This window comes from Mycobacterium sp. PDNC021 (assembly GCF_048282635.1).
Taxonomy (GTDB): Bacteria; Actinomycetota; Actinomycetes; order Mycobacteriales; family Mycobacteriaceae; genus Mycobacterium; species Mycobacterium llatzerense.
Genome location: NZ_CP182502.1, coordinates 2,395,790 through 2,507,809, shown reverse-complemented (window position 1 = coordinate 2,507,809; position 112,020 = coordinate 2,395,790). Strand labels below are relative to the sequence as shown.

114 protein-coding genes (2 of these 114 only partly in view) are annotated in these 112,020 nt (G+C 67.4%); 42 read left to right on the top strand and 72 right to left on the bottom strand.

Features of this window, described 5'->3' with window-relative positions; genetic code table 11:
• From ACNO8X_RS11825 to ACNO8X_RS11815, 3 genes are all read right to left on the bottom strand, one after another.
• Positions 1-74: the 5' end (the start) of a WhiB family transcriptional regulator gene (locus ACNO8X_RS11825; protein ID WP_043392947.1), read on the bottom strand. Its footprint begins 190 nt before the window's first position; only the first 74 of its 264 coding nucleotides appear in the window; its start codon is at positions 72-74; its stop codon lies beyond the left edge, outside the window.
• 141 nt (positions 75-215) lie between these two features.
• On the bottom strand, positions 216-476 hold the full coding sequence (locus ACNO8X_RS11820) for a hypothetical protein (RefSeq protein ID WP_418005424.1): 261 nt from the start codon (positions 474-476) through the stop codon (positions 216-218).
• A 162-nt stretch (positions 477-638) separates the two neighbouring features.
• Positions 639-2,750: an ATP-dependent DNA helicase UvrD2 gene (locus tag ACNO8X_RS11815; protein WP_418005423.1), complete on the bottom strand. Its 2,112-nt coding sequence runs from the start codon at positions 2,748-2,750 to the stop codon at positions 639-641.
• 134 nt (positions 2,751-2,884) lie between these two features.
• On the opposite strand from ACNO8X_RS11815, the gene ACNO8X_RS11810 reads away from it, so the two are divergent.
• Positions 2,885-3,121 (top strand): mycoredoxin, encoded by a 237-nt coding sequence (locus tag ACNO8X_RS11810; protein WP_043392495.1) that lies wholly within the window; start codon positions 2,885-2,887, stop codon positions 3,119-3,121.
• Between the two features lie 48 nt (positions 3,122-3,169).
• Here the strand turns inward: ACNO8X_RS11810 and nudC are convergent, their stop codons facing one another.
• Positions 3,170-4,096 carry an NAD(+) diphosphatase gene (nudC, locus tag ACNO8X_RS11805; protein WP_418005422.1) on the bottom strand — a complete coding sequence of 309 codons (927 nt, stop codon included), beginning with the start codon at positions 4,094-4,096 and terminating at the stop codon, positions 3,170-3,172.
• An 8-nt stretch (positions 4,097-4,104) separates the two neighbouring features.
• Positions 4,105-5,184, bottom strand: coding sequence for a potassium channel family protein (locus tag ACNO8X_RS11800; protein WP_418005421.1), 1,080 nt, complete (start codon positions 5,182-5,184; stop codon positions 4,105-4,107).
• Between the two features lie 60 nt (positions 5,185-5,244).
• On the opposite strand from ACNO8X_RS11800, the gene ACNO8X_RS11795 reads away from it, so the two are divergent.
• A complete protein-coding gene (locus ACNO8X_RS11795; RefSeq protein ID WP_418005420.1) occupies positions 5,245-5,652 on the top strand; it encodes a hypothetical protein in 408 nt (135 codons plus the stop codon).
• Here ACNO8X_RS11795 and ACNO8X_RS11790 read toward each other — a convergent pair.
• Both ACNO8X_RS11790 and ACNO8X_RS11785 read right to left on the bottom strand, forming a co-directional pair.
• Positions 5,635-8,907 (bottom strand): ATP-dependent helicase, encoded by a 3,273-nt coding sequence (locus tag ACNO8X_RS11790; protein ID WP_418005419.1) that lies wholly within the window; start codon positions 8,905-8,907, stop codon positions 5,635-5,637. The two genes, ACNO8X_RS11795 and ACNO8X_RS11790, sit on opposite strands and share 18 nt — an antisense overlap.
• On the bottom strand, positions 8,898-12,029 hold the full coding sequence (locus ACNO8X_RS11785) for an ATP-dependent helicase (RefSeq protein WP_418005418.1): 3,132 nt from the start codon (positions 12,027-12,029) through the stop codon (positions 8,898-8,900). The genes ACNO8X_RS11790 and ACNO8X_RS11785 overlap by 10 nt, the downstream gene beginning before the upstream one ends.
• Positions 12,030-12,286: 257 nt before the next feature.
• Between ACNO8X_RS11785 and ACNO8X_RS11780 the strand changes: the two genes are divergently transcribed.
• The 3 genes from ACNO8X_RS11780 (at position 12,287) to ACNO8X_RS11770 (ending at position 14,648) form a co-directional block, all read left to right on the top strand.
• Entirely contained in the window at positions 12,287-13,486 is a 1,200-nt protein-coding gene (locus tag ACNO8X_RS11780; protein ID WP_418005417.1) for an IS110 family transposase, read from the top strand.
• Positions 13,487-13,563: 77 nt separating this feature from the next.
• Positions 13,564-14,349, top strand: a complete 786-nt coding sequence (locus tag ACNO8X_RS11775) for an alpha/beta fold hydrolase (protein WP_418005416.1) — start codon at positions 13,564-13,566, stop codon at positions 14,347-14,349.
• A 2-nt stretch (positions 14,350-14,351) separates the two neighbouring features.
• Positions 14,352-14,648: an MGMT family protein gene (locus tag ACNO8X_RS11770; RefSeq protein WP_418005415.1), complete on the top strand. Its 297-nt coding sequence runs from the start codon at positions 14,352-14,354 to the stop codon at positions 14,646-14,648.
• Positions 14,649-14,685: 37 nt separating this feature from the next.
• On the opposite strand, the gene ACNO8X_RS11765 is transcribed toward ACNO8X_RS11770, so the two are convergent.
• The 6 genes from ACNO8X_RS11765 to ACNO8X_RS11740 form a co-directional block, all read right to left on the bottom strand.
• Positions 14,686-15,645 carry an isopenicillin N synthase family dioxygenase gene (locus ACNO8X_RS11765; protein ID WP_418005414.1) on the bottom strand — a complete coding sequence of 320 codons (960 nt, stop codon included), beginning with the start codon at positions 15,643-15,645 and terminating at the stop codon, positions 14,686-14,688.
• A complete protein-coding gene (locus tag ACNO8X_RS11760) occupies positions 15,642-16,082 on the bottom strand; it encodes a nucleoside deaminase (RefSeq protein WP_418005413.1) in 441 nt (146 codons plus the stop codon). Before ACNO8X_RS11760 ends, ACNO8X_RS11765 begins: the two co-directional genes overlap by 4 nt.
• Positions 16,079-17,473, bottom strand: a complete 1,395-nt coding sequence (locus ACNO8X_RS11755) for a purine-cytosine permease family protein (RefSeq protein ID WP_418005412.1) — start codon at positions 17,471-17,473, stop codon at positions 16,079-16,081. The genes ACNO8X_RS11760 and ACNO8X_RS11755 overlap by 4 nt, the downstream gene beginning before the upstream one ends.
• A 57-nt stretch (positions 17,474-17,530) precedes the next feature.
• On the bottom strand, positions 17,531-18,385 hold the full coding sequence (locus tag ACNO8X_RS11750; RefSeq protein WP_043392475.1) for a TIGR02569 family protein: 855 nt from the start codon (positions 18,383-18,385) through the stop codon (positions 17,531-17,533).
• 36 nt (positions 18,386-18,421) lie between these two features.
• The gene (gene moeZ / locus ACNO8X_RS11745; RefSeq protein ID WP_418005411.1) at positions 18,422-19,600 is read right to left on the bottom strand and encodes an adenylyltransferase/sulfurtransferase MoeZ; all 1,179 of its coding nucleotides are present in this window, start codon (positions 19,598-19,600) and stop codon (positions 18,422-18,424) included.
• A 145-nt stretch (positions 19,601-19,745) separates the two neighbouring features.
• Positions 19,746-20,792 carry a DUF3152 domain-containing protein gene (locus ACNO8X_RS11740; RefSeq protein WP_418005410.1) on the bottom strand — a complete coding sequence of 349 codons (1,047 nt, stop codon included), beginning with the start codon at positions 20,790-20,792 and terminating at the stop codon, positions 19,746-19,748.
• Positions 20,793-21,048: 256 nt separating this feature from the next.
• Here ACNO8X_RS11740 and ACNO8X_RS11735 point away from each other — a divergent pair, with 256 nt between their 5' ends.
• Positions 21,049-21,726: a TetR/AcrR family transcriptional regulator gene (locus ACNO8X_RS11735; RefSeq protein WP_418005409.1), complete on the top strand. Its 678-nt coding sequence runs from the start codon at positions 21,049-21,051 to the stop codon at positions 21,724-21,726.
• 68 nt (positions 21,727-21,794) lie between these two features.
• Here ACNO8X_RS11735 and ACNO8X_RS11730 read toward each other — a convergent pair whose 3' ends face one another.
• Positions 21,795-22,031, bottom strand: coding sequence for a DUF3107 domain-containing protein (locus tag ACNO8X_RS11730; protein ID WP_043392935.1), 237 nt, complete (start codon positions 22,029-22,031; stop codon positions 21,795-21,797).
• Positions 22,032-22,389: 358 nt separating this feature from the next.
• Here ACNO8X_RS11730 and ACNO8X_RS11725 point away from each other — a divergent pair, with 358 nt between their 5' ends.
• Positions 22,390-23,289: a hypothetical protein gene (locus ACNO8X_RS11725; RefSeq protein ID WP_418005408.1), complete on the top strand. Its 900-nt coding sequence runs from the start codon at positions 22,390-22,392 to the stop codon at positions 23,287-23,289.
• 33 nt (positions 23,290-23,322) lie between these two features.
• On the opposite strand, the gene ACNO8X_RS11720 is transcribed toward ACNO8X_RS11725, so the two are convergent.
• Positions 23,323-24,024: a ferritin-like domain-containing protein gene (locus ACNO8X_RS11720; protein ID WP_260939937.1), complete on the bottom strand. Its 702-nt coding sequence runs from the start codon at positions 24,022-24,024 to the stop codon at positions 23,323-23,325.
• Positions 24,025-24,326: 302 nt separating this feature from the next.
• Here ACNO8X_RS11720 and ACNO8X_RS11715 point away from each other — a divergent pair, with 302 nt between their 5' ends.
• Positions 24,327-25,889, top strand: coding sequence for a DEAD/DEAH box helicase (locus tag ACNO8X_RS11715; protein ID WP_418005407.1), 1,563 nt, complete (start codon positions 24,327-24,329; stop codon positions 25,887-25,889).
• A 20-nt stretch (positions 25,890-25,909) separates the two neighbouring features.
• Entirely contained in the window at positions 25,910-27,124 is a 1,215-nt protein-coding gene (locus tag ACNO8X_RS11710) for a hypothetical protein (protein WP_418005406.1), read from the top strand.
• 9 nt (positions 27,125-27,133) lie between these two features.
• On the opposite strand, the gene ACNO8X_RS11705 is transcribed toward ACNO8X_RS11710, so the two are convergent.
• The gene (locus tag ACNO8X_RS11705; RefSeq protein ID WP_043392459.1) at positions 27,134-27,937 is read right to left on the bottom strand and encodes a ParA family protein; all 804 of its coding nucleotides are present in this window, start codon (positions 27,935-27,937) and stop codon (positions 27,134-27,136) included.
• A 50-nt stretch (positions 27,938-27,987) separates the two neighbouring features.
• Here ACNO8X_RS11705 and ACNO8X_RS11700 point away from each other — a divergent pair, with 50 nt between their 5' ends.
• The 5 genes from ACNO8X_RS11700 to ACNO8X_RS11680 all read left to right on the top strand — a co-directional run bounded on the left by ACNO8X_RS11700 (position 27,988) and on the right by ACNO8X_RS11680 (position 33,804).
• Positions 27,988-28,623 (top strand): acid phosphatase, encoded by a 636-nt coding sequence (locus tag ACNO8X_RS11700; protein ID WP_418005405.1) that lies wholly within the window; start codon positions 27,988-27,990, stop codon positions 28,621-28,623.
• A gap of 35 nt (positions 28,624-28,658) precedes the next feature.
• On the top strand, positions 28,659-29,705 hold the full coding sequence (locus ACNO8X_RS11695; RefSeq protein WP_418005871.1) for an isochorismate synthase: 1,047 nt from the start codon (positions 28,659-28,661) through the stop codon (positions 29,703-29,705).
• 13 nt (positions 29,706-29,718) lie between these two features.
• A complete protein-coding gene (locus ACNO8X_RS11690) occupies positions 29,719-30,210 on the top strand; it encodes a GNAT family N-acetyltransferase (protein WP_418005404.1) in 492 nt (163 codons plus the stop codon).
• Between the two features lie 70 nt (positions 30,211-30,280).
• Entirely contained in the window at positions 30,281-32,407 is a 2,127-nt protein-coding gene (locus ACNO8X_RS11685) for an adenylate/guanylate cyclase domain-containing protein (RefSeq protein WP_418005403.1), read from the top strand.
• Positions 32,407-33,804 carry a mechanosensitive ion channel family protein gene (locus ACNO8X_RS11680; RefSeq protein WP_418005870.1) on the top strand — a complete coding sequence of 466 codons (1,398 nt, stop codon included), beginning with the start codon at positions 32,407-32,409 and terminating at the stop codon, positions 33,802-33,804. Before ACNO8X_RS11685 ends, ACNO8X_RS11680 begins: the two co-directional genes overlap by 1 nt.
• 5 nt (positions 33,805-33,809) lie before the next feature.
• On the opposite strand, the gene ACNO8X_RS11675 is transcribed toward ACNO8X_RS11680, so the two are convergent.
• Both ACNO8X_RS11675 and aroQ read right to left on the bottom strand, forming a co-directional pair.
• Positions 33,810-34,199: a hypothetical protein gene (locus tag ACNO8X_RS11675; protein WP_418005402.1), complete on the bottom strand. Its 390-nt coding sequence runs from the start codon at positions 34,197-34,199 to the stop codon at positions 33,810-33,812.
• Positions 34,196-34,639 (bottom strand): type II 3-dehydroquinate dehydratase, encoded by a 444-nt coding sequence (gene aroQ / locus ACNO8X_RS11670; protein WP_043392452.1) that lies wholly within the window; start codon positions 34,637-34,639, stop codon positions 34,196-34,198. The genes ACNO8X_RS11675 and aroQ overlap by 4 nt, the downstream gene beginning before the upstream one ends.
• A gap of 78 nt (positions 34,640-34,717) precedes the next feature.
• On the opposite strand from aroQ, the gene ACNO8X_RS11665 reads away from it, so the two are divergent.
• The 3 genes from ACNO8X_RS11665 (at position 34,718) to whiB1 (ending at position 36,620) form a co-directional block, all read left to right on the top strand.
• Complete coding sequence (locus ACNO8X_RS11665) at positions 34,718-35,074, top strand: YchJ family protein (protein ID WP_418005869.1); 357 nt, start codon at positions 34,718-34,720, stop codon at positions 35,072-35,074.
• 81 nt (positions 35,075-35,155) lie between these two features.
• A complete protein-coding gene (locus tag ACNO8X_RS11660; RefSeq protein ID WP_418005401.1) occupies positions 35,156-36,115 on the top strand; it encodes a diacylglycerol/lipid kinase family protein in 960 nt (319 codons plus the stop codon).
• Between the two features lie 250 nt (positions 36,116-36,365).
• Positions 36,366-36,620, top strand: a complete 255-nt coding sequence (whiB1, locus tag ACNO8X_RS11655) for a transcriptional regulator WhiB1 (protein WP_043392449.1) — start codon at positions 36,366-36,368, stop codon at positions 36,618-36,620.
• Between the two features lie 181 nt (positions 36,621-36,801).
• Here whiB1 and ACNO8X_RS11650 read toward each other — a convergent pair whose 3' ends face one another.
• Positions 36,802-38,295, bottom strand: a complete 1,494-nt coding sequence (locus ACNO8X_RS11650) for a sensor histidine kinase (RefSeq protein WP_418005400.1) — start codon at positions 38,293-38,295, stop codon at positions 36,802-36,804.
• 25 nt (positions 38,296-38,320) lie between these two features.
• A complete protein-coding gene (locus ACNO8X_RS11645) occupies positions 38,321-38,536 on the bottom strand; it encodes a biotin/lipoyl-binding carrier protein (protein WP_043392924.1) in 216 nt (71 codons plus the stop codon).
• A 137-nt stretch (positions 38,537-38,673) separates the two neighbouring features.
• Here ACNO8X_RS11645 and ACNO8X_RS11640 point away from each other — a divergent pair, with 137 nt between their 5' ends.
• Positions 38,674-38,748 carry a 50S ribosomal protein bL37 gene (locus tag ACNO8X_RS11640; RefSeq protein WP_085976028.1) on the top strand — a complete coding sequence of 25 codons (75 nt, stop codon included), beginning with the start codon at positions 38,674-38,676 and terminating at the stop codon, positions 38,746-38,748.
• Positions 38,749-38,827: 79 nt separating this feature from the next.
• Here ACNO8X_RS11640 and rsrA read toward each other — a convergent pair whose 3' ends face one another.
• Complete coding sequence (gene rsrA, locus ACNO8X_RS11635; RefSeq protein ID WP_260939969.1) at positions 38,828-39,139, bottom strand: mycothiol system anti-sigma-R factor; 312 nt, start codon at positions 39,137-39,139, stop codon at positions 38,828-38,830.
• The gene (locus ACNO8X_RS11630) at positions 39,139-39,795 is read right to left on the bottom strand and encodes a sigma-70 family RNA polymerase sigma factor (protein WP_260940106.1); all 657 of its coding nucleotides are present in this window, start codon (positions 39,793-39,795) and stop codon (positions 39,139-39,141) included. The genes rsrA and ACNO8X_RS11630 overlap by 1 nt, the downstream gene beginning before the upstream one ends.
• Positions 39,796-40,005: 210 nt before the next feature.
• Here ACNO8X_RS11630 and ACNO8X_RS11625 point away from each other — a divergent pair, with 210 nt between their 5' ends.
• Together ACNO8X_RS11625 and ACNO8X_RS11620 are read left to right on the top strand one after the other, a co-directional pair.
• A complete protein-coding gene (locus tag ACNO8X_RS11625) occupies positions 40,006-40,497 on the top strand; it encodes an aminoacyl-tRNA deacylase (RefSeq protein ID WP_418005399.1) in 492 nt (163 codons plus the stop codon).
• Between the two features lie 23 nt (positions 40,498-40,520).
• Positions 40,521-41,369, top strand: a complete 849-nt coding sequence (locus ACNO8X_RS11620) for an SDR family oxidoreductase (RefSeq protein ID WP_418005398.1) — start codon at positions 40,521-40,523, stop codon at positions 41,367-41,369.
• A gap of 24 nt (positions 41,370-41,393) precedes the next feature.
• Here ACNO8X_RS11620 and ACNO8X_RS11615 read toward each other — a convergent pair whose 3' ends face one another.
• From ACNO8X_RS11615 to ACNO8X_RS11605, 3 genes are read right to left on the bottom strand one after another with little or no spacing between them, the layout of a single operon-like run.
• A complete protein-coding gene (locus tag ACNO8X_RS11615; protein ID WP_418005397.1) occupies positions 41,394-41,639 on the bottom strand; it encodes a hypothetical protein in 246 nt (81 codons plus the stop codon).
• Complete coding sequence (locus tag ACNO8X_RS11610) at positions 41,639-42,523, bottom strand: oxygenase MpaB family protein (protein WP_418005396.1); 885 nt, start codon at positions 42,521-42,523, stop codon at positions 41,639-41,641. The genes ACNO8X_RS11615 and ACNO8X_RS11610 overlap by 1 nt, the downstream gene beginning before the upstream one ends.
• Positions 42,520-42,753, bottom strand: a complete 234-nt coding sequence (locus ACNO8X_RS11605) for a hypothetical protein (RefSeq protein WP_418005395.1) — start codon at positions 42,751-42,753, stop codon at positions 42,520-42,522. The genes ACNO8X_RS11610 and ACNO8X_RS11605 overlap by 4 nt, the downstream gene beginning before the upstream one ends.
• Before the next feature lie 66 nt (positions 42,754-42,819).
• Here ACNO8X_RS11605 and ACNO8X_RS11600 point away from each other — a divergent pair, with 66 nt between their 5' ends.
• Complete coding sequence (locus tag ACNO8X_RS11600) at positions 42,820-43,578, top strand: class I SAM-dependent methyltransferase (protein ID WP_418005394.1); 759 nt, start codon at positions 42,820-42,822, stop codon at positions 43,576-43,578.
• A gap of 15 nt (positions 43,579-43,593) precedes the next feature.
• Here the strand turns inward: ACNO8X_RS11600 and ACNO8X_RS11595 are convergent, their stop codons facing one another.
• Together ACNO8X_RS11595 and ACNO8X_RS11590 are read right to left on the bottom strand one after the other, a co-directional pair.
• Positions 43,594-45,063 carry a methyltransferase gene (locus ACNO8X_RS11595; protein ID WP_418005393.1) on the bottom strand — a complete coding sequence of 490 codons (1,470 nt, stop codon included), beginning with the start codon at positions 45,061-45,063 and terminating at the stop codon, positions 43,594-43,596.
• Positions 45,060-45,860 carry an SOS response-associated peptidase gene (locus ACNO8X_RS11590; protein ID WP_418005392.1) on the bottom strand — a complete coding sequence of 267 codons (801 nt, stop codon included), beginning with the start codon at positions 45,858-45,860 and terminating at the stop codon, positions 45,060-45,062. The genes ACNO8X_RS11595 and ACNO8X_RS11590 overlap by 4 nt, the downstream gene beginning before the upstream one ends.
• An 18-nt stretch (positions 45,861-45,878) precedes the next feature.
• On the opposite strand from ACNO8X_RS11590, the gene aroA reads away from it, so the two are divergent.
• Entirely contained in the window at positions 45,879-47,153 is a 1,275-nt protein-coding gene (gene aroA, locus ACNO8X_RS11585; RefSeq protein WP_418005391.1) for a 3-phosphoshikimate 1-carboxyvinyltransferase, read from the top strand.
• A 1-nt stretch (position 47,154) separates the two neighbouring features.
• Positions 47,155-48,135 carry a ribosome small subunit-dependent GTPase A gene (gene rsgA, locus ACNO8X_RS11580; RefSeq protein ID WP_418005390.1) on the top strand — a complete coding sequence of 327 codons (981 nt, stop codon included), beginning with the start codon at positions 47,155-47,157 and terminating at the stop codon, positions 48,133-48,135.
• Positions 48,136-48,193: 58 nt separating this feature from the next.
• Here the strand turns inward: rsgA and ACNO8X_RS11575 are convergent, their stop codons facing one another.
• The 5 genes from ACNO8X_RS11575 to ACNO8X_RS11555 all read right to left on the bottom strand — a co-directional run bounded on the left by ACNO8X_RS11575 (position 48,194) and on the right by ACNO8X_RS11555 (position 53,623).
• Positions 48,194-49,453, bottom strand: a complete 1,260-nt coding sequence (locus ACNO8X_RS11575; protein ID WP_418005389.1) for a fatty acid desaturase family protein — start codon at positions 49,451-49,453, stop codon at positions 48,194-48,196.
• A 95-nt stretch (positions 49,454-49,548) separates the two neighbouring features.
• On the bottom strand, positions 49,549-50,691 hold the full coding sequence (locus tag ACNO8X_RS11570) for a ferredoxin reductase (protein ID WP_133761557.1): 1,143 nt from the start codon (positions 50,689-50,691) through the stop codon (positions 49,549-49,551).
• Between the two features lie 111 nt (positions 50,692-50,802).
• The gene (locus tag ACNO8X_RS11565; protein ID WP_418005868.1) at positions 50,803-51,330 is read right to left on the bottom strand and encodes a DUF6912 family protein; all 528 of its coding nucleotides are present in this window, start codon (positions 51,328-51,330) and stop codon (positions 50,803-50,805) included.
• 6 nt (positions 51,331-51,336) lie between these two features.
• Positions 51,337-52,191, bottom strand: coding sequence for a polyphosphate kinase 2 (gene ppk2, locus ACNO8X_RS11560; protein WP_418005388.1), 855 nt, complete (start codon positions 52,189-52,191; stop codon positions 51,337-51,339).
• A 19-nt stretch (positions 52,192-52,210) separates the two neighbouring features.
• On the bottom strand, positions 52,211-53,623 hold the full coding sequence (locus ACNO8X_RS11555; RefSeq protein ID WP_418005387.1) for a WS/DGAT/MGAT family O-acyltransferase: 1,413 nt from the start codon (positions 53,621-53,623) through the stop codon (positions 52,211-52,213).
• 184 nt (positions 53,624-53,807) lie between these two features.
• Between ACNO8X_RS11555 and ACNO8X_RS11550 the strand changes: the two genes are divergently transcribed.
• Positions 53,808-54,308, top strand: a complete 501-nt coding sequence (locus ACNO8X_RS11550) for an Rv3235 family protein (RefSeq protein WP_418005386.1) — start codon at positions 53,808-53,810, stop codon at positions 54,306-54,308.
• Positions 54,309-54,316: 8 nt separating this feature from the next.
• Here the strand turns inward: ACNO8X_RS11550 and secA are convergent, their stop codons facing one another.
• Together secA and hpf are read right to left on the bottom strand one after the other, a co-directional pair.
• Positions 54,317-57,085: a preprotein translocase subunit SecA gene (secA, locus tag ACNO8X_RS11545; RefSeq protein WP_418005385.1), complete on the bottom strand. Its 2,769-nt coding sequence runs from the start codon at positions 57,083-57,085 to the stop codon at positions 54,317-54,319.
• Between the two features lie 127 nt (positions 57,086-57,212).
• On the bottom strand, positions 57,213-57,848 hold the full coding sequence (gene hpf / locus ACNO8X_RS11540) for a ribosome hibernation-promoting factor, HPF/YfiA family (RefSeq protein WP_166651322.1): 636 nt from the start codon (positions 57,846-57,848) through the stop codon (positions 57,213-57,215).
• A 466-nt stretch (positions 57,849-58,314) separates the two neighbouring features.
• Here hpf and ACNO8X_RS11535 point away from each other — a divergent pair, with 466 nt between their 5' ends.
• Positions 58,315-59,004 (top strand): hypothetical protein, encoded by a 690-nt coding sequence (locus ACNO8X_RS11535; RefSeq protein ID WP_418005384.1) that lies wholly within the window; start codon positions 58,315-58,317, stop codon positions 59,002-59,004.
• The gene (locus ACNO8X_RS11530; protein ID WP_418005383.1) at positions 58,995-59,954 is read left to right on the top strand and encodes a hypothetical protein; all 960 of its coding nucleotides are present in this window, start codon (positions 58,995-58,997) and stop codon (positions 59,952-59,954) included. Before ACNO8X_RS11535 ends, ACNO8X_RS11530 begins: the two co-directional genes overlap by 10 nt.
• Before the next feature lie 11 nt (positions 59,955-59,965).
• Here the strand turns inward: ACNO8X_RS11530 and ACNO8X_RS11525 are convergent, their stop codons facing one another.
• The 5 genes from ACNO8X_RS11525 to ACNO8X_RS11505 all read right to left on the bottom strand — a co-directional run bounded on the left by ACNO8X_RS11525 (position 59,966) and on the right by ACNO8X_RS11505 (position 65,487).
• On the bottom strand, positions 59,966-60,595 hold the full coding sequence (locus tag ACNO8X_RS11525) for a ComF family protein (RefSeq protein WP_418005382.1): 630 nt from the start codon (positions 60,593-60,595) through the stop codon (positions 59,966-59,968).
• Between the two features lie 35 nt (positions 60,596-60,630).
• Entirely contained in the window at positions 60,631-62,379 is a 1,749-nt protein-coding gene (gene lpqB / locus ACNO8X_RS11520) for an MtrAB system accessory lipoprotein LpqB (protein ID WP_418005867.1), read from the bottom strand.
• An 8-nt stretch (positions 62,380-62,387) separates the two neighbouring features.
• Complete coding sequence (gene mtrB, locus ACNO8X_RS11515) at positions 62,388-64,040, bottom strand: MtrAB system histidine kinase MtrB (RefSeq protein WP_418005381.1); 1,653 nt, start codon at positions 64,038-64,040, stop codon at positions 62,388-62,390.
• A gap of 43 nt (positions 64,041-64,083) precedes the next feature.
• Complete coding sequence (gene mtrA / locus ACNO8X_RS11510; RefSeq protein WP_133761546.1) at positions 64,084-64,770, bottom strand: two-component system response regulator MtrA; 687 nt, start codon at positions 64,768-64,770, stop codon at positions 64,084-64,086.
• Between the two features lie 87 nt (positions 64,771-64,857).
• On the bottom strand, positions 64,858-65,487 hold the full coding sequence (locus ACNO8X_RS11505; RefSeq protein WP_043985943.1) for a dTMP kinase: 630 nt from the start codon (positions 65,485-65,487) through the stop codon (positions 64,858-64,860).
• Positions 65,488-65,585: 98 nt separating this feature from the next.
• Between ACNO8X_RS11505 and dctA the strand changes: the two genes are divergently transcribed.
• The 6 genes from dctA (at position 65,586) to ACNO8X_RS11475 (ending at position 72,201) form a co-directional block, all read left to right on the top strand.
• Positions 65,586-66,968, top strand: coding sequence for a C4-dicarboxylate transporter DctA (gene dctA, locus ACNO8X_RS11500; protein WP_418005380.1), 1,383 nt, complete (start codon positions 65,586-65,588; stop codon positions 66,966-66,968).
• Positions 66,969-67,061: 93 nt separating this feature from the next.
• The gene (locus ACNO8X_RS11495; protein ID WP_418005379.1) at positions 67,062-67,829 is read left to right on the top strand and encodes a WXG100 family type VII secretion target; all 768 of its coding nucleotides are present in this window, start codon (positions 67,062-67,064) and stop codon (positions 67,827-67,829) included.
• Between the two features lie 2 nt (positions 67,830-67,831).
• On the top strand, positions 67,832-68,119 hold the full coding sequence (locus ACNO8X_RS11490; RefSeq protein ID WP_418005378.1) for a WXG100 family type VII secretion target: 288 nt from the start codon (positions 67,832-67,834) through the stop codon (positions 68,117-68,119).
• 81 nt (positions 68,120-68,200) lie between these two features.
• Positions 68,201-71,410, top strand: a complete 3,210-nt coding sequence (locus ACNO8X_RS11485; RefSeq protein ID WP_418005377.1) for a glycohydrolase toxin TNT-related protein — start codon at positions 68,201-68,203, stop codon at positions 71,408-71,410.
• On the top strand, positions 71,407-71,661 hold the full coding sequence (locus ACNO8X_RS11480) for a hypothetical protein (protein WP_418005376.1): 255 nt from the start codon (positions 71,407-71,409) through the stop codon (positions 71,659-71,661). Before ACNO8X_RS11485 ends, ACNO8X_RS11480 begins: the two co-directional genes overlap by 4 nt.
• Before the next feature lie 120 nt (positions 71,662-71,781).
• A complete protein-coding gene (locus tag ACNO8X_RS11475; RefSeq protein ID WP_418005375.1) occupies positions 71,782-72,201 on the top strand; it encodes a hypothetical protein in 420 nt (139 codons plus the stop codon).
• 153 nt (positions 72,202-72,354) lie between these two features.
• On the opposite strand, the gene ACNO8X_RS11470 is transcribed toward ACNO8X_RS11475, so the two are convergent.
• The 3 genes from ACNO8X_RS11470 to ACNO8X_RS11460 all read right to left on the bottom strand — a co-directional run bounded on the left by ACNO8X_RS11470 (position 72,355) and on the right by ACNO8X_RS11460 (position 74,912).
• Positions 72,355-73,404 (bottom strand): hypothetical protein, encoded by a 1,050-nt coding sequence (locus ACNO8X_RS11470; protein WP_418005374.1) that lies wholly within the window; start codon positions 73,402-73,404, stop codon positions 72,355-72,357.
• Between the two features lie 213 nt (positions 73,405-73,617).
• Complete coding sequence (locus tag ACNO8X_RS11465) at positions 73,618-74,442, bottom strand: transposase (RefSeq protein WP_418001500.1); 825 nt, start codon at positions 74,440-74,442, stop codon at positions 73,618-73,620.
• 125 nt (positions 74,443-74,567) lie between these two features.
• The gene (locus ACNO8X_RS11460; protein ID WP_418001499.1) at positions 74,568-74,912 is read right to left on the bottom strand and encodes a transposase; all 345 of its coding nucleotides are present in this window, start codon (positions 74,910-74,912) and stop codon (positions 74,568-74,570) included.
• 92 nt (positions 74,913-75,004) lie between these two features.
• Here ACNO8X_RS11460 and ACNO8X_RS11455 point away from each other — a divergent pair, with 92 nt between their 5' ends.
• Positions 75,005-76,294, top strand: coding sequence for an HNH endonuclease (locus ACNO8X_RS11455; RefSeq protein WP_418005373.1), 1,290 nt, complete (start codon positions 75,005-75,007; stop codon positions 76,292-76,294).
• Between the two features lie 33 nt (positions 76,295-76,327).
• Positions 76,328-76,981: a TetR/AcrR family transcriptional regulator gene (locus tag ACNO8X_RS11450; RefSeq protein WP_418005372.1), complete on the top strand. Its 654-nt coding sequence runs from the start codon at positions 76,328-76,330 to the stop codon at positions 76,979-76,981.
• Here ACNO8X_RS11450 and ACNO8X_RS11445 read toward each other — a convergent pair.
• A complete protein-coding gene (locus tag ACNO8X_RS11445) occupies positions 76,944-77,354 on the bottom strand; it encodes a hypothetical protein (protein ID WP_260940031.1) in 411 nt (136 codons plus the stop codon). The two genes, ACNO8X_RS11450 and ACNO8X_RS11445, sit on opposite strands and share 38 nt — an antisense overlap.
• Complete coding sequence (locus ACNO8X_RS11440) at positions 77,351-78,283, bottom strand: carbon-nitrogen hydrolase family protein (protein ID WP_418005866.1); 933 nt, start codon at positions 78,281-78,283, stop codon at positions 77,351-77,353. The genes ACNO8X_RS11445 and ACNO8X_RS11440 overlap by 4 nt, the downstream gene beginning before the upstream one ends.
• Positions 78,284-78,409: 126 nt before the next feature.
• On the opposite strand from ACNO8X_RS11440, the gene ACNO8X_RS11435 reads away from it, so the two are divergent.
• Positions 78,410-78,709 carry a hypothetical protein gene (locus ACNO8X_RS11435; RefSeq protein WP_418005371.1) on the top strand — a complete coding sequence of 100 codons (300 nt, stop codon included), beginning with the start codon at positions 78,410-78,412 and terminating at the stop codon, positions 78,707-78,709.
• Positions 78,710-78,720: 11 nt separating this feature from the next.
• Here the strand turns inward: ACNO8X_RS11435 and ACNO8X_RS11430 are convergent, their stop codons facing one another.
• The 12 genes from ACNO8X_RS11430 to ACNO8X_RS11375 all read right to left on the bottom strand — a co-directional run bounded on the left by ACNO8X_RS11430 (position 78,721) and on the right by ACNO8X_RS11375 (position 90,612).
• Positions 78,721-80,541, bottom strand: a complete 1,821-nt coding sequence (locus ACNO8X_RS11430; RefSeq protein WP_418005865.1) for a CocE/NonD family hydrolase — start codon at positions 80,539-80,541, stop codon at positions 78,721-78,723.
• Between the two features lie 68 nt (positions 80,542-80,609).
• Positions 80,610-81,131 (bottom strand): hypothetical protein, encoded by a 522-nt coding sequence (locus tag ACNO8X_RS11425; RefSeq protein ID WP_418005370.1) that lies wholly within the window; start codon positions 81,129-81,131, stop codon positions 80,610-80,612.
• Between the two features lie 273 nt (positions 81,132-81,404).
• The gene (gene ahcY / locus ACNO8X_RS11420) at positions 81,405-82,865 is read right to left on the bottom strand and encodes an adenosylhomocysteinase (RefSeq protein WP_418005369.1); all 1,461 of its coding nucleotides are present in this window, start codon (positions 82,863-82,865) and stop codon (positions 81,405-81,407) included.
• Positions 82,866-82,988: 123 nt separating this feature from the next.
• Positions 82,989-83,609: a TetR family transcriptional regulator gene (locus ACNO8X_RS11415; RefSeq protein WP_418005864.1), complete on the bottom strand. Its 621-nt coding sequence runs from the start codon at positions 83,607-83,609 to the stop codon at positions 82,989-82,991.
• 29 nt (positions 83,610-83,638) lie between these two features.
• Positions 83,639-83,824, bottom strand: coding sequence for a rubredoxin (locus tag ACNO8X_RS11410; RefSeq protein WP_138231750.1), 186 nt, complete (start codon positions 83,822-83,824; stop codon positions 83,639-83,641).
• Positions 83,821-83,994 carry a rubredoxin gene (locus ACNO8X_RS11405; protein WP_418005368.1) on the bottom strand — a complete coding sequence of 58 codons (174 nt, stop codon included), beginning with the start codon at positions 83,992-83,994 and terminating at the stop codon, positions 83,821-83,823. Before ACNO8X_RS11405 ends, ACNO8X_RS11410 begins: the two co-directional genes overlap by 4 nt.
• The gene (locus ACNO8X_RS11400) at positions 83,991-85,253 is read right to left on the bottom strand and encodes an alkane 1-monooxygenase (RefSeq protein ID WP_418005863.1); all 1,263 of its coding nucleotides are present in this window, start codon (positions 85,251-85,253) and stop codon (positions 83,991-83,993) included. The genes ACNO8X_RS11405 and ACNO8X_RS11400 overlap by 4 nt, the downstream gene beginning before the upstream one ends.
• A 107-nt stretch (positions 85,254-85,360) precedes the next feature.
• The gene (locus ACNO8X_RS11395) at positions 85,361-86,272 is read right to left on the bottom strand and encodes a cation diffusion facilitator family transporter (protein ID WP_418005367.1); all 912 of its coding nucleotides are present in this window, start codon (positions 86,270-86,272) and stop codon (positions 85,361-85,363) included.
• Positions 86,273-86,294: 22 nt separating this feature from the next.
• Positions 86,295-87,533: a mannose-6-phosphate isomerase, class I gene (manA, locus tag ACNO8X_RS11390; RefSeq protein WP_418005366.1), complete on the bottom strand. Its 1,239-nt coding sequence runs from the start codon at positions 87,531-87,533 to the stop codon at positions 86,295-86,297.
• A gap of 5 nt (positions 87,534-87,538) precedes the next feature.
• The gene (locus tag ACNO8X_RS11385) at positions 87,539-88,630 is read right to left on the bottom strand and encodes a TobH protein (protein WP_260940048.1); all 1,092 of its coding nucleotides are present in this window, start codon (positions 88,628-88,630) and stop codon (positions 87,539-87,541) included.
• Positions 88,627-90,027 carry a phosphomannomutase/phosphoglucomutase gene (locus ACNO8X_RS11380; protein ID WP_418005365.1) on the bottom strand — a complete coding sequence of 467 codons (1,401 nt, stop codon included), beginning with the start codon at positions 90,025-90,027 and terminating at the stop codon, positions 88,627-88,629. Before ACNO8X_RS11380 ends, ACNO8X_RS11385 begins: the two co-directional genes overlap by 4 nt.
• 117 nt (positions 90,028-90,144) lie before the next feature.
• Positions 90,145-90,612, bottom strand: a complete 468-nt coding sequence (locus ACNO8X_RS11375; RefSeq protein ID WP_418005364.1) for a DUF3499 domain-containing protein — start codon at positions 90,610-90,612, stop codon at positions 90,145-90,147.
• 119 nt (positions 90,613-90,731) lie between these two features.
• On the opposite strand from ACNO8X_RS11375, the gene ACNO8X_RS11370 reads away from it, so the two are divergent.
• Positions 90,732-91,154 carry a metallopeptidase family protein gene (locus ACNO8X_RS11370; RefSeq protein WP_043392897.1) on the top strand — a complete coding sequence of 141 codons (423 nt, stop codon included), beginning with the start codon at positions 90,732-90,734 and terminating at the stop codon, positions 91,152-91,154.
• Between the two features lie 33 nt (positions 91,155-91,187).
• On the opposite strand, the gene ACNO8X_RS11365 is transcribed toward ACNO8X_RS11370, so the two are convergent.
• Entirely contained in the window at positions 91,188-91,451 is a 264-nt protein-coding gene (locus ACNO8X_RS11365) for a WhiB family transcriptional regulator (RefSeq protein WP_192830227.1), read from the bottom strand.
• A 537-nt stretch (positions 91,452-91,988) separates the two neighbouring features.
• Between ACNO8X_RS11365 and cofD the strand changes: the two genes are divergently transcribed.
• Genes cofD through ACNO8X_RS11350 form a run of 3 tightly spaced genes read left to right on the top strand, consistent with a single transcriptional unit; the run spans position 91,989 to position 94,896 of the window.
• The gene (gene cofD / locus ACNO8X_RS11360) at positions 91,989-92,990 is read left to right on the top strand and encodes a 2-phospho-L-lactate transferase (protein ID WP_418005363.1); all 1,002 of its coding nucleotides are present in this window, start codon (positions 91,989-91,991) and stop codon (positions 92,988-92,990) included.
• A 14-nt stretch (positions 92,991-93,004) separates the two neighbouring features.
• Positions 93,005-94,354 (top strand): coenzyme F420-0:L-glutamate ligase, encoded by a 1,350-nt coding sequence (locus tag ACNO8X_RS11355; protein ID WP_418005862.1) that lies wholly within the window; start codon positions 93,005-93,007, stop codon positions 94,352-94,354.
• Positions 94,351-94,896, top strand: a complete 546-nt coding sequence (locus tag ACNO8X_RS11350; RefSeq protein WP_418005362.1) for an NUDIX hydrolase — start codon at positions 94,351-94,353, stop codon at positions 94,894-94,896. Before ACNO8X_RS11355 ends, ACNO8X_RS11350 begins: the two co-directional genes overlap by 4 nt.
• Here ACNO8X_RS11350 and ACNO8X_RS11345 read toward each other — a convergent pair.
• Together ACNO8X_RS11345 and ACNO8X_RS11340 are read right to left on the bottom strand one after the other, a co-directional pair.
• The gene (locus ACNO8X_RS11345; protein ID WP_418005361.1) at positions 94,878-95,984 is read right to left on the bottom strand and encodes a sugar phosphate nucleotidyltransferase; all 1,107 of its coding nucleotides are present in this window, start codon (positions 95,982-95,984) and stop codon (positions 94,878-94,880) included. The genes ACNO8X_RS11350 and ACNO8X_RS11345 overlap by 19 nt on opposite strands.
• A gap of 57 nt (positions 95,985-96,041) precedes the next feature.
• Positions 96,042-96,935 (bottom strand): glycosyltransferase family 2 protein, encoded by an 894-nt coding sequence (locus tag ACNO8X_RS11340; protein WP_071285847.1) that lies wholly within the window; start codon positions 96,933-96,935, stop codon positions 96,042-96,044.
• A 186-nt stretch (positions 96,936-97,121) separates the two neighbouring features.
• Here ACNO8X_RS11340 and ACNO8X_RS11335 point away from each other — a divergent pair, with 186 nt between their 5' ends.
• Both ACNO8X_RS11335 and ACNO8X_RS11330 read left to right on the top strand, forming a co-directional pair.
• Positions 97,122-98,558: an LCP family protein gene (locus ACNO8X_RS11335; RefSeq protein ID WP_418005861.1), complete on the top strand. Its 1,437-nt coding sequence runs from the start codon at positions 97,122-97,124 to the stop codon at positions 98,556-98,558.
• Positions 98,559-98,560: 2 nt separating this feature from the next.
• A complete protein-coding gene (locus ACNO8X_RS11330; RefSeq protein WP_418005360.1) occupies positions 98,561-99,277 on the top strand; it encodes a TIGR03089 family protein in 717 nt (238 codons plus the stop codon).
• Between the two features lie 9 nt (positions 99,278-99,286).
• Here ACNO8X_RS11330 and ACNO8X_RS11325 read toward each other — a convergent pair whose 3' ends face one another.
• Genes ACNO8X_RS11325 through ACNO8X_RS11310 form a run of 4 tightly spaced genes read right to left on the bottom strand, consistent with a single transcriptional unit; the run spans position 99,287 to position 103,077 of the window.
• Entirely contained in the window at positions 99,287-100,447 is a 1,161-nt protein-coding gene (locus ACNO8X_RS11325) for an acyl-CoA dehydrogenase (protein WP_260940054.1), read from the bottom strand.
• Positions 100,448-100,506: 59 nt separating this feature from the next.
• Positions 100,507-101,331 (bottom strand): class I SAM-dependent methyltransferase, encoded by an 825-nt coding sequence (locus ACNO8X_RS11320; protein WP_418005359.1) that lies wholly within the window; start codon positions 101,329-101,331, stop codon positions 100,507-100,509.
• Positions 101,332-101,342: 11 nt separating this feature from the next.
• Complete coding sequence (gene purE / locus ACNO8X_RS11315; protein WP_260940055.1) at positions 101,343-101,867, bottom strand: 5-(carboxyamino)imidazole ribonucleotide mutase; 525 nt, start codon at positions 101,865-101,867, stop codon at positions 101,343-101,345.
• Positions 101,860-103,077, bottom strand: coding sequence for a 5-(carboxyamino)imidazole ribonucleotide synthase (locus ACNO8X_RS11310; RefSeq protein WP_418005860.1), 1,218 nt, complete (start codon positions 103,075-103,077; stop codon positions 101,860-101,862). Before ACNO8X_RS11310 ends, purE begins: the two co-directional genes overlap by 8 nt.
• A 141-nt stretch (positions 103,078-103,218) precedes the next feature.
• Here ACNO8X_RS11310 and ACNO8X_RS11305 point away from each other — a divergent pair, with 141 nt between their 5' ends.
• A complete protein-coding gene (locus ACNO8X_RS11305; protein ID WP_418005358.1) occupies positions 103,219-103,833 on the top strand; it encodes a GtrA family protein in 615 nt (204 codons plus the stop codon).
• Here ACNO8X_RS11305 and ACNO8X_RS11300 read toward each other — a convergent pair.
• The 9 genes from ACNO8X_RS11300 to ACNO8X_RS11260 all read right to left on the bottom strand — a co-directional run.
• A complete protein-coding gene (locus ACNO8X_RS11300) occupies positions 103,788-104,306 on the bottom strand; it encodes a PH domain-containing protein (protein WP_418005357.1) in 519 nt (172 codons plus the stop codon). The genes ACNO8X_RS11305 and ACNO8X_RS11300 overlap by 46 nt on opposite strands.
• 9 nt (positions 104,307-104,315) lie before the next feature.
• A complete protein-coding gene (locus tag ACNO8X_RS11295; RefSeq protein ID WP_418005356.1) occupies positions 104,316-105,119 on the bottom strand; it encodes a biotin--[acetyl-CoA-carboxylase] ligase in 804 nt (267 codons plus the stop codon).
• Positions 105,109-106,338 carry a lipase family protein gene (locus ACNO8X_RS11290; protein ID WP_418005355.1) on the bottom strand — a complete coding sequence of 410 codons (1,230 nt, stop codon included), beginning with the start codon at positions 106,336-106,338 and terminating at the stop codon, positions 105,109-105,111. The genes ACNO8X_RS11295 and ACNO8X_RS11290 overlap by 11 nt, the downstream gene beginning before the upstream one ends.
• 37 nt (positions 106,339-106,375) lie before the next feature.
• Complete coding sequence (locus tag ACNO8X_RS11285; protein ID WP_418005859.1) at positions 106,376-107,893, bottom strand: sugar transferase; 1,518 nt, start codon at positions 107,891-107,893, stop codon at positions 106,376-106,378.
• Positions 107,894-108,012: 119 nt separating this feature from the next.
• Entirely contained in the window at positions 108,013-108,588 is a 576-nt protein-coding gene (locus ACNO8X_RS11280) for a YdcF family protein (RefSeq protein WP_418005354.1), read from the bottom strand.
• Entirely contained in the window at positions 108,575-109,471 is an 897-nt protein-coding gene (locus tag ACNO8X_RS11275; RefSeq protein WP_133761515.1) for a sialate O-acetylesterase, read from the bottom strand. Before ACNO8X_RS11275 ends, ACNO8X_RS11280 begins: the two co-directional genes overlap by 14 nt.
• Positions 109,443-110,699 carry a lipase family protein gene (locus tag ACNO8X_RS11270; RefSeq protein ID WP_418005353.1) on the bottom strand — a complete coding sequence of 419 codons (1,257 nt, stop codon included), beginning with the start codon at positions 110,697-110,699 and terminating at the stop codon, positions 109,443-109,445. Before ACNO8X_RS11270 ends, ACNO8X_RS11275 begins: the two co-directional genes overlap by 29 nt.
• The gene (locus ACNO8X_RS11265; protein WP_418005352.1) at positions 110,700-111,929 is read right to left on the bottom strand and encodes an acyltransferase family protein; all 1,230 of its coding nucleotides are present in this window, start codon (positions 111,927-111,929) and stop codon (positions 110,700-110,702) included.
• A protein-coding gene (locus ACNO8X_RS11260; RefSeq protein ID WP_418005351.1) for a lipase family protein crosses the window boundary here: on the bottom strand, positions 111,926-112,020 show its end. Its footprint extends 1,159 nt past the window's final position; only the last 95 of its 1,254 coding nucleotides appear in the window; the start codon falls outside the window, past its right edge — the gene reads right to left on this strand; its stop codon occupies positions 111,926-111,928. Before ACNO8X_RS11260 ends, ACNO8X_RS11265 begins: the two co-directional genes overlap by 4 nt.

Sequence of the window (112,020 nt, the reverse complement as noted above, 5' to 3'; positions counted from 1 at the left end):
TCCGCGAACCACATATCGGGGTCGCCGACATGACATGGCACCGCCAGCCTTTGTCGGCAAGTCTGGCTAGTCATGTCCTCATCACCTACTTCCTGGTCTTCTTACGTGGTGTCTGATGGACCAGTGACCAGGTGGTTTGAGGTTGTGCCCCAAAAACATTGGCCACGGATCCGGTGTTCTCGGGTCCGTGGCCAGATGGCTTGAGTGGGCTCTACCTAAGTAGTGCCCCGCTTCACGGACGCGAAGGTCTTGGCGTTGCGCTTGTGCTGCGGGATGTCGGCGACATGCCCAGCCGTCGCGAGACGTGCCGCCGACATAGCGGCGGCTGCAGCGGCAGCGGGAACGGCGGGGACGTCAACGATCTGATGCCAGCCGGCGCCGACGCGCGATACCGCCTCATAGGCAGCAGCGGTCAACGGCGCACGGGAGCAGGCGACAGCGAGGACAGCGCCTCGGGACGCATCAAAACTGATCATCTGGGCCACCTCCTCAGCGGTCGACTGCGGATTCACACATCATGAATTCGCGGGATTTCGTTGCGGCTTCGAGGCTAGACGTTACCACCGAAATATGACAAGCGATTTTTTGACCAGCGGTTTTGGCACAATTTGCGTCATATTTGGCGCAAATTAGGTGGACTAACGGGACCCGTTCACCAAAGCCAGGACGTCCGGGCCGTATTGCTCGAGCTTGCGCGCCCCGATCCCGGGAATGGCCACCAGCGCCGCGTTGTCGGCCGGCAGGGCTTCGGCGATAGCAATCAAGGTGTTGTCGGTGAACACCACATAGGCCGGCACCTTCATCTCCTGCGAGGTACGCAGACGCCACTCCTTGAGCCGGCCGAGCAGCTCTTCGTCGAGGTTCGACGGGCACGACTCGCAGCGCCGCAGCAGAATCGCAGTCGACGTCGTCAGCGCCGAATTGCAGACGCGACAGCGCGGCGCCGGCCCCCGTTTGCGTTGCGGCTGTTGGGGTTCGCGCCGACTCTGCGGCGTCAGCCCGTTGAGGAAGCGCGAGGGCTTGCGGCTCTGCCGGCCGCCGGCAGCTCGGGCCAGTGCCCATGAGATGGTCAAATGCACTCTGGCCCTGGTGATTCCGACGTAGAAGAGACGGCGCTCCTCCTCGACGGGTTCGCTGTCCGCACCGTGCGACAGCGCGTGCGAGATGGGCAACGTGCCGTCGACCAGACCGACCAGGAACACCGCATCCCACTCGAGCCCCTTGGCCGCGTGCAGCGACGCCAGCGTCACGCCCTGCACCACCGGTGGGTGCCGGGAATCGGCGCGCTGGCGCAGCTCGACGAGCAGCCCCTGCAGGTCCAGGTTGGCGCGTACCGCGACTTCCTGTTCGACCAATTCGACCAAGGCCAACAACGCATCCCAGCGTTCCCGGGCCTTGGTACCCGCCGGCGGCTCGGCCGTCAGGCCCAGCGGTTCCAGCAGATCCCGGACCAGCTGCGGCAGCTCGACGCCGGCGACATCCCCCTGGTGTCCCGCGGCGCGCTGCAGCGCCAGCAGCGCCTGCCGGATCTCCTGGCGGCTGAAGAAGCCTTCACCACCGCGCACCTGGAACGCCACACCGGCCGCGGTGAGCGCCTCCTCATACACCTCGGACTGCGCGTTGATGCGGTACAGGACAGCGATTTCCGAAGGGGCAGTGCCGGATTGGATGAGCTTCTTGATGGCGGCGGCGACCGCGTTGGCCTCGGCGACCTCATCGGGATGCTCCCGGAACACCGGTTTGGGACCGGGATCGCGCTGACCGATGAGTTGCAACCGGCTGGCCGCCATCCGGCCGGAAGCCGCCGAGATCACCTGATTGGCCAACGACACCACCTGGGGCGTGCTGCGGTAGTCGCGCTCGAGCCGGATCAGCGCCGCATCGGGGAACCTTCGCGAAAAGTCGAGGAGGTACTGCGGGGTGGCACCGGTGAAGGAGTAGATGGTCTGGTTGGCGTCGCCGACCACGGTCAGGTCGTCCCGCTCCCCCACCCAGGCGTTGAGCACCCGCTGCTGCAGCGGGGTGACGTCCTGGTACTCGTCGACGACGAAGCAGCGGTAGCGGTCACGGAACTCGCCGGCGACGGCAGCGTCGTTCTCGATGGCGGCTGCGGTGTGCAGCAGCAGATCGTCGAAGTCCAGCAGCGCCGAGCCGTCGCGGCGGGCCTTGAGTCCCTCGTACCCGGCGTACACCGCGGCAACCTTGGCGGCGTCGAGCGGGATGTCCCGCTCGATCGCGGCGACCTGCTGCGGGTACTGCTCGGGACTGATCAGGGACGACTTGGCCCATTCGATCTCGCCGGCCAGGTCGCGCACGTCGTCGGTGCTGGCCTGGATACCCGCCCGGTTCGCCGCCTGCGCCACGACCGCGAACTTGCTGTCGAGCAGTTCCCAGCCGGTATCGCCGACCACCCGCGGCCAGAAGTACCGCAGTTGCCGCAGCGCCGCGGCGTGGAATGTCATGGCCTGCACGGCCCCGGAGCCGGCGGCGCCGTCGATCTCCTGCTCCAGGCTGCGCAAGCGGCTGCGCATCTCACCCGCAGCACGCTGGGTGAACGTCACGGCCAGCACCTGACTCGGCGCGACATGGCCGGAGGCCACCAGATACGCGATGCGGCGGGTGATGGTCCGCGTCTTGCCGGTGCCGGCACCGGCCAGCACACATACGGGGCCGCGGGGGGCGAGGACAGCCTCGCGCTGTTCGTCGTCGAGGTCCTCGAGGAGCGTGGACGGCGGGGCCTCGGCTGGCATGGCCTACATCATGGCAGCCCGGTGTGACACGTCGGTGTGGCACGTCGGTGTGGCACGTCGGTGAGCCGACCCCTGTGACACAGTCGGCACCGCTGAGCGGCATGGCGCGGCGATCGGATACGTTGAGTCGCGTTATGAGTGCACTGATCATGTACAGCACGACCTGGTGCGGCTACTGCAAGCGGCTCAAGACCGCGCTGAAGGCCGAAGGCATCCCGTACACCGAGATCGACATCGAGCAGGACATGGACGCAGCCAAGTTCGTGATGTCGGTCAACGGCGGCAACCAGACGGTGCCGACGGTGAAGTTCCCGGACGGCAGCGCGCTGACGAACCCCAGCATCAAGGACGTCAAAGCCAAGCTGAACTAGCGATTTGTGCACGATTTTCCGCGCCAGCAGCGGATTTTCGTGCACAGATCACAGGGCTGCCCAGGATTCGATGATCTCCCGGGCGATCGAGATCGAGCCGGGCAGCAGCAGCCGGGTGTCTGACGCGCTGTTCCAGTCGCCGTGCTCGAGCGCCTCGCGCACCTCGGCCCGGGTGAACCAGTCGGCCTCGGCGATCTCGCCGTCATTGAACGCGAACGGCTGCTCCGGATCACCGATGGCATGGAAGCCGACCATCAGCGAGCGCGGGAACGGCCAGGGCTGACTGCCCAGGTACTTGACGTCGGTGACGGCCAGGCCGATCTCCTCGGCGATCTCGCGGACCACGCAGGACTCGAACGACTCACCGGCTTCCACGAACCCGGCCAGCAGCGAGAACAGCCGCTCCGGCCAGTTCGTCTGCCGGGCCAGCACCGCGCGGTCGTGGCCGTCGTGCACCAGGCAGATGATCGCCGGGTCGATGCGCGGGAATTCCTCGTGACCGCCGACGCTGTTGACGCGCGCCCAGCCGCCCTTGATCGCCTTGGTGGGTGCGCCGTCGATGGCGCTGAAACGGGCGCTGTCGTGCCAGTTCAGCAGCGCCGTCGCGGTCGAGACGAGCTGCGCGCTGATGTCGTCGAAGATGGTCCCGGCCCGGCGCAGGTCGAGCACCTCGACCGGCTGACCGGACGGCTCCGCCGGTTCTTCGAGTGCGCCGCGCACACCCCACACGTGCCGGCCGTCGGGCATCCGGCCCAGGAACACCGCATGCTCGTCGGGCTTGTCCCCGAGTTCCGCCGCACGACCCAGCACCACCTGGCCGCCGGAGATCAGCACCTGGTTGCGCCGGTCGACGCGCAGCAGCAGCGCGTCGTTCCAGCCGGCAATGGCGGCGTCGACGTCGGTGCGCAGCGTGTCGGCCCGGTCCGCACCGACCCGAGACAGCAGCGGGACATTACGCAGGGTGAAATCGCTCATCGCCGCGCCTACCGTTCGACTTCGGCGTTGCGGATGTAGAGCAGGCGGTCCCCGGCGGCGAGGGCGTCGACCTCCGGGGCATCGACCCTGAGCAACTTCCCGCCACGCACCACGCCGAGCACGATGTCGGACAGGTGCCGCGGCGAGCCGCCGAGTTCCTTGGCCTCGACCTCACGCTCGGAGATCGCAAAGCCTGCGTCAGGGGTGAGCAGGTCTTCGACCATCTCGACCACGCTCGGGGTCTGAGTCGCGATGCCAAGCAGCCGGCCGGCGGTCTCCGAGGACACGACGGTCGAGTCGGCGCCGGACTGCCGCAGCAGATGCTGGTTCTCGGCCTCGCGGGCAGAGGCGATGATCTTGGCTTTCGGCGCCACTTCGCGGGCGGTCAGCGTGACCAGCACGGCGGTGGCGTCCTTGTCCGTCGCGACCACGATGGATCTGGCGTGCTGTGCCCCGGCCAGGCGCAGCACCTCCGATTTGGTGGCGTCACCGACCACGGTGACCAGTCCGGCAGCCCGCGCCCGGTCCAGTGCCGCCGGGTTCTCGTCGACGACGACGATGTCTCCGGGTGCGACCTCGTCGCCGACCATGGCCTGGACCGCGGTGCGGCCCTTGGTTCCATAACCGACGACGATGGTGTGATTGCGCACGCTGCTCCTCCATCGCTGAATCTTCAAGGCTTGACGAGACTGCGTGGTCAGCGTCTCGACGGTCGTACCGATCAGCACGATCAGGAACGCGATCCGCATCGGGGTGATCACCAGGACGTTGATCAGCCGCGCGCTCGGGGTGAACGGCGTGATGTCGCCGTAGCCGGTGGTCGACAACGACACCGTCGCGTAGTAGATGCAGTCCAGGAGCGACATCTCGTTGTCTTGGACATCACGGTAGCCGTCGCGATCGATGTACACGACGAGTACCGCCGCGCCGAGCACCACCAGCGCATAGATGACGCGGCGCGCGATCCGGCGGGCCGGGCTGACGAATGGCTCCGGGATTTGCAGTACATCAACCAGATCCGCGTTCTGCCTGCTGGTCAGGTTCTGCTCCATGGCGGCCATGCGCCGCGACAATCTAACGCGAGCCACGACGAGCCAATATCTGGCAGAGGCTCACCACGGGACGGCTCAGCACAGCACTATGTAACCATGACCGCCCCCAGCACTCCGGATAACACCACCCACAGCCAGGCCCCCGCATACCGAATGGGCGCACTGCTCGTCGGAATGGGCACCCTGCATTTCGTCGCACCCAAACCGTTCGACGGCATCGTTCCGGAAGAACTGCCCGGCACCGCCCGGTTCTACACCTACGCGTCGGGCGTCGCCGAAGTCGCCACCGGCGCAGCGCTGCTCATTCCGCGCACCCGCAAGCTTGGTGCGCTGGCTGCGGTCGCGCTGTTCATCGGGGTGTTCCCCGCCAACGTGAACATGGTCCGGCTGTGGTGGCCCAAGGGCTGGCCCGCGCGCATCGCCGCCCTGGCCCGGCTGCCGCTGCAGGTGCCGATGGTGACCCAGGCGCTCAAGGTCTACCGCAACTCACCCGACGCGCACTAGCGCCGCCAGTTCGTCGGCGCCGGGAAGGTCGGTGGGTGCCACCGTCTGCCCGGCGCGCACGTAGTGGAAGACCGCCCGCACCGAATCGACGGGTACGCCCTGGATCGACGACCAGGCCAGCCGGTACACCGCCAGCTGAATTGCCTTGTTGCGCATGGTTTCCGGAGTGGTCGGCGGATCGCCGGTCTTCCAGTCCAGCACGGTGTAGCCCCCATCGGCGTCGGCGAACACTGCGTCGATGCGGCCCCGGATCACGCGGTCGCCGATCACCATGTCGAACGGCACCTCGATGTCGATCGGGGTGCGGGCGGCCCAGTCCGACAGGGCGAACGCGGCCTGCAGGTCGGCCAGTTCGTCGGCGACGGCCTGCCCCAGCTCGGCATCGACCGCGCCGGGTAGGTCGTCGAGGTCGAACAGCCGCTCGGCAGAGAAGTACCGCTGCACCCAGTCGTGAAACGCGGTGCCCAGCAGTGCCTGCGGGTCCGGGCGCGACGGCAGCCGGCGCTGCAGCCGCTGCAGTGCGCCGGACCGGTCGCTGCTCAGGTCGACCAGCGTGCTGACCGACAGTTGAGGCGGCAGCTCGACCGGACCGCGCTGCTGGGTCCGTGCACGTTCGGCCAGCAGGGCATCGACATCGGCGGACCACCCGTGGCGGTCGTCGAAGTTCTCATCGGCCGTGGCCGTGAGCGCCTGCGCGACCAGGGCCGCGCCCCGGTCGACGTCACCGCGGCGGGCACCAGCGGGGTCGACGGGCCATGCACATTCGACGACGTTGTCGCGCAACGGATTCACGGCGCTCTCGGGCGGTGCGGGTGCCCACTGCTCGATCTCGCCGCAGGGGTCGCCGTCATTGGCGGCGCGTTCGATGATGTCGCGCATCTCGGTGAGGAAGTCGGATGGCCCGGCCGGCTTCGCGGCCGTCGTCCCCCAGTGGTACCCGGAGAGCAGCAGGGTGTCCTCGGCCCGGGTCAGGGCCACATAGAGCAGGCGGCGTTCCTCATCGGTGCGCCGCTGATCGAGCAGGGCCTTGTGCGCGGCGATCTTGTCCGCCAACATCTTCCGGTCGTTGACATCCGACGTGTCGAGCACCGGCACCCCGTGTTCGGACAACTCGGCACGGTCGCCGCGCAGCAACGGCGGCAGGTCGCCCGCGTCGGTCAGCCAGGTGCGCTGCGACGCGGTGGACGGGAACACCCGGGCGACCAGGTGCGGGACCGCGACGATCTGCCACTCCAGCCCCTTCGCGGCGTGCACCGTCAGGATCTGCACGCGGTCCGCGGCCACCGTCACCTGTGCCGGCGCCAGCCCGTTCTCGACCTCGGCGGCCGCCGTCAGATACGCCAGCAGTCCGGCGATGGGCGCAGACGCGTCGGCGTCGGTGACCGGCCGCGCCGCATAGCCCGCCACCACATCGGCGAACGCATCGAGATGCTCGGTACCCCGCCAGCCCTCGGAAACCCCACTGGCCGCGCGGGTTTCGGCGTCGATGCCCAGGACCCGACGCGTTTCGGCGACCAGATCGGGCAGCGGCTGATGCAGGTGCGCGCGCAGCTGGCTCAGCTCGGCAGCCAAGGCCAGCAGCCGACGGTGTCCTTCGGGTGAGTAGCGGTCGGCCGGACCTGGGTCGCTGATGGCGTCGGCCAGGCAGGCGTGGTCGGCGTCGGGGGCGACGTGGGCTATTGCCTTCTTGATGGCCTGCTCGGCGGCCGACCCGGAGGTCCGCGCGGCGTCGGGCACATCCAGTTCCGAGGCGCGGCGCCACAGCGCGGCCAGGTCGGCGGCACCGAACCGCCACCGCGCGCTCGTCAGTACCCGCATCGCGGCGACCCCGGCGGTCGGCTCGGCGACCAGGCGCAGCATCGCGACCACGTCGGCGACCTCCGGGATAGCCAGCAGCCCGGCCAGACCGACCACCTCGACGGGGATCCCACGTGCGTTCAGCGCCTCGGCGATGGGCGCGGCGTCGGCGTTGCGGCGCACCAGGACCGCGGCCGTCGGCGCCGGGTCACCCGCGGCGGCGGCACCGTGGTACCGGCGAGCCAGGTGATCGGCGACCCAATCACGCTCGGCGACAACATCATCCAACAACGCACACTGGATGGTCCCCGGCTCGGCACCGGGCCGCGGCAGCAGTTCGCGCACGCTCACGCTGCGGCGGCGGGCCTCGGCGGACACCTCGTTGGCCAGCTTCAGCGCCCGCGGTGGGTTGCGCCAGCTGGTCCGCAATTCCAGGGTCGGGGCGGGCGAGCCATCCGAGAGCCGGAAGTCGGTGGTGAACCGGGGCAGGTTGGTGGCCGACGCGCCGCGCCAGCCGTAGATCGATTGGATCGGGTCCCCCACCGCCGTCAGCGCCAGGCTGTCGTCGACGCCGCCACCGAACAGCGACGACAGCGCCACCCGCTGGGCATGCCCGGTGTCCTGATATTCGTCCAGCAGGACCACGCGATACCGCTCCCGCAGCTGCGCGCCGACCTGCGGGAAACCCTCGGCCAAGCGGGCCGCCGCGGACATCTGCGTACCGAAGTCCATCACCTGCGCATCCCGCATCCGCTGGTGCACCGCGTCGATGAGCGGCACCAGCTCGGCCCGCTCGGTCTGGGTGTCCAGCAGATTCAGCAACCACTGCGTGGGCCCACCGCGCTGGCCCGGTCCCGCCGGGAGGGTGAGGATGAGGCGTTCGAGCTCGTGATGGGTGTCGCGCACGGCGTCGGTGTCGACGAGATGCTCGGACAGCTGACCGGCCAGGCGCAGCACCATCTGGGTGATCGCGGCCGGGGACTTGTCGGTGTGCAGCTGCCCCGGGAAATCGGACACCACCCGAAAAGCCAACTGCCACATCTCGGTTTCGGTGACCAGCCGAGTGGCCGGCTCGATGGGCAGCAGCAGCCCGTACTCGCGGAGCAGGGTGCCCGCGAAGGCGTGATAGGTGCTGACGGTGGCGTGCTCGTCGGCCAGCGAAACGCCGGGCAACAGGCCCGAACCGGCGAGGCGGGCCAGCCGGGTACGCACGCGACGCAGCAACTGTCCGGCCGCCTTGCGAGTGAAGGTCAGCCCCAGCACCTGCGACGGGGTCGCATAGCCGTTGGCCACCAGCCAGACCACCCGCGCGGCCATGGTCTCGGTTTTCCCCGCGCCGGCGCCGGCGATCACCACCAGTGGTCCCGGCGGGGCAGCGATGACCGCGGCCTGCTCGTCCGTGGGGGTGAACAGCCCGAGCGTCTCGGCAAGGTCGGCGGGGCTGTACGTCACGGGCATCCACCCTTCGTACCTTGCGCCGGGCACATGGCCCGCACCGGGCAGGTGGCGCACCCGGCGCCGGCGCGCGCGACGAACTGCGGCCCGGCCGTGGCCGCCGCGGCGTCGGTGACCCGCTGCCGCCACTGCGCCTGTGCCGTCTCCCCCATCGGATCCTGCTCGCGCTCGGTGGCGCCCGCCTTGGCGGGTTTGGCCGGATACACCAACCGGCCGCCGCCCGGCTGATCACCCTGCGGCACAATGCCTTCCGCGATGGCCAGCTGGTACAGCGCGAGCTGGGCATGCTGCTGGGCATCGGCCTTGGTGGCCGGGCTCTTGCCGGTCTTCACGTCGACCACCACGAGGCGTCCGTCGCGGTCGCGTTCGAGCCGGTCGATGCGCCCCTTCACCTGCACCTGCGGACTCGCATCGGCGATCACGCCGGCGACCTCGAGTTCGGTGCCGACCTCGGTGAGCTCGGCGCGGCTCTCCTGCCGCCACGTCGTGAAGGTGTCCAGCATGGCGCGGTACCGCTCCAGCTCGTTGTCGGCGTACCAGTTCGAGTCGAAAGGCAGGTGTTGCCAAACCTTTTCGAGTTCGCCGCGCAGCTGGGCCTCGCTGCGACCGGAGTCGGCGACCAGGGCGTGCACCAGGGAGCCCAGTGCCGAACGCAGATCGCGGCCGTCGCTGCCGCCGTGCCGCTCCAGCATCCAGCGCAGCGGGCAGTCGGTCAGGGTCTGCACGGTCGACGGCGACACCGTGACGACGTGGTCGTCACCGGACCACAGCGGCTCGGCAGTGGACAGCTCCGTGCTGGCGTACCACTGCGCCGGGTCGGCGCCCGGCACCCCGGCCTCGGCCAGCCGCGCCAATTGTGCTGCCGCACAGAGCCGGTCGGACTCCTCGACCGCGCCGCCGGGGGCGCAGACCACCGACCGCAGCCGGCCGACCAGTGCCGACGGGGACAGCACGGCGGGCGCGTGCACCGGGAGCTCGTCGGCATCGGGATCGGTACCGCCGGCCAGCGCCGCCAGCTCCTCGAAGAAGGTCGACGGCAGCAGCGCTTCGTCACCGTTGTCGCTGTCGACGGCCGTCACCAGCACCCGGTTGCGGGCCCGGCCCAGCGCAGCCACCAGCAGCCGTCGTTCCTCGGCCAGCAGCGGCGCGGTGGCCGACATGCCACGAACGTCACCCACACCGTCGACGATGTCGAGCAGCTGCTGGGTCCCGAGCACGCCCCCACGCGGAACGGTGTTGGGCCACAACCCTTCCTGCAGGCCGGCGATGACCACGAAATCCCATTCCCGCCCCAGCGCGGCATGCGCACTGACCACGGCCACCTCGTCGGCCTCGGCGCGCTCCGGCGTCGAACCCGACCAGGACAGGGCGCGGACGTGGTCGATCAAACCGGTGAGGGAGGCCGCCGCGGTGCGGGCCACGTACTGGTCGGCGGTGTCGAACAGCGCGGTGACGGCGTCCAGGTCGACGCCCGCAGCGACCCCGGCCGCACCCGGGCGCCCGGCCGCGGCCTGCCACCGGCGCGACAACCCGCTGGTGTGCCAGGCCTGCCACAGCACGAACCGCGGGTCCTGGCCGGCCGTCGCCGCCCGGCGCGCCGCGTCGAGGACCGCACGGACCCGGCGCACCGGCCGGGCCAGCTGATCCGGCAACGGGCGTTCGGTGCCGACGGTCAGCGCCTCGGTCAGCAGCTCACCGAACTCACGGCCGCTGCCGTCGGCGCGGCGCAGAACGCGCCGCAACTGGCGCAGCGACACCGGGTCGACCCGGCCGATGGGCCCCGTCAGCATGGCCAATGCCCGGTCGCCGGTCAGCTGGTCGGCGACGCAGTCCAGCACCGTGAGCAGTGCGCCCACCGCCGGATGCAGTGCCGGCGGCGCGGTGTCGGCCTGCTGCTGCACCGGCACCCCGGCAGCGGTCAGCGCCCGGGACAGCGCCGTCCCGGCCCGCGGCACAGAGCGCACGATGACGGCCATCTGCGACCAGGGCACCCCGTCGACCAGGTGCGCGCGGCGCAGCGCGTCCGCGATCAGTGCGGATTCGGCGTGCGGCGAACCCGCCACGCGCACCGTCAGCGAGCCGAGGTCATCCGTCGTCGCCGACGTCAGGGTCCGCGACGCGTCCACGCCGGGCAGGCGCCGTGCCACGGCCGCGACCGCGCCGGCCACCGCGGGTGCGCACCGATGGGACTCGGTCAGAACCACCTGCGGCTGGTCCTCGGGACCGTACAGCAGCGTCGGTTCGGCGCCGCGGTAACCGAACACCGTCTGGCTCGGATCACCGGCGATGACGGTCAGCTGGGCGCCGGCCGCCAGCACCCGCACCAGCAGCGCGGCCTGCGGATCGAGGTGCTGCGCGTCGTCGACCAGCAGCAGCCTGATGCGGGAACGTTCGGCGTCCAGCAGTGCGGGATCGACGGCGAAGGCCTCGAGCGCGGCGCCGACCAGCTCAGCCGCGCCCAGCGCAGGCACCGTCGCCTGCGGGGCGGCCATGCCGACGGCGCTGCGCAGCAGCATCACCTGCTCGTAGACCTGCGCGAACCGGGCCGCGGCCACCCACTCCGGGCGTCCGGCCTTGCGGCCGATCCGGCGCAGGTCCGCGGGGTCGACGCCACGTTCGGTGCAGCGGGCCAACAGGTCCCGCAATTCGGTCGCGAACCCGGCGGTGGCCAATGCCGGACGCAGGTGCAGCGGCCAGTCCACACCGGCATCGTCGCCGTCCTCGAGATCACCGGCGAGGAGCTCGCGGATGATGCCATCCTGCTCGGCGCTGGTGATCAGCCGCGGCGGCGGGTCACCAGCACGCTGCGCGGCCTGGCGCAACACCGCAAACGCGTAGGAGTGCAGGGTGCGGACCAGCGGCTCCCGGGTGACCTGGCCGGAATCGCCGAGCAGCGCCGACGTGATGGCGCCGCGGACCCGGCTGCCGAGGCGCGCCGAACCCGTGAGCAGCAGCACCGACTCCGGATCTGTCCCGGCCGCGATATGCGTTGCGGCAGTGCGGATCAGCAACTCGGTCTTGCCGGTTCCGGGGCCGCCCAGCACCCGCACCACACCACGCTGCCCGGGCTCGGTCAGGGCATTAACCGAGCCGGGCGCGGTGAGTGCGGAGTGCGGGGCGGCCATGCACGGAATGCAACCACGGGGGTACGACATTGATGATGAAAGAGCGTTACCGCGCAGGTCGTGACCCTGGGTCTGACTGACGCTCTGCTGGGTTGTCTTTAACTTGATCTGTCCGGCCTGTGTGGTGCGCGTCTTGTTCACGCCGGACAGGACGGACATGACTTAATCAGGAGCTTGGCCGTTCCTCACCAATGTCTTGTCTGCCCGCCCTGGCCGGTGTGCCCCACCTAATGCTGGTCAGAAGGGACACCATCATCTTGACAGAATCTGCGCGCATCGTTGCCGGTGCGGACACCCATGCCGACACGATCCATGTCGCCGCGATCACCATGACTGGTGCCGCTGTTGATGATCGGGAGTTCCCGACCACGCGCGCCGGATACAGCGCGGCCATCAGCTTCCTGACCTCACTGGGTCAGGTTGAACGGATCGGTGTGGAAGGCACCGCCAGCTATGGTGCCGGATTCACCCGGGTGCTGACCGCGGCTGGCGTTGAGGTCGTCGAGGTGACCCGGGCGGTTAAATCCACTCGCCGCCTCAGAGGCAAATCTGATCCGCTCGATGCCTACAGCGCCGCGCGGACCGCGTTGGCCGGTGACGGGCTGGCCACCCCGAAAGACGACACCACCGCCGGCCTGCGGGCCCTGCATGTCGCTCGTCGGTCGGCGGTCAAGCACCGCACCGCGGTGATCAACCAGATCAAAGCCATGCTGGTATCGGCGCCCGATGTGATACGCGAAAAATACCGTGGTTTAACGACATTGAAGATGGTCGAGGCGATCGCCCGCTGCCGCCCCGACACCCAGCCCGAGCCGTGGGCGCAGTCGATGCTCAGCGCAGCCAAGCTGCTCGCCCAACGCGTGCAATTCCTCGAAACCCAAGCCGAGGCACTCGGCGCCCAGATCGACGCATTCGTCACCGCGGCCAATCCCGCACTACGCGCGGCCCACGGCGTCGGCGCGGACACCGCCGCTCAGCTATTGATCACTGCCGGGGCTAACCCGCACCGGCTGCACAGTGAAGCTGCGTTCGCCGCGTTGTGTGGGGCCGCGCCGGTACCGGCGTCCTCGGGTAAGACCAACCGACACCGACTCTCTCGCGGTGGTGACCGCGCCGCCAACAGCGCACTGCACCGCATCGCACTAGTACGGATGTCCAACCACGATCGGACCCGCGATTACGTGCAACGCCAGGTCACAAAAGGGCACAGCAAAAAGGAGATCTTGCGCAAGCTCAAACGAGCCATCGCCCGAGAAATATTCACCCTGCTGACCCGCCAGATCGACGTGCCCGAGTACACCGACCTGCGCCCGGCTCGGCAAGCCAAGAACATCACCGTGACCGCCGCAGCCAACCATTTCGGGGTCTGGCCCACCGTGATCTCCCGCATCGAACGCGGACTACAACGCGACGACACCTTCGCAGACACCTACAGAAACTGGCTCAACGCGGCTTGACATGAATAGGAGCATCAAGTTGCGTCGAAGACAGTGTCCGGCGACAGTCGGGCCCAGTGTCTGGCAGCATCATTGCGGTGAGCTTGCAGGTGTATCGCTACGGACCGGCGCGGCCGGCACAGATTCTGGCCCTGCACGGCCTGACCGGCCACGGAAAGCGGTGGCAGACCCTGGCGGACGGGTATCTGCCCGAATATGCCGTGCTGGCACCGGATCTCCTGGGACATGGACATTCGTCGTGGGCGGCGCCGTGGAACATCGACGAGAACGTCGCGGCCCTGGCCGCTCTGCTCCACGACGAGGCCGACGGTCCGGTGGTCGTGGTGGCCCATTCGTTCGGCGGCGCGATAGCACTCAATCTCGCTGCCGCCCACCCCAATCTGGTGTCGGGCCTGGTGCTGCTGGACCCCGCGACCGGGCTGGACGGCAGCTGGATGAGCGAGATCGCCGACGCCATGCTCGGGTCCCCCGACTACCCGGACCGGAAGGAGGCGCACGCCGAGAAGGTGAACGGATCGTGGGGCGAGGTCTCGGCGAAGTACCCCGGGGAACTCGAACGCGACCTGGACGAGCACCTGGTCGCCCTGCCCGGCGGACGCGTCGGCTGGCGGATCAGCCTGCCCGCCATGATGTCGTACTGGAGTGAGCTGGCCCGCCCGATTGTGTTGCCGCAGCAGGGCACACCGACGACGCTGGTGCTGGCGAAGCAGACCCACCCGGCGTACGTGACCGGTGAGCTGGTGTCCGCGTTGCAGGCGCGGCTGGGCGCCGACTTCGAGCTGGCCGAATTCGACTGCGACCACATGGTGCCGCACGCCATGCCTGCCGAAACCGCCGATGTGATCCGGGGACACCTGGTCTGATCATGGCCGCGGTCACGGAGGAACAGGTGGAGGTGGTGCGGGACCTCGTCGCCTCGATACCGTCCGGTCGGGTGTCGACCTACGGCGATATCGCGGATGCCGCAGGGCTTTCCAGCCCGCGGATCGTCGGCTGGATCATGCGGACGGATTCCTCGGACCTGCCGTGGCACCGGGTGATCACCGCGGCGGGCCGGCCGGCGCCCCACCTGGCGACGCGGCAGCTCGAAAGACTGCGCGCCGAAGGGGTTTTGGCGGTGGACGGTCGGGTGCCGCTGCGGGAGTATCGGCACGCGTTCTGATGCGAGACGCCTGACCGCGAGCAGTCCCAGGCCTGACTCACGCGACGGTGATGGCGTCCAACCGTTCCTTGATGAACTCCGAGGAGACCACCGGCGTCAGCCCGGACACCGCACCGATGGGCGGCCGCAACGGGGTGATCAGCGCATCGTGGTTGGCTTCGTAGAAGTAGATCAGCGACACCAGGTCTTCTTCCGGTGCATGCGGTTGCGGCGGCAGCACGCGATGCCGGCCGGACGGCCAGCGTCGTCCACTCCAATACTCCAGCAGGTCACCGATGTTCACCGTCAGCGCACCGGGTTCCCAGGGGGCGTCCTCCCAGCCCCCGGCGTCGGAATACACCTGCAGCCCGCCGGCGCCCGGCTCCCGGTCGAGCACCGTGACGGTGCCGAAATCGGTGTGCGGGCCGATCCGGAACTGCCCGGGCTCGGGTTCACCCACCACGCTCACCGGCGGGTAGTGGTTGATGTTCATCGTCCACGTCGGCCGATCTGCCAGCGCGGCAAAAGGATTCGCCGGCAACCCCAGCGCGTGCGCAAACAGGGCCAGTAGATCGTCGGACAGCCGGCGCATCTGGGCGGTGTATTCATCCACCAACGTCTGCAATGCGGGCACCTCCGCGGGCCATACGTTGGGGGCGAACCAGATTCGATCCACCTCCGGATCCCCGGTCGATGTTTCCGCGCCCAGACTGAAACTCTCTTTGAGATCGGGTGGCGTCTCGGTGCCCTCGGCGTAACCGTTGGCTTCGGCGCCCGGGCCGATCCAGCCGTGTCCGCCGACCGGCACCGAGTACTGCCGCTTCGCCTCCTCGGACAACGCGAAGAATTCCCGGCTGGCCGCACGGACCGCGGCCGCCAATCCCTGGTCCACCCCGTGCCCGGTGACCACGATGAAACCGGCTCGCTGCAGACCCTCGTCGACTTCGGTGGCCAACGCATCAGCCTCGGCTCCGCCGGCATACCAGCGGGAAATGTCCACTGTCGCAATGACACTCATTCGCCGATATCCTCCGCCCACAATTCGGGACTGGCGCTGATGAACTCAGCCATCATCGCCACGCACCGCTCGTCGTCCAAAACCGTGACCGCCACACCATGTTCGGCCAGCCAATCATGACCTCCGTGGAACGTGCGGGCCTCCCCGATCACCACCGCGCCGATGCCGAACTGCCGCACCAGGCCGCTGCAATACCAGCACGGCGAGAGCGTCGTCACCATGATGGTCGAGCGGTAGCCGCGCTGACGTCCGGCCGCACGGAACGCGTCGGTCTCGGCATGCACCGAGGGATCATCGTTCTGCACCCGACGGTTGTGGCCGGCGCCCAGGAGTTCGCCATCGGCTCGAAACAACGCCGCACCGATCGGAATACCACCCTCGGCCAACCCCGTTCGCGCTTCAGCGACTGCGACGTCGAGCATCTGCTCAGGGGTCATATGGCGGCGCGTTCCGCGGCGATTTTCGATCGGCACAGCGCCAGGTACGCGGCACCCGCGATGACGAAGCCGACGAAGAAGGTGATGTCGCCGAGTTTCGGCACCGCCTGGGCGATATAGCCGACGAACTTCTCCTGGTTGGAGAACAACAGCACCGACAGTCCCAGCCCCAGCGCGAAGGACAACAACCCCGGCCAGTTCGAGTACGAGCGGTCGTAGAGATATCCGGCGATCTGTTGCCCGCGGCGCAGATACTGATCGGCGAAGACAACGCCGAGCCAGGGGCCGATCCAGTAGGCGATCACCAGCAGGAACGCTTCATAGCTGTGTGCGGCATCGGGCAACGCCCACCAGGCGATCAGGAAACCGGCCACGCCGAAGAAGACGGTCACCAGCGCCCGCGCGATGTGAGGCGGCAACGTGATCCCGATGGTCACGAAAGCCATTGCCCCAGAATAGACATTGAGCGCATTGGCGGCGATCGCACCGACCGCGATGGCCAACAGAGTTGCCTTGGCCAGCCACGGCGCAAGCTCGGCGGTGAACGACCCGGTCGGATTGCCCAGGCTCGCCGCGCCGACCGTCGTCGATGCCGCCCCAACGATCTCCAGGGCCACACACGAGACGAACAACCCGGTGGAGGCGAAGAACCCCGTCGCGAAAGTGGACACTGCCGACGGCAGATAGCGGGTGTAGTCCGCGGCGTACGGGGTCCAACCGGCTGCGTAACCGAAGGCGGTACCTACGGTGAGCAGGAAGCCCCCGAGTCCGCCAACCCCGCCCGACGGCGCCGGCGCACCCAGATCCGCGTGCGCGAAAATTCCCACCGATGCCGCACCGAAGACGATGACGAGCGCCGGGAACGACCAGCGCTCGAACGCCTGCACCAGATTGTGGCCGAAGAACGCGAACGCGGTCTGCAACAACACGATGATGATCAGGCCGATCAGTGGTCCGAAGCCGAACAGGGTGGACAAGGCAAACGCACCGCTGACACTGTTGGTGGCAAACCAGCCGACGCCCGCGGTGATCGACATCAACGTCGCAGGCAGTGCGTTTCCCTTGAACCCGAACGCCATTCGTCCCAGCACCATCTGCGGCACGCCGTGCAGCGGTCCACGTGCGGACAGGAAATAGTGTGCGATGGCACCCAGGCCGGTACCGATGATGATCCCGGCCACCGCCTGCCAGAAGCTCATGCCGAACGCGAGGACGGCCAGCATGCCGACGAACACCGTCGCGAATTCCATGTTGGGTGACGTCCACGTCCAGAACAGCTGACTCGGCTTGCCGTGCCGGTCCGCCTCGGCGATGAACTCGTTGCCGCCGGGTTCGACCGCAACGATCCTGTCTTGGTAGGTTCCGCCGGTGGTGGGTTCAACAGCCGTCATGCGAGGTAACTTTCTCACCGAACGGGGCACGCTGCCATTCGAATGGCGGCGAGCCGGCTAGAGAACCAGTCGCACCAAGGCTGCGGTACGGGCCAGACCGGGGAATGCCGCAGCCGTCGACCGCGGGTGCAGGGCATGCACCGCGAGCCGGAAGATCAAGGCGCGCAACAGCATCTGTGGCCACTCGGGCAGCGACGCCCAGCGTTCGATGAGACCGTCGTCGGCCTCACCCCACGACAGCGCGTCGACAACGACCACGCCCGCGGCCCACGATGCCGGCCGCCAGTACGGCGTGATGTCGGTGATGCCGGGCGCTGCGGTGCCGGCGAACAGCACCGTGCCGTAGAGGTCGCCGTGCACCAGCTGGCTCGGGTTGCGCGTCGGCTTGCGCAGGGACGCAAGCTGATTGATCAGTTCGACCGAACGGCGGCCATCCGAGGTACCCGGCACCGCCTGGGCACCCGGCGGCAACGACTGCAGCGGACGGTCTTCCCAGGCGGCGCGGTCGGCGGCGATGAACACGTCGACGTCGCTCCATGGCACGGCGGGCGGTTGCGTCAGGAAGCGCGGACGCTCGAGCTTGGCGGTCGCCTCGTGCAACCGCACCGCGGCCGAGACGATCTCGTCGTGACGCGGTTCAGGGGTGCCGGTGACGAACGTGTCGGCGCGCCAGCCGGCGACGACGTAGCGCCCGTCCGTCGCGCGCACGGGACGGGCCAGCCGGACGCCGTCGACGAACAGCGTCTCGCGCACTTTGGCCGACCAGGAGGCCCGGGCATTGTCGGCGACCATGGACAGCACCACCTCGCCGCAGCGCCAGCCGCCCTCCCAGCTCGAGCCGAGTGGGACCGGCCGGAGACCGGTCAGGCCGAACGCCGTAAGCACATGTTCGGGAGGACGGTCGACGGTCACCCGATCAGACTAAGGTGTGCCCGGCCGGACCTGACGTCAGTACATGACCATGTCGGGTTCGAGTTGCCTGGCCCAGGCCACGATTCCGCCCTGCAGGTGCAGCGCGTCGGCGAATCCGGCCTGTTTCAGGGCGAGCAGGGCCTCTGCCGACCGGATCCCGGTCTTGCAGTACAGCACCGCAATTCGGTCCTGCGGCACGCGGGCCAACCCGGCCCCGGAGTCGAGGGTCGACTTGGGAATCAGTTCGGCGCCCTCGATGTGGTTTATGGCCCACTCCACGGGTTCCCGCACGTCGATCAGCGCGACGGGCTTGCCGGAGTCGAGCAGCTGCCGCAGCTCTACGGGGGTGACGGACGAATCGGCCGCCGCTTCGGCTGCTTCGTCGGAGACCACGCCGCAGAACGCGTCGTAGTCGATGAGCTCGGTGATCTTCGGCGTCGCCGGATCCTTGCGAATCCCGATGGTGCGGTACGTCATGTCCAGCGCGTCGTAGATCATCAGCCGGCCCAACAGCGACTCGCCGATGCCGGTGATGAGCTTGATGGCCTCGGTACCCATGACCGAGGCGACGGAGGCGCAGAGAATCCCCAGCACCCCACCCTCGGCGCACGACGGCACCGTGCCCGGGGCCGGGGGCTCCGGGTAGAGGTCGCGGTAATTGAGCCCACGCCCATCGGGAGCGCCCTCCCAGAACACCGACACCTGGCCGGAGAACCGGTAGATCGAGCCCCAGACGTAAGGCTTGTGGGCCAGCACCGCGGCGTCGTTGACGAGGTAGCGGGTGGCGAAGTTGTCGGTGCCGTCGAGGATCAGGTCGTACTGCTCGAACAGCGGCACCGCGTTGTCGGTGTCGAGCCGGAACTCGTGGAGATTGACGGTGACCAGCGGGTTGATCTCCAGGATCGACTCGCGAGCGCTCTGGGCCTTGGACCGGCCGACGTCGGATTGGCCATGGATGATCTGGCGCTGCAGGTTCGATTCGTCGACGACGTCGAACTCGACGATGCCGATGGTGCCGACGCCGGCCGCCGCGAGATACAGCAGTGTCGGGGAACCGAGTCCGCCGGCACCGACCACGAGCACCCGGGCGTTCTTCAGCCGCTTCTGCCCTTCGACGCCGAGGTCCGGGATGATCAGGTGGCGGCTGTACCGCGCCACCTCGTCACGGGTGAGTTCGGCCGCCGGCTGCACCAGCGGCGGCAACGGGGTCGCCATGCCTTCAACAGTAGTGAGCCGGTTCGCCGGACATTTCGGGGCCGCTCGACGGCGACGAGTGTGCGCTCCCGGTACGCCGATTGCGGCGTGTCGCGGTACAAACTCCCCCGCAAGCGGGAGGTGCCCCCAGGCCGGCTCGCTGGGGTTAGGGAATGGGGTACGGCCAGGAGTTGACGTGGCAGGTCTTGCCGTCGGGCTTGACGGACTCCGGGTCGAACTTGGCGTCGTCGTTGTTGTTGGTCGAGAAGGTCTGCTGCATCATGATCGGCGCCAGCCCGCCGTTGTCGCCGCACGGCTCGTGCATCCGGAAGCCGAGGGCGTGCCCGACCTCGTGGTTGATCAGGTACTGGCGGTAGGAGCCGATGTCCCCCTGGAACGGCACGGCACCGCGCACCCAGCGCGCCTCGTTGATGAACACGCGGGACTGGGCCTTGCCGCCGTCGGCCGGGAAGTACGCCGGGTTGAAGCACGACGACTCCAGCGGGATGTCGTAGCCGCAGCCCTCGCGCACCGTCATCGGCGAGGTCAGGGACACCCGGAAGTCGGGGTTCTCCGGCGACGACGCGTCGAGCCGCGTGAAGGCGAACTTCCCGTCATGTGTCCAGCTCTTCGGGTTGGCGAGGGTTTCGGCGACCATCCGGGCAAACGCCTCGTCGCCGCCGAAGCTGGTGGTGTCGACGCCGTCCTCCACCTCGACGGTGTAGGTCACCGACTTGGTGGTGCCCTGACCGATCTTGGGGGTGGTGCCCGGCACGACGTGCCAGGCCTTGGCGCCGGCCTCGGTGAACGGCCCGCCGTCCGGGAGGATGCCGGTGGGCAGATTGACGTCGAACTGGGTCAGACCCTTGGGCGGTGCGCCGACGATCGCGGTGCTCGCCGAATTGATGGTGGGCTGACCGACCAGCGGCCCATGTGGATGAGCCGGCGTGATCGGCTTGGGACCGGAGATGCCCTGGTAGACCACCATTCCGGTGACGATGGCCAGCGCCGGCAGGGCGTACGCGCGCCACCCGTACGTGGACACGAAACGACCCAGCCAGGACTGCTTGCGCCACTGCTGCCGGTCGTCCCGATTGGATCGGAGCCGCCCTGAGTCCTCCGCCACCGGATCTCGCTGCGCACGCAAAGGCTCGTGCCACTCATTGCGCACCACAGGGACGCGACCGGTGCCTCGGCCCGGGTCGTAGGTCACGGAACCAGGATGGCATAGAGCTGCGCGAACGCCGGGCATGGCACGCCACCGGGCGTTCAAGTGCGGCAGACACAATCGCCGAACCGCTGGTAGCACGCGAATGCCGCGAACTAACGGTAGTAGTGTCGTGGCGATAAACTGCCGGGTCGGTCAACCTGAACAACAGGTTGGGCGGCCATGAACACCAGGGTCCGGACCGGTCCCTGAACAGTTGGTCACGGACATGTGTGCCGGACAATGCCAGATTGAGGACGTGATGAGCGAGGTTGCCAACACCTCTGACGCCAGAGGCACGCAAGCCGGAACTGACGGCACGCAGGGCGGCCCGACCACGAATCGGCGGGGCAACCGGCTGCCCCGGGACGAACGACGCGGCCAGCTGCTGATCGCGGCCAGCGACGTCTTCGTGGACCGCGGCTACCACGCCGCCGGCATGGACGAGATCGCCGAGCGCGCCGGTGTGAGCAAACCGGTCCTGTACCAACACTTTTCGTCGAAGCTGGAGCTGTACCTGGCGGTGCTGCAGCGGCACGTCGACAACCTGCTGCAGGGTGTCCGCGGCGCCTTGAGCACCACCACCGACAACCGGCTGCGCCTGCGTGCCGCCGTCGAGGCGTTCTTCGACTTCATCGAGCACGACAGCCAGGGCTACCGGCTGATCTTCGAGAACGACTACGTCACCGAGCCGCAGGTCTCGGCGCAGGTCAAGGTGGCCACCGACTCGTGCACCGATGCGGTGTTCGACCTGGTCAGCAGCGACTCGGGCCTGGAAGCGCACCGCGCTCGCATGATCGCCGTCGGCCTGGTCGCGATCAGCGTCGACTGCGCACGCTACTGGCTCAACAACGACCGCCCCATCTCGAAGGACGCGGCCGTCGACGGCACGGTGCAGTTCGCCTGGGGCGGTCTGTCACACGTTCCACTCACCCGCTGACGCGGCTCGAACCAAACAAAACTGCCCCTCTCCGAACGGAGAGGGGCAGTTTTTGCTTGCGGCGGTAGTCAGTCCTTGCCGGTGACGCCGAAGCCGACCCGGCGGACGTCGGCCGCACCGATCTCGACGTAGGCGATCCTGGCGGTCTGCACCAGGAACCGGCGACCCTTCTCGTCAGTCAGCGCCAGGACGCCCGACTCCTTGGCGAGCGCGTCGGTGACCAACGCCTCCACTTCCTCCGGAGTCTGCGCGCTGTTGAGGAACAGTTCGCGCGGGCTGTCGGTGACCCCGATCTTGACCTCCACGCTGACCCCTTTCATTCGTTTCAAGACTTCATTCGAGCTGCAACCGAACTCTCCTCAGGAGGCTAGTGGACGACGATGGCCGCGGTACCCGCGGGCACGTTCGCCGTAGGCGAACCATGTACGGAGGTGCCATGGCGGACCGGTGGGACGCGCCGTCGAGGTCACGACGTCGTCACAGTTGCCGCCCGGAAATCCCCGCCCGCCGGCACGGCTTTGCGAGGTCGCGACGGGTCGTCTCGGCGCGGTGGACCCAACCGAGTCCCGACCGTTATCCGATGGCCAGCGAGCCAACCTCATCCGTAACTTTCACACCACTAGCATCGACGAGGTAAGTGAAACTCGACCGGGGAAAGTCGCCATGAGCAGGACATATTCGCGATATTCAGCACCGTCGGGCGCGTCCACCGACGGCTACGGGGACACCCCCAGCTACCAGGGTTACGACCGCGGCTACAGCTACGGCAGCGCCAACTACAGCTACGGCTCCAGCACCGGGTACGGCCCGTACAGTTCGGCCACCGATCTGGCCGACCGCCCCACCGGCGAGTACACCAGCACCTACGGCGACACCGACCGGTTCACGGCCGCAGACGCCGATTACGCCGGCAATGATGCCGACGCGGCGTACGACGACTACGACGACGACGAGATCTACGAGTACGACGACGCCATCGATCGGCGGTGGGTCTGGGTGGCCGGCGTCGCCGGCGCCATTCTGCTGGTCGCGGTCATCTGCACCGTCGTGATCCTCGGCGGCGGCGACAGCGGCCCGGTCACCGCGCCGATCACCCCGCCCAGCACCAGCCAGTCCGCCGCGCCGTCGGCCTCGGCAGCACCGTCAGCGGCTCCGCGCCCCCGCGTGACCGCCGCGCCGCCATCGGCGTCGCTGGCACCCGAGACCGTCACGACCGTCACCCCGACCGCACCGGCCCCGACGGCCGAGGCCGTCCCGCCGGTCGATCCGGCGGCCGTACCCGCGGCGCCCGTCCCGAACACGGTGACGTACCGGATCACCGGCAACAAATCGCTGTTGGACCTGGTCACGGTGATCTATACGGACGGCCAAGGCGCGCTGCAGACGGACGTCAACGTGTCCCTGCCGTGGGCCAAGACGGTCACCCTGAACCCGGGCGTCTCGCTGAGCTCGGTGACCGCCACCAGCGTCACCGGTCAGCTGAACTGCTCGATCAGTGATGGGTCGGGCGCAGCGGTCGCCGCGCAGAACAACAACACGTTGATCACCACCTGCACGAAGTAGTCAACACGGCACCACAGAACCGGGTGCGTGAGCTCAGCCGAGGCCGAGTTCGCGTACCCGGTTTTTGTGTGTCTCCTGCAGGCGCTCGAAGAACTCGGTCATCTGGGTCAGGCCTTCGCCGCTGGACAGCACCAGGTCGACGAGTTCGTCGTGCTCGGCCATCACGAACTGCGCCTGGGTGATCGCCTCCCCCAGCAACCGCCGCGACCACAACGCCAGCCGGTGCCGCTGCCGGTCGCTGGCGCCGACCGCCGCCCGCACCTCGGCCACCACGAACTGGGAGTGGCCGGTTTCCGACAGCACCGCACGCACCACGTCGGCTGCCTCTGCGGGCAGCGAACCGGCGATCTCCAGGTAGAAGTCCGCCGCCAGGGCGTCGCCGACATAGGTCTTGACCAACGCCTCCAGCCAGGTGCTCGGAGTCGTCAGCCGATGGTAATTCTCCAGTGCCGGAGCGTATTTCGTCATCGCGGGGACGACGTCGACGCCACGACTCAGCAAGGCCTCGCGCAAGACGTCGAAGTGGCCCATCTCGGCAGCGGCCATCCGCGCCAGGTTGATGCGGCCGGCCAGGTTCGGCGCCATCCGCGCCTCCTCGGTCAACCGGTAGAACGCGGCGACCTCCCCGTAGGCCAACAACGCGAACAACTCGTTGATACCGGGATGATCACCTGACACCGCCGGCTGCACCGGAGTTGCCGTCTGCTCGGGCTGCGCCTGGGACGTCGAAGGCATGGCCCCAACTCTAGACCGCGACTCGCGTCACAGCCGACCGGCGACGCGACCAGCTACAATAGTCTCGGCTGTAGCCGTTTCCGTAGAGCGAGACAGGCTGCGACCAAGGAAATGTGCGTGCACGTGTTGGCCCGCCTCCATCCGCGACCTACGCGGTAGGCGGTTCTCCAGCTCGCCGGAAACCCGGCTGAATTCGGCAGAATCGCCCCGAGGGCCCCAAGTGTTTGTCGTCAGACTCGTGCGCGCGTGGAACAACAGCGAGCACTGACTCCGATGACACTGGAAGGCATCCACGCCACCTCATGACCGCTTTAACTGCAACGATCACAGAAGAAAAAACCTTCGCTGACCTCGGTGTTCGGGACGAAATCGTCCAGGCATTGACCGAGGACGGCAAGCACCACCCCTTCGCCATCCAGGAGCTGACCCTCCCCTTGGCGCTGGCCGGCGACGACCTCATCGGCCAGGCCCGCACCGGTATGGGCAAGACCCTGGCGTTCGGCGTGCCGCTGCTGCACCGCGTCGCCTCCGATCCGACGCTGCCGCTGACCGGCACCCCCCGCGCCCTCGTCGTGGTCCCCACCCGCGAGCTCTGCATCCAGGTGTACGGCGACCTGACGATGGCCGGCAAACACCTCAAGGCCGGCGAGTCCGGGGAACGCAAACTCCGCGTCGAAGCCATCTACGGTGGCCGTCCCTACGAGCCGCAGATCGAAGCCCTGCAGCAGGGCGTCGACGTCATCGTCGGCACCCCAGGCCGGCTCCTGGACCTGGCCCAGCAGGGCCACCTGCAGCTCGGCGGCCTGAGCGTCCTGGTCCTCGACGAGGCCGACGAGATGCTGGACCTGGGCTTCCTGCCCGACATCGAGCGCATCCTGCGCCTGACCCCGGATTCCCGGCAGGCGATGCTGTTCTCGGCCACCATGCCGGACCCGATCATCACGCTGGCCCGCACCTTCATGAACCAGCCGACGCACATCCGGGCCGAGGCCCCGCACTCGGCGGCCACCCACGACTCCACCAAGCAGTACGTCTACCGCGCCCACGCGCTGGACAAGGTGGAGATGGTCAGTCGCATCCTGCAGGCCAACGGCCGCGGCGCGACCATGATCTTCACCCGCACCAAGCGCACCGCCCAGAAGGTGTCCGACGAGCTCGCCGAGCGCGGCTTCAAGGTCGGCGCTGTCCACGGTGACCTGGGCCAGATCGCCCGCGAGAAGGCCCTCAAGTCGTTCCGCAACGGGGATATCGACGTCCTGGTCGCGACCGACGTCGCAGCCCGCGGCATCGACATCGACGACATCACGCACGTCATCAACTATCAGATCCCTGAGGACGAAATGTCCTACGTGCACCGCATCGGCCGTACCGGCCGCGCCGGCAAGACCGGTATCGCGGTGACGCTGGTGGACTGGGACGAGCTGACCCGGTGGTCGCTCATCGACAAGGCCCTGAACCTGGACTGCCCGGACCCGGCCGAGACCTACTCCCGCTCGCCGCACCTGTACGAAGAGCTGGACATCCCGACCGACATCACCGGCTCGATCGGCGCGTCGCGGGCCAAGCCCGCGAAGAAGTCGGCGTCCGACCCCGAGCTCAAGCGCGAGTCCAGCACCGACAAGGACCGCCCGGCCCGTGGCCGCAGCCGGTCCCGCCGCCGCACCCGCGCCGGCGAGTCGGCCACCGGCCACGTCGAGGCATCCGGAGCCACCGACGGCGAGACCGCCGAAGGCAGTGCACCGGAGGGCGACAGCCCCGCCGAGTCGACCCACTCGGGTCGCCGCCGCCGGCGTCGTCGTCCGAGCAAGGCCACAGCTGGGGCAGCCACTGACGCCCCCGCCGTCGCAGCGCCTGCAGCCGAGTAGCCGCAGGCCGCCCGAGCCCTATGGTCAAACCGGAACGACGTACCAAAGCTGATCTGATCGCCGCCGCGGCCATCGTGGTGGTGGTCGCCGTCGGCGCAGCGGTGATCTGGTGGAACAGCGACGCGCGGGCCACGGTCAGCAGGCCCGCAGACCGTCCCATCCCGGCGTTGCACGCCCCGAAGACGGTGCCCACGGCGCTGCATGAACTGTGGACCGCGGCCAGCGGCAAGACCACCCAGCCGGCTGTCGTCAGCGGTGTCGTGGTCACGGGCAACGGCGATGAGATGCAGGGTCGCGACCCGGTCACCGGCAACACCCTGTGGAGCTACGCGCGCGACCGCGAGCTGTGCGGCGTCACGACCGTCTACCAATTCGCGGTGGCGGTGTATCCCGACGGGCGCGGCTGCGGACAGGCCAGCGCCATCGACGCGAGCACCGGGCGACGCGGCCCCGCGCGCAGCAGCCTGGCCGACGCCGAGGTGAAGCTGTCCACCGACGGCACGACGATCCTGTCGTACGGCGACAGCCGGCTCGAGCAGTGGCGCTCCGACCTGGTGCGGATGATCAGCTACGGCTACCTCGACGCGGTCGTCAAACCCGGCGTGCCGGCCTCTCCCCTGTGCCGACTGACGTCCGCCGCGGCGAGCCCGTCGTCGGTGGCCGTCATGGAGGCCTGCCCCAAGCAGAACGACCTGCGGCTGACGCTGCTCAAGGCAGCCAAGGAAGAGGACCAGCCGGACGTCAAGCGCGTGGCGCTACCCGGAGTCACCGCGGACTCCGACGCGCAGGTGATCGCGGTGTCAGAGACCAAGGCCGCGATCTACGTGCCGACGCCGCAGCCGTGCGTGAACATCATCGACGAAACCGGCAACACCATCGCCAGCACCTTGCTGCCGCATCCCCCGACGCCGGTGACCGCGACGACTCGAGTCGGTGACGTCGTCACCTGGTACACGGGCGATTCGGTGCTGGTCTTCGACGCCAACGGGCTGCGCTACCGGTACACCGTCAGCGCGCAGGGCGGGCAGGCTCCTATCGGCCCGGCCACCATGCTGGCCGGGCACCTGCTGGTTCCGGTGACCAGCGGCTACGACACGTTCGACGCGCTGAGCGGCGCCGGCCAGACGCACATCGCGTTGGCGCGGCAACCGGTCAACACCGCGGTCATTCCCGCCATGGCGGGCCCGACGCTGCTGGAGCAGCGCGGCAGTCAGTTGGTCGCGTTGGGTCAGTGACCCGACCGATCACACGTCAGGGGTGAAGACGGGCAGCGCCTTGTTCTTCTTCCAATGCTTCAGCAGAGCCGACGCCAGCTCGCGATAAGCGATGGCGCCCTTGTTCTTTCGGCCCGCGAGCACCGACGAACCGGAAGCACTGGCCTCGGCGAACCGTACCGTCCGCGGGATCGGCGGGGCGAGCACCACGAGGCTGTAGCGGTCGGCCACGTCGAGCAGGACGTCCCGGCTGTGCGTGGTGCGGGCGTCGTACAGCGTCGGCAGCGCGCCCAGCAGCCGCAGGTCGGGGTTGGTGATCTGCTGCACGTCGGTGACGGTCCGCAGGAACTGGCCGACACCGCGGTGGGCCAGCGTCTCGCACTGCAGCGGCACGACGACGTCGTTGGCGGCGGTGAGACCGTTCAGGGTCAGCACGCCCAGCGACGGCGGGCAGTCGATGATGACCACATCGAACTGGTCGGCGATCTTCGCCAGCGCGCGTTTGAGCGCGTACTCCCGGCCGGCCCGCATCAGCAGCATTGCCTCGGCGCCGGCCAGGTCGATGTTGGCCGGCAGCAGCGTCATGCCTTCGGCGGTCGAGACCAGCGCAGTGTCGGGTTCCACGTCACCGAGCAGCACCTCGTGCACCGACACCGGCAGCTTGTCCGGATCCTGGCCGAGAGAGAAGGTCAGACAGCCCTGCGGATCGAGGTCGACAAGCAGAACCCGCTGGCCTTCCTCGGTCAGCGCTGCACCCAGAGAAGCCACTGTTGTCGTTTTTGCGACGCCACCCTTTTGGTTGGCGACCGCAAGTACCCGCGTCACGGTGCCCATCCTGACACGCGGCCATGTGGCGCCGCTCACCGTGGGGCAGAATCTCGGGCGTGAATGTTGCCGTCGACCCGCCAGGTGAGCTGCTGACACACCGGCTCTTGCTGCTTCGCCACGGGCAGACCGAATGGTCGCGCAGCGGCCGGCACACCGGACGCACCGACCTGGGGCTGACCGACGAAGGCCGGCAGCAGGCCCGCAGCGCCGCCTCGGCACTGGCCGAGCTGAAGCTCGACGATCCGCTGGTGATCAGCAGCCCGCGCCAACGCGCCGTGGTCACCGCCGAACTGGCCGGGCTGGACGTCGCCGAGACCACCGAACTACTGGCCGAGTGGGACTACGGCGACTACGAGGGCCTCACCACCCCGCAGATTCGCGATCAGGTCCCCGACTGGCTGGTGTGGACGCACGGCTGCCCCGGCGGCGAGAGCCTGGCCGACGTCAGCGCCCGCGCCGACCGTGCCGTGGCGCTGGCCCTGGAACACCTGGCGACGCGCGACGTCGTGTTCATCGGGCACGGTCACTTCTCGCGTGCGGTGATGACCCGCTGGATGGAGCTTCCGATCACGGACGGCATCCGGATCTCCATGGCGGCGGCCTCGATCTCGGTGTGCGGCTTCGAGCACGGCGTGCGCCAGCTCGTCGCGCTCGGTCTGACCGGCCACCCCAACCCGTGCCTGCCCGAGTGAACCCGGTCTTTGTACTGGCGGGTCCCGATGGGGTCATGCTGGCCGAGGGGCCTGCCGAGGCGTTCTCGGATCTGGACGACGCCCGGCAGGCGCTGGCCGACGACGACGTGCCGATTCTGGTGGGCGCCTTGCCCTTTGACCTGGATTCCCCGGCCGCGTTGATGGCGCCGGCCGCCGTCACCTATGCCGATGCCCTGCCCTTCACCGCCGACCGGCTGCCGGCGGTCCGGATCGCGGCCAGCCTGCCGTCGCCCGATGAGCACCGGGCCCGGGTGGCCGCCGCGGTGCAGGCCCTGCGCGATCCGTCGACAGGCCTGCACAAGGTGGTGCTGGCCCGGGCGCTGCAATTGGTCGCCGAGGACGCGCTGGATCCGTATGCGGTGCTGGCCCGTCTCACCGAAGATCGTAGCGCCACAGCATTTTTCACCGATCTCAGCGCAGCCGGTCCGCCATACTCCGGCACCGCGCTGCTCGGCGCGAGCCCGGAACTGTTGGTGGCCCGCCGCGGCGACATGGTGACGTGCAAGCCGTTCGCCGGGTCGGCGCCGCGGTCCCCCGACCCGGAGACCGACGCCGCCAACGGCGCCGCGCTCGCGGCGTCGGCCAAGAACCGGCATGAGCATCAGCTGGTGGTCGACATCATGCGCGAGGCGCTCGAACCGCTGTGCAGTGAACTCGACATCGCCGCCGAGCCACAGGTCAGCGCCACCACGGCCGTCTGGCATCTGAGCACACCCATCGTGGGACGTCTGCGCGAACCCTCCACCACCGCACTGGATTTGGCCATCGCGCTGCACCCGACACCGGCGGTCGGCGGGGTCCCCACCGCGGCGGCGGCCCGGCTGATCACCGAGTTGGAGGGCGACCGCGGTTTCTACGCCGGCGCGGTCGGCTGGTGCGACAGTGCCGGCGACGGCCGGTGGGTGGTGTCGATCCGGTGCGGCCAGCTGGCCGCGGACCGGCTGTCCATCGATGCCCGCGCCGGCGGCGGTATCGTCGCCGAGTCCGACCCCGATGACGAAGTCACCGAGACCACAACAAAATTCAGGACGATGCTGACAGCACTGGGGATAGCGCAATGACAGGACTCCACAAATGACAACGATCATCCGCCCAGTCCAACCGGGCGACGAAGTCGAGATCACCGCGATGATCCACGAACTGGCCGCCTTCGAGAAGGCCGCCGACCAGTGCACGGTGACCGCGGAGCAGATTCGGACCGCGTTGTTCGGCGGCGCCGAGTCCGGGCAAGCCGCCGTTTCGGGTCATTTCGTCGAGGTCGACGGCCGGCCGGCGGCGTTCGCCCTGTGGTTCCTGAACTTCTCCACGTGGGACGGCGTCTCCGGCATCTACCTCGAAGATCTGTTCGTGCGCCCCGACTTCCGACGCCGCGGCCTGGCCCGCAAGCTCCTGTCGACGCTGGCGGCCGAATGCGTCGAGCGCGGCTACTCCCGGCTGCAGTGGGCGGTGCTGAACTGGAACGTCAATGCCATCGCCCTGTACGACGAGGTCGGCGGCAAGCCGCAGACCGAGTGGACGACCTACCGGGTGTCGGGCCCCGAGTTGTCGACACTCGCCCAGGGCTGACCTGTCGAACACCGGGGTCCACCTGCGATTCCGGTGTTAATCTGCGCCCGGGTCAACCGGAGGGACGGCAATGCGATTCCAGCGTCGGCAACTGCTGTCCCGGGTGAGCATCCAGTCGAAGCTCGTGGTGATGCTGGTGCTGTGCACCATCGTGGCAGCGACCGTGGTCGGCGTCATCGGGTTCTGGGCCGGCCGCGCCTCGCTGCGGGACTCGGTCTTGAACCGACTCACCGAACTTCGGCAGTCCCAGTCCCGCGAGCTCAAGGATCAGCTGACTGATCTGAGGAACTCGATGATCATCTACGCGCGCGGCACCCACACCCAGGCCGCGCTGGCGGAGTTCACCGCGGGCTTCGACGCGCTGGCGGACAAGCCCATCAGTCCGGCGCAGTCGCAGTCGATCAACGACTACTACACAAACACTTTCCTCAACCAGGTGCAGCAGTCCAGCGGCGCCAAGCTGAACGTCGATCAACTGCTCCCGCGGGAGAACCCGCAGCGGTATCTGCAGGCGAACTACACCGCCCTTCGGAAGGATGACGACACCGCGATCAAGGTCGACGATGCCCACGACGGCAGCACCTGGTCGGCGGCCAATGCCCGGTATCAAGACTTCTTCCGCCAGATCGTCACCCGATTCGAATTCCAGGACGCCATCCTGCTCGACAACCGCGGCAACATGGTCTACACCGCGTACAAGGACGTCGACCTGGGCACCAACATCCTGACCGGACCGTACAGCGGCTCCAAACTCCGTGGCGCGTACGAGAAAGCGATGTCCGCCAACTCCGTCGACTACGTCGGCATCACCGATTTCGAGGTGTACCAGCCGGCGGAGAACGAACCCACCGCCTGGATGGTCACGCCGATCGTGACCGCGGGACGCGCGATGGGCGTGCTGGCCCTGCAGTTCCCCGTCTCGAAGATCAACCGCCTGATGACGTTCGACAAGCGCTGGAACGAAGCCGGCCTGGGCAATACCGGCGAGGTCTTCCTGGTCGGACCCGACGATCTGATGCGTTCGGACTCCCGGATGTTCCTGCAGGATCCGCAGGTCTACAAGCGCGACGTCGTCGCGGCGGGCACGCCGGCCGACGTCGCCGCTCGGGCAATCCAATTGGGCGGCACCACCCTAGTACAGCCCGTGCCGCCGGACACCAACCGGCAGGCCCTGCGGGGTGAATCGGGAACCCGACTGGCCACCGACTATCTGGGCCACGAGGTGCTACTGGCCTACGCGCCCATCGTGATTCCCGACGCCGAACTGCACTGGACCATCATCGGCAAGATCGACACCTCGGAGGCCTTCCAGCGGGAGACCGCATTCACCAGGACCATGGTGTTGACGACCGTGGGGATCATCTTCGCCGTCTGCATCGCGGCGATGTTCCTCGCCCAGCTTTTCGTCCGGCCGCTCCGGCGGCTCGAAGCAGGCGCGCAGCGGATCAGCGCGGGCGACTACGACGTCACCGTCCCCGTCGAGACGCGAGACGAAATCGGCGAATTGACAGAGGCTTTCAACGAGATGAGCCGAAGCCTGACCGTCAAGGAAGAGCTCCTCGTCGAGCAGCGCAAGGAGAACGCAAAGCTCCTGGCGCTGCTGATGCCCGAACCGGTCGCCGAGCGCTACCAGCAGGGCGAGGAGATCGTCGCCGAGGAGCACCAGAACGTCACGGTGATCTTCACCGAGATCATGGGGCTGGACCGGCTGCAGGCGCAGCTGACGTCACAGGGGTCGCTCGCGGTCGTCAACGAGATCGAGCGCCAATTCGACGCCGCCGCAGACAGTCTCGGCATCGAGCGCGGCCGCCCGATCCGCAACGGCTACCTGGGCAGCTGCGGTCTCAACGTACCGAGACTGGACAACGTCCGGCGGACCGTCGACTTCGCCCTGGAATGCGAACGGATCATCGACCGGTTCAACAGTGAAACGGGCAACCACCTGAGCCTGCGGGCCGGCATCGACACGGGCACCGTCAGTAGTGGCCTCGGCGGTCAGCACTCGGTGGTCTACGACATGTGGGGCGCGGCGGTCAACGTCGCGTACCAGGTCAAGAGCGGTTCACCGCAACCGGGAATCGACGTCACCGACCGGGTGTATCAGGCGCTGCAGGCCACCATGACCTTCACGTCCGTCGGCACGATATCGGTTGACGGACAGGACGAGCCGATCTGGCGACTGGTGGAACCGAGGTGATCGCCGACGTGTTCACCTCGGCCTGGTTCTACTGGGCCGTTGGCATCGCAATCGGATTGCCGATCGGGCTGGTCGCGCTCACCGAATGGCAGCACGCGCTGCGCCGCAGGCAGAGCTTCCTGCTCCGGCCGGTGACCGTATTGCGCAACTACCTGCTGCCGATCGGCGCACTGCTGCTCCTGCTGACCGAGGCCCGACAGGTCCCGGCGGGATCCACCTCGGTGCGCACCGTCGCAACGCTTTTCGCGTTCGTCGTGCTGGTCCTGCTACTGTCCGGAGTGAACGCCGCACTGTTCCAGGGCGCCCCGGCCGGGACCTGGCGCAAGCGGGTGCCGACGATCTTCGTCGACGTCGCCCGGTTCGTGCTCATCGCGGTCGGGCTCGCGGTGATCTTCTCGTACATCTGGGGCGCGAACGTCCGTGGCCTGTTCACCGCGCTGGGGATCACCTCGATCGTCATCGGCCTGACGCTGCAGAACTCGGTGGGCCAGATCATCTCGGGCCTACTGATGTTGTTCGAGCAGCCGTTTCAGATCGGCGACTGGCTGGATACCACCGCCGCACGGGGGCGGGTGGTCGAAGTCAACTGGCGCGCAGTACATCTGGAGACCGGCTCCGGGTTGCGGATCACGCCGAACTCGGTCCTGGCCGGGGCGTCGTTCACCAATCTGAGCCGGCCGGCGAGCGCGCATTCGATCACCGTGACCACGATCTTCTCGCTCGACGACCCACCGAACCAGGTGTGCGCGATGCTGACCCGGCTGGCCGGCGACCTACCGATGCGGCGCCGGGAAGGCACCGCGTCGGCAACGCCCGCGGGAGGACTCGAGTATCAGACCACCATTCCGCTGCACTCCCCCGCCGACGACGGCGAGGCGAAAACACTCTTCCTGCAATGGGTCTGGTACGCCTCCCGGCGGATGGGCCTGCACCTGGACGAAGCCGAAGACCAGTTCTCGACGCCCGAACGACTCGCGGACGCCGTCAGCCGGGTCATCACGCCGACGTTGCAGCTGAGCGCCGAGCAGCAGACCGACCTGGCCCCGGCCGCAACGTTGGAACGCTACGCAATCGGCGAGACGATCCAGCGCGCCGGCGAGGTGCCGGAGGGGATGAGATTCATCGTGTCCGGTCGCATCCAGCTGACCACCGGCACCGCGGACGAGCCGGGCGCGGTGATCGGAATCCTCGACGAGGGCGGCTATCTCGGTCAGAGCACGCTGACGCGCCAGCCGGTCATCGGCAGCGCGCAGGCGCTCGACGAAGTGACCCTGGTGCACGTCGAACGAGACTGCATCGAGACGGTGGTGCAGCGAAATCCGGTGCTGCTACAGGAATTCGGTCGTGTCATCGAAGACCGCCGGGCCCACGCCCAGCGCGCGCTGAGCGCCGACTGAAACCTTCAGTCCTGCTTCGAGATCCAGTGCACGGTCGACGGGCTGAACAACAACCCGAGCGCGACGATCGCCACCAGCCCGACGACGATGGCGTACTGCAACTGGCCGGACTGGAAGACGTACCACGCAACTCCCAGCAGCAGCAGATTGGCGAACACGCCGATGCCGCGGCCCCAGCGTCGCCCGGTGATCAGCGCCCAGCCGCCGGCAAGCACACCACCGCAGATGCACACCAGCCAGAGCGCGTTGCCGTATCCGCTGACGATGTGCTGATCGGCGCCGGCCAGCCCGCGCACCACGTACACCGCTGCCCCGATCAAACCGAGCACACCTTCGGCGGCCACCAGGAACCCGGCCCGGCGGACGGCCGGCGGATGGATGGTCGGATCACTCACCGCGACAACCGATCTGCCAGGTACCGCACCGCCAACTCGTAGCCGATGGGTCCCGCGCCGGCGATCACGGTCTCGGCCACCGCCGACACGTAGGAGTGGTGCCGGAAAGCCTCGCGCTTGTGGATGTTGCTCAAATGCACTTCGGCAACCGGCAATTCGGCCGCGGTGAGTGCGTCCGCGATGGCCACCGACGTGTGGCTGTAGGCGGCCGGGTTGATCACGATGCCGACGCAGTCGGTGCGCGCCGCCTGAATCGCGTCGACCAGTTCACCTTCGTGGTTGCTCTGCACCGCACGCACGGAGAAGCCGAGCTGCGCCGCCAGGTCGGTGACGGCCTGTTCGATCTGCGCCAGGGTGGTCGAGCCGTAGATTTCCGGCTGGCGAGTCCCCAACAGATTCAGGTTGGGCCCGTTGACGAGGAGCAGGCGGCGATCGGTCACCTACCCACGGTACCGGCTGCGAACAGGCAGAATTGTCCGGTGCCGACCAACAGCCAACCGTGTCGCTGCGATACCGGGATGGAGTACGCCGCCTGCTGTGGCCCGCTGCATCGCGGCGAGCGGCCCGCCACTACCGCAGCCGCGCTGATGCGTTCGCGGTTCACCGCGTTCGCCCTCGGCGACGTCGATTACCTGCTGGCGACGTGGCATCCGAGCACCCGCCCGGCAGACCTCGATCTCGACGACGCGGTGCTCTGGCGCCGGCTGCAGATCGTCGACACCGAGGCCGGCGGCGAACACGATCCGACCGGCGTGGTGCAGTTCCGCGCCCAGTACGTGCGCGACGGCGGCCGGCACATCCTGCATGAGCGCAGCCGCTTCACCCGCGACCGCGACGGCCGATGGCTGTACGTCGACGGCGATTTCGTGGACTAGCGCCACCGGCCCGCCGCCCACCGTCCCGGCCGCCGGGCGATCGAGTTGCCGACGGTCGTGGCGCAGATAGGCTCGGGACCCGTGCGTGCCGTGCTGATCGTGAATCCGAACGCGACCTCGACAACCCCGGCAGGCCGGGACCTACTGGCCCATGCGCTGGAAAGCCGCGTCGACCTGACCGTCGCCCATACCGACCACCGGGGCCACGCCATCGAGATCGGGCACCAGGCCGCCGCTGACGGCACCGATGTGGTGATCGTGCACGGCGGCGACGGCACGGTGAACGAGGTGGTCAACGGCATCTTGGGGCATGCCAACGGCGTGCCGGGGGCGTCCAGCACCGCCGTCGGCGTGGTGCCGGGCGGCTCGGCGAACGTCTTCGCCAGGGCCCTCGGCATCAGCCCGGACCCGCTGCAGGCGACCAATCAGCTCGTCGACCAGCTGAGCGAATACCGCCGGGGCGTGCCCTGGCGGCGGATCGGGTTGATGGACTGCGGCGACCGCTGGTCGGTGTTCACCGCCGGCTTGGGGCTCGACGGTGAGGTGGTGGCTGCCGTCGAGGCGCAGCGGGCCAAGGGCCGCAAGGTGACCGCGTCGCGGTACATCCGGGTGGCGATCCGTGAGGCCGTCGGCAGCGCCCGGAAACCCCCGCGGTTGACGTTGCACCTACCGGACCACGAGCCGATCTCCGGCGTGCACTTCGCTTTCGTCTCGAACGCCAGCCCGTGGACCTACGCCAACAGCCGTCCGGTCTGGACGAACCCCACGACGACGTTCGAGACCGGACTGGGCGTCTTCGCAACCACCAGCATGGGCATCGGGGCCAACCTTCGATTGCTGCGACGGATGCTGTCGCGCACACCACAGATCGAGGGGCCGCATCTGATCCGCGACGACGATCTGCCCTGGCTGCGGGTGACAAGTGACACACCTGTCGCGTGCCAGATCGATGGGGATTTCGTTGGCCTGCGCGAAAGTGTGACGTTCACCGCGGTCCCGGAGGCGCTCAACGTGGTCGCGCCCTCAGCAAAAGCTCAGTGACCAGCGATCTTGATTACAGTTTGCCAAATTTAGGGCGCAGGTGGCCCTAGTGTAGTACAACTGGTTTAGGGGCCTGCCAACCCGGGTCCGCAGTGACATTGCCCACGAGTTAACGCGTCGCTATTGACATCTGTCCAGCCTGTGAAAACATCAGATGCAACAGTGCAGAAACATTTCGTGTGCACCAGTTAACAGCCGAAGTGAAAAAACCTTGCGCGCTTTGCTGCGCGCCCAGTGAGGAGTGTTGACCATGGATTGGCGCCACAAGGCGGTCTGTCGGGACGAGGATCCGGAACTGTTCTTCCCCGTGGGAAACAGCGGCCCGGCCATCGCCCAGATCGCTGACGCGAAGCTCGTGTGCAACCGCTGCCCGGTGACCACCGAGTGCCTGAGCTGGGCACTGGAGTCCGGCCAGGACGCCGGCGTCTGGGGCGGCATGAGCGAAGACGAGCGTCGCGCGCTGAAGCGCCGCAACGCGCGCACCAAGGCGCGCACCGGCGTCTAGCCATCACGGCATTCAAAAATGACCCCGGCGGATTCGCCGGGGTCATTTTTTGTGCCGAGCAGCCAGGCCGAGTGGCCGGCTACCGCACGGAAATCACGCAAGGGCGTGCCACAAGTGGCCACTGAGCGGGACGCTCAGCGTGCCCACGCGCGAAATATATTGTGCGACTCGGCCTCTCGGCCTAGTACGCGGCTCGGCCGCGGCGGCCGATCGGCACGCGCAGCACCACATCGGTACCGCCGCCCGGCGCGGCTTCCATCGCCAGCGTGCCGTCCAGCACCGACGACACCTGCGTCTGCACGATCTGCAGCCCCAGCCGGTCCGAGTTCTCGAGGGTGAACCCATCGGGCAACCCGTGGCCGTCGTCGTGCACCACGACGTCGAGCCAGCGCGCAGACCGGTCGGACTTGATGGTCACGCTGCCCTGCTCGGTGGTCGGATCGAAAGCGTGCTCGATCGCGTTCTGCACCAGCTCGGTGATGACCATGATCAGCGCATGCGCCCGGTCGGCGTCCAGCACGCCCAGATCGCCCTCCCGGCGCACCCGGATCGGTGCGCCCAGCGACGCCAGGTCGTTCATCATCGGCAGGATGCGGTCGATCACCTCATCGAGGTTGACCTCCTCGTCCACCGAGAGCGACAGCGCGTCGTGCACCAGCGCGATCGACGACACCCGGCGCACCGAATCCAGCAGCGCCTCGCGCGCCTCGGCATTGTTCATCCGGCGGGACTGCAACCGCAGCAGCGCCGCCACCGTCTGCAGGTTGTTCTTCACGCGGTGGTGAATCTCCCGGATCGTGGCGTCCTTGGACAGCAGCGCACGGTCCCGGCGCTTGATCTCGGTGACGTCGCGGACCAGAACCGCCGCCCCGACGGCCTGACCTCCCACGGACAGCGGGATGGTCCGCAGCAGCACCGCGGCACCGCCGGCGTCGATCTCCATGCGCATGCTGGAGCCGCCCGCCAGTAGGTCGCGGACGTGGTTCGCCAGCTCCTGCGCGTCGAAGGGATCGGAGATGAGCGGACGGGTGACGCTGATCAGGTTCTGGCCGTCGAGCTCGGTGGCCAGCCCCATCCGGTGATATGCCGAGATGGCGTTGGGGCTGGCGAAGGCCACCACCCCGTCGACGTCGAGCCGGATCAAGCCGTCGCCGACGCGGGGACTGGACCTCGACATCGGCACATCGCCGACGTTCGGGAACGTTCCCTCGGCCAGCATGCGGAGCAGGTCCCGGGCGCAGTCCAGATAGGCCCGCTCGAGCGGCGCCACCTTGCGACGGTCGGCAAGTGCGGTCTGGTGGGTGAGCACCGCCACCACGTCGTTGCCGTAGCGGACCGGCACGGCCTCCAGGTTCAGCCGCGAATCACCTTGTGCCGCAGTGTTTTCCTTGCCGCGACCGATGAGACCGGTCTCGAAGGCCGCCGAGACGGCCGGCATGTCCGCAGCGGAATTGATGGTCCCGACCGCGTCGGTGAACAGCACCGTCAGCGCGGTGTTCGGCCGAATCTGGGCGACGCACACGAGCGCACCGTCATCGCGACGGACCCACATGAGGTAATCGGCGAACGACAAGTCGGCGAGCAACTGCCATTCTCCGACCACGGCATGCAGGTGGTCGACGGCATTGCCGGGTAGGACAGTGTGCTCGGCGAGCAGATCACCGAGGGTGGACATGGCGCGCTATCCGGTAGGGGGTCACCTAGCCGATGACGGCAATCAGATCGCCGGCCTGGATGACGTCGCCGACGGCCACGTTGACGGAAGTCACCGTGCCGCCAACCTCGGCCAGCACCGGAATCTCCATCTTCATCGACTCGAGGAGCACCACCGTGTCGCCCTCACCGATCTGGTCGCCCTCGCGAACCACGACCTCGAGCACACTGGCCACGATTTCAGCGCGAACGTCCTCGGCCATCTTCACCCCACTCGTCTCCGTGTCTTTGCGCAGGCGGTGCCTGCGGCCTCTATTGCACCACAGCACCACGGTTTGCAATTGGGTGGCGTGGCCGTGCGACACTGTAGGGCGAGCAATCGAACCTTTGGAGGACCATCATGGCCAAGCGTGGCCGCAAGAAGCGTGACCGTAAGCACTCGAAGGCGAACCACGGTCGGCGTCCCAACGCCTGACCTGCGGCCTTCCTGACCGCCCGGCTCCGTAACGGAACCGGGCGGTTTTCGTCTGTCCGGAAGCGCCCAGAACGGGCGTTCAGCCGCGAACGATGGTGGTGCGGCTGATCTCGAGCTTGAGCCTGGCACGGAGGCCCTCAGGGGCCTTCTCGCCGCTGCACTTGGTGGCGATCAATGCCTTCACCCGCTCCTCCACGCCGTACTGACGCAGGCAGGTGGGGCATTCCTCCAAGTGGAACCGCAGCTTGTCGCGCGTCTCCGTGGTGCATTCCCCGTCGAGCAGGGTCCATACCTCGGCGATCACCGCGGCGCATTCGGGATGATCAGGGTCGATCGGGCCGAGCGGCGGCTCGAACGTGTGCCCGTCGGGACGGGTGAACTCCTCGCCCATCAGGACACCTCCTGGGTGTCGAGGCTCTCGCCACGGAGGAATCCTCGGTCCCGGGCGACGCCGCTCAACAGTTCACGCAGCTGCTTGCGACCACGGTGCAGGCGGGACATCACCGTCCCGATCGGGGTATCCATGATTTCGGCGATCTCCTTGTACGGGAAGCCCTCGACGTCGGCGTAGTACACCGCCATCCGGAACTCCTCCGGCAGCGCTTGCAGCGCCGCCTTGATTTCAGTGTCCGGCAGCGCCTCGAGCGCCTCAACCTCGGCCGAACGCAGACCGGTCGACGAGTGCTCGGCGTTGGCCGCCAGCTGCCAGTCGGTGATCTCGTCGGTCGGGTATTCAGCCGGCTGCCGTTGCTTCTTGCGGTAGCTGTTGATGTACGTGTTGGTCATGATCCGGTACAGCCACGCTTTGAGGTTGGTGCCCTCGCGGAACGAATGGAAGGCCGAATAGGCCTTGACCATGGTTTCCTGCACCAAATCCTCGGCGTCCGCGGGATTGCGCGTCATGCGCAGCGCGCCGCCGTAGAGCTGATCCAGCAGCGGAATCGCGTCGCGCTCGAAGCGCGCCGTCAGTTCCGCATCGCTCTCGTGCGCCTGTCCCCCGGACTCATGCTCCGTCACTGCGGAACCCAGTCCGTCGATGTCGGTCATCGTGGTCGAGACCGTCCCTTCTGTCGCGGCGCCACGCAACAGGTCCGGCAACTCGACCGGACGTTCCAGACATGCCGTTGGCACCTGTGTCCCCTTCCGTCCGATCCTAGAGGCTGCGACCGACAAGTTCGCCAGCCATTAATTGACCATGCTGACGGGAGTAACAGCGCCGCACCGTGCACTTGTTCCCGGCCTCTAGGCTTGCCAGCCATGGCGAGCGCGGCAACCCCGGCGATCAAAGCCCTGCAGGCCGCCGGAATCAGCTACGAAATTCGACAGTTCCGGCACGACCCGCGGGCGACGTCGTTCGGCGACGAGGCCGTCGACGAACTCGCGGCAGAAGGGTTCGTCGCGGCGCAGATTTTCAAGACGCTGGTGCTGGCGGTCCCCGGCGGCCTGGCCGTCGCGGTGCTGCCGGTGCCCGACAAGCTGTCGTTCAAGGCCGCGGCGGCGGCGCTCGGCGTGCCGAAGGCGGAGATGGCCGAGCAGGCAGCGGCACAACGCACCACGGGATACGTCGTGGGCGGCATTTCCCCACTGGGACAACGCAAGTCGTTGCCGACGGTCGTCGACGAGTCGGCGCTGGGCTGGGACCGGGTGCTGTGCAGTGCGGGCAAGCGCGGGCTGGACATCGTGCTGGCCCCGGCCGACCTGGTGGCCGCCACGTCAGCGGTGACCGCCGAGATATGTACTCCGCGGTAACTCCGACGGCATAGGGTGTGCGCATGACACTGTCCGGGAAGACCATGTTCATCTCCGGTGCCAGCCGTGGCATCGGTTTGGCCATCGCGAAGAAGTTCGCGGCCGACGGCGCCAATGTCGCGCTGCTCGCCAAGACCGCCGAGCCCCATCCCAAGCTCGACGGCACCGTCTACACGGCGGCCAAGGAGATCGAAGAGGCCGGCGGCCAGGCGCTGCCGATCGTCGGCGACGTCCGCGACCCCGACTCGGTCAGCGCCGCGGTGGCCCAGGCCGTCGAGCAGTTCGGCGCCATCGACATCTGCGTCAACAACGCCTCGGCCATCAACCTCGGCTCCATCGAGGAAGTGCCGATGAAGCGCTTCGACCTGATGAACGGCATCCAGATCCGCGGCACCTACGCCGTCTCGCAGGCCTGTATCCCCCACATGAAGGGCCGCGAGAACCCGCACATCCTGACCCTGTCGCCACCGATCCGGATGGAATCCGAGTGGCTGAAGCCGACCGCCTACATGATGGCGAAGTACGGAATGACGTTGTGCGCGTTGGGCATCGCCGAGGAGATGCGCGAGGCCGGTATCGCCTCGAACACCCTGTGGCCGCGCACCCTGGTCGCCACCGCAGCGGTGCAGAACCTGCTCGGCGGTGACGAGGCGATGGCCAAGGCCCGCCGCCCCGAGGTGTACTCCGACGCCGCCTACGCCATCTTCAACAAGCCGGCCCGCGAATACACCGGGCAGAGCCTGCTGTGCGAGGACGTGCTGCTGGAATCCGGCGTCACCGACCTGTCGGTGTACAACTGCACCCCCAACGCCGACCTCGGCGTCGATCTCTGGGTCGATACCCCCAACCCGCCGGGATACACCGGCCCGTAGTCCGGGCGGCCGATCTGCCCGGCGCTAATCAGCCGCCGGGCAGATCTCCACACCCGTGACCATCGGCGGCCACGCCACCGTCACCTCCACGAGTGCGGCCAGCGGTGCGATCGCCGGAAACGCGCGGTCCCACTGCTTCTGCACCTGTTCCACCGCATGCGGGTGCATAAACGTCCACGCCATCCCCACCAGCAGGTAGGGCAGCGCCAGCCACAGCAGGAACTCGGCCATCGCGCCGACGCTGACCCGTCGGCTGAGCAACCGGCGCATCAGATCAACTCCCCATCGCGGCGAATCTGCCTGCGCACGTAGGCCAACAGCACGTAGCTGCCGGCCTGCCGGATGAACAGCGGCAGGAACCGGTTGACGAAAGCGACCAGCCGGAACAGCGTTTCGAACAGATACTGACGGCCGCCGCCCCACGACATGCCCATCGCGTCCCGGAAGACCGGCGCCAGGAAACCTGCGGTCAGGAACGCCAACAGGGGCCGAAACGGCAGGGCCAGAACGGGATTGATCATCCGCAACCGCACCAGTTCGGTGAGGTACCCACGGACGGTGTCATCGATGGCCACCTTGGCGCAGGCCGTGGTCCAGTAATCGTCGAACTCGGCGCGGCCGGCGGGCCACTGGTCGTCGGTGACCTGCAACGTGGTGCCCAGCGGCGCGGCGGACCGGTAGAACTGCTCGGCCAGCTCAGGTGTCAGCTCGCCGCGCAGCAGTTGATAGACGTCCTCCATGCCGACGAACAGGCACGCGGCGACCCACATCTGCAGATCGCGGTCGAAAGCGTTGTAGCGCACCGGGCTGTCCGGGCCGGACTGCACCTGGCGGTGCGCCGAGTCGACGGCCTTGCGCATGGCCGCACGGTCCTCGTCAGTACCGAGGATGGCCACCGCCAGGTACTGAAATGTGGTGCGGGCCCGCTTCCACGGATGCTTGAGCAGGTTCCCCGAATCGACCTTGCTCTCCACCACGCCGTACCCGACACCCGGCCACGACAACTGCATGATGACGTTGGCTGCGCTGGCCGCCGCACCCCAGAAATCGGCGGCATCGGCGATGGTCACCGGGTACTCGTCCCACCGTGCGGTGCGGCGCCGAATCTGGATGCGGCAGTCCGCGAGGGCCAATGCCGGGGTTTCGCCGGTCATGGCAGGCACATGCTCGTCAGCAGCAACATCGGCCAGAACACCACGGTTCGCACGAAGACCAGCACCCGGTCCACGCCGTGCGCCGCCTCGAACGAGCCGGAGTGGGTAACCGCCCACAGCACGCCGAGCACCAGATAGGGCGCCGCCAGCATGGCGGCGGTGCCCAGCCACTCGGCGATCGTCATCTCGAAACTGAAAATGCCGCGAGCGGGCTCGTCGTTGTCGGTCATGTTGATTTCACCGTAACCCGCATGGCAACAGCCGGAAAGCCGCTTCGGGAGGCCTACAGTGGCCACATGTCGACCTGGTCAGTCGGACGGTACGAGGCCGTCGCCGAATTCATCGCGCCCATCGCCACCGCGGTCGTCGCCGCGGTGTCCGCCGGGCCCGGCACCGTGCTGGTCGATCTGGCCTGCGGGACCGGCAACGCGTCGCTGCACGCCGCCGAACTCGGCGCCCAGGTCACCGGTATCGACATCACCCCCGAGCTGCTGGCCATCGCCGCCGCCAAACCCGGCGGCGACGCGGTCCGTTGGGTGGCTGCCGACGCCTCCGCAACCGGTTTGCCCGACGCCGCTTTCGACGCGGCGGTGTCGAACATGGGAGTCATCTTCGTCGAGCCGGCCGCCATGGTCGCGGAGCTGGCCCGGCTGCTCAAACCCGGTGGCGCCCTCGGATTTTCGACGTGGGTAAAGGCCGTCGACAATCCGTTCTTCACCCCGGTTATCGAAGTGCTTGGCCAGCCGGAACCAGGCCCGTACTCCCCCGACCAGTGGGGCCTTTCCGAGCTGGTACACGAGCGACTGGATGCCGACTTCGCCGACGTAACCATCGAAAACCGCGTGCTCATTTGGCAATTCGGTTCCGTCGCCGACGCGGTGCGGTTCGTCACCGATGAATCGCCCATGCACGTCACAACCCTGACCTACCTGGACGACGCCACCCGCACCCGGCTCGTCGACGCATTCGCCGCGGCGTTCACGGCCCACGAATCACCCGACGGGACGGTCGCTTTCGACGCGCCGTACGCGGTGATCACGGCGCATCGCCGTTGAGGGCTGCCGCTGAACTCAGTTGGCCTGGTAGAGGATTCCGCGGCCGATCGCTTCACGGATTTCCGGCAGCGCCGCCTCGGCAAGAGCGTCGGCGTCAACACCGTGATGGGTGGCCAGCAGCCCGATGAGCGTGCCCAACGGCACCTCGCCCCGGCACCCGGCCAGCAGGGCCGTCAGCACTTCGTCCACACCGAGCACGGCACCCGGACCGCCGGGACGACGGACCGCACAACCGATCTCCTGCCAGCCGTCCGGTCCGGGCAGCGAATGCTGCTCCAGCAGCACCGGCGCGGTGGAGAGGCGGGCAGCGAGCAGCTCGTCGTCCGAGGTGTCGCGCAGGTAGGCCCGGCGCGCGAAGAACGCTTCCACCTCGATGCCGGTGATGGGTTCGTCGGTGATCTCCTCGAGGATCTGTTCGGGTTCCTCGCCGGGGCGCGGCACGCGCAGCGAGATCAGACCCATGCCGATTCCGGTGATGCCTTCGGCGTCGAACCAGTCCAGCCAGTCCGCCCCGCGCTGCGCGATCTGTTCCGCGGACTCGCCGGCGTCGGCCAGCCACAACGACACATAGCTGACCGGGTCGGCGAGTTCGCGCTGCACCACCCAAGCGTGCAACCCGGTGCCGGCCAGCCAGTCCTGCACCCGGGTCCGCCAGTCATCTTCCCGGACAATCCAATTGGCCATGATCTGGGCAGTTCCGCCAGGGGTCAGGTAACTGCCGACGTTCTCGATGATGGTGCGGCACAACCCATCTCCGGCGACGCCCGAATCGCGGTAGATGTAGTCCTGAGCGCCCGCGCCCACCACGAAGGGCGGGTTGGACACGATGAGGTCGAAGCGCTCCCCCGCCACTGGGTCGAAGAGACTGCCGGGCCGTAGATCCCAGGACATCCCGTTGAGCCCGGCGGTGGCCTGCGCCAGCGCCAGCGCGCGCGGGTTGGTGTCGGTGCCCACGATGTCGGCGCAGTGGACGTTCAGATGTAGCGCCTGGATGCCGCAGCCGGTGCCCAGGTCGAGTGCCCGCTGTACCGGGGTCCGAATCACGGCCCGCGCCAACGACATCGACGCGCCCCCGATACCGAGGACATGCTCGTGCTCCACGGGTCCCCCACGGAGGGCGGCGTCCTGATCGGAGACGACGTAGAAGTCGCGTTCCCCGTCTGAGTGCGGACGAATGTCGAGGGCAGCCCGGACGGTGTCCGTCACCTCCAGCACGCCGGCTGCCGCCAGCTCGGCCAGGCGGGTCGACGGGAACGCGGCCTGCACCTGCTCGGCCGGTTCGTCGGTGCCGAGCAGGAACAGCCGGATCAGCGTGGCCAGCCGGCCGCCGGCCGCGGTGGCACGCAGCGCCGGCCACCACGCACCCCGGCCGAGGGCCGCATTGGCGTCGTCACCGAGCAGTTCGGCCACCCCGTCGGTGGTGTACCCGGCAGAGCGCAGGTCAGTGCCGAGAGCTTCCACGAGCAAGGGATCCAGGGCGGTCAAAACAGCGTTCCTTCGGGTTCTGAGTCGGCGGGCTCGATCAGTTCCGGGCCATTGTTGCGAATGCTGTTGACCAACTTGGACACCTCCCGGGTGACGATCCGGTCCAGGTCGCCGTGCCCGCGCAGCAGCCCTTCGTCGATGGGCGCGTCGGGGTCCAGCCAGCGGTCCCAATCGCCGGCGCTGATGGTCAGCGGCATGCGGTCGTGGATGCCGGCCAGCGGCCCGACCGACTCCGTCGTGATGATGGTGCAGCTGACCAGTGGCGCGTCCTCCCGGGATGCCCCGGCCGGCCGCCACGTCGTCCAGAGTCCCGCCATGAACAACAGGTCGTCGTCGGCAGCGTGCATGTAGAACGGCGTCTTCGTGGCCTTCTTGCCCTCGGCCGCGGGGTTGGGCCGCCATTCGTACCAGCCATCCATCGGGATGAGGCAGCGCTTCGATTTCGCCGAACCGCGGAACGCCGGTGACGTGGTCAGCGTCTCGGCGCGCGCGTTGATCAACAGCGGTCCCTTGGTGTCGGGCGAACCATCGGCCGTGGTCTTGACCCACGGCGGGATCAGGCCCCAGCGCATCGACCGGACCCGCCGGGTGGGCTCGTCGTCGGGCTCGGAATGCCGCCGCACGACGCTGCTGATGGTCGTGGTGGGCGCCACGTTGTAGTTGGCCGAAGGCAGGGTGCTGCCCTGCTCACCGCCGTCTTTCGCCGGTTCGGACACCTTGGCGGCGCTCTCATCCAATGCCTGGATTTTCGCCGCCAGCAGCGCCGGGTCGGTGGTGACTGCAAATCGCCCGCACATACCAGGCAGGATAGGGGCATGGAAACCTGGCCCGCACCGTCGGTGACCGGTCCGGTGCAGGCCACTGTCACCGTGCCGGGATCGAAGTCGCAGACCAACCGGGCGCTGATCCTGGCGGCCCTGGCCACCCCGCAGGGCACCTCGACCATCAGCGGCGCACTGCGCAGCCGCGACACCAACCTGATGATCGGCGCGCTGCAGGCGCTCGGCGTGACGATCACCGGAGACGGCACCGAACTGACCGTCGGCGGCGCCATCGCCCCCGCCGGGGACGTGCGCATCGACTGCGGGCTGGCCGGCACCGTGCTGCGGTTCGTCCCGCCGGTGGCGGCGCAGGGCACGGGACACGTTGTCTTTGACGGCGACGAGCAGGCCAAGACCCGCCCCATCACCCCGCTACTGGACGCGATGCGCGGTCTCGGCGTCGACATCGACGGCGACGGCATGCCGTTCACCGTCTCCGGCACCGGATCGGTGGCCGGCGGCGAGGTGCGGATCGACGCATCGTCGTCGTCGCAGTTCGTGTCCGGACTCTTGTTGTCGGGGGCCACTTTCCGCTCGGGACTGACGGTCATCCACACCGGTGAGACGGTGCCGTCGCAGCCGCACATCGAAATGACCATCACGATGCTGCGCGACGCGGGTGTCGAGGTCGACGACAGCGAGCCGAACCGCTGGCACGTGTCGGCCGGCCCGATCGCGGCACGGCACTGGGCCATCGAGCCCGATCTGTCGAACTCGGTGCCGTTCCTGGCCGCCGCCGCAGTGACGGGTGGCACGGTGCGGCTGGCCCACTGGCCGATCCAGAGCGTGCAGCCGTCCGACGACATCCTGGAGCTCCTCGGCAAGCTGAATACCGGTGTCCAGGTTGTCGATTCGCATCTGGAGGTCCGGGGTGCGCAGAGCTACCCGGGCTTCGAGGCCAACCTGAAGGCCGTCGGCGAGCTCGCACCGTCGATGGCCGCACTGGCCGCGCTCGCCAGCCCGGGTTCGGTGTCGACGCTCTCGGGGATCGCGCATCTGCGCGGGCACGAGACCGACCGGCTGGCCGCGCTGACCAACGAGATCAACGGGCTGGGCGGCCAGTGCCGCGAGACCGACGACGGTCTGGTGATCACGGCCGTGCCACTGCACGAAGGCCTTTGGCGGTCGTACGCCGACCACCGCATGGCCACCGCCGGCGCGATCATCGGGCTGCGCGTGCCCGGGGTGCAGGTGGAGGACATCGGCACCACAGCCAAGACGCTGCCCGACTTCCCGGGTATGTGGGCAGACCTGCTGGCCGGGAAATAGCTTGCGGGAGTACGACGAATCAGATGTCCGGGTGCGCTCGGGCAAAGGTTCACGTCCCCGCACCAAGAACCGGCCGACGCACTCCGACGCCGAAGCGGCCATGGTCGTCACCGTCGACCGGGGCCGTTGGGGCTGTGCGCTCGACGGCAATCCCGACCACATCGTCACCGCGATGCGGGCCCGCGAACTGGGCCGCACGCCGATCGTCGTCGGCGACTCGGTGGGCATCGTCGGCGACCTGTCGGGCAAGCCCGACACCCTGGCCCGCATCGTCCGCCGCGACGAACGCCGAACCGTGTTGCGCCGCACCGCTGATGACACCGACCCGACCGAACGCGTGGTCGTCGCCAATGCCGACCAGTTGTTGATGGTGGTCGCGCTGGCCGACCCGCCGCCGCGTGCCGGACTGGTGCAGCGCGCGCTGATCGCCGCCTACACCGGCGGGCTGCGGCCGATCCTGTGCCTGACGAAGAACGATCTGGCGCCGGCCGAGCCGTTCGCCGCCGAGTTCGCCGGCCTCGACCTGACGGTGCTGACCGCCGGGCGCGACGACCCCCTCGATGTGGTGGCACCGCTGCTCGAAGGTCAGGTGACGGTGCTGCTCGGACACTCCGGGGTGGGCAAGTCCACGTTGGTGAATCGCCTTGTGCCGCATGCAGATCGGGCCATCGGTGAGGTGTCGGGCGTCGGCAAGGGCAAGCACACCTCGACGCAGTCGGTGGCGCTGCCGCTGGCCGGGTCCGGCTGGGTCGTCGACACCCCGGGCATCCGGTCCTTCGGCCTCGCGCACATCAAGCCCGACGACGTGCTGCTGGCGTTCTCCGACCTCGCCGAGGCGATCGAGGACTGCCCCCGCGGCTGCGGGCACATGGGCCCGCCCGCCGATCCGGAATGCGCACTGGACGCGCTCACCGGCCCGGCCGTCGACCGCGTCGCCGCCGCCCGGAGCCTGCTCGCGGTGCTGAACGAACCGACGTACTAGCCGAACAGTCGCGAAAACCCCCAAACCCGAAGGGATTTGGGGGTTTTCACTCGCGTTGCTAGGCCGCAGCCATGCGCTTGGCCGCACGACGGCTGCGCACGGTGCGGATGGCCGTCTTCAGACCGCGCTTGTTGCCGGTCGCCGGGTCGACGGCGCCGAAGCTCTCGTCGAGCTCGACGAACATCCGCTCGCTGCGGGTCTCCGGCGCATCGTCCGAGGTGTCCTGCAGGAACTTGTCCGGCAACGACAGCTTGGCGATGGTGCGCCAGGTCTTGGCGTACTGCACCAGGAACGGCCCGGTGGTGTAGGGCAGGTCGTACTTCTCGCACAGCGCCCGCACCCGGATCGAGATCTCGGCGTACCGGTTGCTCGGCAGATCCGGAAACAGGTGATGCTCGATCTGGTGGCTCAGGTTGCCGCTCATGAAGCGCAGCACCGGACCAGAGTTGAAGTTGGCACTGCCCAGCATCTGGCGCAGGTACCACTGGCCGCGCGACTCACCCACCATGTCGGTCTTGGTGAATTTCTCTGCGCCATCCGGGAAATGGCCGCAGAAGATCACCGCGTTCGACCACACGTTGCGGATGACGTTGGCCACCGCGTTGGCCCTGAGCGTCGACTTGAACGTGGCACCCGGCGACAGTGACGTGATCGCGGGGTACGCGACGTAGTCCTTGGTCAGCTGCTGCGCAGCCTTGACGCCGAATTCCCGCACCCGAATCATCGTGGCCTTGCGGTCGTCGCGGCCCTTGAAGATCTTGCCGAGCTCCAGGTGCTGCAGGCCGACGCCCCACTCGAAACCGATCGCCAGGAGCGTGTTGAAGAGCAGATTGCCGTAGAGATTGAACGGCCGCCACTTCGCATCGCGGGTGACCCGGATGACGCCGTAGCCCACATCGTCGTCCATGCCCAAGATGTTTGTGTACTTGTGGTGCATGAAGTTATGGGTGAACCGCCAGTGCTTGGACGCGCCGCTCATGTCCCACTCCCACGTCGAGGAGTGAATCTCGGGATCGTTCATCCAGTCCCACTGGCCGTGCATGACGTTGTGGCCGATCTCCATGTTCTCGACGATCTTGGCCACGCCCAGCGTGCTCGCCCCGGCCCACCAGAACGACCGCTTCGAGCTGCGCAACAACAGCAGGCGCCCGGCTACCTCGAGAGCACGCTGTGCCGCGATGGTGCGGCGGATGTATCGCGCGTCGCGGACGCCGCGGGATTCCTCGATATCTTGGCGGATCGCGTCGAGCTCATTGCCCAAAGCCTCGATATCAGCTTCGGTCAGGTGCACGAATTCCGGTACATCAGTCACTGCCATTGTCGACCTCCTTCCCAAATACCTACGCTAGCGTAACCTACGGCATAGTAGGTTTCTAGCCAGCTAACTCTAGATTTCCCAATTCTGCTGCTGGGTTAAATATCCAACACGCAGTCGCCGGCCGCAGCCGAAATGCAAGTCTGCACTCGACTTCCGGGCTCTCGTTCCTCACCAGTGCGCAGATCCCGCGCGTGACCGTCCAGCAAACTCACCACACACGACTGGCAGATGCCCATCCGGCAGCCGAACGGCATCCGAACGCCGGCCTGTTCACCGGCCTCCATCAGCGACGTCGCCGCATCGGCGACGACGGTCTTGCCGCTGCGCTCGAACGTCACCGAACCGCCGGTGCCGTCGACCGCAGCGCGGGACGCCGCGAAACGCTCCAGGTGCAGCCGCACCCCGAGCCCCGCCGCTTCGAACTCACGCTCGGCGTCGTGGAGCATGGCCTCCGGGCCACACGCCCACGCTTCCCGCGTCCGCCAATCGGCGACCTCGTCGTCCAGCTTGGTCAGGTCCAGGCGCCCCTCGGTACGCGTGGCCCGCACCCGCAGCTGGTAGCTCGGGTGATCCTTGGCCAGCTGCGCCAATTCGTCGGCGAAGATGACGTCTGCCTCGGTCGGGGCCGAGTGCAGGTGGACGATGTCGGTGATCTGGTCCCGGCGCGCCAGGGTGCGCAGCATCGACATCACCGGGGTGATGCCCGAGCCGGCAGTCAGGAACAGCACCTTGCCGGGCGCGGGGTCCGGCATGACGAACTCGCCCTGCGGCGCCGCCAGTCGCACGATGGTCCCGGGCGCCACGCCACCGACCAGGTGGGTCGACAGGAACCCCTCGGGCATGGCCTTCACCGTGATGGTGATGGTGTGGTCGCTGTGCGACTCCACCGGGCTCGAGGTCAGCGAGTACGAACGCCACCGCCACCGGCCGTCCATGAGCAGGCCGATGCCGATGTACTGGCCCGGGTGGTAGTCGAACGAGAAGCCCCAGCCCGGCTTGATCACCAGGGTCGCCGAATCCTCGGTTTCCTGCCGGACGTCGACGACCTTGCCGCGCAGCTCGCGCGCCGACCACAGCGGATTGACCAGCTTGAGATAGTCGTCCGGCAGCAGCGGTGTGGTGATGCGCGCGACGATGGTGCGCAGTGCGTGCCAGCCCGGCCGTTCCTTGGCGCCGGCCACCGTGGGCCGCACCGTGTTGACGACATTGGCCGAGATCTTGATGTCGTTCTTGGCCACGTTCACTCCCGCTCAGGTGGTCACCGCTGGTCGCGTCCCGACCAGCTCGTCCTAACCTACGGTACCGTAACCTACGCGCAAGTAGCTACCCCTGCCGGCCACATCCGAGGGCTACAGCAGCTCCAACAAGAACGGTAACTCTTGAGCGGCGTACCACGCCAGATCATGATCCTGAGCATCTCCGACAGTGAGCTCGGCGTCCTCGTCACCGAGGTCGGCAGCGTCGACGGCGGCCACCGCAGCAAGCACCGCCGGCTCGGCCGTCGAGTTGTCGACGTACACCGCGATCACGTCGGCCAGCGCGATCGGCCCGGCCAGCCGTACCACCGCGTCGTCCAGATCGGGGCGCACGGTGGCCCCGTCGGCCTCGGCCACCAGCACCGCGCGCCGCGGCGGCAACCCGCCTTCCTCGTCTTCCCCATCGGCCTCGCCCACGCCCTCGCCGGCGAGCAGCCGTAGCGACGCCAGCGCCGCTTCCTGCAGCGCGATCTCGCCGAGCTCGTCCTCGTCTCCGTGCGAGTACGCCTCACGCAGGGTCGGCGTCACCGCGAACGCGGTACCGCTGCGGGCCGGCATCGCCCCATCGGCCACGAGTTGCGAGAGCATGGCCAGGGTCGCCGGAATGTAGACGCGCACCAGGGCACTCTAAAGGGATCTCTCGGGATCGCCCATCAGCTCGGCCACGTGATCTGGCACATATGTGGTGAGCTCACGCGACGGCCGGACGTACGTGCCCGTCACCACCGGCCGCTCGGGCAGCTCCACCTTCGAGTGGTCGACCGCGGTGTACGGGATCGTGGACAGCAGATGCGCGATCATGTTCAGCCGCGCGTGCTTCTTGACGTCCGATTCGACGACGAACCACGGACTCTGCGGGGTGTCGCAATGGACCATCATCTCGTCCTTCGCCCGCGAGTAGTCCTCCCAGCGGTACACCGACTCCAGGTCCATCGGCGACAGCTTCCACTGCCGCACCGGGTCGTTCATGCGCGACCGGAACCGCTTCAGTTGCTCCCCGTCCGACACCGAGAACCAGTACTTGCGCAGCATGATCCCGTCGTCGATCAGCATCTGCTCGAAGATCGGGGTCTGCCGCAGGAACAGCGCGTGTTCCTGCGGGGTGCAGAACCCCATGACCTTCTCCACGCCGGCCCGGTTGTACCAGGACCGGTCGAACAGCACGATCTCGCCTTTGGCCGGCAGGTGCGCGATGTAGCGCTGGTAGTACCACTCGCCCCGTTCCCGGTCACTGGGCGCCGGCAGCGCCGCGACCCGTGCGATGCGGGGGCTGAGGTATTCGGTGGCGCGTTTGATGGTGCCGCCCTTGCCCGCGGCGTCGCGGCCCTCGAAGACGATCACGACGCGCGCGCCGGTGGCGCGCACCCACTCCTGCAGCTTCACCAGCTCGGTCTGCAGCCGGAAAATCTCGGCTTCGTAGACGTCATTCGGGATCTTGCGGGCCTTCTTGGCGCGCTTCCGGTCCTTGCCTTCCTCGGCCACCCCTACCCCCTTCGTGGAATCAGCGCGCGGTTTCCCGCAGCTCGTCGAGTGCTTCGCGCAGCAGGCTGGGGAACACGTCGACGTCGCTCATGGCCTCGCGGTCGGCGTTGATGCCGTAGTAGAGGCTGCCGTTGTACGACGTGATACCAAGCGCCAGCACCTGATTGTTCAGCAGCGGCGGCACCGCGTAGGTGTCCAGCAGCTTGGTGCCCGCGACATACATCTGCTTCTGCGCGCCCGGCACGTTGGTGATCAACAGGTTGAACTGGCGCGCCGGGAAGCTCGTCGCGACGCGGGTACCCATGGCGTGCAGTGTCGGCGGCGCGAAACCCGACAGCGTGACGATGGTGCGCGCGTCGACCGGCGTGGTCGTGGTGGCCTGCGTCTCGGTCGCGTGCGCGATCTGGGACAGCCGGACCAGCGCGTTGTTCTCCCCCACCGGCAGGTCCACCAGGAAGGGCGTCACCTCGCTGATCGCCTGCCCCGGGCCTGCGGTCTCCAGGTGGTCGGTCTCGGGGTACACCGACATCGGCGCCATGGCCCGCACCGTCAGGCCCGTCGACACCGATTGACCGCGGGACATCAACCAGTTGCGCAGCGCGCCGGTCACCACCGACAGCACCACGTCGTTGACGTCGCAGTCGAAGCGGGTCCGCAGCTGGCGGTACTCCTCCAGCTCGTGCTTGGCGACGGTGAACCGCCGGTTGCGGGAGACGGTGGCGTTCAACGGGCTGCTCGGGGCGGTGCCCCGCACCATCGTGCGGGCCATGTCGATGACCCGCCGGCCGGCCTCGACGAACTGTTCGGTGCTGGAGATCATGTCCGCCGCCGCGGACTGCACCGCGGCCAACTGGGCTGTCGGCCGGGTGATCCACTCACCGATCGCGCCCAGCAGCAGCGAGACGTCGCTGGGCTCGCGTCCCGGGATCCAGATGTCCTCACCGAACTCGGGCGGCTTCTGGGTCCGGTCGGCGATGACGTGCCCGACCTCCAGCGCCGTCATGCCGTTGACGAGGGCCTGGTGGGTCTTGGTGTAGATCGCGAGGCGGTTGTCGGAGAGCCCCTCGACCAGGCACATCTCCCATAGCGGCCGGGTCTTGTCCAGCGGCCGCGACCCCAGCCGGGCCACCAGGTCATGGAGCTGGGCATCGCTGCCCGGAGACGGCAGCGCCGAACGCCGGATGTGGTAGGTGATGTCGAAGTCGCGGTCGTCGACCCAGACCGGCCGGGCCAGTCCGAGCGTGACCTCGCGGACCTTCTGCCGGTAGCGCGGGATCTGCGGGAGTCTGGCCTCGACGTTCGCCAGCAGGGTCTCGTAGCTCAGGCCGGCCCGCGGCCGCCGCAGGATGGACAGCGTCCCGACATACATGGGTGTCGATGAGTCTTCTAGCCCGTAGAACGACGCGTCTGACGCCGACAACCGGGTCACCATGCAGCCCGCTCCTCCTCACACCTCCGGCAGGACTCCGTCACGGTATCCCCGGGGCCTGTCCCGCGCAGCACCGGACTGGCGAATTGGCGTCGAGCGCCAGGTGAAACCGGTGCGATGATTTAGCGGTCTGCAACTCTCCAGCAGATGCGCCGCACACACCGGACCTATCGCTGGAGAGATTGTCATGACCGCATCGACCCGCATCGACATCGATCCGACGGCGCCGATCGTCGATTACGAGCCGACGCCGATCGAGACGAGCACGACGGATCGTGCTGTCAACCGGCTACGTGTGGTGTCGGGTCGAGGACCGGACTGCACTGCCGAATCCGCCGTCGAATGTCAGCTCGAGGCAGCGCCGCCCGCAGCCGCGCTGGTGTTCGCCGATACCGTGCTGCGCCGGGTCCTGGAGGTCAGCGACCGGCGCCGGCCGATGGCGCAGCTGCGGCCACTGGTCACCGCGACGCTGTTCGACGCCATGTCGTCCTGGCCCCGCCACACCCGGACCGACGGCGTGGCTGTGCTGCGACGGGTACGGCTACGCACCGCCCGCGAACAGGACGGACTGGCCACGGCGGTCGAAGTGTTCGCCACCTTCAGCCGCGGGCCACGACTGCACGCCGCCGCCGGCCGCATCGAAATCGTCGGCGGGCGTTGGCAATTCGTGGCCCTGCAGCTGGGTTAGCCGGTTGGTCAGCGGCGCTTCTGCTTGCGCGCGGCATCCCGGCGCTCCCGACGCGAACCCGGACCGGCCGCGTGCCGGCCGCCCTCACGGCGGACCTCGGCGGACCCGTCCTCACCCGGACCGGTGTACGTCATGGCCGGCGCCTTGTTCTCGATTCCCTTGGCGCGCAACGCAGCCGGTGCAGCCTGCTCTTCAGCAGCGCTCTGCTCGGCCTCGGCGGCGAACTGCGCCAGCCCCTGCGGCGCGGCGACCGGGGCCACCTGCGGCGATTGCTGTGCCTCGACCTGCACGTTGAACAGGAACCCGACCGACTCTTCCTTCAGCCCGTCGAGCATGCCGGTGAACATGTCGAAGCCCTCGCGCTGGTACTCGACCAGCGGGTCGCGCTGCGCCATGGCACGCAGGCCGATGCCTTCCTTGAGGTAGTCCATCTCGTAGAGGTGCTCACGCCACTTGCGGTCGATGACGTTGAGCAGGACGCTGCGCTCGAGCTGCCGCATGGCACCCGGTCCGGCGATGGCCTCCAGGTCGGCTTCGCGCTTGGCGTAAGCCTTCTCGGCGTCGGCGATCAGGGCGTCGCGCAGCTCTTCCTGGGTCAGCTCGCCTGGCTCGCCGATCGCGTCGGAGTCGACCAGGTCGTGGTGGTCCAGGCCGACCGGGTACAGCGTCTTGAGCGCGTCCCACAGCTTGGCCAGGTCCCAGTCCTCGGCGTAGCCCTCGGCGGTGGCGCCGTCGACGTACGCGGTGATGACGTCGACCAGCATCTGGTGCGCCTCGCCGGAAAGGTCGTCGCCCTCCAGGATCATCTTGCGCTCGCGGTAGATGACCTTGCGCTGCTGGTTCATCACCTCGTCGTACTTGAGGACGTTCTTGCGGACCTCGAAGTTCTGCCCCTCGACCTGGGTCTGCGCACTCTTGATCGCGCGGGTCACCATCTTGGCCTCGATCGGCACATCGTCGGGCAGGTTCAGCCGGGTCAGCAGCGCCTCGAGGGTGGCACCGTTGAAGCGGCGCATCAGCTCGTCGGACAGCGACAGGAAGAACCGGGACTCGCCCGGGTCGCCCTGACGGCCGGAGCGACCGCGCAGCTGGTTGTCGATACGACGGGACTCGTGGCGCTCGGTGCCCAGCACATACAGGCCACCGACCTCGCGGACCTTCTTGGCCTCTTCCTCGACCAGCTCCTTGACCTTCGGCAACTCCTCGTGCCAGGCCGCTTCGTACTCTTCGGGGGTTTCGACGGGGTCCAGACCGCGCTTGCGCAGGCGCGCGTCGGCGATGAAGTCGACGTTGCCGCCCAACACGATGTCGGTACCGCGACCGGCCATGTTGGTGGCGACCGTGATGGCCTTCAGCCGGCCGGCCTCGGCGATGATGCTCGCTTCCTGCTCGTGGTACTTGGCGTTGAGCACGTTGTGCGGGATGCGGCGCTTGGTGAACTGCTTGGACAGGTACTCGGACCGCTCCACGCTGGTGGTACCGATCAGGACCGGCTGGCCCTTCTCGTAGCGCTCCTGCACGTCGTCGACGACGGCGATGTACTTGGCCTCTTCGGTCTTGTAGATGAGGTCGGACTGGTCCTGCCGCACCATCTCGCGGTTGGTCGGAATCTGCACCACACCGAGCTTGTAGATCTCGTGCAGCTCGGCGGCCTCGGTCTCGGCGGTACCGGTCATGCCGGACAACTTGTCGTAGAGGCGGAAGTAGTTCTGCAGCGTGATGGTGGCCAGGGTCTGGTTCTCGGCCTTGATCTCGACGTGCTCCTTGGCCTCGATGGCCTGGTGCATGCCCTCGTTGTAGCGGCGGCCGACCAGCACGCGGCCGGTGAACTCGTCGACGATGACGACCTCGCCGTCACGGACGATGTAGTCCTTGTCGCGCTGGAACAGTTCCTTGGCCTTGACGGCGTTGTTCAGGTAGCTGACCAGCGGCGAGTTGGCGGCCTCGTAGAGGTTGTCGATGCCCAGCTGGTTCTCGACGAACTCGACACCGGCCTCATGCACACCGATGGTGCGCTTGCGGATGTCGACCTCGTAGTGGACGTCCTTCTCCATGAGCGGCGCGATGCGCGCGAACTCGGTGTACCAGTTCGACGCACCGTCGGCCGGGCCCGAGATGATCAGCGGGGTACGGGCCTCATCGATGAGGATCGAGTCGACCTCGTCGACGATGGCGAAGTTGTGGCCCCGCTGCACCATGTCGTCGGTCGAGTGCGCCATGTTGTCGCGCAGGTAGTCGAAGCCGAACTCGTTGTTGGTGCCGTACGTGATGTCGGCGTTGTACGCGGCGCGACGCTCTTCCGGCGTCATCTGCGACAGGATCACCCCGACCTCCAGGCCGAGGAAGCGGTGCACGCGACCCATCCACTCGCTGTCGCGCTTGGCCAGGTAGTCGTTGACGGTGACGACGTGCACGCCCTTGCCGGCGAGCGCGTTGAGGTAGGCCGGCAACACACAGGTCAGGGTCTTGCCCTCACCGGTCTTCATCTCGGCGACGTTGCCGTGGTGCAGCGCGGCGCCGCCCATCACCTGGACGTCGAAGTGGCGCTGGTCCAGCACGCGCCAGGCCGCCTCGCGGGCGACGGCGAAGGCCTCGGGCAGCAGGTCGTCGAGCGACTCGCCGTCGGCGATGCGCTTCTTGAACTCGTCGGTCTTGCCGCGCAGCTCGTCGTCCGACAGCTTCTCGACGTCATCGGACAAGGTGTTGACATAGGCGGCGACCTTTTGCAGGCGCTTGACCATGCGACCTTCACCGATGCGGAGCAACTTCGACAGCACGCTATTTCCCCTGTGGGTCTGGAACGGATATACGTCAGCGGGTTAGACGTGACCATCGTAGGTGACCGGGGGAATCCGCAGATAAGAGTGCGCCCCCGGCGGTTCGGCCGGGGGCGCACTAGTCGGACTACTGACCCAGTCGGATCAATCCGTAGTCGTAGGCGTGTCGCCGGTAGACCACCGTCGGCCGGTCGCTCTCCTTGTCGTGGAACAGGAAGAAGTCGTGTCCGACCAGCTCCATCTCGTAGAGCGCGTCGTCGACCGTCATCGGGTTGGCGGGGTGCTCCTTGACACGGACCACCTGACCCGGAACGTGGTCATCGAGGTCGGCGGAGGCAGCCTGGCTGGGCGTTGCGGGCAGGTCCTCCGGCGGGACGATGGACGTCGCCTCCGCGAGCCCCACCGGGGTCTTGTCGCCGTAGTGAATCTTGCGGCGGTCCTTGCTGCGCCTCAGCCGGTTCTCGAGTTTGCCGACGGCCGATTCGAGCGCCGCGTAGAAGCTGTCCGCGCACCCTTCGCCACGTACGACCGGTCCACGGCCGCGGGCGGTGATCTCCACGTGCTGGCAGTTCTTGCGCTGGCGTCGGTTCTTCTCGTGGTCGAGTTCGACGTCGAACAGATAGATGGTGCGATCGAAACGCTCCAGTCGGGAGAGTTTCTCGGAAACGTAGATGCGGAAATGTTCGGGGACTTCGACGTTACGGCCCTTGACGACAACGTCGGCGTGCGGTTCGGGCGCAGGCTCGGTGTCGTCGGCAAACATGGTCGAGCGGGCAGAATCCACGGATTGGGTTGACATGCTTAGCAACTCGCTTCTCTCTCGCAGTGCGCGTGTGCGCTTCTTGCACACGGTCTGAACTACGCGCCGAGCGGGTCTGCAAGTCGCCGCAGCCCGGCGCGAGGTGTTGAAGTACTCACCTCCTACCGCTATCAGCGATTTGGTACCGAGTGAATATGCCGGTACCGCCGTGAGGCTTCACGGGTGGTTGCAGCCGACGGTAGTCCGAGTTCACCTAGTCGTGCCACCGATTTCGCATACCGGTTTTGAGAACTTCATATCGAGTTGATGTAGGTACCCCGCGGACTGTGTCCTACCGCCTCAAAGCTCAGGCATGTGCTATTGCGAGCACGGCCGAAACATACGTTCCGGATGTTTGCAGGAGCCGTGACGTCCGGCCAGCCGGACGGCTTGCCCGCCTGAGCGTCGGCGGACCGCTACCCTGACCACTATGTCCTACGCGGACCTCGAACACGCGGTCACGTATCCGTTCGACATCCCCCGCCACTCATTTGCATTCAACCCGCTGACCTGCGCGCCGGATCCGTTCGACCACCGGATGATCGAGGACCGACAACTGGTGCCGGTCGCGGCCGTCGGCTCAAACGCCGCACCGTCGCAATTGGGTCGCAAATTCCCGCCGCACGGAGCGGTGACCCAAACCATCCCGGTCCTCTACACCGAACTTCAGGACTTCGATTCCGTATACGCCGCAAGGGTCTCCAAGTACGGATCGATTCCGGCAACGCCGTACCCGTCACCGGGGACGGTGGTCCGCGTGCACGTCACGTTCCTGAACGAGCGTCAGTTGGAGCGCATGAACAGGACTGAATCGCTCGGGGTGGGTTACGACCTTGTCGAAATGCCAGATGGTTGCTTCCCAGAACTCCCCGGCCGACGGGTTCTGACGTATGTCGCACGGTCGGGAGCGCTACTCATCGGTGGGCACCCTTCCGCGCTGGCGGCCATCTCCGGCCGCAACCGGACCTTCACAGCAATCAGCGAGCGTACAGCCATCAATATTGTCGCTGAGATCCTCGGATTCGACGCAGCCGGACTGGTCGACGCAGTCATCATGGACCGGGAAAAGCACGCGGCACTCAATCTGCAATTGGCGTCCAGGGGGTCTAAATGGCCATAGTCGATTACTCGCCGCAATCCCTGCCTCCGATGACCGTCGGAGCGACGTCCGCTCGAGATCATCAGCGCTTGGGCCAGCCGTACGTCGTCGCGATGTCCCCCGAGTTGGCGAAGCGGGCCTCCGGCCATCTACGGCTGACGTATCTCACCCGCACTTTCGAGTCGGGCAATCGCCTTGGCGTACTCGCTCGCGTCGTCGCCGATCGGAAATGCTCCGGCGCCCAAATGCGTTGTGACCAAACCATCCGGACCGCACTGGGCATGCCGACGATCTTGCCGCCCGTCAACCCCGTCATCGACGGACTTGCCGTCGCGCCCGTCTACGCGTCGTACCGCAATCGGTTACGCAGCGTGAGTAGCGTGATCACCGGACGGCGATACGTCATGCTGCGGGCAGCGCCGCCGAAGCCATCCGACATCGAGAAGGATTTGTGTCGTATCCGGTCCGATGATCTCGCAGCCATCGGAACGAATCCGGGATCTCTGGTACTGCTCTTCGCCGCGAAGACCGACAAGAAGGGCCGCCTGGCACTGTCGATGATTGCCGCCAAGGCGCTCGCGCTCGGGTCTGACGAGATCACTGAACGCCGGCGCGACGAGCAGCAGACACGAGATCAGCTGTGGGACGCCCGGTATCGTTGCGCCAAGAACACATTGGGCGTGGTGGGCGAAGATATCTCGCCAGTGTGGCTCGACAGCGACGCACGTCAACGCCTTGGCGTACAACAACTTTCGCCGATACTCGTTCGACGGGATTCTCGCTCGTCACTCACTCGACAGACCCAGGAGTTCGGCGTCGCCCTGCTGACTTCATTCCTTACGCTGCAAGCAATCATCGCGCCGCTCACCACTCATTGGAATGCCGCAGGGCGGAGTCTCGGCAGCTTTGCCATTTCATTGGTGGGAGCAGGTTCACTGATCGTGTGGCGTCTGCGTACCGACATCCGCTGAATCGGCCGACGTCACGCGTGTGCAATCGCCAGCACGGCCGAAACATACGTTCCGGATGTTTGCAGGACCCGAACCGCCTCCGCCGCGGTCGCGCCCGTCGTCACCACATCGTCGAACACGATGGCCTCCCCCGCCACCGATATCCGCTGCCGCACCCGGCCGTTGATGTTGCGTTGGCGCTCTGCGCTCGACAGACCGACGGAGTCGCGCGTGAACGCCCGCATGGCCAACGCCGGCTCGACCGTGATTCCCGGCAGAGCCGCCGTCGCAGCGCGCGCGATCTTCGCGACGGGGTCACCGCCGCGTCTTCGCGCCGCCAGGGATCTGGTCGGGGCCGGCACCACCGTCAGAGGCGGCACGATCAGGCCCCAGGCCAGCAGGGTCCGCAGAGCCGCAGCGACCGCGTCCGCCAGTGGCGCGACGAGATCGGTCCGGCCGTGCTCTTTGAGTCCCACGACGGCGCGCCTTCGGGCCCCGGCGTAGCGCCCGAGCGCAAAGACCGGCACGCCGGGATCCGCACGGGGCGTGACCACGTGCGGTTCGTCGGGGCGGACGGTCAGTTCGGCCGCGCAGGCAGGACACCAACGGGTCGACGGTGCACCGCAGCCGCCGCATTCGACAGGCAGTACCAGATCGAGCATGGCGTCAGCATGCCGCCGCGGTATGACAGGCAGGCTCAGCCAGGAAGCACGGGCAGCGCGCCCGCGACCATCAGCGGCCGGACATCGGTCCACATCAGGTTGTTGTCCGCTGCCGAACCCGACAGCTGCAGAACCCCGCGCTGGTCGGCGATGTACACCGTCGAGGTGTTGGCCGCCACGATGGACACCGGGGCCACCAGATTCCGTGTGGGCCCATCGGAATTCACGCCGTCGAGGTTGACGTAGGAGACGGGATGCGCGCCGTCGGTGCGGGTCACCACGATGTCGTCGCCGGTGCGCCAGGACAGCGACAGCGCCGTGTTGCCCAGGCCGTAGCCGAGTCGGCGCGGGTAGGTGAGCGCGAGCTGACCGCCCTGGCCCTGCTCGACACTGGCCAGGATCACCTGACCGTTGATCACCATCGCGGCTCGCGTGGCGTCCCGGGACAGCTGCAGCCCGCTGATCGGGCCGGGGAACTTGGTGGCCACGGCCGACGAGTCGACGGGGATGCGGGCGGGTTGGCCCGACGCCGCCTCCTGGATCGCCCGTACGACGTTGGTGCCGTCGACCACGATCCAGATCGCGTCATCGAGCGACCAACTGGGACGCGACAGGGTGTGCGCGTCGAGCGCCTGCGCGGCGTCGCCGTTAACGGGACCCACCCATAGCGACTGCGCCATGTCCGGGGCACCGGGCCGCAATGTCACCACCGAGGCGACCTCCTGCCCGCTGCGCGACAGCGCGGCCGAGGTCTGGCCCGGCAATTGCCCGAAGGCCCCGCCAACCCGCGGCGCGTTGTCGCCTTCCAGGGACACCAGCGATCCTCCGGCCAGGGCATGCAAGCCCGCCGCGGCGCCCGGATCGGCACCCGGATCGGTGGCCGCGACATCGGAGGTGTTCCAGCCTTCGGCGAACCGGTCGTCGAGGGCGGCGCCGTCGGCATTGATCACGTACGGGCCGTTGACCCCGGCCCGGAACAACGTCCAGATGATCTGCGCCGCAAGCAATTGCCGGCTGTGCGGGTCGGTGGTCGACAGGCTCTCGAGGTCGATCCGGGCGCCGCCGTACCCGCGCCCGACACCGGTCTTGCCGCCGTCGGCCCGGGTCACCGGACCACGCAGCCGCAGCGGTGCGGCCATCAGATTCCGGACGCTGCTGGCCATCTCGGGCCGCGGTCCGGACAGCAGCTTGGTGACCAGTTCGGTGGCCAACTGGTCAGGGTCGGACACTGCGACGTAGCGCGGGTCCGGTACGACGGTCTTGCCGGTCGGGTCGACGAAGTAGAGCGTGTCCCGCTTGTAGGTGGACTGGAACTGTTGCCAGTCCAGGAAAACCCCGTTGGGCAGCTTGTCGATGCGCCAGCCCCGCGGCGTCTTCACCAGATCGATGGGACCGGGGTCGGGCAGTGCACCCTCCCCCGTCTCGAACACCCCGACGTCCGACAGCGAGCCCAGGATGTCGGCGTGCATGGTCACCGAAACCTTGTCCGTGCCACGGGTTTCCACGAACACGACGCGGTCGATCAACAGGGCGCTGCCGGCGTCGTCCCAGGAGCGGGACGCCGATTCGGTGAGGAACTGACGCGCGGCCAGGTGCCGGTTCGCGGGATCGGCGGTGGCCTTGAGGAATTCGCGCAGCAGCAGGTCCGGGTCCATGCCCGGCGACGGTGTCGGCAGATTGCGCGGCGCCGGCCGGTCGACCGTGCCCACAGCCTGCGGCGCGGACGAACTGGGCACCCCAGCGCACCCCGTCAACACCAGCAGCAGCACGGCGCAGACCGCCAATGCCCCTTTCACGAGGTCTCCACGGAAGGCAGTTCCCCGGCGGACAGGGCCGTAACCGATTTGGGCCCAGCAGGTTTGAGTGGCAGCGGGCTGGTGGTCACCTTGTGACCCCGCACCAGCGGCAGCGTGAGCCGGAAGCAAGCGCCGTGGCCGGGTTCGCCCCAGGCCTCCAACCGGCCCTGGTGCAGGCGGGCGTCCTCGATGCTGATGGCCAGGCCGAGGCCGGTGCCACCGGAGCGGCGCACCCGCGAGGGGTCGGACCGCCAGAACCGGCTGAACACCATCTTCTCCTCGCCCGGTCGCAGACCCACGCCGAAATCGCGGACCGTCACTGCCACGGTATCCACGTCGGCCGCCATCTTGATCTGCACTGGCTTCTTCTCGGCATGGTCGATCGCGTTGGCGATGAGGTTGCGCAGGATGCGCTCGACGCGGCGGGGATCCACCTCGGCGATGACGGCCTCGTCCGGAAGGTGCACGGCGAGTTTGATATTCGCGTCGTCGGCCAGGTGCCCGACGTTGTCGAGCGCGCTCTGCACGGTGTCGCGCAAGTCGACCGACTCCACCGACAGCTCGGCTACACCGGCGTCGTGCCGGGAGATTTCCAGCAGATCGGCCAGCAGCGTCTCGAAGCGGTCGAGTTCGTTGACCATCAACTCGGTCGAGCGTCGCAGCGCCGGGTCGAGTTCCTCGCTGTGGTCGTAGATCAGGTCGGCAGCCATGCGGACCGTGGTGAGCGGTGTCCGCAGTTCGTGACTGACATCAGAGGTGAAGCGGCGCTGCAGGTTTCCGAACTCTTCGAGCTGGGTGATCTGCTTGTGCAGGCTTTCGGCCATGTCGTTGAACGACACCGCCAGGCGCGCCATGTCGTCCTCGCCGCGCACGGGCATGCGCTCGGTGAGGTGACCTTCGGCGAACCGCTCGGCGATGCGCGACGCTGACCGCACCGGCAGCACGATCTGCCGGGCCACCAGCAGCGCGATGGCCGCGAGCAGGCCCAGCAGCACGATGCCACCGGTGGCCATGGTGCCGCGCACCAGCGCGATGGTGCTCTCTTCGTTGCTCAGCGGAAAGATCAGGTACAGCTCGAGATTGGTGACCTGCGACGACGTCGGGCTGCCGACGATCAGCGCGGGACCGGAGAAGCCGTCGGTGTGGACGGTGGCGTACTGGTAGCTGACCTGTCCGGCTTTGACAAAGTCGCGCAAGGAATTCGGGATTTCCCCCACCGGGCCGGCCGACGTGGCCGCGCGCGGACCGTCGCCGGGGACCACCAGAACCGCGTCGAAGGCACCGGCCAGGCGGGAGCCCGAATCGACCTTGCGGTCGATGAGGGTGTTGCGCGCCAACTGCAGGCTGCTGCCCAGCGAGCGCGTCTCCTCGCCGCCGACGATGCCACTAACGGTGGTTCGGGCGTGCTCGACCTCTTCGGTGCCGGCGCGGACCTTGGCTTCCAGGATGCGGTCGGTGATCTGACTGGTCAGCACAAAACCCAGCACGAGGATGACGGCGAGCGACAACCCCAGAGTCAGGGACACCACGCGCAGTTGTAGCGAGCGGCGCCAGGCATAGCCGACCACCCGGCCGACGGCACCCAGCCCACGCACGAAAGCGCCCGAGCCGAAACCGCCACGGATACGCCGTCGGGATCCCCAGATCACCGGCGCCCTACGGTCTCAGGCTCGGGCTTGACGAGCCGACCGATCACGGCGGTCCGGCCTTGTATCCCACTCCTCGAACGGTGAGCACCACCTGCGGGTTCTCCGGGTCCTTCTCGACCTTGGCCCGCAGCCGCTGCACGTGGACGTTCACCAGCCGGGTGTCTGCCGGGTGGCGGTAGCCCCACACCTGTTCGAGCAGCACGTCACGAGTAAACACCTGGCGCGGCTTCCGCGCGAGGGCGACGAGCAGGTCGAACTCCAGCGGCGTCAGCGAAATCTGCTCACCCTGGCGGGTCACCTTGTGGGCCGGTACGTCGATCTCGACGTCGGCGATGGACAGCATCTCTGCCGGCTCGTCGTCGTTGCGGCGCAACCGCGCCCGCACCCGCGCCACCAGCTCCTTCGGCTTGAACGGCTTCATGACGTAGTCGTCGGCGCCGGACTCCAGGCCCAGCACCACGTCGACCGTGTCGGTCTTGGCGGTCAGCATGACGATGGGCACGCCCGAGTCGGCACGCAGCACACGGCACACGTCGATGCCGTTCATTCCAGGCAGCATGAGGTCCAACAGCACCAGATCAGGGCGCAGCTCGCGGACCGCAGTCAGCGCCTGGCTGCCGTCACCGATGACGGCGGTGTCGAAGCCTTCACCGCGCAGCACGATGGTGAGCATCTCGGCCAGAGATGGGTCGTCGTCGACGACCAGAATGCGTTGCCTCATGGCGTCCATGGTGTCACCAGATCGCGATAAAGCTGTGATCTCCGATGGGTGTTTTGCTTCTTACCTGACAACTTGCTGGTAAACGGCGCAGCCGGGTCAGCCCAGGAGTCGGCCGGCCAACTCCCCCGGGTCGACGTCGGGCGCGACCAAAGCCCAACGCCCGACCCAGTTTTCAGCCGCCAGCGCGGTGTACACCGCGCCCGTGCGACCCTGCAGGCCCCCGTCGCGCTCGTAGGCGTCGCGGGTCCGGGCAGAGTCCTGGGCTTCCCGGCGCGCCGCCCGCTCCGCGGCCAACTCCGTCGGCACATTCAGATAGAGCTGCCAGTCCGGTACCGGCAGCGCCAACCGCTCGAACTCCAGCTGCCGCACCCAGGCGACGACATCCCCGTCCGCGTCCTGGTGCAGTCGGGCCGCGCTGTACGCGGCGTTGGAGGCGACGTACCGATCGAGGATGACGACATCATGCGCGTCGTTCATCGCTGCGATCTCGGCTTTGGCGCCCGCCCGGTCGAGCGCGAACAGCATCGCCATGGCGTACACCGACTCGGCGAGGTCGCCGTGCTGACCATGGAGCGCCTCAGCCGCGATGTCCGCCTCGACCGAACGGCCGTACCGCGGGAACGCCACGGTGGTCACCGACTTGCCGCGGGCTTCGAACTGCGCCCGCAGCCCCTGGGTCAAGGTGTTCTTCCCCGCACCATCGACGCCTTCGATTGCGATCAGCACGTGGCGAGACTAATTGCTGAATTCGATATATCTGCTGCGCGACGTCACAGAAACACGGCAGAAATCGCGCGGTGACGCCTGATCAGTACTTTCGCGCGATGGCGACCAAGATCGAACCTCCCAAAAGCGAGATGATCCGGCTCGCGAACAAGCCACCGTGGTACACGTCGCTCTTCGTGCAGCTGCTCGTCGCGATTGTCGCCGGAATCCTGGTCGGCTGGCTGCAGCCGAAAGTCGGCGCGGACCTCAAGCCGTTCGCCGACGGCTTCATCAAGCTGATCAAGATGCTGATCGCACCGATCATCTTCTGCACCGTCGTGCTGGGTATCGCACACGTCGGCGACCTCAAGTCGGTCGGCCGGATCGGCGTGAAAGCGTTGATCTACTTCGAGGTGGTGACCACCTTCGCGCTGCTCTTCGGGCTGGTGGTCGGCAACATCGTCAGACCCGGGACAGGTTTCCACGTCGACGCCGCCACACTGGCGACCGGGGCCGACGCGATCGCGAAGAAGACCCAGAACAAGGAACTGCCGCACACCGTCGACTTCCTGATGAACATCATCCCCGAGTCGGTGTTCAAGGCGTTCACCGACAACAACCTGCTCCAGGTGCTGTTCTTCGCCGTCCTGTTCGGGCTGGCGTTGGCAAAGTTCGGCGAGAAGGGCCCGCCCGTCATCCTCGAAATCGTCGACCACCTGAGCCACCTGTTCTTCACCGTCATCGGCTGGGTGATGCGACTCGCACCGATCGGCGCGTTCGGGGCGATGGCCTACATCGTCGGCCAGTACGGCATCGGCTCCCTGAGTAGCTTCGCGAAGCTGATCGGCTGTTGCTATCTCGCGGCCGCGCTTTTCATCCTGGTACTCGGGGCCGTCGCGAAGGTCTTCGCCGGCGTCAACCTGTACAAGTTCGTGGTCTACATCAAGGACGAGTTGTTTCTCGCGCTGGGCACCGCGTCCACCGAGGTCGTGCTGCCGCGCATCATGGCCAAGCTGACCAATGCCGGTTGTTCGCGCACCACAACAGGTCTGGTGGTGCCGACCGGCTACTCGTTCAATCTCGACGGAGCGACCCTCTACCTCTCGATCTGTGTGCTGTTCCTGGCCCAGGCATTGGGCGTGAACCTGAGCCTTGGCGAACAGATCACCGCGGTGCTCGTGCTGATGCTGACTTCGAAGGGCATGGCCGGAGTTCCCGGCTCGTCGTTCCTCGCCCTGTCGGCGACCGTCGCCGCCATCGGCCACGGCGCCATCCCGGTCGCCGCGGTGGCCCTGCTGCTGGGCGCCGACCGCATCATGGACTCGATGCGCGTCTCGGTGAACCTGCTGGGCAACTGTGTCGCGACATTCGTGGTGGCCGCATGGGAGGGACAACTCGACAAGGACCGCATGCACAAGGTGCTCGACGGCCAAGACGTTCCACCGCTAGACGACCCTGACCCGATGGCGGATCGGGCCGCACGCAGTCACGGTCCTGCGTAAACACGGAGGCGCGTAATTGCCGCCCTGGCGTACACCGAGGTGGCAATAGACTGAGCAGTCGGCAAGCACTGACTCGCGCCGTAGGGGGGACCTATGGGACGGCCACTCGAACTCGTCCAATCGGAATTTTCGGCTGCCTCGAACAGTCTGAGCCACTCCGCACAGGAATTGCAGGACGGGCTGTCGCGCGTGGACCTGAGCGTTTCTCAATTGCTGGCGTCAGATTGGAAAGGCGACGCTGGATCGGCCTTCCAAAAAGTATGGGACCAGTGGCACAACGGCGCAGGCCAGGTGGTGCAGGGGTTGCAGGCAATGTCGAGCTTGCTCTCGGTGGCCGGACAGCAGTACGGCAACGCCGATGCGCAGGGCGCGGCTGCGATCAACTCGTCCATGGACGGCGGCGGGTCTGCAGGCGGCGGCGGTCCCGCCGCTGCGTCCGCAACAGCCGCTGCGTCGCCAACCGGGGGCGCGTCATCCGGCGCCGAGGGCGGCACGAGCGGTCTGGCCTCGCAGCTGCCCAGCCTTGCCCAACAGATGATGGGTTCACTGGGTCAGGCAGCCCAACCGCTCTCGCAGGTCGGCCAGATGGCTGCCGGGCTTGCGCAGGCGGGCGCACAGATTGCGACCGCGGCGGCCCAAGCTGGACAGCCAGCGGCGCAAGGTGGCGCCGAGAAGGACGCTCAGGAAGCCAAAGACAAGGCCGAGAAAGACGCCGACAAAGACGACGCCGAGAAGGACCAGGACGAAAAGGCCAGCGAGCTCCGGGATGGCGCGGCCGGCGACCCCGCCTCGCCCGGCGCAGCCCCACTGCCGACCTCGACGTCAGACGCTGAACACCGTCGTGAAAACAGGAGAGCCTGATCATGTTCGTGGTGGACCCGGATCAGCTGGCCCACGCCGCCACTGATGTAGAAGCGTTCCACAACAAGGTCAAGAGCGTCTTGGAGGACGTCGAACGGACCATGACCACGTTGCGCGCGTCGTGGCATGGGGAGGCATCCGATGCACAGGCACAGGCACAGCAGCAGTGGAAGACCGGCGCCGAACAGATGGATGAGTCACTTCAGGCTCTGAAGAAGGTCCTGACGGCAGCGCATAAGAACTACTCCGATGCGGTCAAGAACAACGGTCAGATGTGGGGTGGCACATAGCCGGCCGCTACGCCCGGCGGAGCTACCGAGGCCGTCGTGCGAATTGAGGTGGAACCCCAGGCGTTGATCACCGCGGGCGCGATGATCAAGTCAGTCGGCGAGCAATTGGCCGCACTGTCAGGCGCATTGAGCGCTGCTTTCAGCAGCGGCCTGGCCTGCGGAATCGATGGGACCGGTTTGGCATTCGGGCTGAATTACGAGCAGCAGGCCGAGATGTTCGCGACAACGTTGGCCAAGGCCGCCACCGCGTTCAAGAACATCGGATTCATGGTCCAGGTCTCCGGATACAACTATCTCCATGCCGACCAGGCTTCGACGATCGGCGGTCCAGGCCCCAGTGGCAGCCCGGGCGACGTACCCAGCACGACCGACGCACATCTCGACGTACACACCAACATGGGCTTGGTGCCGCCGCCACCGAAATGGTTCCTGGTAGAGCCGCTACTCATGGTGTCAGGGGTCGGAACCGCCTTGGCCGTTGCGATGGCCTGGCCGACCGGCGACTCCGGTCTGATGAAAGTCACTGCCGCGCAATGGCACAACATCAACACTGGGCTGAACGCGTTGCAGAACATGCTGGCTCCGGCCCGCACGTTGATCGCTGCCCAGAAAATTCCTGAGGGTGCCGCCATCTCGTCGGGATTGGACACCCTGGACGGCACCATGAAGCAATTGGTCCAAGACAGCTCGACCATCGCGACAAAGATCGACGAATTCGCGGCCGGCGTCCAACAAGCCCAAGACGGCATCCGCCGCGTACTGGACAGGTTGACATCGTTCAACACCCTCAAAGACCTCCTCACAGGGAAGGGCAAGAAGGTCCTGGAGGAGGTCGCCCGCGATGCCTCGACCCTGCTGAACAACTTTCAGCGGCAAGTCAAGGCCCTCAATAGTGTTCTCGACTTCATCAAAGGCAAGCTCAGTGAATGGGCGGACCGCCTCGAGAAGTGGCTCAAACCGACCCTGATCTCCTTGCTCGGCGAGGAAGTCGGCGGAGCCATCGCCGACTACGCCATCTTCCGAATCGATCTCGCCGTCGGCGTGGTTAACGGTGTCATCGGGACCGTGTCCGGTGTCGTGGCCATGGCCGACCCCGATACTTGGAAAGGCATGGCCGATCTCGCGACTGCACTCGCCGAAGACCCGTCGAAAATCCCCGGCACGCTCAAAGAAATGGGTAAGCAGTTCCTGGCGATCGACGCGATCACCGGTGACCACCCGGGCCGCGGCATCGGCGAGGCGGGGTTCAACATCGCTTCGATGCTCAATCCAAGTAGCGCGGCGTCCAAAGCGGGCATGGCGGGCAAGGTTGCGAGTCGCGTCGGGCGCGCGTTGGATTCAGAGAATCTGGTCAAGCTCGGCGACAAGTTGTCCGACCTGTCGGGAAAGACAACCAAACTCAATGAGCTCGATCATGTCGGCAATCTAGGCGGCCTGGGCTCCAAGATGCCCGAGGTCCCGGAATTCAAACCCGGCGCGATGCCCGGATCTCCGGACGCGCCAAGGGTTCCCACGGTTCCCGACCCGCCTTCCGGCCCGCGCGGGTTCGACGGCGGCTCCCATGATCCACCAGGACCCGACCACACGCCGGTCAAGGGCGACGGTGGTGGTGGTGGTCCTTCCGAGCGACCAACGGGGCCTACAGATTCCGGGCCACGACAGCACGAGGGACCAACCAACCCGTCGTCCAATGGGCCTGCGCATTCCACAGACTCCCCGCGGTCGGGTGACGGTCCACGATCGACAGACGGCCCGCGGTCGACCGAGCCGCCGGCCACAAACCACACACCGTCGGGGGATTCTCCGTCGACCGGAGGCCAGCACTCCCCCGAATCATCAACTCGCCCAAACGGTGCCGACGATGGCCGCACATCGCCCTCACATGACCAGCCAGCAGGTCGCGATGCATCGACGGCCCACGACAGCCCCTCGGCACGCGACACCGGAGGGCACGCGACCAACGACACGGGGCACGGCGCCGATCGCGGCACCCACGATGGCCGTCAGTCTGGTGACCACTCTCCGAATGCCGACCACCGCCCGAACGCCACCGAACATGGCGGCCGGAACGAAAGCCACTCTCCCACTGAGCATCAGCCCACCCACGAACCGCGCACAACCGACTCGGCGCACGACCGCAACGGGCAGCCCACCGATCACTCGCCGGAGCACTCACGGCTGTCGGAGAGCATCCCTGCTGAGCGCCACGACTCCGGCACATCCTCGTCCGGGCTTGCCAACGCGATGGGCGCGGGACTCCACGGTCCTGCCGCCACCCACGGTCCGACGAGCCATAGCCCGAGCGGTGGCCACACACCGCCAGGCAAGCCTGACGGCACGCCGCAGAGTCGGGAAACAACAACTCCGAAAAGCACACCGGCAGAACGTTCACACGAACGGCCAGCCAGTGCCGGCCCGGCACACGAGCGCAACCCAAGTCCGCCGGTCAAACCGACCACGGCACACACCGAGCAGGGCTTCAGTGACAGGGCCCGTGCCGGGGCAGATCCGCAGGCGCGGCAGGAGCCAATTGGGCGAGCACCAGAAAAACCAGTCGCTCACGACGAACCACACAACGAGCGCACGCGTCGATCTGCCGACGAGAACCAGGAAACGCACAGCACGAACCCTGCGGACGGGAGCCATCACGCCTCTGACGATGTCGGCAACCGACCGGACGGCCACTCGCGCGACTACGATGCCAGCGGAAACACGATCCCGACAGATCAGCTTGTCCACCCTCACACAGACCTGCTAGACCATGGACTTCTCGACGACGCAGCATCAAACCCCAGTCGAGTCACTGACGCCCTGTCACCAGGTGCGGCGAGTACACACCCGGAGGTGCAGGCTGTGGTTCCAAACAGTTACGACCCACTAGGCGGGCTTCCGCGGGACGACTGGAATCGCGAATTCTGGCCTACCGGCAATCGGGATGCCCATGGGAATCCCGAGTTAGTGTGGCCCGACCCGCAAGCGCATCCGCAAGGCTTCAGTACGCCAGAAGACCGGACGCCGACCGTGCTGGAACCAGGCGCCGTTTTCGACAGATTCGGTCCTGGATTCGGGCAATTTGGCTCGCCACTGGGCACTACATTCCCTGAGCGTGCGCTACCACCGCACAGCCTCGATGCTGGCTACCATCGCTACGAAGTTATTCGACCTCTACCGATTTGGGAGGGCCCGATTGCCCCCGCGATGGGGCAACTCGGTGGAGGCATTCAGTATTACTTCCCGAATGCAATTGTTGACCTGCTTAATGCCGGCTACCTGAAAGAGGTTCCGCTATGAATCTTACTGAACTTGCAAAAGCACTAGCTTCGATCGGAATTCCGCCGGCTGTGCTGGCACTCGGCGGCCATGCAGATTACTCATGGTGCGTCGAGCAATCCTCCGATGGAATGTGGGAAGTGTATTGGTACGAGCGCGGAGACAAGAATGGCTTGGTCAAATTGAATACCGAAGCGGATGCCTGTTTCCAGCTCTTGGGCCGCCTGACCTACAGCCAGTTGTTGGCTGGCGTCGTCGGGCGAAACAAATAGGTCAAATCGCAAGTCGACACGAAACACTCCGGCTATCGAATCCAGCCGAGGGATTGTGAGTTCCTGAACATCTTGCCTGACCAGGTTGAAGCGTGGGCCAGTCGTGAAGCTCCGCTCGGTATGAGTCGCACCGAGTTCAGGGAATTCAGCTACTCACTCTATGAGGCCATGTCGCGGGGGGGCTTCGGCCCCAAGGACTTGGATATGCGGCTCCAAGGATCGTCTGCGTGCTTCTTTTCTAGGGAACACAAGTCACTACCGACCACTGCCGAAATCGCCACCGGTAGTCAAGCTCTGGACCGAATGCGAACATGGTTCGGCGACGACCCGAACCATCCACTACGCCGCCCATTCGACTCCATGCACCGCCTTGGCATCGAGGACGAGCCCAGTGACTACGACATCCAGCTCTCATCCGATTCGATGGCGAATGCTTGCAGGGAAAGGTGGGAAGCCAACGGCCCCCAAGGAGACTTGACGCATCCGAAGTATGGATACACCAACAAGCGCGTATTTGAGGATCTATTTCCGGTGTTGTGAGAGTGGGCCGGTGAATGGACCGAGCGAATGCAGCTGGCGATTTTGGAAGGGCGGCAACTCATGGCAACGACGTGACGCTCGTAAAGACGCCAGCCACAAGAGCTGGATTCTGTTCTACGCCAGTCAGATTCGACGATATATCATGTCGGACGGCTACAACCCCAACGGCCGCAGCATCAGCTGATCGAGCTCCGGGCCGAGTTCTGAAACGCTGAAGTCCCCTTCGAAATTCACCGCCACCTGGCCGACCTCCAGTTCCGGCGAGGTGCACCAGGCGGTGTCGCCGCCGTTGGTGGTCAACCACAGCATCTGCGTCGACGCGATGCGGTCCTCGGTGTTCCAGTCCGGGATGCCGTCGGGAAAATCGGGAAAGCCCGCCCACGCGGCGAACGTGGACATGTACGACGGCTGCGCCAGCCCGTAGGACTCACCGTCGAGCATGGTGAAACCGGGGTGCACGTCAGTGAGGAACGCACGTACGGGCGCCGGCAAGGTCTCCCAATACGGCGGCGTCGGCCCGGTGTTGAACCGCGGATCCCAACCCACCCAGATGAGCGGATCACCGTCGGCGCCTTCGAAGTAGTACAGCAGCGCGACGCCATCCTCACGCCAGAAACTGACGCGCACGTCGCGCAGCCGCGTACGCAGTGCGTCCGCGAAACCCGGCACCATTGCCAGGAAATCGTCATTCCACCGCGCCAGTGCCAGCTGCACACGCTCGGCAGCATCACCAGACATCGCGATCGCCCCGAACGGACCCGCCATGTCCGGGACCGGGGACTCGAACACCGCCACCTCGTCGGCAGCACACAGCTCCTGCAGCTTGCGCAGCCCGGTGACCGTCGACGGCACCCCGTAGTCGAGTTGGTCGAGCGCAGTCGCGTCCCCGGCGGCCACGGTGGTGACCACGTGGCGCAACTTGGCACGCACGCCTTCCTCCAGCGCCACCTGGTTGGCTTGATAGTCGGAGTCAATGCCACGAAGCCACTGCGCGCTGCGACCGCTCTGCATCCAGTACACCGGACGCGATACCCACTGCATGTTGAACGGCGTGTAGGCCACTCGAGACATCTGCTCAGGGGTCAGCTCGGTGAAGCCGGGGATGTACAGGATTTCGGCGAGCGTGATGATCCGCGCCGCAACCACGGCGGCCTCGAACTTGCCCTTACCGATCGTCGGGGGTACCAACGGCGCTTCGTCCACGTCATCCAACGTAACGGCGAAACCGGAGGGCCCCTGACACGAATTTCGGCCCCAGCCACAGCCGAACCGCGCTTGTCGGTGGCGGGCGGTAGCGTCATAACCGTGGGCGGCGGCCGGGCGCTGAATGCTGCGCGAACGGCCGAATCATGTTGCACCATCGGATAATTCATGCGATTTCACGGTTGCGCTGCACGCCACAACGCGTGTCTTGCGTCAAGAAGTTGGCAGGTTTTGTGGGTTCGTCGAGTTTAGGTAGGCCTGTTTGGGGGTGCGGTCGTCGAGGGCTTGGTGGGGTCTGATGGTGTTGTAGATGGTTCGGAAGTGGTGGGCTTCCATGTCGAGGGCGTCGCCGTCGCCGATGTATCCGCGAAATAGGTGCTCGTATTTAAGGGTGCCGAAGAACCGTTCGATGACGCCGTTGGTTTGTGGGGATTTGATCCGGGTTCGGACGTGCCGCAGCAGTGGGTCGGTGTGGTCGGCGAACAGTGCCCCGAAGTCCTTGCCGCGGTAGCAGGGGCCGTTGTCGGTGACGATGGCGATCGGTGCGGGTGTCTGGCCGATGATGTTGTCGTGGGCGTCGAGGACGTCCATCAGGGCGCGGTCATCGCGTAGGTCGTCGATAGCCAGGACGCGTTGGGCTTCGTCGATGGCCAGTTGTATGCAGCGCACGGCATCGATGCCGCGGCTGGTGGGGGTGACGGTGATCGCCAGGCAGTATTTGGTGGCGTAGTCGATGACGGCACTGATCCTCCAGATGCCGCCGTTGGTGGTTTCGAATTCGGAGAAGTCCGTCTGCCAGACCCGGTTGCGTTCGGTGGGTGGGTCGCGGAACACTTTGCGGCGCAATATCGCCCAGGATTTGCGGTCGGCGCGAAATCCCTGGGGCAGCAACAAGCCTCGTCGTTTCAGTGCTCGTTGCACTGAGGAATTGGTGACGTCGTGGCCGTCGGCGCGCATCATGGCGGCGATCTTGCGGTAGCCCCAGGCTGGCCACGCTTCGGCGTATTTGGCAGCCAGGCCTTCGACGCGATCAACCACCGGCGCCGGCCACGGACCTCTATCCGCAGCGCCATGACGCAATCGGGCCAACCGCCGCCGGTAGGTGCGTTCGGGGATGTCTGCCAGTACCGCGAACCTCGAAACCGGCAGCCCCGCCGCCTCTCTTAGGGCTTCGAGGTCTTGGAAGGGACCTGATCGATCAGCGCGGCACCGCGCTGCCAAATCCGAAGCTGCACCGTGGCTTCGGCCAGCGCCAGTTTGAGTTGCTCGTTTTCGATCTGCAGGCGCCGCTGTTCGGGTGTGCCCTTAGCCCCGGCCGGGCCGCTGGGCACCTCCTCAAGCCGCTCGGCGCCAGCGGCTAAAAACTGATGCTTCCACTTCGTCACGGTTTCACGGCAGACCCCGCTGCGGCGTGCGGCCTCCCCGCACGTCATTTCGTTGGCCAACACGGCCAGCACCAGTCGGGTCTTTTCTTCGGCAGGGATCTTCGTCCGTCGCGATCTGGCCATGACTCACTCAACCTCCTGAACCCTGGCCTCGTTGTGGATAACGCGACCCTGCCAAAAAGTTTGAGTCAGTAGACGCGAGTATTATCGAACATATGTGCGAGGTCGTGTTCGACATCGATCCCGACGCCACCGAGGCGGCGTTGGTCGATCAGCTCGCCGCGATGAGCCGCACCACCTCCAGCATCGCGGCAGCCCAAGCTCAGGTGACCGCATTGCTGCAAGCCAAGCGCACAGCACGCGAAGCCGCAGAGGACGTGCCGGCGTCTCAGCGTGGCAAGGGCCTCGCCACCGAAATCGGACTGGCCCGCCAAGCCTCGCCGTGGCACGGCGCCAGGTACCTGAAGATGTCCCGCATCCTGGTCGACGACATGCCGCACACGATGGCCGCACTGGCCGGCGGAATGCTCACCGAGCACCGGGCCATGATCATCGCCGGCCACGCGGAGTGCCTGTCACCCGAGAACCGGCGGGCACTCGACGCCGAACTATGCGCCGACCCGGCCAAACTAGAAGGCAAAGGCGACAAGAAGATCCACGCCGACGCCGGGCGCATCGCATTCCGGCTCGACAGCGAGGCCGTCCTGGCCGCCATGAGCCGCCACCAATGCGACCGCACCGTCACTGTGCGTCCCGCGCCCCACGGCATGGCATATGTCACGGCACTGCTCACCGCCGCCGAAGCCTGCACCGTGCAGCAGGCACTGCAACAGGATGCGGCCGACGCAGCCGCCGAATCGATCGCCAGCGGTGGCGGACTCGGCAGCCGCGGACAGCTGTTGGCCGACGCGTTCTACCGCCGCACCACCGGTCGCGACGTCGGGGCCGCCGTCCCCATCACCATCAATCTGGTGCTGTCCGACGAAAGCCTGCTGGCCCAGGGCACCGAACCCGCGATCCTCGACGGCTACGGCCCCATCCCAGCGGCCGTGGCGCGCCAGATGATCTGGGCCACGGTGGTCGACCCGGATACCGACGCCGCGGTGCGCAGGCTGTACGCCAACCCGGCCACCGGCAACCTCGTCGCCATGGAATCACGGGCGCGCGCATTCCCGAAGGGCCTCAAGTGGCTCATCAAACTGCGCGACCAAACCTGCCGCACCCCCTACTGCGACGCCCCCATCCGCCACATCGACCACGTCAACCCACACGCCGCCCATGGCGCCACCAGTGCCCACAATGGCCAGGGACTCTGCGAGAGGTGCAACTACACCAAGGAACAGCCCGGGTGGCAGACCAGAACCATCTATGACCAATACGGTCGGCACACGACCGAGGTCATCACACCTACCGGCCGGACCTACCGCAGCACCGCGCCACCGACCCCCACCGGTGCCCGGGTGCTCACCAGCGACGTCCACATCGTCAGAATCCACGCTGCCTGAACCGGGGGCACACCAGACGGTAGGTTGGCGCGCATGAGCGGGGTCGAGGAGTCGCGGGGCTCGCGGAAAAAAGCGCGTACCTATGCCGCGATCCTGGATGCCGCTGAGGTGCTCTTTCGTGAGCGTGGCGTTCGGGCCACCACGATTGACGACGTGGCCGAGCAGGCCGATGTCTCAGTCGGGTCTGTCTACGTCCACTTCAAGAACAAGTCAGGCCTGTATTTGGCACTGGTCGAACGGGCCTTGGACTTGAACGAAAAGGCGATGGCTCGTGTTGCCGAGCAGAACATCGCAAGCCCGCTCGAGCGGGTCCTTGCCGCTGGTGAGGCGTATCTGCGGTTCCACCTCGAGGAGCCGGGCGCGTTCCAGATGATTGCGTTGCGCGTCCTCGAACCCGGCTCGGGTCAGGACGACCCGGAGGTGGAAAGTCGCATCGCCGATCGCGTCGAAGCCCTTGTCGGTGCCGTACATGCCGACTTGGTGCTGGCAGCGCAGGCGGGCGAGATCCGCGACGATCTGGACCTCGCCCGCGTGATGCGCTTCGTCTGGGGCGCATGGAACGGCGTCATCGCTTTGGCGTTGCGTCAGGATCGCCTACGCGTCGACGACGCCGAGCTCGAACAGACCCTCAACGTGGGCCTGCAACTCCTCAGTGACGCGCTGCGCGTCGACGGCGCACGGCCGTAACAGCGATCCCGACGAACCCGACGGTCGTCGACACGAACGAAACCCCCGCCGCTGCCTGATACTTCTTGTCCTGAAAGAGCTTTGGCTCGAACGCCAGTGGCAGGAACAGCATCGCGTTGCTCCACGCGCCGGTCGCCAGTGAGCGCTGGACGATCTTCGGGGCGTCGGGGACCGCAAGCCCGAGAGCCACGGTGCAGGTCCCGAGCATGACCAGGTCAAGGTGCCATTGCCGCACGCGCTCGGCACTGACGATGCCCAGGCGCTCGGCCTTTTCTTTGTCGGTCATCGCGAGGGTGTAGACCCACCCGGACAGGGCTGCGGCGGCGAGCTCGACGACACCGGAGGTGACGAGCCCGGAGGGACGCGCGCTCACGCGTTGACCTCCTTGCGCCGCGCGGCCTGCGCGCGGTCGTAGAAGCGGCGACCGACCAGGTTCTGGTAGCTCCACGCCGCGGCGGCGATGGTTCCACGCTGCTGGAGCCAGAACCGGTCGCTGGCATACGTCTCGTTCGTGCGGCCCAACTCGACCTGAGCCATGGCGATGCCTTCACCTTGCTCACGGCTTCGACGGGCGAGGACGCGGCCGGTCTTGTCGACGATCTGAGCGCCGCCCTCGAAGTGGCCTCGATACGTGAACGGGGTTCCGAGGAAGCGGCACACGACGGTTCCGGCGTGGGCGGCGTGGATGACCGGTGCGCCGACGTGGCGGGCGAAGGTCGCGGGCGCCCGGGTCGCACGAGCCTGGTTGCCGGCTTCGAGACGGGTGAGCAACGGCCAGTTGGTCGGCAGGCTCCACCAGCCCGAACCGCCGACGACCAGGTCGACCTGCCCGCCGAGTCGGGCGACGGTCTGCGAGCGCATGAGTTCCCAACACATGGCCACGCCGACCGAATGTTCACCGGCCTCGAAGCGACCGGGATCGGTGCCGCCGGTGTAGAGAGCGCTCTCCCACATCGTGGGGAGGTCCTTGTCATGGCGGCCGACGAGGTCGCCGCCGGGACCGTAGAGGAAGAACGCGTTGCGGGTCTCGCCGTCGCTGTCGCGAACAATGATGGAGCCGCCGACATGGATGCCGTGTGACTGTGCAAGGCGCGCAAGGAGTTTGGTCGGCTCGCCGTCGGCCGGTGGCGCGTAATCGGTCAACTCAGGAAGAAAGCCGACGCCCGTGGCGAAGAACTCGGGCAGTACCACCCAGCTCGCGCCGTCACCGGCGGCCCGGTTCACGAGACGCTCGCAGTCCTCGAGGTTGTAGTCGATGTCACCGACCTTCGCCTCGGTCTGGACGGCAGCCGCCAGTACCATTTTTGTAGCCTCACTCATAACTGAACGATACTATAAAAATAGTTCGCCGGGCAGCCCCCTACACCGCATTGAACGATTTCCGCGCGCCCAACGTGTCAACGGGTATAGGACCGGAAGGACCCTGAGATGCGTACTGCACTAATAACTCTCATTACACTCACCGCCACTGCCGCCGTTCTTGCCCCCGCCGCGCCGGCAGCGGCCGAGTCAGCGATCGTCACGATCGGCCAGTTGGAAGCCGAGGGATTCCACGTCAACGTCGACCGGGTCGGCAGCGGACCGCTCGATCAGTGCGTGGTCACCAGCGTCCGCAACCCGCAGGAGCAGACCAGGCTCATTCGGGTGGACGGTCCCGGCAACCGAGATCAGGTCATCCGCGTGGTGGTCCGCCGGACCATCACCGTGTCACTGGATTGCAGCAAGTAGCGCCCGCGAACTCAGTGCGCGATCACCGGCAACGTGATCGACGACGGATGCGCCGGGTCGTGCAGGATGGTCTGCGTCGCCACCACGGTCGCCGCGTCGCGCCCGAATGGCGCCCCGGTGTTGGGGTTCGGCGCGAACTGCGGGTAGTCGCTGCTGGAAATCTCCACCCGCACCCGGTCCCCGGCGCTGAGTTGGTAACTGGTCGGCCAGATTTGGATGCGGTACTGGTATGGCTGGCCGGGCACGATGGGCGTCGGCGCTGACAGCGAGTCCCGGAACGACGCCCGCAGAATCCCGTTGTTCAGATTGACGGCCGTCCCGTCGGGCTTGACCACCACCAGCTTGGCCGTGAAATCGGTGTCCACCGCAGAGGATTGGGCCCACAGCGTGACGGTGGCCGGCCCGGTGATCTCGGCGGCGTGAGGCACGGGGTCGCCGGTATAGACCAGAACGTCGGAGCGCTGCTCCACGGGTGTCTGGTCATAGGGTCCTTGCGGACCGGAACGCGCCCCGCAGCACGAGTGCCCGCCCAGGCTCGGTGCCGGGTTCAGCGGGTCGTAGGTATAGGTGTCGGGCGGCTGCGATCCGGGCAGGACGGGCTGCAGCTTCCCCTCGCGGTCGGCGATACCGCCGGCGCCGGATAGGAAGTAGTTGATCCATTGGGTCTGTGGCAGTGGCCAATTGGTGGCCGTCTGCCAGGTGTTGGAGCCCATGGTGAAGTAGTCGACGCGCGGCTTGCCGGCCACGCCATTGTCGACTCCCTTGAGGAAGTGGTCGAACCAGGCCAACATCAGCTCATTGATCGGGCTGTTGCCCACTGCCCCAATATCTTTGAGCATCGGGGCAGGTTCGGAATCGGGACGGCCCCAGGCCACGTGGTCCCACGGCCCGATCACCAAGCGCTGGTTCGCACGCGCAACGTCATTGCCGCCGTGGGCGACCATCCCGGCGAAGTTCTCCACTCCCCCGGCCAGGAAGGCGTCGTACCAGCCCTCGAAGTGCAGCACCGGAATTCGCACTGCCGGATACCGGTCGCGGATGCTGACTTGCTGCCAGAAGGCGTCACGCGTGTTGTGCCGGACCCAGTCGAAATACCACGGCGCTACCGCCGGGTTGTGCGGCTGCATCGGCGGAAGTTCTTGTTGCGGGCGGAAGTTCAGCCAGCGGGTCGGGTCGGCTGCAGCATCCCGCAACAGCCGCTCCGCCTCGGTGTCCCGGCGGTTCTGCGCGGCCCCGAGGGCGATCGAATCGATGGCCCACGGCTGCACGAACCCCAGCCGGAACTCGCCGCCCTCGTAGGTCCAGCCGTCGTAGTAGTCGGACGCCGTGTTGGCCGGCGCGATGGTCACCAGATGCGGCGGCGCCGTCACCGCCGCAAGCCACTGTGTCGCACCGACATACGACGACCCGTACATGGCGACCTTGCCGTTGGCCCCGGGCAGTCCGGCTGCCCATTCGACGGTGTCGTAGCCGTCGGCCATGTCGTTGGTGAACTCGCTGAACACTCCGCCAGAGCTACCTTGGCCCCGAACATCTTGAATCACAACGAGATAGCAGTGCGAGGCGAACCAGTCCGGCGGCTGGTAACGCTCCGGCGAGGTCTGCGCCCCCGACTTTCCGTACTGCGTGCGCATGAGCAGCACCGGTACGGGGTCAGCGGTCTTCGGGCGGTAGACGTCAGCGCGCAGGACGACGCCGTCGCGCATGGTGGCGCCGACGTCGCGTTGGGTATCGACCGCGCACGGCCCCCGGCCCGCGGCCGCAGGAAACAGCGAGCCCGGCGGGCGGTCGGCACCACAGGCAGCCAACAGCACCAGCACCATCGCGAACACCGCACCGCGGATCAAAGCGCGCACGCTCCCACGCTAGTGCCCCGTCGAAATCGCGTGTGCGCAGGCGGTTACGAAAGCCCGCGGCCGCCCGACGTCGTCGTCAGCACCAGGACGTTCTGGTCCCGGTCCAGGAACGCCTGGGTCGCCATGGTGGGGCTGGAGAACAGCTTGTTCAGCTCGGGGCCCGACAGGTACGGACCATCGGGCAGCTCCGACTGCAGAATCTTCTGCACCATCGGTTGCCGGTCGGTGGCGACCGGGTGGTACTCCGCCAACAGCCGGGTGGTCTCCGCAGGCGACAGTTTGACCACCGCGTCGATCCAGTTCACCTTGCCGGCCAGGCTGGGATCGCCGCTGTTGTTCCAGGTGACCCACACAGCTTCGTCGGGCTTGTGCAGTTGCGGGAACTGCCAGACCAATTGCTGGACGTCGTGCCGGACCATCCCCGGCGGTACCGGCGGGCCCTTGACGGGCTGCGACGTGCCGCCGAAGAAGTCGAGGCTGCCCAGATTCACGCCGTCGCAGCCGGTCAACGCCACCCCGACCAGAGCCAGCAACGCGACGAGCCTTCCCACCGGGTTGTTCCGCATGCCTCGACCTCCCGTCACGAGGGTGCCCTGATGTGCGGAAATTCTAACTCTGAATCCGCTGATCAGCAGCCCATCAGCAAACGCCGCAGCGCGTCGCCAGAATCGTAATTATCGCGCATTGCAATATACGGCGCCACCGCAGGCGGACACTTCAGCTAATTTCACACCCACCCGCCCGCAGGCGGTGTCGACACACCTGCCGCCCGCACGCAAAAGCCCCCAATTTCCTTGGAAACTGGGGGCTTTCGCGTTTGCTCGTGCCGCGAAGGCTACCTAGTAACGGTAGTGCTCCGGCTTGTACGGGCCTTCGACGTCCACGCCGATGTACTCGGCCTGGTCCTTCGTCAGCTTGGTCAGCGTGCCGCCGAGAGCCTCGACGTGGATGCGCGCGACCTTCTCGTCGAGGTGCTTGGCCAGGCGGTAGACCTCGTTGTCGTACTCGTCGTTCTTGGTCCACAGCTCGATCTGGGCGATGACCTGGTTGGAGAACGAGTTCGACATCACGAACGACGGGTGGCCGGTCGCGTTGCCCAGGTTCAGCAGACGCCCCTCGGACAGCACGATGATCGACTTGCCGCTGTCACCGAAGGTCCACAGGTCGACCTGCGGCTTGATGTTCAGCTTGGTGGCGCCGGACTTCTCGAGCGCAGCCATGTCGATCTCGTTGTCGAAGTGGCCGATGTTGCCCAGAATGGCCTGGTTCTTCATGGCCTTCATGTGATCGAGCAGGATGATGTCGTAGTTGCCGGTCGCGGTGATGACAATGTCGGCCTGGGCGATGCCCTGCTCGACGGTGACGACGTCGAAGCCGTCCATCAGCGCCTGCAGCGCGTTGATCGGGTCGATCTCGGTGACCGCGACGCGCGCGCCCTGTCCGGCCATCGACTCCGCACAGCCCTTGCCGACGTCGCCGTAGCCACAGATCAGCACCTTCTTGCCACCGATCAGCACATCGGTGCCGCGGTTGATGCCGTCGATCAGCGAGTGGCGGGTGCCGTACTTGTTGTCGAACTTGCTCTTGGTGACCGAGTCGTTGACGTTGATGGCCGGGAAGACCAGCTCACCCGCGGCGGCGAACTGGTACAGGCGCAGCACGCCGGTGGTGGTCTCCTCGGTGACGCCCTTGACCGACTCGGCGATCTTGGTCCACTTGGTCTTGTCATTCTCGAAGCCGTTGCGCACCAGCTCGAGGAAGACCTTCCACTCGGCCGAGTCGTCTTCTTCAGCGGGCGGCACGACGCCGGCCTTCTCGTACTGCGCACCGCGCAGCACCAGCATGGTGGCGTCGCCGCCGTCGTCCAGGATCATGTTGCAGGGCTCGCCGTCCCAGGTGAGCATCTGCTCGGCGCACCACCAGTACTCCTCCAGCGTCTCGCCCTTCCAGGCGAAGACCGGGGTGCCCTGGGGCTCCTCGGGGGTGCCGTGCGGGCCGACGACGATGGCCGCGGCGGCATGGTCCTGGGTGGAGAAGATGTTGCACGATGCCCAGCGGACCTCGGCGCCGAGCGCGGTCAGCGTCTCGATGAGCACCGCGGTCTGCACGGTCATGTGCAGCGAGCCGGAGATGCGTGCACCCTTGAGCGGCTGCACGTCGTGGTACTCGCGACGCAGCGCCATCAAGCCGGGCATCTCGTGCTCGGCGAGGCGAATCTCCTTGCGGCCGAACTCGGCTTCGGACAGGTCGGCGACCTTGTAGTCGATGCCGTTACGGACGTCTGCCTTCAATTCCGTCATGGATTAGAGCCCCATTCATTCGTCAGTTGCCTGTGCGTGCGCCAAAGCGCACCGGAGTGACCCCATGGCCTGCGGGCTCGCGGGACAGGCACCAAGAAAACTGCTCGCATGGCGCGCTGACGGCTACGGAGTATCCGTACTACCGTAACGGTCGGCGAACGGCGTCATGAGCCGGGCCAGGTCAGCGGCCACATCGTGGTCCGCTTCCGGCGGCATTGACACGTAACTCATCGCCAGCCGCACGATCGCCCGGGCCAGCACCCCGGCGTCTTCGTCGGAAGTCCGCACCCAGCTACTGCGGAATATTTCGGTCAGGCGCGTAGAACAATGCGAAATGATCGGCGCACTGTCGGTGGTGATGAGCTGCAGCAGATCGGGCTTGGCGACGCCGGTCAGCAATGAGATGACCAGCGGGTCGGACGCCGACTCAGTGAAAAACATCCGGAAGCCCTGCAAGAACGCCGCGTGGATGTCACCGACGTTGGCGTAGATGGAGTGCTCGACGGCGTCGACCAGGCGGTCGGCGAGGCGCATCGCGTAACCCTCGGCCAGGCCCTGGCGCGAGCCGAATTCGTTGTAGATGGTCTGCCGACTGATGCCGGCGGCGCGGGCGACGTCGGAGAGCGTGATGGACGACCAGTCCTTGGCCAGCAAGAGCTCTCGCATGCCGTCCAGGATCGAGTGCCGCAGCAGGACCCGCGAGGCCTCGGCGTACGGCACGCGAGGTGCCGCGGGGCGCGGCACCTCGGGTCCGTCGGGTACTGCGGCGGCGGTCACGACGCCACGACCTCCACCATGTCGAAGTCGGCCTTGGCGGCGCCGCAGTCCGGGCAGCTCCAGTCTTCGGGGATGTCGGCCCAGCGGGTGCCGGGCGCGATGCCGTCCTCCGGCCAGCCCTTCTCCTCGTCGTACTCGAAGCCGCACTGCAGGCAGACGAACTTCTTGAACGGCTCACTCATTGGTTCACTCCCACCTGTTCGAAATCGACCTTCTCGCGGACCGCACAGTCGGGGCAGCACCACTCGTCGGGGACATCATCCCACGCCGTGCCGGCCGGAAACCCTTCACGCGGAGCCCCTTTGGCCTCGTCATAGACATAACCACAGCCCGGGCACGCGTATGCACTCATGCGGCCGCACCGTACTTGGCCATCACCTTGTTCCGCACCCGCGGGTGGACGTTGACCTTGGTGATGTCGCCGTCGTAGTGCTCGATGACCCGGTGGTCCATCATCCGGCGCCACAGTGGCGGGATGTAGGTCAGGCCGATCAGGGTGGCGTAGCCACTGGGCAGGTTCGGGGCGCCGTCGATGCTGCGCAGCGTCTGGTAGCGACGCGTCGGGTTGGCGTGGTGGTCACTGTGCCGCTGCAGGTGGTACAGGAACAGGTTGGTGACGATGTGGTCGGAGTTCCAGCTGTGCACCGGCGCGCAGCGCTCGTAGCGTCCGCTCTCGGTCTTCTGCCGCAGCAGGCCGTAGTGCTCCAGGTAGTTGACCGACTCCAGCAGGCTGAATCCGTAGATGCCCTGGATCAGGACGAACGGGATGAGCGCCGGCCCGAACACCGCGATCAGGACGCCGAAGAACACCAGCGACATGAGCCAGGCGTTGAGGACGTCGTTCTTGAGGTAGGTGCGGGGATCCCACGGGCTGCGTCCGAGGCGACGGATGCGCTGGGCCTCCAGCTCGACCGAGGACTTCAGGGCACCCCACACGGTGCGTGGCAGGAACTCCCAGAAGGTCTCACCGAAGCGGGCCGACGCGGGGTCTTCCGGAGTGGCGACGCGGACGTGGTGACCGCGGTTGTGCTCGATGTAGAAGTGGCCGTAGAACGTCTGGGCCAGGGTGATCTTGGCAAGCCAGCGCTCCAGGTTCTCCTTCTTGTGCCCCATCTCGTGCGCGGTGTTGATACCGACGCCACCCAGCACGCCGACCGACAGTGCGACGCCGAGCTTGGCCCACCAGGCCAGCCCGCCCTCGAAGCCGAGCCAGCTCAGGTCCTTGGCGGTGAACAGGTACGCGCCCAGGATCACGCTGGCGTACTGGAACGGGATGTAGACGTAGGTGCAGTAGCGGTAGTACTTGTCGTTCGCCAGCTGGTCCATCATCTCGTCCGGCGGGTTCTCCCCGTCGGGCCCGAACTTCAGGTCGAGGATCGGCAGCAGCACATAGAGCAGGCCGGGGCCGATCCACAGCGGCACCTGCGCCAACGCGTGCCATCCCGCCTGGTTCAGTGCCCAGATCAGCGGGAGCATCACGAACAGCGCCGTGGGCGCGATCAGGCCCATGAGCCACAGATGACGCTTGCGATCACGCCACTGCTCAACGTTGACGTCGGATACCTCGACTGACACGGGTCCACCTCCATTGGTTTGCCGACAACTTGCGATCTTGACTATAGACCGCAGTTTGTCGCCGGTCTAGACATTAGAGGCGATTTTGTAAAACGACTTGTGGCAGCCGTCACCGCTGCAGGTGACTGCGGGTTTTGTCGGCGTCAGCCGCGGTACAGGTCGGGCTCGATGTAGATGATGCGGGCGTTGGGGACCGCAGCGCGGATCGCGACCTCGGCGGCGTCGATCGTCGTGGCGACCGTCTCCAGGTCGGTCTTCGGGGCCAGCGCGACCTTCACACCGACGAGCATCTCCTCCGGCCCCAGGTACTGGGTCCGGAGGTGGATGACGCGGTCGATGTGCGCCGTCTGCTCCAGCGCGCTGCGGATGCTGCCGGTCTCGTCGACGGTCGCGCCTTCACCGATCAGCAGGCTCTTCATCTCGACCATCAGCACCAGCGCGATGATGCCGAGCAGCACACCGATGGCCGCGGTGCCGATGCCGTCCCACACCGGGTCGCCCGTCAGCATCGACAGGCCCACACCGCCCAGGGCCAGCACCAGACCGATCAGCGCGCCGGTGTCCTCCAACAGCACCACCGGCAGCTCCGGGTTACGCGAGGTCCGGATGAACCGCCACCAGCTGCCGGCCCCCTTGAGCGGACGCGATTCCTTCACCGCCGTGTAGAAGCTGTAGCCCTCCAGCCCGATCGCGACGACCAGGATGACGACGGCGACGATCGGCGAGGACAGCGGCTCCGGGTGGCTGATCTTGTGATAGCCCTCGTACAGCGCGAACATGGCGCCCAGGCTGAACAGCACCAGCGCCACCACGAACGAATAGAAGTAGCGGCTGCGGCCGTAGCCGAACGGATGCAGATGGTCGGCGTCCTTGCGCGCCTGGCGTTGTCCCCACAGCAGCAGCCCCTGGTTGGACGTGTCCGCCAGCGAGTGCACCGACTCCGCGAGCATCGACGAACTACCGGTGATCAGAAAGCCGACGAACTTCGCCGCCGCGATTCCCGCATTGGCCAACAGCGCCGCGACAATCGCGCGCGCACTCCCCGAGGCCGACATGACCTGCCCTTTCGTAGGTTTCTTAGATCCCTACCGTCGCACGGAACACCGTCGACGGCTCTTCGGCCACCAGCCGCACGGGTCCCTCCCCGGCGGCGATCCAGGCGGCGGCCCCCTGGTTCAGGGTCAGCTCGCCACCCGCGGAATGCACCTGCACCCGGCCCTGCGTGCCCAGCAGAATCTGCGGGCCGGCGTGCTCCTTGGGCACCTCGACCGCACTGCCCACCCGCTCGTCGCCGATCCGCAGGATCGACACCGCGAACTCGGGTGCGGGCGTGTCGAACACCTCCTCGATGCCGGCGGTTGAGCCATGCTCGGCCCGCCGCGGGCGGATCGGCCGACCATCGGTCGGGGTGAAGTCGAGTACGCGAAGAAGTTCCGGCACATCCACGTGCTTGGGTGTCAGGCCACCGCGTAACACGTTGTCGGAGTTGGCCATGACCTCGAACCCCAGGCCGTGCAGATAGGCGTGCAGATTGCCGGCGGGCAGATAGATACCCTCCCCCTCGACCAGGCTGATGCGGTTGAGCAGCATGGCGGCCAGCACGCCGGCATCGCCCGGGTACCGCTCGCCGAGTTCGAGTACGGTCTTGGCCTCGGCAGCGAATTCCGTTGCCCCCGAACGGATGTAGTTCACCGCACCGTCGAGCACGGCCGGCACCAGCACGTCGAGATCGGGCTGCGGCAAGGTGATCCAGGTGGTGAACACGGCCCGCAGCCCGGCCCCGTCCGACTGGCCCGCCAGCAGGTTGATGTACGGATCGAGGTCGGACACCGCCAGTGCCCGCATCAACTCGACAGTGCGGACCACCGGCCGGAATCCGGCGAGCGCCTCGAACGGGCCAAGGGCCACGATCAACTCGGGTTTGTGGCTGCGGTCCCGGTAGTTGCGATTGCGCGCGTTGACGGCAATGCCTTGGCGCTCTTCACGATTGAAGCCCTCGGCGGCCTGCTCGGCACTGGGGTGCGCTTGCAGCGACAGCGGTTCGTCTGCGGCCAGCACCTTCGCCAGGAACGGCAACACCTCACCGAACCGGGCCCGGACCTCAGGCCCCAGTTCAGCGCCGGGATCGGCCCGGATGACGTCGAGCAGCGACACCTCGCCGTCGGTGGTCTCCAGCCGCGCCGGGTCCCCCGGGTTCGCACCCAACCACAGTTCAGCCTCGGGATGCGCTGTGGGACTGGGCCTTCCGGCGAAATCGGCCAAGGCGGTGCGCGACCCCCAGGCGTAGTTCCTGACCGCGCCTCGTAGCAGATGCACTATGTCTAACCTCGAACCAGTTTCAGGTACACGGCCGTCATCTCCAGCCGTACCGCCAGCATCGCGATCTGTTGTTCCAAGCGGCTACCCGGCACCTGCAGCCCCGCGTCGGGCACGTCGTCGGCGCTGAGCACGTCGACGTCACCACCGAGGGCGTCCATCCGGGCGATCACGCCGGGGCGCTCCTCGTCGGCACACAGCACCACGGTGCGGACCCGGGCCGGCACCGGCCCGTCGATCTCGGGGTCGTGGAAAAGCGAGTCCTCGTAAGACATTTCGACGGTCTGCCGGCCGAGCCCGCCGTGCAACGCCACCAGCGCGTCAGCGCCGCCGGTCGCGGTCACCAGTTGATGCGCCACCCGCAGCAGCACCGTCGCGGCATGGCGGACCAACGCCAGCATGGCCGCGCCCTCCCCGGCCAGCACCACCTGCCGGCCGGACATCCGCTCGGCCAGGTTCTTGGCCGGGTTGGTGAAAATCTCGCGGGCCGCGCTGTTGCGTAGGGCCTCGGCGTCCAACTCGTCGGCCAGGGCATCCAGATCGATGCGCAGTGCCGGATCGACGACCATCATGGTCGCGAGCCCCGCGGCCAGGTACCGGGTGAGGCCGAAGTCGTCGGGCACCGACAGCCGCGGCGGCAGCACCACCGCACGGCCGGCAGCGGCGTCGCGCAACGGACCGTCGTTGGGCGCCACCACGATCACGCGGGCACCGCGGCGCACGCCGGTCGCGACCGCGGTCACCAGCGCCGGGTCGGCCGCGTCGTCGCCCGCCACGATCACGACGTCCAGTGCGCCGATCCACGGCGGCACATCCGGGGTGACCACCAGCGGGATCGACGAGGTCGCCCCCAGTGCCGCGGCCAGCACGGCCCCGGCCGCGCCGGGTGCTCCGGACGCACCGCGCCCGCACACCCAGGTGACGGTGCGCGGACGTTGGTCGGAGCGCAGCTCGTCGAGTTCGCCTTCAGTGAGTGCCGCGGCGACCGCGCGGGTCTGCGCGCCGGCCATCGACGCCGCCCGCAGCAGGCCGTCGCGGTCGGCCGCGATCAGGCCGTCGACATCGTCGAGGTCCAGGGTCGCCGGGGCGGCACTCATGGCGTCGACTCGCCGGTGCGCCCGCTGACCGCCTTGATCTGTGCCGCGATGTGCTCGACGATCTGGTCGACCTCCGCGCCTGTGCGGGATTCGACGTTGAGCCGCAGCAGCGGTTCGGTGTTGGAGGTGCGCAGGTTGAACCAGCGCCCGTCGCCGAGGTCGACGGTCACGCCGTCGAGTTCGTCGGTCGACACGATCTCGCTGCCGTACGAGGTGATGACCGCCTGGACGCAGGCCGGTGCGTCGGCGACGGTGAAGTTGATCTCGCCGGACGCCTCGTATCGCTGGTACTTGGCCATCAGCTCGGACAGCGGACGGTCCTGCTCCCCGAGCGCCGCCAGTACGTGCAGTGCGGCGAGCATGCCGGAGTCGGCACCCCAGAAATCGCGGAAGTAGTAGTGCGCCGAATGCTCGCCGCCGAAGATCGCGTTGCTCTCGGCCATCAGGGCCTTGATGTACGAGTGGCCGACGCGCGAGCGCACTGCCTTACCGCCGCGCTCGGCGATCAGTTCGGGCACCGCACGCGAGGTGATGAGGTTGTGGATGACGGTCGCGCCGGCCTCGCGGGTCAGCTCCCGATCGGCGACCAGCGCCGTCACGGCCGACGGCGACACCGGGTCGCCCTTCTCGTCGACGACGAAGCAGCGGTCGGCGTCGCCGTCGAAGGCCAGACCGATGTCGGCGCCGTTGTCGACGACATGCTTCTGCAGGTCCACCAGGTTGGCCGGGTCGAGCGGGTTGGCCTCGTGGTTGGGGAACGTGCCGTCGAGTTCGAAGTACAACGGCAGCAAGGCGATCGACGCGACGGTGCCCAGCACCTCCGGAGTGGTGTGCCCACCCATGCCGTTTCCGGCGTCGACCGAGACCCGCAGCGGACGCAGCGCCGAGACGTCGACCAGCGAACGCAGGAAGGTGCCGTACTCGGCGAGCACGTCGCGATCCTCAACAGTGCCGGCGGCGCCGGCGTGACCGGGCACGCCGCCGATGACCTCATCGCTGATGTCGGTCAGACCGGTGTCCTTGCCGACGGGCTTCGCCCCGGCGCGACACAGCTTGATGCCGTTGTAGGCCGCCGGGTTGTGGCTGGCCGTGAACATGGCGCCCGGGCAGTCGAGCAGACCCGAGGCGAAGTAGAGCTGATCGGTCGACGCCAACCCGATCCGGACCACGTCCAGACCTTGCGCGGTGACCCCGCCGGCGAACGCCGCGGCCAATGACGGTGAGCTGGGCCGCATGTCGTAACCGACCGCCACGCGGGTGGCGCCCTCGGCGCGCATCAGCCGGGCGAAGGCACCGCCGACGTCGGCGACAAATGACTCGTCGATCTCCTCGCCGACCAGCCCGCGTACGTCATATGCCTTGATGACGCGCTGTACAGAGGCAGCAGGCCGAGACATAGCCCTCCCGATCTCATCGTTTGCAGACCACTGCATACCGAGGGTCTGTGACAGTCAGCCTATCGGCTGGCCCATCTGCCCGGGGACGGTCGGTGGGGTTCGGCAGGAGTTGGGGCGCTAACCCTCAGGAGGGTCCGGCAACACTCGCAGATGGCCGCGGCGTCGTCCATTGGGCTGCCCGCCGTGCTGCGTGCGGGGGGCGGGCGGTGCCATGACCGCGCCACCCTGCGCGCCACCCTGCGCGCCACCCTGCGCGCCGGCGTGGCTGCCGGGGGGCGGATCGCTGAAACCTGTTGGGATACCGCCGCGAGACGGCGAGTCTCGACCTTCGCGCACCGCGTCGGCGAGCGCGACGAGGTCGTCATCGTCCGAAGGCGTGGGCAGCGGACCCGCATGGCGGACCAACTCCCACCCGCGGGGCGCGGTGATGCGGCTGGCGTGCGACACACACAGGTCCCACGAATGCGGCTCCGACACGGTGGCCAACGGACCTACGACTGCCGTGGAATCCGAATAGACAAATGTCAGCGTCGCCACGGCGTAGTGCGGGCAACCTGGCCGGCAGCAGCGACGGGGAACATTCACTCGGCGAGATTATCGCGCCGCCGACGCGCCCACTGCCGGACACGCGCGTCGCGGGTACGTCGATCTCCAACCGTTACTATCGGCCGATGGCCCACTCGCGTGTGCGCCGCCGTCGCGGCATGCGCGGCCCGCTACTCCCCCCGACCGTTCCCGGATGGCGCAGTCGCGCCGAACGATTCGACATGGCGGTGCTGGAGGCCTACGAACCCATCGAGCGCCGCTGGAGCAGCCGGGTGTCCGGGCTCGATGTCGCAGTCGATGAGATTCCGCGGATCTCCCCCAAGGATCCCGATGCCATCCAGTGGCCGCCCGAGGTGATCGCCGACGGGCCGGTGGCGCTGGCGCGGCTCATCCCGGCCGGGGTGGATGTTCGGGGGAATTCGACACGGGCGCGAATTGTGTTGTTCCGCAAGCCCATTGAGCGGAGGGCGAAGGACTCCGTTGACCTCGCCGACCTGTTGCACGAGATTCTCGTGGCGCAGGTAGCCACGTATCTCGGCGTTGAACCATCAGTGATCGACCCGACCATGCTGGACGACTGACAGGCCGGTCGACCTACCCGCGAGCGCGGTGCGTCAGATGACGCCGCGCTTGATCCGCCGGCGCTCGCGCTCCGACAGACCGCCCCAGATGCCGAAGCGCTCGTCATGCGCCAGGGCGTACTCGAGGCACGCGTCGCGCACCTCGCAGCCCAGGCAGATGCGCTTGGCTTCCCGGGTCGAGCCACCCTTCTCGGGGAAGAACGCCTCAGGGTCAGTTTGCGCGCACAGGGCACGCTCCTGCCACTGGTCTTCCGTGAGCTCGGACTCGTTGTCGATGTGTTCGGGCACCAGACTCAGCTGCGGCCGTCCGGCGACGACGTGCTGGACAGGTCCGGTGTTCGTGTGCGGTGCGGTCCCAACAGAGCCGAGCATCCGCCCGTCGAATTGAACGACATGATCGAAATCAGCGTGTTCGTAAGACATTTGCCGCCTCCTCCCCTGCTTTACGTAGTTTTCAAAACGGAGTCCAACTACTTGCCCTGCGTGCCGTCAGTGGCGATCAAAATTCGAACATACGGTCGAATCTCAGTCTGCTGCACCGGAACCGGTAAACAAACCGGGAATGACACTGGTGTGATTACACACGGGTTAGCTGCCATGGTCAAGCGGATGAAGCGCATTTCCTACCATCTTGTGACCTGTTTACGGCGCGTCGTTATCGCGGCGTGTCGCGATAGTGACCAATAACACGCTGCCGCACAACGCACTTGGTAATTGCGATAGCCGATACGCCTGTTACTCAAGTGAATACTGAGGTTTAAAGTTTGCTGCGCGCCAAATTGCCTTTCCGGGCGCGTCATTCCATCCGGCCGTCATCGCCTAGGGTGAGTCGACGTGAAGGTCACGGTTCTGGTCGGTGGCGTCGGCGGCGCTCGTTTTCTGCTCGGCGTCCAGAAGCTTCTGGGGTTGGGTCAATTCGCCGAACCCGGCGTAAACCCATCGACCCCCTCGTCGCACGAATTGACCGCGATCGTCAACGTCGGCGACGACGCCTGGATGTACGGCGTCCGCATCTGCCCCGACCTCGACACCTGCATGTACACCCTCGGCGGCGGCATCGACCCCGAACGCGGCTGGGGCCACCGCGACGAGACCTGGCACGCCAAGGAAGAGCTCGCCGCGTACGGCGTACAGCCGGACTGGTTCGGGCTCGGCGACCGCGATCTGGCCACCCACCTGGTGCGCACCCAGATGTTGCGGGCCGGCTATCCGCTGTCCCAGGTGACCGAGGCCTTGTGCGACCGCTGGCAGCCCGGCGCCCGGCTGCTGCCGGCCAGCGACGACCGCAGCGAAACCCACGTGGTGGTAACCGATCCCGAAACCGGCAACCAGCGCGCCATCCACTTCCAGGAGTGGTGGGTTCGCTACCGCGCCCAAATCCCCACCCACAGCTTCGCGTTCATCGGCACCGAGAAGGCCACCGCCGCACCGGGAGTCGCCGACGCCATCGCCGGCGCCGACGTGGTGCTGCTGGCCCCCTCGAATCCGGTCGTCAGTATCGGTTCGATCCTCGCCGTGCCCGGCCTGCGCCGCGCGCTACGGTCCACGCCCGCACAGGTGATCGGGTACTCCCCGATCGTGGCCGGAAAACCGTTGCGCGGGATGGCCGATGACTGCCTCAAGGTGATCGGCGTCGACAGCACCTCTGAGGCCGTGGGTACGCACTACGGCGCCCGCGGCGGAACCGGCATCCTCGACGGCTGGCTGATCGACGAGGGCGACCACGCCGAGATCGAGGGCGTCAACGTCAAAGCCGTGCCGCTGCTGATGACCGACCCGGCGGCCACGGCCGAGATGGTCCGGGCCGGACTGCAACTCGCCGGAATCCAGCTGTGACCGAACGCGCCGAAGTGAGTGAACACGGCGCCGCGGCCGCCATCGAAATCCTGCCCGTGCCAGGGCTGCCCGAATTCCGCCCGGGTGACGACGTGGCCGCCGTCATCGCCGCGGCCGCCCCCTGGCTGCGCGACGACGACGTGCTGGTGGTCACCAGCAAGGTGCTCTCCAAGTCCGAGGGCCGCATCGTCGCCGCGCCGACCGACCCCGACGAGCGGGACGCCCTGCGGCGCAGGCTGATCGACGACGAGGCCGTGCGCGTGCTGGCCCGCAAGGGCCGCACCCTGATCACCGAGAACGCCATCGGCTTGGTCCAGGCCGCCGCCGGCGTCGACGGATCCAATGTCAGCACAACCGAATTGGCCCTGCTGCCGGTCGACCCGGACGGCAGCGCGGCCCGACTGCGCGCCGGCCTGGCCGAGCGGCTCGGCGTCACCGTCGCCGTCGTCGTCACCGACACCATGGGCCGGGCCTGGCGCAACGGTCAGATCGATGCCGCGATCGGCGCGGCGGGACTGGCTGTGCTGCACGGCTACTCGGGCGTCCAGGACACCCACGGCAACGAATTGCTGGTGACGGAGGTCGCCATCGCCGACGAGATCGCGGCCGCCGCCGATCTGGTCAAGGGCAAGCTGACCGGCATCCCCGTCGCCGTCGTGCGGGGCCTGTCGCCGCGCGACGACGGCTCCAACGGCCGGACCCTGGTGCGCGCCGGTCAGGACGACCTGTTCTGGCTGGGCACCGAGGAAGCACTGGCGTTGGGCCGCAGGCAGGCTCAGCTGATGCGTCGATCGGTGCGCACGTTCGGCACCGAGCCGGTCGCGCCGGAACTCATCGAGGAATCCGTGGCCGAGGCCCTGACCGCGCCCGCGCCGCACCACACCCGCCCGGTTCGCTTCGTCTGGGTGCAGGACCACGACACGCGGATCCGGTTGCTGGACCGCATGAAAGAAAAGTGGCGTACCGACCTGACCGGCGATGGCCGGCCCGCCGATTCGGTCGACCGGCGCGTGGGACGCGGCCAGATCCTCTACGACGCACCGGAACTCGTCATCCCGTTCCTGGTTCCCGATGGCGCACACAGCTATCCGGACGCGGCCCGCACCGACGCCGAGCACACCATGTTCACCGTCGCGGCGGGCGCCGCTGTGCAGGGTCTGCTGGTGGCCCTGGCCGCGCGGGATGTCGGCAGCTGCTGGATCGGGTCGACGATCTTCGCCGCCGACCTCGTGCGCGCCGAGCTCGAGCTGCCGGCCGACTGGGAACCGCTGGGCGCCATCGCCATCGGCCATCTGCCCGAGACCGACGAGCCACGGGCACCGCGGGAGCCGGTATCCACCGACGAGCTCCTGATCCGCCGATGAGCGACACCCTGCACGCCTCCGTTGTGGCAGCGCTGCGCGACTGGCCGGCCCCGGACCCTGATCAGGACACGCTGCGGCACGCTGTCGCGGCGTTCGTCGCAGCCCGGCCCGACGCCTGCCGGCGGGCCTGCGAGCCCGGGCACATCACCGCGTCGGCGCTGGTGCTCGATCACACCCGGACCACGGCCCTGCTCACCCTGCACCCCCGTTTGGGCCGCTGGGTGCAACTCGGCGGCCATTGCGAGGACGTCGACACCGACATCCGGGCCGCCGCACTACGGGAGGCCACCGAAGAGTCCGGTATCACCGGATTGGCGATCGCCGAGGTGCCGGCCGCGCTGCACGTGCACGCGCTGACCTGCTCACTGGGCGTCCCGACCCGGCATCTCGACGTGCAGTACCTGGCCGTCGCGCCGGAGCACGCCGAGATTCATTGCAGTGACGAATCACTGGATCTGCGGTGGTGGCCCCTGGACGCGCTACCGGACCCGGACCCCGGCCTGGAACGGCTCGCGCGGGCCGCTCAGACGTCCGTCGAGTAGCGAATACCGCCGTCGGGGATGGTGACCCCCGGCCACACCCGCGCACCGCGCAGCAGCTCGCACCGGGCGCCGATGTTGGCACCGTCGCCGATCACGCCGTCGCGGATCAGCGCGCGCGGCCCGATCCGGGCGCCGAACCCGATGATGGACCGCTCGATCACCGACCCGGCCTCGATCTTGACGCCGTCGAAGATCACGGCACCGTCCAGCCGGGCACCGGCGCCGATCTCGGCGCCGCGGCCCACCACGGTCCCGCCGATCAACAACGCACCGGGCGCCACCGCGGCACCCTCGTGCACCAGGCTCTCGCCGCGGTGCCCGTCGAGCACCGGCGACGGCGCGATACCGCGCACCAGATCCGCTGAGCCACGGACGAAGTCGTCGGGCGTACCCATGTCACGCCAGTAGCTGGCGTCGACGTAACCGCACACCTTGAAACCGTCGGACAGCAGCTTGGGGAACACCTCGCGTTCCACCGACACCTCACGGCCGGTGGGGATCTCATCGATCACCTCACGCTGGAACAGGTAGCAGCCTGCGTTGATCTGGTCGGTCGGCGGGTCCTGCGTCTTCTCCAGGAACGCCGTCACCACACCGTCGGAATCGGTTGGCACACAACCGAACGCCCGCGGGTCGCTCACCCGCACCAGGTGCAGCGTGACATCGGCCTGCCGCTCGAGGTGACTGGTCAGCATCGCGCGGAGGTCCAGGCCGGAGAGCACGTCACCGTTGAACACCATGGCGGTCCGGTGGCGCAGCTTGGGCGCCACGTTGGCGATACCGCCACCGGTGCCCCGGGCCTCCTCCTCCACCACGTACTCGATCTCGAGGCCCAGCTTGGAACCGTCGCCGAATTCCTCCTCGAACACCTCCGCCTTGTAGGAGGTGCCCAGCACCACATGGCGGATGCCCGCGGCGGCGATCCGCGCGAGCAGGTGGGACAGGAACGGCACACCAGCGGTCGGCAGCATCGGCTTGGGCGCCGAGAGGGTCAGCGGGCGCAGCCGGGTGCCCTGCCCACCCACCAGGATGACCGCGTCGACGTCAACCGGATTCACCGCGTCACTCAACTCGCGTCCTTTCACCATGACTGAAGATGTTTGCGCCGATGCAAGCCCCCGCCACCATCGGTCGTCGCAGGTAGCCTAGTTTGCCCGACGGCGCTTACGCCTGGAATTGCCCACCACTGCGCGTTCGCGGGCGCCGAGGGCCGATTTGATGGTCCATCGCAGCGGGGCCTGCCACCAGCGCGGATGCCGGTCGGCCAGGAATGTATAGGTGCTGCGGTGGTGCGCGGCCAGGTTGCGGGCCGGGTCACGTCCGGTGGAATGTCCCTTGTCGTGCAGGATTTCGGCGGCCGGGACGTACACGTTCTGCCAGCCCCCACGTGCCAGCCGGTCGCCCAGGTCGACGTCCTCCATGTACATGAAGTAGTTCTCGTCGAATCCGCCGATCTGCCGGAACGCCTTGGTGCGCAACAACAGACACGAACCCGACAACCAGCCGACCGCGCGTTCGCTCGGCTCCAACCGGTCCTGGCGGTAGGCCGCCGTCCACGGGTTGGATTTCCAGAACGGACCGACCACGGCATGCATGCCGCCGCGGATCAGGCTCGGCTGATGCCGGGCCGAGGGGTAGACCGAACCGTCGGGGTCGCGGATCAGCGGCCCCACCGAGCCGGCGGCCGGCCATCGCGCCGCACCGGCGAACAGCTCGTCGATGCTGTGCGGCCCCCATTGCACGTCCGGGTTGACCACCACGAAGAACTCCTGGTCGACGACGCTGTCGGGCGTGTCCAGGTAGGCCGCCACCGCGCGGTTCACCGCGGTGCCGTAGCCGAGGTTGCCGCCGGTACGGAACAACTCGACATCGGCATACCGGTGCAGGGCCGCCTCGGGGGCACCGTCGGTCGATCCGTTGTCGGCCATCACCACCAGCAGCTTGCGTTCGGTTGCATGCGCCAGCGTCTTCAGGAAACGGTCCAGATGCGGGCCGGGTGAATAGGTCACCGTCACCACGAGCAGCGGGCGGTCCGGCACAGGTGATCTGTCGGACTGCGTCCCCGGCGGTCCGGAAGGCTCCTCGATCACGGGCTAGAGGTTAGCGGGCCGACGGCCGTACCCGCACCAGGGTGTGACCCGCCGAACCCCGGGCTACCGGCCACGGCAACCGCTCACCAGTAGCCTGTCCTGGTGCCAGGTCGACTGTTCCGCATCCTCGCCGTCATGATGACGGTGCTCGTGATGGTGGGCACGGGCGTGGCCTGGAGCAGCCTGCGTTCGCTGGAATCGGGCATCAACCGCATCAGCGCCGCGGCCCTCGGCGGCGGGGGCGACGACGGTGCCGTCGACATCCTGCTGGTGGGCATGGACAGCCGCACCGACGCGCACGGAAACCCCTTGTCAGAGGACGAACTCGCGACGCTGCGGGCCGGCGACGACGTGTCCACCAACACCGACACCATCATCCTGGTGCGCATCCCCAACAACGGGCGCTCGGCCACCGCCATCTCCATCCCGCGCGACTCCTATGTGCAGTCGCCGGGTCTGGGCAAGACCAAGATCAACGGCGTCTTCGGTCAGGTGAAGCTCGAGAAGATGAAGGAACTCGTCGAGCAGCAGGGCGAGGACGCGGCCACCGCGGAGCCGAAGGCCGTCGAGGCCGGCCGCGAAGCGCTGATCAAAACCGTGGCAAAGCTCACAGGCGTCACCGTCGATCACTACGCCGAGGTCGGATTGCTGGGCTTCGCCTTGATCACCGACGCGCTCGGCGGCGTCAACGTGTGTCTGAAGAACGCCGTCGACGAACCGTTGTCGGGAGCCAACTTCCCGGCCGGCTGGCAGAAACTCAACGGCCCGCAGGCCCTGAGCTTCGTGCGGCAGCGCCATGATCTGCCCCGCGGCGACCTGGACCGGGTGACCCGCCAGCAGGTGTTCATGGCGTCGCTGGCGCACGACATCATCTCCGGGCAGACCCTGTCCAGCCCCAGCACCCTGAGCCGGCTGCGCCAGGCCGTGCAGCGGTCGGTGGTGCTGTCCGACGGTTGGGACATCATGGATTTCGTCCAGCAGATGCAGAAGCTGGCGGGCGGCAACGTGGCATTCGCCACCATCCCGGTGCTGGCCGAGGACGGCTGGAGCGACGACGGCACCCAGAGCGTCGTGCGGGTCGATCCCGCGGAGGTGCAGGAGTGGGTGGCCGGTCTGCTCAAGGATCAGGCCGACGGCAAGACCGAGAAGCTGGCCTACACACCCGGCAACACCACCGTCGACGTGGTCAACGACAGTGACATCAACGGACTGGCCGCGGCGGTGTCGGAGGCACTCACCGCAAAGGGCTTCGTCGCAGGCAAGATCGGCAACAACGAGGCCGACCACGTGACGTCGAGCCAGATCCAGGCCGCGAAGTCGGACGACCTCGGGGCGCAGGCCATCGCCCAGCAACTGGGCAATCTGCCCGTGGTGGAGAACGCCTCGGTGCCGAGCGGTGCGGTGCGGGTGGTGCTGGCGCACGACTACGCGGGCCCCGGCTCCGGCCTGGAGGGCGGAACGCACACCGTGACGCAATCCGCTGCCGACACCACCGATTCCGGCGCGACCACGCCGGTGCCGCCGTCCCCGATCATCACCGCGGGCACGTCCGATCCGAAGTGCGTCGACTGACCGTGACCAATCTGTCCAGCGCGATCCTCGACCCGTTGCTGCGCGCCGACCCGGCCGGGCCGCGCATCACCTACTACGACGACGCCACCGGCGAGCGCATCGAGCTGTCGGCGGTGACGCTGGGCAACTGGGCCGCCAAGACCGCCAACCTGCTGCGGGACGAATTGGGCGCCGGGCCGGGCAGCCGGGTCGCGGTGCTGCTGCCCGCGCATTGGCAGACGGCCGGCGTGCTGTTCGGTATCTGGTACATCGGCGCGGAAGTTGTTGCCGGCGAATCACTTCCGGCGGACTGTGATGTCGCGCTGTGCACGGCCGAGCTCGTCGACGCGGCCGACGCCACCGGCGCAGCCGAGGTCGTGGTGCTGTCACTCGACCCGTTCGGCAAGCCCGTCCCCGACCTCCCGTTCGGGGTCACCGACTACGCGACCTCAGTGCGGGTGCACGGCGATCAGATCGTGCCCGAACGCGCGCCCGGTCCGGCACTGGCCGGCCGGTCGGTAGACGACGTGCTCGCCGAAGCTCAGAACGGTGCTGCGGCAAAGGGATTCACCGCAGGCACCCGGCTGCTGTCGACCGCCGCGTGGGGTACCGCCGACGAACTCGTGGCCAACCTGCTGGCAGTGTTCGCCGGCGGCGCCTCCCTGGTCCAGGTGGCCAACCCCGACGCGGGCGCGCTGGAGCGGCGCCGCGCGACTGAGAAGGTCACGCACGACCTCTAGCCCGACGCGTCAGCGCAGCAGAGCGCGGGACATCACGACCCGCTGAATCTGGTTGGTGCCCTCATAGATCTGGGTGATCTTGGCGTCGCGCATCATGCGCTCCACCGGGAAGTCGACGGTGTAACCGGCGCCGCCGAACAGCTGCACGGCGTTGGTGGTGACCTCCATCGCGACATCCGAGGCGAAACACTTCGACGCCGCCGAGATGAACCCCAGGTTGCCTTCACCACGCTCGGCGCGGGCCGCGGCGCTGTAGACCATCAGCCGGGCCGCCTCGGTCTTCATCGCCATGTCCGCGATCATGAACTCGACGCCCTGGAACTGGCTGATCGACTTGCCGAACTGCTTGCGGTCCTTGGTGTAGGCGATCGCCGCGTCCAGCGCACCCTGCGCCACCCCGACGGCCTGCGCGCCGATGGTGGGGCGGGTGTGGTCGAGCGTCGCCAGGGCGGTCTTGAAGCCGGTGCCCGGCTCGCCGATGATCCGGTCACCGGGGATGCGGCAATTCTCGAAGTACAGCTCGACGGTCGGCGAGCCCTTGATGCCGAGCTTGCGCTCCTTCGGGCCGATGGTGAAGCCCTCGTCGTCGAGGTGCACCATGAACGCCGAGATGCCGTTGGCGCCCTTGTCGGGATCGGTCACGGCCATCACGGTGTACCAGGTCGACTTGCCACCGTTGGTGATCCACGCCTTGGCGCCGTTGAGGATCCAGTCGTCGCCGTCGGCCTTGGCGCGGGTGCGCATGGCGGCGGCATCGCTACCGGCCTCGCGTTCGGAGAGCGCGTACGACGCCAGCTTGCCGTCGACGAGGTCGGGCAGCACCTTGCGCTTGAGGTCGTCGGAGCCGCTCAGGATCAGGCCCATGGTGCCGAGCTTGTTGACCGCGGGGATCAGCGACGCCGAGACGTCGACCCGGGCCACTTCCTCGATGACGATACACGCGGCGACCGAGTCCGCGCCCTGGCCGCCGAACTCCTCCGGCACGTGGACGGCGTTGAAGCCCGACGCGGTCAGCGCGTCACTGGCCTCCTGGGGGAAGCGGGCGTGCTCGTCGACGTCGGCGGCGTACGGAGCGATTTCCTTCTCGGCCAGGGCCCGGATCGCGGCCCGGAGTTCCTGATGCTCTTCCGGCAGCTGAAACAGATCGAATGACGGGTTACCGAGAGACATTGATGGCTCCTTGCCTGCCCATGTGGCGAGATACGGGTTGTTGCTACTCGCCGGTAACTTTACCGCCCCTGGCCCGACACCTTCTGCAGACCACGGACCAACTCGCGGTAGGTGCGGTGATAGACGGTGCGCAACGTCTCGCTACGGCGCAGCACGTCGACGGCCGTCACCGGGCCGAGCAGCAGCACCGGATGCCCGGCGAAAACCGAGGTGGTGTGCTGCATGCGGGCCGAGCGGTGCGCCGCCGACTCCAGTTCGGCCTGGTAGTAGTCGCAGTACTCCGGCTGGGTGAAGAACACCTTGTTGAACCCGATCGCGAACGGGGCCAGCCCGGCTCCGTCGTCGAGGTACTTGAGTGTGCCGACCGCGACGCCGGGCCAGAACTCGTTGAAGACGTCGTCGGCGATGACCACGCCGCCGTCGGCCAGCGTGGCCTCGGCCAGCTGCATGTCGCTGTAGACGATCTCCTCGGTGTGCCCACCGTCGACGCTGAAGAACCGGATCGGCGCGCCCGCCTCCTCCAGCAGCACCTCGGGTGCCAGCTTGGTGGAGTCGCCCTGGTGGATCACCACGCCGTCCATCGACGACCACACGTCGACGTTGCTGGTGAACTTCGCCAGGTCACCGGCCCCGGAACCGTCGATGTTGAGGTCCTGGTCGCCGAAAATGTCGATGGCAACGGACTTTTCGTCGTCTCGCTGCAACAGGTTCAGGCCGATGAACAGTTTGCCGTGGTGCACGCCGATCTCGGCGACCGCACCGGCGACGGACCTGGCCCGCTGGGCCTCGTCCAGCGCCCCCGCGACCAGGAGCACCTCGGGCTCCATGAATCCCGTGACGAGCTTGTGGCCGACGCTGCGGTACCGCGCGAATGAAGATTTCATCGATCGTGAGCTTACTTGCCCAGCAACCGATTCCGTAGCGCCTCGTCCTTGGCGAGCACCATCTGCTCCAGGTCCGCCTGGAAGCGCTGCATCCGGGCACGCAATCCGGCATCGGCCGACCCCAGGATGCGTACCGCCAGCAGGCCCGCGTTGCGCGCGCCACCGATCGACACAGTGGCCACCGGCACACCGGCGGGCATCTGCACGATCGACAGCAACGAGTCCATGCCGTCGAGCCGGGCCAGCGGCACCGGCACGCCGATCACCGGCAGCGGGGTGGCCGACGCCACCATCCCGGGCAGGTGCGCGGCACCGCCGGCGCCGGCGATGATCACCTCGACGCCCCGGTCCGCGGCGGACTTGGCGTAGTCGAGCATGCGCTGCGGGGTGCGGTGCGCCGACACCACGCCGACCTCGAACGGCACCTCGAACTCGGCGAGCGCGGTGGCCGCGTCCTCCATCACCGACCAGTCGCTGTCACTGCCCATGATCAGGCCGACCCGCGGTCCAGCCTGTCCGGCCACGTGCTCACTCATGTCCACTCCATCCGTCCGTCCACTCAGCGTGCGACAACCAATGCGCGGCCCGTACAGCCCGCTCGCGCACGTCTGCCACGTAGTCCTCGTCGTCGAGCGAGCCACCCGGCGCGCCGACGATGTTGACGTGCCCGATCTTGCGGCCGGGCCGCTCCCCCTTGCCATACAGGTGCACCCGGGCCTCGGGCAGCCGGCCGAACAGGTGATGCAGCCGCTCGTCCATGGTCATCTCCGGCTGCGTCGGCGCGCCCAGCACGTTGGCCATCACCGTCACCGGGGCCAGCGGCGCCGTCGACCCCAGCGGGTAGTCCAGCACTGCCCGCAGATGCTGCTCGAACTGACTGGTCGTCGCGCCGTCCATGGTCCAGTGCCCGGAGTTGTGCGGCCGCATGGCCAGCTCGTTGACGACAAGGCCGGCCCCGCGCTCCTCATCGAAGGTCTCGAAGAGCTCGACCGCCAGCACGCCGACCACACCGAGCTCGTCGGCGATCCGCAGGGCGAGCTGTTCGGCCGCGGTGGCCACTCCTGGATCCAACCGCGCCGCAGGCGCGATCACCTCGACGCAGATGCCGTCCTCCTGCACGGTGTGCACCACGGGCCATGCCGCGCCCTGCCCGAACGGCGAGCGCGCGACCAGTGCGGCCAGCTCGCGCCGCATCGCGACCTTCTCCTCGACCAGCACGGCGACGCCGTCGGCCAGGTAGCCCTCGGCGGCGGCGCGGGCCTGCGCCACGTCGTCGGTCAGGGTGACGCCCTTGCCGTCATAGCCACCACGGCTGGCCTTCACCACAAGTCCGACACCGACCCCCGAACCTATTTCGCCGGCGAGGTCGTCGATGGCATCGAGATCAGCGGCCGACGCCACCTCCCGGTAGCGCGGCACCGGCGCGCCGAGTTCGGCCAGCCGGCGGCGCATCACCAGCTTGTCCTGCGCGTGCACCAGCGCCGACGGCGGCGGGGCCACGTTGACCCCGTCCGCGACGAGGGCCTCCAGCAGCTCGGTGGGGACGTGCTCGTGATCGAACGTCAGGGCCGACGCACCGGCCGCCACCTCACGCAGCGCGGCGAGGTCTGTGTGCGAGCCGAGCACCACCGCCGGGCTCACCTGGGCGGCCGGCTCGTCGGCGGAGACCGCCAGCACCCGCAGGGTCTGGCCGAGCGCGATGGCTGCCTGGTGGGTCATGCGGGCCAGCTGGCCGCCACCGATCATTGCCACGACGGGGGGTTGCGTCACGGCGCCTAGTTTGTCACGCACCACGGATGTCCCCCGAATCTGCCTATGCCGCCTAGCTACCGCCCGCTACCTGCACGGGTACGTGAAATGCAGGTACTTTCCGTAAACTGCCCGATTATGTCGTTCACCGAGGCCACAATCGCGCGGCTCCCGCGAGTGATCAGGCCGTTTGCCGAACGGCATCACGAGCTCATCAAGTTCGCGATCGTCGGCGCCACCACGTTCGTCATCGACTCGGGCATCTTCTACACGCTCAAGCTCACCGTGCTCGAGCCCAAGCCGGTGACCGCGAAGATCATCGCCGGCATCGTCGCGGTGATCGCGTCGTACGTGCTGAACCGCGAATGGAGCTTCCAGAACCGCGGCGGGCGCGAGCGTCATCACGAGGCCCTGCTGTTCTTCGCGGTCAGTGGCGTCGGCGTGCTGCTCAGCATGGCCCCGCTGTGGGTGTCCAGCTACGTGCTGCAGTTGCGCGTGCCCAATGTGTCGCTGACCGTCGAGAACATCGCGGACTTCGTGTCGGCGTACATCATCGGCAACCTGCTGCAGATGGCGTTCCGGTTCTGGGCGTTCCGGCGCTGGGTGTTCCCCGACGAGATGGCGCAGCACGCACCCGACATGACGCTCGAGGCGACCATGACCGCCGGCGGTTTCGCCGAGGCCTACGACGGGCTCTCGGACGACCCTCAGTTGGGCGACTCCTCCGAACCCAGGGTGTCGAAGACTTCGTGATACAGCAGCGAGTGGACCTGCTCCACTCGCGGAATGTCATGGAATTCCAGCGGATCCTGCGATGCCGACTCGATGATCAGGGTGCCGGTGCGCAGTATCCGGTCGAGTAGTCGGTGCCGGAACTCCACACTGTTGATGCGGGCCAGCGGAATGTCGATGCCCGAGCGGGTCAGCACCCCACGCCGGAACATCACCCGGCGGTCGGTGATCACGAAATGCGTTGAGCGCCAGTTCAGGAACGGCCAGACGGTCAGCCAGCCGACCACCACCAGCAAGATCACCCCGATCACCGCGAAGATGATGTTCTTGGCGTTGCTGTCCCAGTTGGTGTGGTTGACCACCGCCGCGACGAACGCGGCCAGCGCCGTCCCGGCCAGGAGCACCACAACCGGGCCGATCAGCCGTTTCCAGTGCGGGTGCCGATGCAGTACGACGTGTTCGTCGGCGGCCAGCACGTTGTCCGGGTAACCCATACCCAGACTCTAGGTGGTGCTGGGCCGCAAATGGACGACGTCGCCGGCGGAGACGGCGACGACGCCGTCGGCCGAGTTGATCACCAATGAACCGTTGACGTCGATGTCGGTCGCCTGTCCGACCACCTCGCGCCCGCCGGGCAACTCGGCCCGCACCGACTGCCCCAGCGTGCTGCTGTGGTCGCGGTAGACAGCCAGCAGCTCGACGTTTCCGCCCGCGCGCCATTCGGCGATCCTGGCATGCAGACGGTTCAACAGCGCCACGGCCAGCCGCTGCCGATCCGGCTGCGCCACACCGAGACTCAACAAAGACACGGCCACCGGGTCGGGCAGTTCGCCAGCGGCGAGCGACACATTCAGGCCGATACCCACGACGATGACGGGCGACCCGCCACCCGGTGCGGCGACCTCGGCGAGGATCCCGGCCAGCTTTCCGGTGCCAACCAAGACGTCGTTGGGCCACTTGAGTGCGGCGTGCACACCGGCCACCTCGGCGACCGCCTCGACGACGGCAACACCGGCCGCCAGCGACAGCAGTCCCCAGGTTTCGCTCGGCACGTCGGTGGTGTCCACGCCGACCGACATCAGAATCTGTGAGCGCGGCACCGCCGACCAGGTGCGGCCCTGGCGTCCCCGGCCCTCGGTCTGGTCCTCGGTGAACAAGGCCACGCCGGCGACCGTCTCACCGGCCTGCGCCCGGGCCGCGAGATCGGCGTTGGTGGAACCGGTTTCGGCCACCACCTCGACGCGCCAGCGGTCGCCGGACTCCGCCTGGATCGCCGCGGCGTCCAGCGGCAGCCGATCAGCAGTCATTGGTTACCTTCTTCCCGGCGAACCGATCCGCCATCCAGTCGAGCATCTCCTGCGCCGCAGGCGGGTTGTGTCCACCCCGCGGATCGAACTGTGTGGTCACCGTGCCACCGAGCGAGCAGGCCCGCCCGATCGCGGCCTTGGTCCAGCCGGCATCGATGAAGGGGTCCTGACCGCCGTACCAAACGTACAGCGGCGCCGTCAGCCGTCGCTGCGGAATTGCCCACGCCTGCAGGAGATTCTGCAGCCGCTCGGCGGCGTCCGGCGAGGCCGGAAGGAAGTCGCGCGGCCCGAGTTGCCCGGAGGCGACGGCGCGTTTGTAGGCCGCGTCCGCGCTGCAGTCCGTCAGCACGTTCCAGTAGCGCGCCGCCCCGCCGTGCCGGTAGTCGTCACGGTTCAGGTCGGTGTGCAGCCGCGCCAGCGATTCGATCAGCGCCTGCAGCACCGGCCGCTGCTCGCTGGTCAACGTGCCCGTCTGCGATTTCGACACCAGGCCACTGACATCGGCGGCGGGAGCAATGGCGACGGCACCGACCAACGTGAGCTCCGGCGCGTAGGGCTCGGCTTGTTCGTCGGCGGCCCACGCCGCGGCGCCACCCTGCGAGTCGCCGAACGCCGCCCACGTCGCCCCGACATCACCGAACACGTGCCGCGCCGCGCGGACCGCGTCGATCAGGTTGAGACCGGCGGTGCGGGCATCGGAGTAGGGGTGGATGCCCTTGACGCCGAGGCCCTGGTAGTCGGGCAGCGCGACGGCGTACCCGAGATTGATCACCACTTTCGCGATGGGCAGCAGGTTCATCAGCGTCGGTGACAGCGACGGCCCGCAATTGTTGTCGATGCCCAGGGTGCCGTGGCCGAGGGCCACCACCGGCCAGCCGCCCTTGGGCGCCCGGCCCAGCGGGGTGAGCACCGCGCCCGAGACGACGGTCTGGGCACCGGTGTCACCCGAGGTGGAGCGGTACACCACCCGTGCGGCGCGCATCCCCTGGCCGTTGAAGGTGCTGGTGACCCCCGGCATGGTGGTCGCCGACAGCAGGCTGCCCGGACCGGAGCCGCCGAGATCGGCTGAACCGATCGGCTCCGGAGCGCCCGACAACGGGATGAACATGTCCAGGACCTTCGAGGTCCCGATCAGCACCAGTGGCCGCAGGTAGGTCGCGGCGGTGAGTCCACCGACGACGAGTACGGCGACCACGATCCACGGCAGGGCTTTACGCATCAAAGGGGATTATTCACCGGCGGTCGCCCGAACGGGTTCAGTAGGCGCCGGAACCGCCGATGATGGTGCGGAACGTCTTGGCCGCGATCAGCAGATCGTTGGTGATGGACCAGTTCTCGACGTAGGACAGGTCGAGTCGCACCGAGTCCTCCCACGACAGATCGGCGCGGCCGCTGACCTGCCACAGCCCGGTGATCCCGGGGAGGACCAGCAGCCGGCGGCGCACCTGCTCGTTGTAGGTGTCGAATTCACGGCGCAACGGAGGCCGCGGACCGACCACGCTCATGTCGCGGCACAGCACGTTGAAGAACTGCGGGAGCTCGTCGATGCTGTAGCGCCGCAGGTACTTTCCGACGAGCGTGACCCGCGGGTCCTCGTGGATCTTGAACAGCACGCCGCTGCCGCTCTCGTTGAGATCCAGGCTGATCAGGTCGTCGACCATCCGGTCGGCACCCTGCACCATGGTGCGGAACTTGGTCATCTGGAAAGGCTTGCCGTCCAGGCCGATTCGCTCGGAGCGGTAGAACACGGGGCCGCGGCTGGTGAGCTTGATGGCGATGGCCGACAGCACCATCAGCGGCGAGGTCACCGTGAGCGCGAACAGCGCGACGAAGATGTCGAAGGCGCGCTTCTGGAGTTTCTTGGTTCCGCTGTACTGCGGACGCTCGACGTGGATCAGCGGCAGTCCGGCGACGGGACGCATGGTGAGCCGAGGGCCGGCGACGTCGATGACGCTCGGCGACACGACCATGTCGATGCCCAGCTTGTCCAGCTCCCAGGACAGCTCGCGCATCCCTTCCGGCCCGAGATGATCAGTCGTGGTGAGGGCGACGGCGTCGAAAGCGGCCTTGGTGATGGCATCGGAGACCTGCGACTCGTTGCCGAGCACCGGCAACTCGCCGACCCCGGCCACCTCGAAGGCGCCACCTGCCGGGCGTCCGGTGAGGCAGACGCCGGCGACGGAGTAGCCGTACCACCACTCGCGGTGCAGGGACTGCACCAGATTGCTCACGGCGCGCGGGTCACCGACCGCCAGCACCGAGGCGACGCACTTGTTGCGCCTGCGCAGCCGGGCCAGCACCCGGCGGCAGACGGTCCGGCCGACCACCAGGCCGACCAGGCCGAGCGGCAGCGCGACCGCCAAGTAGCCGCGGGCGTAGTCAGGGCGGAAGATCATCAGTGCGACGGCGATGATGCCGACAGTGGCCAGCGTCGCGGAGAAGACCCGGCGGTACTCCTCGACACCGGCGCCGACGATGCGCGGCGAACGGGTCCGGTACGCGGCCAGCATGGCCAGCCAGATCACGGCGACGAAGAGGGACAGGATCGAGTAGTACGAGAAGACGTGCAGGTACGTCGAAGTGAATTCCAGTGACGCATTCGGTGTACCGAGCTTGACGAACTGGGCACTCGCCAGGGCCAACACCACGACGAGCAGATCGAATGCGATCAGGCACCACCGGTAGCGCGATTGCCAGGCCCGGTCAGCTAAAGGTGCGACGGCCCGTACGGGAGGCGCGGGAGAAGCCTTTGGAACGAAGAGTTCTTCTGCCACTGACACTGACGGCTACTCCCTCCCATTTGCTGGCAGTTCGCTATAGCCCCCGCTCAGCGAACTGCGACTACTATCGCATCGTTTGCTCGAAATTACCACCGATCGGAAAAATGGGCAGGTCAACCACAGTGTCCCTGCAGAACAGCCTTAGCGAACCCGGCAAACTGATAGAAGAACGTCAATTCCCACCCGATCGGCGAAAAGTCATAGTCCCTGGGCAGCGCCACCGCAACCACTGAACCCTGATTCGTCGAATAGCACTGCCGGAAGACCAAGCGGGCACGCGGCAGGTGATACCGCCAGCTGACCACGATGATCCGGTGCCAGGCGCGGCCCTCGGAAAGTTCGCGCATCATCATGGCCTCGCCGCGGGTCGTCAGGATCTCCGGCTTCCGGCAGATCACCTCGATGTCCGCCGCCGGCGCGCAGGCGCTCTTCATCTGCGGATCGCCCGGCAGATACGGATTGGACAGCACGACGGTGCGCGCCCAACCCTGCCGAGCCAGGCTCAATCCGTACTGTTCGCGGCCGTCGTGTTCGCCGGCCAGCACGATGATGGCGTCGGCCCGCTGCAGTTGATCGGATTTGGCATTGGCGAACAGCGCCACCCCGGCGAGCCCCACATCGACCAGCACCACGACCGTGACCACGGCGATGACCCGACGAATGACCCGGCCGAGTTCAGCGCGCGGCATGGTCCGCAAGTTGTTCCCCACACATCTCGCGGTACTGCTGCCACATCCGGCGACCCAGCTCGCGCTGCCCGGCGGCGCTGTAGTGCCGGTCGTCCGGGCTGTTGTACGAGTCCCGCGGTCCGGGCACGAAGGTGCTCAGCGGCCACCGGTTCGGGGTGTCGGCGTGCACGGCGTCGATCGCCGCGTAGGGCTTGCCGCTCAGCTCCATCTCCTCGGGCACCATCTGCCCCAGGACGAACGGCAGGTCGGCGCCGTACCGCGCGCGCAGGTCGCCGATCAGCGAGTCGAACTTGGCCTGGTACTGCGCGCCCGAGATCAGCGGCACGTCGGTCTCGCCCTGGTGCCACAGCACGGTGGCGATCTCGCTACCGGGAAAGCGCGCCAGTGCCGCATCGATGGCCGCCACCGCCCGGCGGTACAGGTTCACCCGGGTCTTGCGGTCGGCCGGATCCCAGGTGTGCCCGTTCTTCGGGGTGAACGAGGTGTCGCCCCGCGCGCCGGGGATCAGCAGCACCGGGCGCCCGGTGGCCTCGGCGAGTTGTTTGGCGAAGGTCGGGCCGAAACCGACGTATTTGCACGGTATTTCGTGCAGCAGTGGCTGCGTCGCCAACACCGCGGTGCCTTTGGACGGCCCGCACATGGCCCACTGGTGCACCAGCGGATGCGGCCGGTCCAACCCGTCGGGCTCGACGGGCAGCCCCATGCCGAACGCGTTGGACTGCCCGAGGATGGGCAGGATCAGGTACGGCCGTTCGGTGGCGCCGACGGCGGTGCCGCGCGGCGCGATCAGTCGCTTCACGATGCACTTCGCCTCGATCAGCAACTGCTGATGAATCGGGCTGTCGCCGTCGGGATTACGTGGTTCCCTGCGCAGGACAGTCATTGACCGCCTCGCCTCCCCTGAATCGTTCTGCCAGCCACCGCAATTGACCCGGACCGTCAATGTCCGCGTGCCCGCCATCCGGCTGGAAATTCCAGACCACCGTACCGCCCAGCGAACACGCGCGGGAGATGGCAGCCTTCGTCCACGCCGGATCGAGGAAGCTGTCCTTGCCGCCGTAGACCACCGACATGGGTGCCGACAACGGCTGCTGCGGCAAAGCCCAGTCCTGCAGGTAGCGCCGCAGCCGGTCGGCGGCCGCCGCGTCGACCGGCGCCAGGTCGGTCGGTCCGATCTCGTCGATGGCGGCGGCGCGGTAGGCGACGTCGGGACCTGAGCACGCCGACAGCACCTTCCAGTACCTGGTGGCCGCGCCCCTGCGGTAGTCGTCGCGGTTCAGGTCGGGATGCAGCCGGGCCAGCGACTCGACGATCGCCTGGAACGCCGCTTGCTGGTCCTTGGTCATGGTGTCGGCCTTGCCCTGGTCGAAGATGCCGGCCTTGTCGACGATGCCCGCCACATCGGCCGACGGCACGCTGGCCGCCGCGCCGATCAGGTCGAGTTCAGGGGCGTACGTCCGTGCCTGTTCGTCGGCGGACCACGCCGCACCGCCGCCCTGCGAGCCACCGAACACGGCCCAGCGGTTGGAGATGTCGCGGAAGGTGTGGCGCAGGGCCCGAACGGAGTCGATGACGTTGCGGCCCGCGGTGCGGCTGTCGGTGTACGGATGGACGCCGGGCGCACCCAGCCCCTGATAGTCGGCGAGGGCGACGGCGAAACCGAGGTGGACGAAGCCCTGCACGAACACGACGTTGCCGAGCAGATTCGCCGACAGCGACGGCGCACAGGGCTGGTCGATGCCGGTGGTGCCGTGCGCCAGGGCGATCACCGGCCAGCCGCCGTCGGGCGCCTTGCCCATGGGCGTGAACACCGATCCCGACACCACCGTCGGCGCGTCGGTGTCGCCGGAGGTGGACCGGTAGACCACGCGGGCGGCCTGCAGGTCCTTGCCGTCCACCGAGTTGGTCACCGTGGGCATGGTCATCGCACTGATCAGGCTGCCCGGGCCGGACGCCGTGAGGTCGGCGGTCCGGATCGGCACGGGGTTACCGACGCCGCTGTGCCGCAGCTTGTCCAGGGCCCAGCTACCGACCTGCCACAGCACCGGCAACGACGCCGCGATCAGGAGCACTGCGGCGATCGCGGCACCCCACTGGATCGCACGACGCATTCAGGACCACCTGGTCCGGTACCGCTTGGCGAATTTCATGACAGGCTCTTCCACCGCGTAGTACGTGACGGCCGAGACCACCAGTGTCACCGCCAGGACGAGCGCGACGTTGCGCAGCATGCCGGGGAACGTGTCACCGGCCATCAGGCCCCAGCGTCCCATCAGCAGCATGAGTGGGAAGTGCCAGAGGTACGCCGACAGCGACACCTTGCCGACGAATCGGAAGGGCGCGGTGTCGAGCAGCTCGGCCAGCCCGGACCGCTCACCGCGGAACAGCGGCGCGACGATCACCAGGATGGCGAGCGCGCACAGCACGGCCAGGGCCGACGTGGCGTACGGGTTGGCCAGCGCGATCAGCCCGAGCATGACCACGCCCACCGGGAACATCGCCAGGAAGCTGTACAGCCGGACGCGGCGGCTGAGCTTCTCGCGAATCACCTGGTGCTCCATGGCCACGACCAGTACCGCGGCCGCCATACCGAACGCGAAGGTGTCCGAGTTGGTCAGGAAGGTCTTGGTGTAGACCGCGACCCAGTTGGCGCCCCAGTTGATCTGCGTCGGGTCGGTCAGATGCAGCGCCGAGATCATCCACGGCACGAATGCCCGGCCGATGAACCCGAGCGCGATCAGCAGCGCCGGCCCGAGCGTCACGATCAGCCACGGCCGCAGGTTCGAGCGCCGGCCGAGGGCGAACAGCAGCATGCCCAGCAGCGGGATCGACAGGTAGAAGGCGTATTCCAGCGTCAGCGACCACGACGGGTTCAGGCCCGTCTGGAAGTACTTCGGGATGTACGACTGCGTCAGGGTCAGGTTGGCGATCAACTGCCACGGGTCGGTGATCATGCCGGTGCCGTCTTCGGTGCGGGTCGGCTGCAGCGACGCGTTCTGCACGTAGACGATCTGCAGCAGGTAGTTGCACAGCAGGAAGATCACCAGGTAGCCGGGCAGGATCCGGGCGATGCGGTGGACGGCGAAATTCGCGGTGCTCGGCTGTTCGCGCTGCTCGATCAGGTTGCGCACGTACGGCAGGAACAGCAGGAATCCGCTGAGCGCGTAGAAGAAGATCAGCGACAGCCCGACCAGGTTCGTCTTCCAGTGGTAGGCGGTCAGCGGCGAGTAGTGGCCGGTGACGTGCATGACGGCGACGCCGAGGCACGACAGCCCGCGGGCGCCGTCCAGCCCGATGATGCGGGCCCGGGTCCGGACCGGTGCCGATGTCGGCGCGTTCACTGTCCTGCTCCCTGGGTGGATTCGAATGACGGACAACTGTTGGGCGCGGGGACGCCGTCGAAGCGGTCCTTGATCCAGTCGGAGGACATGG

What these genes read in the sequence shown, in the direction of transcription:
- ACNO8X_RS11305 (WP_418005358.1), top strand. Translation starts at nt 103,219, where the DNA reads ATGTCGTTCACCGAGGCCACAATCGCGCGGCTCCCGCGAGTGATCAGG.
- ACNO8X_RS11555 (WP_418005387.1), bottom strand. Translation starts at nt 53,623, where the DNA reads ATGGTGACCCGGTTGTCGGCGTCAGACGCGTCGTTCTACGGGCTAGAA.
- ACNO8X_RS11605 (WP_418005395.1), bottom strand. Translation starts at nt 42,753, where the DNA reads ATGACCGACAACGACGAGCCCGCTCGCGGCATTTTCAGTTTCGAGATG.
- ACNO8X_RS11490 (WP_418005378.1), top strand. Translation starts at nt 67,832, where the DNA reads ATGTTCGTGGTGGACCCGGATCAGCTGGCCCACGCCGCCACTGATGTA.
- ACNO8X_RS11725 (WP_418005408.1), top strand. Translation starts at nt 22,390, where the DNA reads ATGAGCAGGACATATTCGCGATATTCAGCACCGTCGGGCGCGTCCACC.
- ACNO8X_RS11610 (WP_418005396.1), bottom strand. Translation starts at nt 42,523, where the DNA reads ATGACCGGCGAAACCCCGGCATTGGCCCTCGCGGACTGCCGCATCCAG.
- ACNO8X_RS11425 (WP_418005370.1), bottom strand. Translation starts at nt 81,131, where the DNA reads ATGCGGAACAACCCGGTGGGAAGGCTCGTCGCGTTGCTGGCTCTGGTC.
- ACNO8X_RS11720 (WP_260939937.1), bottom strand. Translation starts at nt 24,024, where the DNA reads ATGCCTTCGACGTCCCAGGCGCAGCCCGAGCAGACGGCAACTCCGGTG.
- ACNO8X_RS11550 (WP_418005386.1), top strand. Translation starts at nt 53,808, where the DNA reads ATGACCGCATCGACCCGCATCGACATCGATCCGACGGCGCCGATCGTC.
- ACNO8X_RS11735 (WP_418005409.1), top strand. Translation starts at nt 21,049, where the DNA reads ATGAGCGAGGTTGCCAACACCTCTGACGCCAGAGGCACGCAAGCCGGA.
- ACNO8X_RS11785 (WP_418005418.1), bottom strand. Translation starts at nt 12,029, where the DNA reads ATGGCCGCCCCGCACTCCGCACTCACCGCGCCCGGCTCGGTTAATGCC.
- ACNO8X_RS11460 (WP_418001499.1), bottom strand. Translation starts at nt 74,912, where the DNA reads ATGGCCAGATCGCGACGGACGAAGATCCCTGCCGAAGAAAAGACCCGA.
- mtrA (WP_133761546.1), bottom strand. Translation starts at nt 64,770, where the DNA reads ATGGACGCCATGAGGCAACGCATTCTGGTCGTCGACGACGACCCATCT.
- ACNO8X_RS11760 (WP_418005413.1), bottom strand. Translation starts at nt 16,082, where the DNA reads ATGACCCCTGAGCAGATGCTCGACGTCGCAGTCGCTGAAGCGCGAACG.
- ACNO8X_RS11625 (WP_418005399.1), top strand. Translation starts at nt 40,006, where the DNA reads ATGGCGAGCGCGGCAACCCCGGCGATCAAAGCCCTGCAGGCCGCCGGA.
- rsrA (WP_260939969.1), bottom strand. Translation starts at nt 39,139, where the DNA reads ATGGGCGAGGAGTTCACCCGTCCCGACGGGCACACGTTCGAGCCGCCG.
- ACNO8X_RS11435 (WP_418005371.1), top strand. Translation starts at nt 78,410, where the DNA reads ATGCGTACTGCACTAATAACTCTCATTACACTCACCGCCACTGCCGCC.
- nudC (WP_418005422.1), bottom strand. Translation starts at nt 4,096, where the DNA reads ATGAGCGATTTCACCCTGCGTAATGTCCCGCTGCTGTCTCGGGTCGGT.
- ACNO8X_RS11600 (WP_418005394.1), top strand. Translation starts at nt 42,820, where the DNA reads ATGTCGACCTGGTCAGTCGGACGGTACGAGGCCGTCGCCGAATTCATC.
- moeZ (WP_418005411.1), bottom strand. Translation starts at nt 19,600, where the DNA reads ATGGCGACCCCGTTGCCGCCGCTGGTGCAGCCGGCGGCCGAACTCACC.
- ACNO8X_RS11370 (WP_043392897.1), top strand. Translation starts at nt 90,732, where the DNA reads ATGCGCGGCCCGCTACTCCCCCCGACCGTTCCCGGATGGCGCAGTCGC.
- ACNO8X_RS11480 (WP_418005376.1), top strand. Translation starts at nt 71,407, where the DNA reads ATGAATCTTACTGAACTTGCAAAAGCACTAGCTTCGATCGGAATTCCG.
- ACNO8X_RS11385 (WP_260940048.1), bottom strand. Translation starts at nt 88,630, where the DNA reads ATGAGTGCCGCCCCGGCGACCCTGGACCTCGACGATGTCGACGGCCTG.
- ACNO8X_RS11755 (WP_418005412.1), bottom strand. Translation starts at nt 17,473, where the DNA reads ATGACGGCTGTTGAACCCACCACCGGCGGAACCTACCAAGACAGGATC.
- ACNO8X_RS11295 (WP_418005356.1), bottom strand. Translation starts at nt 105,119, where the DNA reads ATGACTGCTGATCGGCTGCCGCTGGACGCCGCGGCGATCCAGGCGGAG.
- aroA (WP_418005391.1), top strand. Translation starts at nt 45,879, where the DNA reads ATGGAAACCTGGCCCGCACCGTCGGTGACCGGTCCGGTGCAGGCCACT.
- dctA (WP_418005380.1), top strand. Translation starts at nt 65,586, where the DNA reads ATGGCGACCAAGATCGAACCTCCCAAAAGCGAGATGATCCGGCTCGCG.
- ACNO8X_RS11475 (WP_418005375.1), top strand. Translation starts at nt 71,782, where the DNA reads ATGAGTCGCACCGAGTTCAGGGAATTCAGCTACTCACTCTATGAGGCC.
- ACNO8X_RS11620 (WP_418005398.1), top strand. Translation starts at nt 40,521, where the DNA reads ATGACACTGTCCGGGAAGACCATGTTCATCTCCGGTGCCAGCCGTGGC.
- ACNO8X_RS11665 (WP_418005869.1), top strand. Translation starts at nt 34,718, where the DNA reads ATGGAGTACGCCGCCTGCTGTGGCCCGCTGCATCGCGGCGAGCGGCCC.
- ACNO8X_RS11815 (WP_418005423.1), bottom strand. Translation starts at nt 2,750, where the DNA reads ATGCCAGCCGAGGCCCCGCCGTCCACGCTCCTCGAGGACCTCGACGAC.
- ACNO8X_RS11380 (WP_418005365.1), bottom strand. Translation starts at nt 90,027, where the DNA reads ATGTCTCGGCCTGCTGCCTCTGTACAGCGCGTCATCAAGGCATATGAC.
- ACNO8X_RS11615 (WP_418005397.1), bottom strand. Translation starts at nt 41,639, where the DNA reads ATGCGCCGGTTGCTCAGCCGACGGGTCAGCGTCGGCGCGATGGCCGAG.
- ACNO8X_RS11810 (WP_043392495.1), top strand. Translation starts at nt 2,885, where the DNA reads ATGAGTGCACTGATCATGTACAGCACGACCTGGTGCGGCTACTGCAAG.
- ACNO8X_RS11575 (WP_418005389.1), bottom strand. Translation starts at nt 49,453, where the DNA reads ATGGCAGTGACTGATGTACCGGAATTCGTGCACCTGACCGAAGCTGAT.
- ACNO8X_RS11485 (WP_418005377.1), top strand. Translation starts at nt 68,201, where the DNA reads ATGATCAAGTCAGTCGGCGAGCAATTGGCCGCACTGTCAGGCGCATTG.
- ACNO8X_RS11335 (WP_418005861.1), top strand. Translation starts at nt 97,122, where the DNA reads ATGATGACGGTGCTCGTGATGGTGGGCACGGGCGTGGCCTGGAGCAGC.
- ACNO8X_RS11690 (WP_418005404.1), top strand. Translation starts at nt 29,719, where the DNA reads ATGACAACGATCATCCGCCCAGTCCAACCGGGCGACGAAGTCGAGATC.
- ACNO8X_RS11630 (WP_260940106.1), bottom strand. Translation starts at nt 39,795, where the DNA reads ATGACCGACATCGACGGACTGGGTTCCGCAGTGACGGAGCATGAGTCC.
- ACNO8X_RS11275 (WP_133761515.1), bottom strand. Translation starts at nt 109,471, where the DNA reads ATGACTGTCCTGCGCAGGGAACCACGTAATCCCGACGGCGACAGCCCG.
- ACNO8X_RS11325 (WP_260940054.1), bottom strand. Translation starts at nt 100,447, where the DNA reads ATGTCTCTCGGTAACCCGTCATTCGATCTGTTTCAGCTGCCGGAAGAG.
- ACNO8X_RS11705 (WP_043392459.1), bottom strand. Translation starts at nt 27,937, where the DNA reads ATGGGCACCGTGACGCGGGTACTTGCGGTCGCCAACCAAAAGGGTGGC.
- whiB1 (WP_043392449.1), top strand. Translation starts at nt 36,366, where the DNA reads ATGGATTGGCGCCACAAGGCGGTCTGTCGGGACGAGGATCCGGAACTG.
- ACNO8X_RS11300 (WP_418005357.1), bottom strand. Translation starts at nt 104,306, where the DNA reads ATGGGTTACCCGGACAACGTGCTGGCCGCCGACGAACACGTCGTACTG.
- ACNO8X_RS11795 (WP_418005420.1), top strand. Translation starts at nt 5,245, where the DNA reads ATGACCGCCCCCAGCACTCCGGATAACACCACCCACAGCCAGGCCCCC.
- ACNO8X_RS11410 (WP_138231750.1), bottom strand. Translation starts at nt 83,824, where the DNA reads ATGAGTGAGCCGTTCAAGAAGTTCGTCTGCCTGCAGTGCGGCTTCGAG.
- ACNO8X_RS11770 (WP_418005415.1), top strand. Translation starts at nt 14,352, where the DNA reads ATGGCCGCGGTCACGGAGGAACAGGTGGAGGTGGTGCGGGACCTCGTC.
- ACNO8X_RS11440 (WP_418005866.1), bottom strand. Translation starts at nt 78,283, where the DNA reads ATGGTACTGGCGGCTGCCGTCCAGACCGAGGCGAAGGTCGGTGACATC.
- hpf (WP_166651322.1), bottom strand. Translation starts at nt 57,848, where the DNA reads ATGTTTGCCGACGACACCGAGCCTGCGCCCGAACCGCACGCCGACGTT.
- ACNO8X_RS11525 (WP_418005382.1), bottom strand. Translation starts at nt 60,595, where the DNA reads ATGCTCGATCTGGTACTGCCTGTCGAATGCGGCGGCTGCGGTGCACCG.
- ACNO8X_RS11535 (WP_418005384.1), top strand. Translation starts at nt 58,315, where the DNA reads ATGTCCTACGCGGACCTCGAACACGCGGTCACGTATCCGTTCGACATC.
- ACNO8X_RS11455 (WP_418005373.1), top strand. Translation starts at nt 75,005, where the DNA reads ATGTGCGAGGTCGTGTTCGACATCGATCCCGACGCCACCGAGGCGGCG.
- ACNO8X_RS11450 (WP_418005372.1), top strand. Translation starts at nt 76,328, where the DNA reads ATGAGCGGGGTCGAGGAGTCGCGGGGCTCGCGGAAAAAAGCGCGTACC.
- purE (WP_260940055.1), bottom strand. Translation starts at nt 101,867, where the DNA reads ATGAGTGAGCACGTGGCCGGACAGGCTGGACCGCGGGTCGGCCTGATC.
- ACNO8X_RS11320 (WP_418005359.1), bottom strand. Translation starts at nt 101,331, where the DNA reads ATGAAATCTTCATTCGCGCGGTACCGCAGCGTCGGCCACAAGCTCGTC.
- ACNO8X_RS11290 (WP_418005355.1), bottom strand. Translation starts at nt 106,338, where the DNA reads ATGCGTAAAGCCCTGCCGTGGATCGTGGTCGCCGTACTCGTCGTCGGT.
- ACNO8X_RS11685 (WP_418005403.1), top strand. Translation starts at nt 30,281, where the DNA reads ATGCGATTCCAGCGTCGGCAACTGCTGTCCCGGGTGAGCATCCAGTCG.
- ACNO8X_RS11645 (WP_043392924.1), bottom strand. Translation starts at nt 38,536, where the DNA reads ATGGCCGAGGACGTTCGCGCTGAAATCGTGGCCAGTGTGCTCGAGGTC.
- ACNO8X_RS11270 (WP_418005353.1), bottom strand. Translation starts at nt 110,699, where the DNA reads ATGCGTCGTGCGATCCAGTGGGGTGCCGCGATCGCCGCAGTGCTCCTG.
- ACNO8X_RS11495 (WP_418005379.1), top strand. Translation starts at nt 67,062, where the DNA reads ATGGGACGGCCACTCGAACTCGTCCAATCGGAATTTTCGGCTGCCTCG.
- ACNO8X_RS11395 (WP_418005367.1), bottom strand. Translation starts at nt 86,272, where the DNA reads ATGTCGGCCTCGGGGAGTGCGCGCGCGATTGTCGCGGCGCTGTTGGCC.
- ACNO8X_RS11790 (WP_418005419.1), bottom strand. Translation starts at nt 8,907, where the DNA reads ATGCCCGTGACGTACAGCCCCGCCGACCTTGCCGAGACGCTCGGGCTG.
- ACNO8X_RS11715 (WP_418005407.1), top strand. Translation starts at nt 24,327, where the DNA reads ATGACCGCTTTAACTGCAACGATCACAGAAGAAAAAACCTTCGCTGAC.
- ACNO8X_RS11280 (WP_418005354.1), bottom strand. Translation starts at nt 108,588, where the DNA reads ATGCCGCGCGCTGAACTCGGCCGGGTCATTCGTCGGGTCATCGCCGTG.
- ACNO8X_RS11650 (WP_418005400.1), bottom strand. Translation starts at nt 38,295, where the DNA reads ATGTCCACCCTCGGTGATCTGCTCGCCGAGCACACTGTCCTACCCGGC.
- ACNO8X_RS11765 (WP_418005414.1), bottom strand. Translation starts at nt 15,645, where the DNA reads ATGAGTGTCATTGCGACAGTGGACATTTCCCGCTGGTATGCCGGCGGA.
- ACNO8X_RS11820 (WP_418005424.1), bottom strand. Translation starts at nt 476, where the DNA reads ATGATCAGTTTTGATGCGTCCCGAGGCGCTGTCCTCGCTGTCGCCTGC.
- ACNO8X_RS11695 (WP_418005871.1), top strand. Translation starts at nt 28,659, where the DNA reads ATGCTGGCCGAGGGGCCTGCCGAGGCGTTCTCGGATCTGGACGACGCC.
- ACNO8X_RS11405 (WP_418005368.1), bottom strand. Translation starts at nt 83,994, where the DNA reads ATGAGTGCATACGCGTGCCCGGGCTGTGGTTATGTCTATGACGAGGCC.
- ACNO8X_RS11530 (WP_418005383.1), top strand. Translation starts at nt 58,995, where the DNA reads ATGGCCATAGTCGATTACTCGCCGCAATCCCTGCCTCCGATGACCGTC.
- ahcY (WP_418005369.1), bottom strand. Translation starts at nt 82,865, where the DNA reads ATGACGGAATTGAAGGCAGACGTCCGTAACGGCATCGACTACAAGGTC.
- ACNO8X_RS11310 (WP_418005860.1), bottom strand. Translation starts at nt 103,077, where the DNA reads ATGATCGGTGGCGGCCAGCTGGCCCGCATGACCCACCAGGCAGCCATC.
- ACNO8X_RS11345 (WP_418005361.1), bottom strand. Translation starts at nt 95,984, where the DNA reads ATGGTGAAAGGACGCGAGTTGAGTGACGCGGTGAATCCGGTTGACGTC.
- ACNO8X_RS11350 (WP_418005362.1), top strand. Translation starts at nt 94,351, where the DNA reads ATGAGCGACACCCTGCACGCCTCCGTTGTGGCAGCGCTGCGCGACTGG.
- ACNO8X_RS11710 (WP_418005406.1), top strand. Translation starts at nt 25,910, where the DNA reads ATGGTCAAACCGGAACGACGTACCAAAGCTGATCTGATCGCCGCCGCG.
- ACNO8X_RS11590 (WP_418005392.1), bottom strand. Translation starts at nt 45,860, where the DNA reads ATGTGCGGGCGATTTGCAGTCACCACCGACCCGGCGCTGCTGGCGGCG.